Here is a 104,808-nt window from a genome sequence, read left to right as displayed (position 1 = left end):
AAGCCTCCCGTTCCCCCTCGCTTCGCCCCGGGGGGGTGGTGGGGGGGGGGGGGGGGGGGGGGGGGGGCGGGGGGGGGGGGAGGGGGGGGGGGGGGGGGGGGGAACCCCCCCCCCCCCCCCCCTCCTCTCGTGTCCCCGCATCACCGTCAGACGGCGGCGAAACCCTTCTTCAGCGCCGTGGCGATCTCGACGGCGCGCCGCGTCTGGAACTCGATCGCGGCGAGGTTGTCGCCGGCCACGTTGTTCGCCTCGTTCGCCGAGACGCTGCTGGCGCCGTACGGGTTGCCGTTGGCCGCGGCGAACTGGACCGGGTCCGCGTAGCCGGGCGCCACGATGACCGCGCCCCAGTGGTAGAAGGTGTTGTTCAGCGCGAGCAGCGTCGACTCCTGGCCACCGTGCGTGGTCGAGGTGGAGGTGAACGCCGAGGCGACCTTGTTGACCAGCTTGCCCTGCGCCCACAGACCACCGGTGGTGTCGATGAACTGCTTGATCTGCGCGGCCGGCAGGCCGAAGCGGGTCGGCGTGCCGATCAGCACGACGTCGGCCCACTCCAGGTCGTCGAGCGAGGCGACCTCCACGTCACGGGTGGACTGGACGTGCTCGGCCCACTCCGCCTTGGTGTCGATCACCGACTGCGGGGCCAGCTCCGCCACCTTCCGCAGGCGCACCTCCGCACCGGCCTTCTCCGCCGCGACCGCGGCGGCGTTCGCCAGCGTGTGGACGTTGCCGGTCGACGAGTAGTAGATGACTGCGACGTTGGTCATGGCAGACCTGCTCCTTGGTGAGGGACGGGGGCCGGTCACGGAACGGGAAGGCCCGGTCGCGACCTTCTCCGAACGGGACGGCGGCCTTCCACGCGTCCGGGGGAAGTCCGTCAAGTCCCGCCCGTGGATGTCACTTCTCGGCGAAGAAGCGCAGCAGAGCGCGCTCGTCGTCGTCGTCGTTCAACCGGATCGAGAACAGCTCGCCGAGCGCGCACACCGTATCCGCCGCGCTCAGCTCGCGCCGCTCGACGCGCCCGTCCGCGTACCGGATCTCCAGCGACTTGTCCCGCAGCAGCCGGCGCTCCTTCTCGGTCTCCTTCTGGGCGACCAGCTGACCCACGAACGGCGAGCCGGGCCGGGTGGAGGAGAGGTGGTGCGCGGCCTCGAAGTCGATCCGGAACTGCGGTTCCTGACGGAAGGAGTACATGTCGAACCAGCCCTCGCCCGCCCCGTCCCCCGCCCCTTCTCCGGGGATGCGCACCACCCAGTCGGGCCCGTCGGCGGCCAGCCGCCAGGTCCAGTCCGCGACCGACGAGACGGCCCCGTCCCGGAGCGGCAGCGCCTCCATCAGCCCGCTGTAGCCGTACCCGGCGTCGGCCAGCCAGACCTGCTCGTCCGCGCGCACCAGCAGCACCGTGTGCGTACGGAAGCGGCGCCGGCTCTCCCCCTGCCGGATCCGGGCGAGGAGCCGGGTCACCGGGAAGCCGAGCCGGTCCAGGGCGGCGGCCAGCAGCAGGTTGTTCTCGTAGCAGTAACCGCCCCGCCCCGCCCGGACGAGCTTGTCCTGGACGTGGTCCAGGTCGAGCGAGACCGGGCGGCCCAGCGCGATGTCGATGTTCTCGAAGGCGATGGCGTCCATGTGGCCGCGCTGGACCCGGTGCAGGGTGTCCGCGGTGGGGGTGCGCGGCCCGGTGAAGCCGATCCGGGCGAGGTACGCGTCGAGGTCGAGGAGCTCGCTCTGCCACTCCCGGTCGGTCTCGACGGCGACGGGCAGTCCGTAGGTTCCCAACATGTCGGTCTCCTGGGTCAGATGCGGAAGGGATCGTCGTTCCGCAGCAGCTCGGGCGGGATCGTGTCCGGGCAGACGGCCGTCTCCCGCTCCTGCGCGACGGCCGGCGGCAGGGAAGCGGACGCGGAAGCGGCCGGTGGTACGGAAGCGGCCGGTGGTAGGGAAGCAGCCGGTGGTACGGAAGCGGTGGGCGGTACGGAGGGGTCCAGAGATACGGGTGAGGCCGGCGCCTTCAGGGCCGCGGCCAGGCCGGCCGCCAGCACCGCGCCGAGGACCGGGCCGATCAGATACGCGGCGAGGAAGCCGAAGTTCCCCGCCCACAGCGCGGGCCCGAACTGCCGCGCCGGGTTGACCGAGCCACCCGAGAGCGGCCCGAGGATCATGATGAAGCCGCTGATGCACAGCCCCACCACGCCCGGGATCAACCACTCCCAGCGCGGCCTGAGCAGCAGCGCGGCCACCAGCGTCATGCAGATGAGCTGCCCCACCGTCTCCGCCGTCAGCACGCCCCAGAAGCCCCAGCCGGGCTGCGGCGCCACCGCAGCCCAGCCGACCTGCGGCAGCCCCACGTGCGCGCCCCACACCAGCCGGGCCAGACCCACGCCCGCCACCGCCCCGGTCATCTGTGCCACGCAGAACGGCAGGACGTCCCGGCCGGGGAAGACCCGCAGCAGCCACAGCCCGATGCTCACCGAGGGGTTCATGTGCCCCGCGGTCTTCCGGGACATCGAGTAGTGGATGATCGCCGTGTTGACGACGCCGAAGAAGATCCCGAGCGCGACGAACGCCGCTCGCCCCTTCAGCACGGAGCCGAGCGGCGCGTCCGGAGCGAAGAGCCAGCGGGACGTGGTGACGATGAGGAAGAGGATCCCCGCCGTGATCAGGAACTCCAGGACGACGGTGCGGGCACGCGGGGAGAGGAGCTCCCGGCGGGGTGCCCGGTGACGACTGCTGTGGGTCATGGTGACCAGCTCCCAGCTGTGATGCGGTCGGTACAGGCGGCGCGGATGGTGCGGGCCGTCCACACACGTCCGCGGCGCCGCGGACGGCCGGAAGGCCGCCCACGACGCCGCAGAAGGGCGAACGTGCGGGTCAGCGCTCGATACGCACCTCGTACGCGAGCACCCAGGCGTTGAACTCGACCAGCCGCTCCATCACCGCCCGGGTCCCCCAGAGCCCACCGAGCGCCGCGTACTCCTCCAGCGGCCTCTCCAGCAGCCTGGTGATCCCCTCGCGCGGGACGAGCCGCAGCACGGGGGAGTCCTCGGCGAGCAGCGCCTCGACCTTGTCGCGCAGCGCGGTGACGTACGCGACGTCCTGGGTGGACGGGTACGGGCTCTTCTTCCGCTCCAGGACCGACTGCGGCAGGACGTGGTCGAAGAAGTTGAGCCCGAGCCCGCGCAGCAGCACGTGCTGACCCGGTTCGATCCCGCTCAGGTCCAGGTCGGCCGGGTTGGCGGGGGTGACGTAACGCAGATTGTGGATCCGGGCCAGGCTGGCCGTGCGCGCCTCGCGGGCCGTCAGCCGGGCCGGCACATGGCCCTGCGCCAGGACGACCCCGTCCAGGTGGTTGAGGCGCGTGCCGTCCTCCAGACGCACGCCCTGCGGACCCCCGGGCACACCGTGGGTGTCGGCCATCGCGACCGCCCGCGAGCGGTGCACGCGCACGGTGACGTGGTCCGGCGCGCGGGCCGCCACCCGCTGGAAGGAGTCGTGCAGATACCGGCCGTAGAAGGCGCGGGAGGGGTACGAGTCCGGACCGAGCCGGCGTGCCTCCTCCAGGGTCGCCGCGTCGTACCCCACCACACCGTCGGCGCCGCTCGTGCTCCCGGCCCCGCTCCCGGCCCCGCTCATGCTCCCGACCCCGCTCGCGGTCCCGGTGCCGTTGGAGCTCCCGGCCCTGCTGGTGGCCCCGGTCCCGCTCGTGCTCCCGGCCCAGCTCGCGGTCCCGCCGGTGTCCGTGCCGTCCTTGGTGAGCACGGCGATCACCGCGAGCTCCTGCGCCCATTCGTAGAGGCTGGGACCGGGTTCGACGGGCCCCTCGATCCGGGCGCTGTCGTCCGTGTACACCGTCACCTGCGAGGCGACCGTGTTCATCAGCAGGTGCCGCGACTGCTCGGTGCGCCAGACCGCCCCCGCTCCCGGCGCCGCCGGGTCGACGACATGGATCGTCAGGCTCCGGTGGCGCGGGGCGCGCCGCTCGTTGGCGCAGATCCGCTCCAGGACGGAGAGCCCCCGGGGCCCGGCGCCGACGATGCAGACCTCCGCGTGCGCGGCCTTCGGGCCGTTCGTCCCACGGGAGTCGTTCACGCCCGGTCCCCGGCGGCCGAGGCGGTGCCGGCGGCGAGCAGGCGCGCCAGTTCCAGCCGCTTGATCTTGGTGGTGGCGGTCTGCGGCAGCTCTCCGAGCCGCCACTGCACGGGCTCCGCCATGGGCGGCAGCGTGGCCGCCGCCGCCTTCCATGCCGCGGGGTCCAGCGGGCGGTCGTTCTTCGTGCACACCACCGGGACGGCCCGGCCGTCGGTGCCGGGGATGATGATGATCTCCGCCAGCTCCGGCAGCTTCCCGAACAGCGTGTCCTCGGCGGCGAGCGTCGAGCCGAAGCCCTCGATCAGGTCGACCTCCCGGTCCAGCAGGTGCACGCAGCCCCATTTCGTGCGGTAGCCGACGTCGCCCATCCGCCACCAGCCGTCCGCCGACACCTGCTGGTCGTACCGCTCCTGCTCGCCGAGGTAGGTGACGATCCTGCCGTCGCTGCGCACCTCGATGTAGCCGGGGTTCTCCGTCGAGGGCTCCTTGCCGTCCCGGCTCACCACCCGCACGTCCGTCATGCCCGGAAAGGGACGGCCGACGCAGCGCCCGTCGTCGTCGAGCGAGCGGCGCCGGGTGAAGGCGCGCACCACGGCCGGCCGACCTCGCTCTGCCCGTACAGCTCACCGAAGAGCGGCGCCCGCCGCTTCGTGGCGCGCAGCAGGGTGTGCACGGTGCGCGGGTGGATCGCGTCGAACGTGGAGGAGAACAGCTTCACGTTGGACAGCGGCCCGCGCGGGTCCCGCGCCAGCTCCTCCCACTCCATGAAGGAGTTGGGGTGCGCCTCCAGGATGCCCGGCTTCAGCCGGGCGAACAGGTCGGCCGCCCGCTTCGGGTCCGGGTCCGCGAGCACGATGATCGGGAATCCCCGGAAGAGGGAGATCGCGAGCGCGGTGAAGAGCCGCGAGTGCACGAACGACACATGCATCGCCATCGTCTCGCGGCCGCGGATCAGCGGCGCGACGGCGGAGACCTGCGGGCGGTAACGGGCCTGCAGCGTCCGGCCGGTGTGCACCGCCGGCTTGGGCGTGCCCGTCGTGCCCGAGGTGTGGGTGATCAGCGTCGGGTGCTCGGCCGGCATGGTCACGGCGGGCACCCGGGGCGCTCCGGCGAGCCCGGCCAGCTCCGTGGCGCCCTCGTGGCTGCCGGAGGCCAGGAGCACCTTCCCGGCCAGGTCGAAGACCTCGGCCGGCAGCTCCTTCTCCAGCTTCACCGCGTCCGTGAGCAGGAACGGCCGGTCCGTGCGCCGTACGAGCTCGGCGGCGGTGGCGCCGTCCAGCTTCGGCGAGAGGAGGACCGGTACGGCGCCGATGCGGGCGATGGCGCAGGACAGCAGCGTGATGTCGAAGCCGTCGGACTTGTGGACGACGACCCGTGCGCCGGGGCGCACCTCGGCCGCCCACAGCCGGGACGCGAAGTCGTCGATCAGGTCGGCTATCTCCGCGACCGTCGTACGGCGCCCGAGGCCGGGCGCGATGTCGAGGTCGTGGTCGAGGATCACCACGTTCGCGGGGTGCCGGGACGCCGCTCGCTCGAACAGCGTGCCCGGTTCCCACGGTTTCCAATGCGCTGCAGCAGCATGTCCCCAGGCTTTCGTCAGTAGAAAATGCCGAGCCCGGCGGAGTTCGCCGGAGTCCGGCGGAGCCCGACGGAGGCCGGCAGGGATCGGCAGAGATCGGTAAGGCGAATTCGGGCCGCTCCCGCGGGAATGCGCGGGTGAAGAAGGGCGGACGGAGAATGGAGAAACTCTTCGCAGTTCTCGGAAGGGGATACTGCTGAGCGCCCGGGGAAGGGTCAACGAAGCGATTCAGGGTCCGTCAAGTCCGGACCGATCGGAGCCGGCGCGCGTACTTCGGAGATGCCCCGTACCTCCGGTCCGTTCACGCCAGTTCCACGGCGTAGTGCAGGGCCACGATGTTCATCCGCTGTGCGTGATAGAAGCGTTGTGCGCCGTGATTCCCCGTGCCCGTGTCGAGCTCCATCCGTACGCAGCCGGCCCGCCGGCCCCGCTCCCGCAGCTCCTCCAGCAGGCGGCGCCCACCCCGGCCGAGCGGGCGGCGGGGGCGGTGACGAGGTCGTCGACGAAGAGCAAGCGGCCCCGGCTGGTGGCCAGTACACGGTGCGAGGCCATGCCCAGACAGCGGCCGGCCGCGTCATGGGCGGCGGTGAAGACCAGGCCCTGCCCGTGGGCCGCCGTCGCGAACTCCAGGAAGCCGTCCGCGTCCATGCCCGGGCGCAGGGCCCGGACCAGGGGCGCGACATCGGTGAGCAGAGCGGGATCACCAGGCGTCAGATCGATCATCGTCAATTCCATGAACGCCAGCGTAGGACCGGAAAAGCGGCTGTTACCGGCCGAGTTGACACACCATGGTGCCGGGGGGAGAAAGAGAACAACGGCCCTGCGAGTATCCGGGCATGCGCGCTGCCTACATCGAAGAGCTCGGACCGCCGGACGCGATTCACTACGGAGAACTGGCCGAACCCCGCCCCGGGCCCACGGATGTTCTGGTCGACGTCCTGGCCACCACGGTCAATCCGGTCGACACATTCGTCCGTTCCGGACTGTTCAGCACTCCGCTGCCTTTTCCCTTCGTGATCGGACGCGATCTCGTCGGCCGGGTCGCCGGGACCGGAGCGGGCGCCGACGGATTCACCCCCGGCGACCTGGTGTGGTGCAACAGCCTGGGCCACGAGGGGCGTCAGGGCGCCGCGGCCGAGAGGGCCGTGGTCTCCGCCGACCGTCTCTACCACCTTCCGGACGGCGTCGACCCGGAGGCCGCCGTCGCCGTGGTGCACCCGGCCGCCACCGCGTACCTCGGGCTGTTCACGCACGGCCGGGTACGGGCCGGGCAGACGGTGGTGGTCGCGGGCGCGGCCGGCAACGTCGGCAGCGCGATGGTCGCCCTCGCCGTATGGGCGGGGGCCCGGGTGATCGCCACCGCCCGGGAGCGGGACGCGTCGTACGTCGCCTCGCTGGGCGCGGCGGAGGTCTTCGACTTCACCGATCCCTGCGCGCACGAGCTGATCCGTGAGGCGGCCCCGGACGGAGTGGACGCGTATCTCGACGCCTCCGGCACCAACGACCTCGCTCAGAGCGTGGACCTGCTGGCCCGCAGGGGCCGGATCGTGCTCCTCGCGGGCGCCCGCAGTCGGCCCGTCCTGCCGGCCGGACAGCTCTACATGAAGGACGGCTCGATCGCCGGGTTCGTCATCTCGCACGCCACCACCGCCGAACTGGCCGAGGCCGCTGCGGCGATCAACCACCTGCTCGCCGCCGGGCTGCTGCGTCCGCGCGAGATCGAGGTCCGCCCGTTGAGCGAGGCCGCCGAGGTCCACCGCCGCATCGAGACGGCGGGCCCGCACGGCACCCGTCTGGTCCTCCGCACACCGGAAGCCTGACGCCCGGTCCGCGCCCCCGACACCCGGCCCCCGTACACCGGTCATCTGCCGTCCACCCCCCGGCGGAAGGTGGCCCCACAACACCGCGTCCGGGCAAGGGCGGTGATCGCGCCACCCCGCCCGCGCGGCGGGAACTAAGTGGCCGAGGTCACCGTTGACCGTCTCCCGGAGCCGAATTAGTTTCGGCCAGCGGTACGGGTTTCCTTCGGGGCTCCCGGTTCTCTCAACAACGGGGGTTGGGACATGTCCAAGCATGGCGCGGACGGCGGCGGGGGCACCGACGCGCTCGCGGTTCTGGAGCTGCTGGCCCAACAGGCACCGCCCGGCCGTTACGAGGCACTGCTCGGCCAGGCACGGGAGGCGGGCACCCCGGACGCCGAACTGGCCCGGCTCGAACGGGCCGTGCATCTCGCCATCACGATCTCGACCTCGTTCGACCGCCGCGAACAGCGCGAGGCCGGCCTCGCCGCCCTCGTCGACACGGCCCGCGACCTGACCCTGCCGTACGACCTCGACAGCCTCCTCCGGGTCATCACCCGCCGGGCCAAACGGCTCCTCGGCTTCGACATGGCGTGCGTCAGCCTGCGCGACACGGCCGGATCCTCGTTCATCCACACCTCCGAGGGCTCCCACACCGGGCTCAGCACCGGGCTGCGCGTCCTCGACGGCCACGGCCTCGGCGGCGAGGCGCACACCCACGGCGAACCGGCCTGGACCTCCGACTACCTGGAGGACGACCGCTTCCCGCACGCCCTCGCGGTCGACGAGGTCGTCCGCGCCGAGGGACTGCACGCCATCATGGCCGTACCCCTGCGCAGCGGCGACACGACCGTCGGCGCGCTGTACGGGGCCGATCGCCGGGTCCGCCACTACACCCCCGACGAGATCGGGCTGATGTCCTCCCTGGCCGACCTGGCCGCCGTCGCCATCGAGAAGGCCGGCCTCCTCGACCAGACCCGGGCGGAGGTCACCGAACTGGAGCTGGACAGCTCCCGGGCCCGGACCAGCCTCACCCGGATGCGGCACGTGAGCGAGGCGCACAGCCGGATCATGAACCTGGTCCTCGCGGGCGGGGATCTGTGCAACGTGGCCAAGGCGGCGGGGGACGCCCTCGACGGCACCGTGCTGATCCGCGACCCGGGTGGCCGCAGCCTCGCCTCCGGCGGTGACATCCAGGGCCTCGACGAGGAGGCCGTGGCGAAGGCGTCCCTGGACGCGCACGCCGGCCGCCGACCCGTCGTGACCGGCGACAATACCTGGGTGGCGCCGGTCATCGCGGGGTCCGAAGACCTGGGTGTGCTGGTGATGCGGGCGGCGACCGGGCTGACCGGAGAGGACGAGAGGCTGCTCGAACTGGCCGCGCAGTCCGTCGCGTTCCTGCTCCTGATGCAGCGCTCCACGGCCGTCGCCGAGGGCCCCGTCCGGGACGAGCTCCTCGACGACCTGCTCGCCGACCCGCAGCACGCCCCTCCCCAGCAGCTGGTGCAGCGCGCCCGCCGGCTCGGCATCGACCTGCGCAAGCCGCACGTCCTGGTGGTGGCCCGGCCGGAGGGCGGGGAGCAGGGGCGGGCGGTGGTGTGGGCGTCCTCGTACGCGTACCGGATGTCCGGACTGAAGACGGTGCAGGGCGGTTGCCTCGTGCTGCTGCTGCCCGGGCTCGACGCCTCGGCCGCCGCCCGCGCGGTCTCCGGCGAGCTGGCCCCGCTGCTCGGGCACCCGGTCTCGGTCGCCGCGGCGGGCCCGGGCTGGAGTCCGGACGGCGTGGGCCGGATGTATCTGGAGGCCATGCGCTGCCTGGACGCGATGAGCGCGCTGGGCGGCTCGGGGTCGGCCGCTTCCGTGCAGGACCTGGGGTTCCTGGGGCTGCTGCTCTCGGACGACCACGATGTGGACGGCTTCATCGAGTCGGCGATCGGGCCCGTACTGGACTACGACGCCGAACGGTTCACCGATCTGACGCGGACGCTGGAGGCGTACTTCGCGTCGGGCGGCAGCCCGACGAACGCGGCGGAGGCGCTGCACGTCCACCCGAACACGGTCTCCCGCCGGCTGGAGCGGATCGGCGAACTCCTCGGCGCGGAATGGCAGAAGCCGGGCCAGGTCCTGGAGGTCCAGCTGGCGCTCCGCCTGCAGCGCACCCGCGAGGTCCTGGCCCAGCAACGCGGCACCGAGCCGCCCCGCCCGTCCGCGGACCCGACCCGTCCGGCCCCCGAGCCCGTCCGCCCGGCCCCGGAACCACCCCACCCGACGTCACCCTGACCGGGCGGGGGGCGAGCCCGCACCCTCGGCCGGGCGGGTTGTGTTCCACCCGCGACGGCGGCCCGTACCGCTTCGGCTCGGGTTGCCCGTGACCCTCTGGGGCAGGGACCCGTACCGCTTCGGCTCGGGTTGCCCGTGACCCTCTGGGGCAGGGACCCGTACCGCTTCGGCTCGGGTGGCCTCCTGACCGGCCGGGGCAGGGGACGCGTATCGCTTCGGCTCGGGTCGCCCGTGACCCGCCGGAGCGGGGGGCCGTGTGCGCCCGCCCCCGCCCCGGCCGGTGTCAGCCGGTCGAGCCGTACGCCGCGTCCCAGTCCGTCGCCAGGACCGTCGCCGCGTGGGCCGCCGAGGCCAGGGTGATGTGACGGTGCCAGCCGCGGAACGAGCGGCCCACGAAGTCCCGTAGCCCCGCCCCCTCCCCGACCTGGGTGAAGTCACGCTCCACCCGCCCCGCCAGCTTCGTCAGCCGCAGCAGCGAGCCGACCGTCGAGCCGGTCAGGTCCGTGATCCACAGCCGGGCCGGGGGCCGCCGAGGATCGTCCCACTCGCCGAGCAGCAGCAGCGGACGCATGCGCTCCCCCGCGGGCGCCGGTAGCGCGACCCGTACCACGGTGGCCAGCGACGTACGCGACGTGCGCGAGCCGGCCGCGGTGTCCAGCCAGCCCACCGGCCGACGCAGGCTCTTGAGCGACTCCAGGATCTGCTGGGCCGGCAGCGGCCCCGCGCCGAAGCCGGGCAGCGACCGGTCCGCGACCGCGAGCCGGCACGTCGCACCGATCCGGGCGACGACCGGAACTCCCGCACCGGCCAGCCGGTTCAGCGCCGCCCGCCCCGCGCCGCCCCGGATGTCGAGCAGCAGCGGCTTGCGGCTGACGTCCTGCCAGCGCGCCGTGTCGAGCGCCGCCGCGACCGCGCACTCCTCCAGCGTCTCCTCGCCCGCGCCCTCCGGAACCTCCGCACGGTCGCGCCGGGTGCGGTCGTTCACCCACGGATCGGGCAGGAACAGACGCCAGTTGACGGGGACGCTCAGCTCCTCGGCGGCGAACCACACACCGAACGCCTGCTGGCCCCGGAAGACCTGCCCGCGCTCGGGGTCGAACCGGCGGTCCACGCCCACCGAGTGCTCGCCGGCCTTCGGTATCGGCATCGAGCGGACGACCCACGCCTGCGGGCAGCTGTTCTGCTCCAGGAACCCGGCGAGCGCGGCCCGCATGGGCCGCCAGTCCCAGGTGGAGCTGGAGATGAAGTGGTGCAGGCTCTGCTCGGCGGCCGGCCCGCCGATCTGCGCGGCGATGTTACGGATGGACTTGCGGCCCTGCGCGGTGAGCAGCCCCCGAAGGTACTGCTCCGCCTTCAGCCGCTGATCGCGCCGGGGGAAGCCGGAGAAGAGCGTGGCGCAGAGCTCGTCGTAGACATCGTCGGCCACCGCGTTCCGGTACGCCGCGGGCTGGGGCCCGCGTCCGGTGCGGTGCTGGATTCCCAGTGGATCGAGAAGGGTCCTGTGCTCGGTTGCGACGGATGTACTCACGACACTCCTGCCTACGGTTTTGCAGCTCCCTCCAGCTGCCCCTCAACCGTCTCGCCCGGGCGCCCGTGGCACGAGGTGTACCCGGCACCCGTCTGGGCCGCCGGATGGTGGCCGGACCACCGTCGCCGACGCGGGGAGCGCCGCAGGGGGTGCCGGGCACAGGTCGGACGGGGGGCGGGGTGTGGCCGGACCACCAGAGGCCGGGCGAGCGGCCGGCGGGCCGATGTCGCGACGTCACACCCGGCGGGGGTGATCTGACAGACTCTGCGGCCGGGGTTTGACCGGGGTGCGGCCCGGGCCGACCATCGCAGAACGAGGCGGCACGGGCCGGCTCCTGGTTAATGCCCCAGGCCAGGAGCCGTGCCTGTCCGCCTCGCTCAACGCGCGGGTGTCCGCCCCCTTCCGCTTGCGCGGCTCGCGGTGCCCCGCCTTCCGCTTACCCGCCGGTCCTCGTACGGGCCTTCGTATCGCCGTTCGCGCCGGCCTCCCCGCCCGCCTCCGCCGCACCCGCCCCCGCACCGGCCTCCGCCGCACCCGCCCCTACACCGGCCTCCGCGGCGCGTGCCGCCGCCACCCGAGCCGCATGGGTCGGCCCCGCGGGCACCCCGGCGGGCCGCAGGCCGGCGAACTCCTTGCGCAGCACCGGCACGACCTCCTCGCCGAGCAGGTCGAGCTGCTCCAGGACCGTCTTCAACGGCAGGCCGCCGCTGTCCACCAGGAACAACTGCCGCTGGTAGTCGCCCACGTACTCGCGGAAGGACAGCGTCCGTTCGATGACCTCCTGCGGCGAGCCGACCGTGAGCGGCGTCTCGCGCGTGTACTCCTCCAGGGACGGACCGTGGCCGTAGACGGGCGCGTTGTCGAAGTAGGGGCGGAACTCCCGTACCGCGTCCTGCGAGTTCCGGCGCAGGAACACGTGCCCGCCGAGGCCGACGATGGCCTGCTCGGGGGTGCCGTGACCGTAGTGCGCGTACCGCCGGCGGTACAGCCGGACCATCTTCTCCGTGTGTTCCTTGGGCCAGAAGATGTGGTTGGCGAAGAACCCGTCGCCGTAGTACGCGGCCTGCTCGGCTATCTCGGGGGAGCGGATGGAACCGTGCCAGACGAACGGCGGGACGCCGTCCAGCGGCCGTGGCGTCGACGTGAAGCCCTGGAGAGCCGTACGGAAACGGCCCTCCCAGCTCACCACGTCCTCCCGCCACAACCGGTGCAGCAGCGCGTAGTTCTCGACGGCGAGCGGGATGCCCTGCCGGATGTCCTGCCCGAACCACGGGTAGACCGGGCCGGTGTTGCCGCGCCCCATCATCAGATCGACGCGCCCGTCAGCCAGATGCTGCAGCATCGCGTAGTCCTCGGCGATCTTCACCGGGTCGTTCGTGGTGATCAGCGTCGTGGACGTCGACAGGATCAGCCGCTCCGTACGGGCCGCGATATGACCCAGGAGGGTCGTCGGGGAGGACGGCACGAACGGCGGGTTGTGGTGCTCACCGGTCGCGAAGACGTCGAGCCCGACCTCCTCCGCCTTGCGGGCGATGGTGACCATCGCCTTGATCCGCTCGTACTCGCCCGGTGTGGTGCCGTCGGTGGGATCGGTGGTCCTGTCCCCGACGGTGAAGATTCCGAACTGCATGACACAACACTCCAAGCCGCCCCAGGAAGTCTGTCCTCCCCATAGTGCCCGAGCCGGAGGAGAAACGGAAACTTATCCGGAAAGCGGGTGGCATGGTGACGAGGTGTGTCGCGGCGACTGGACGAGCCGCAACGGGACACCCACGCTCACAGCCATGACTCCCGTACGAGACGCGCGGCCACCCGTCGTCACCGCCTGGTCGGACATCGGCTGCCCCTGGGCATCGCTCGCCCTGCACACCCTGCGGGCCACCGCCGCCGACCGCGGCCAGGACCTCCTGATCGACCACCGTGCCTTCCCCCTCGAACTGTTCAACCGCCAGCCCACGCCCAAGCACATCGTCGACGCCGAGGTCGTCATGCTCGGCGCCCACCGCCCGGAACTGGGCTGGCGCCTGTGGAACGCGCCCGCGTGGGAGTACCCGTCGAGCGTCCTGCCCGCCCTCGAAGCCGTCCAGGCCGCCAAGGCCCCCGAGGTCGGCGGGCTGCGCGGCTCCGACCAGCTCGACGCCGGGCTGCGGCGCGCCTTCTACACCGAACACCGCTGCATAGCGGTCCACTCCGTCATCCTCGACATCGCCGAGACCTGCCCCGACGTCGACGCGCGAGCGCTGGAGGCCGCCCTGGGACGGGGCGCGGGGAGGCGCGAGGTGTACGAGCAGTGGCACGAGGCCCAGGGCCCGCAGATCCAGGGCAGCCCGCACTTCTTCGCGAGCGGCGGTTACGCGGCACACAACCCGGGCGCCACTTACGTCTTCACCGGCGACCTGTACGACGGCGGCTTCCCCCGCCTCGACCACTACGACGCGGGCTGGGCCGCCGCGCTCCTCGACTCCCTGGCGGCGAGCACGGCCTGACGCCCGTCCTCCCGGGGTGTCCGGCGGATCGGGGCCGACCGGCGCCCCCTAGCCTGGCCGCATGCACTTCCGCGGACAGCTGCCCGTCGTCGGGGCCGTCGCCGCCGGTGGCGCCCTCGGCGCGGCAGCCCGTTACGGCGCGTCGCTCGTCTGGCCCACGCCACCCGGCGCGTTCCCGTGGACGATCCTCACGGTCAACGTCTGCGGCTGCGCCGCCCTCGGCGTCCTGATGGTCCTGGTCACCGAGGCCGCCGCCCCGCCCCACCCGCTCGTACGCCCCTTCCTCGGGACGGGCGTCCTCGGCGGGTTCACCACCTTCTCCACGTACGCCCTCGACACGCAGCGGCTGCTGAGCACCGGGGAGACGGCCCGCGGCGTGGCATACATGGGAGCGACGGTGGTGGCAGCGCTGGCCGCCGTCTGGGCCGCGACCACCGCGACCCGTGGCGTCCTGGCAAGGAGAACACGATGGCGAGACTGACGGGCAGCGCCCTGCGCGTGACGATCCTCCTCGGTGAGAGCGACACCTGGCACCATCGCCCGCTGTACTCGGAGATCGTGCACCGGGCCCATGAGGCCGGCCTCGCCGGTGCCTCCGTCTTCCGGGGCATCGAGGGCTTCGGCGCGTCCTCGCTCGTCCACACCTCGCGGCTGCTGTCGCTGAGCGAGGACCTGCCCGTCGCCATCGTGATCGTGGACACCGAGGACCGGATCCGTGACTTCCTGCCGCAGCTCGACGCGCTGGTGACGGAGGGACTGGTGATCCTCGACGCCTGCGAGGTCATCCGGTACGTGGGCCGGGAGAACGGGGAGAGCGGGAAGAGCCGGGAGAAGCGCGCGTGACCTGGCTCCTCGTGCTCGCCGGAGCGGCGATCGGCGCCCCCCTGCGCTACCTCACCGACCGCGCCGTCCAGTCGCGCCACGACTCCGTGTTCCCCTGGGGGACGTTCACCGTCAACGTCATCGGCTCCTTCGTCCTCGGCCTGCTGACCGGCGTCTCCTCCACCCGCGCGCACCTGCTGCTCGGCACTGGCCTGTGCGGGGCGCTGACCACGTACTCCACCTTCTCCTACGAAACGCTGAAGCTGTACGGGAGCGGGGCGAAGGGGTACGCGGCGGCGAACGTGGCCGGGAGCCTGGCCGCCGGACTCGGAGCCGTATGGCTGGGAGTGGTGGCCGCTGGGGCCTGGTGAGGCACCGGACCGCGGTGACAGGGTGCACCCACGGCGATCCTCCGAAGGGCGGTACCTGCGCATGAACTGGGCGGACTTCCAGTACGAGATCTACCTCGACGGGCTGACCGGAGCCGTGCCCCGGCTCCCCACCGACCTGACCCGGCTGGAGGAACTGACCGCGCGGCGGCTCGGGCCGGGGCCCGTCGGCTACGTCGCCGGCAGCGCGGGCGACGGTTCCACCGCCCGAGCCAACCGGGCCGCGCTCGAACGGCGCCGGATCGTCCCGCGGATGCTCCGTGACGTGCGCGAACGGGACCTTTCGGTGGAGCTGTTGGGCCGTCCGCTGCCCGCTCCGGTCGCCCTCGCGCCCGTCGGCGTGCTGTCGATCCTGCACCCCGACGCCGAGCCTGCGGCCGCACGGGCGGCGGCGGCGCGGGGCGTCCCGTACATCCTCTCGTCCGCGTCGAGCACGCCGATGGAGCAGGTCGCGGAGGCGATGGGGGAGGGGGAGCGGTGGTTCCAGCTGTACTGGCCGAAGGACGTCGAGGTGGCCCGCTCCTTCCTCGCCCGGGCGAAGGCGGCCGGCTACACCGCGCTCGTCGTCACGCTCGACACACCGATGCTCTCCTGGCGGCCGCGCGACCTCGACCAGGCGTACCTGCCGTTCCTGCACGGGGTGGGCACCGCGAACTACTTCTCCGACCCGGCCTTCCGGGCGGGCCTGGCGAAGCCGGTCGAGGAGGACTCGAACGCGGCCGTGATGCACTTCGTGTCGATGTTCTCCGACCCGGGCAAGACCTGGGCGGACCTGGCGTTCCTGCGCGAGAACTGGGACGGCCCGATCGTCCTGAAGGGCATCCTCCACCCCGACGACGCCCGCGCCGCCGCGGACGCCGGCATGGACGGGGTCGTCGTCTCCAACCACGGAGGCCGCCAGGTGGCCGGTTCGATCGCCGCCGCGGACGCGCTCCCGGCGGTGGCGGACGCGATCGGCGACCGCCTGACGGTCCTCTTCGACAGCGGCATACGCACGGGCGACGACATCGCCAAGGCCCTGGCCCTGGGCGCGTCGGGGGTCCTGGTGGGCCGCCCGTACGCCTATGGCCTCGCCCTCGACGGCCAGGCGGGCGTGGACCACGTCATCCGCTGCCTCCTCGCCGAACTCGACCTCACCCTGGCCCTGTCCGGCCACGCGACGCCGAAGACCCTGACGCGGAAGGACCTCACGGAGACGGCCGGGTGAGGGGCGGTCCCCGCCGGTCAGCGTGAGGGGTCGTCAACAAAAGCCCTGCTGCGGTCTCCATGCGAAGGGGGGCGCCGGTGTATCCGACGGGTTCCGTCGCTCGTCAGGTCCTCAACCAATGAGCACCGTGACCGTTGAATGTTCTTCCTTTCCCGGAGGCGGGCGTGTCTTGACGCCTGAAGGAAAGGGGGGAAACGTGGACATTCGGCGGACTCGCATGAATCAGGTGATGAAGATGCAGGCCATCATCCGCAGGCGAACGGCGGTAGCCGCGTGTGGCTTCGCGCTCTGCGGCGCGCTTGCCGCGCCCGGGGCCGTCGAAGTGGCCGCGACCATCGCCGACAGTGGGCAGGTCGGCGTCGAATCGGTGAAGGGGCCGAAGAAGCCGAAGAAGGTGAAGGGTGTCAAGGCTGCGACGTTCGATGTCCGGCTGACGGTCGTGAACCGCTGAACCCATCGCACCCACACCGCGATCTGAACCACCCCCGAGCCGGAGCCGGCGTGTCTGTCCAGGAGAGACGGCCTACGCGGTCCGACCGTCACTCCATCCCCGTCAGGGCACGGGTGGCCTCCCGCCATCTCCGCAGCCACCCGCAGAAACCCGGTTCCAACCGGACACCGCCCGACGTGCCCCACCCACACCAGAGGGCCGGTCCGGCCCCCGTCCCACCACCCGAAACTAGCCATGACCAGCAAAAAGACCCTCCCGAAGGAGGGTCTTCGATCTTGCGCCCCCGGCAGGACTCGAACCTGCGGCCAAGTGCTTAGAAGGCACCTGCTCTATCCACTGAGCTACGGGGGCCGGGTGGTGGCCTTGCGGCCGGGAGCCCCTGGTGGGTGGGGCGTGGCCTGTCGGGTCAAGGATAGGGCTCGGATCCCCTTGGCCCGCTTGCTTCACCTGCGTGGCACGATGTGGAGGTTCGGTGAAGCGGAACGATAATCGCAGGCAGGTGCGATTCCCGCAGCGCTTTTCGCGCCACTTGGCCCGGGTGTTGTGCACTCGTTATGCCTGAGGCCCGTGTCATCAGCCGTTCGGTCGGCGCGTAGGACCGCTATACGCTTCAAAAATGCTCCAAAATTGGGCATTCTTCGCATGTGGTGACCTTGGACGAACGGCCTCAGCTGATCGACGCACTCTCCGCCCTGCGCGACTGTGTCGCCGCCGTGCGTCTCCCACTCCCCCTCCCAGGCGCTCCACGCGCCCGGCAGGCCCGCGCCGAGCTGCTCGCCCAGCTCGACGACTACCTGGTGCCCCGCCTGAAGGATCCCGACGCCCCTCTCCTCGCCGTCGTCGGCGGCTCCACCGGAGCTGGTAAGTCCACCCTCGTCAACTCCCTTGTCGGACGGCGCGTCAGCGAGGCGGGGGTGCTCCGCCCCACCACGCGCACGCCCGTCCTCGTCTGCCACCCCGAAGACCACCACTGGTTCGCCGGTATGCGGGTCCTGCCCCAGCTCACCCGCGTCTGGCTGCCCCAGCAGGACGACGACCACCCGGCCGAGGAGCCCCCGGAGGACAACGCGCTGCGCGTCGAGACGTCCTCCGCGCTCGTCCCCGGGCTCGCCCTGCTCGACGCACCCGACATCGACTCCCTCGTCGTCGAGAACCGGCTGCTCGCCGCCGAGTTGATCTGCGCCGCCGACATCTGGGTGATGGTCACCACCGCGTCCCGGTACGCGGACGCCGTCCCCTGGCACCTCCTCCGTACCGCGAAGGAGTACGACGTCACCCTCGTCACCGTCCTCGACCGCGTCCCCCACCAGATCATCGGCGAGGTCTCCCGCCAGTACGAGGCCCTGCTCGCCAAGGCCGGGCTGGGTGACGTCCCCTGCTTCACCATCCCCGAGCTGCCCGAGTCCGCGGGCGGCGGGCGCGGGCTGCTGCCCGACACCGCCGTCGCCCCGCTGCGCGCCTGGCTCGCCCACCGCGGCCAGGACCCCGCCGCCCGTCAGCAGGCCGTCAGCCGTACCGCCTCCGGGGTCGTCGGCTCCCTCGACAGCCGGATCCCCGAGCTCGCCTCGGCGGTCGCCGCCCAGTACGCCGCCGCCGTCCGGCTCGGCGGCGCCGTCGAGTCGGCGTACCAGGAACAGGGCGAACGCCTCCGGCAGCAGCTGCGCCGCGGTGCCGTCCTGGCCGGGGACGCCCGTACCCGCTGGCGCGGATACCCCCGCGACAGCTCCGCCGGCGAACTCCTCGACGCCCTCGTCGAATCCCTCGCCGCCCTCCTCCAGTGCGCGGTCGCCGCCGCCGACGAGCGCGTACGGGACACCTGGCGCCACGAACCCGCCGCGGCGGGCCTCGGCGCCGCCGTCGTCGCCCCCGACCGGGAGGCGAACGAACGGATCGAGATGACGGTACGGCGCTGGCGGCGCGTCCTCGAGGAGCTGGCCGATGAGGAGCTCCGCAACACGGAGCGGACGGGCAGCGCCCGTACCGCGGCCCCCGAGGCCGACACCGTCGCCGCCCTGCTCGCCGCCGCTCTCCTCGGCGGCCGCCGCACTCGCAGCGCCGGTGAACGCCTCGCCGAACTCCTCGGTGCCCAAGCCGCCCTGCGCCTGCGCGACAAGGGCGGCGAGCTGGTCATGACGTACCTCGACCGAGCCCTGCACGCCGAACGCGACCGGCGCCTCGCGCCGCTCGACGCACTCGACGTGACCCCGGAGCCGCAGGCGGAGCTGATCGCCGCGCTCTCCGTACTGCAGAAGGAGAAGTGACGACCGGTGAGCAGCAGCACGGGCACCACGGTGGACGACCGCTGGGACGACGGCCTGATCGCGCGCCGAGCGGCGGAGAAGGCGCGGGAGAAGGCGAGGGCCGAAGCGGGCGGGGAAGGACACGCGGGGGCGGGGGCGGGGGCGCGTGAGGGCGGCAAGGCGGGCGAGGGGCCCGACGCGGAGGCGGAGCGCTCCGGGGAGGGACTCCCGCCCCTGGTCGGGCCTTACGGCGGAGCCCTGCGCACCCGCCTCGACGCCCTCCATGAACTCGTCGGCCTCTCCCGCACCCGCCTGGAGACCGACGCCCTCGCCGAGGCCGGGCTCGCCGAGGCAGGACGCGTCCTGGACGAGGCCGCCGCCCGCCAGCGGCTCTCCGCCCGCCACACCGTCGTCGCCGTCGCCGGCCCGACCGGCAGCGGCAAGTCCACCCTCTTCAACGCCCTCGCCGGCGTGCCCGTCTCCGAGACCGGGCTGCGCCGCCCCACCACGTCCGCGCCCATCGCGCTCAGCTGGTCCGAGGGTTCGGCGGGCCTCCTGGACCGGCTCGCCGTCCCGAGCCGGCTGCGCCGCCGTCCCCTCGCGGGCGGCGCCGGCGACGAGGATCTCCAGGGCCTCGTCCTGATCGACCTGCCCGACCACGACTCGGCCGTCACCGCCCACCGCGACACCGTGGACCGGATCCTCGGCCTGGTCGACGCGGTGATCTGGGTCGTGGACCCCGAGAAGTACGCCGACGCTCCTCTCCACGAGCGCTATCTGCGCCCGCTCGCGGGCCACGCCGAGGTCACCTTCGTCGTCCTCAACCAGATCGACCGGCTGGGCACCGAGGCGGCCGACCTCGTCCTCGACGACCTGCGCCGCCTCCTCGACGAGGACGGCATGGCCCTCGGCGAACACGGCGAGCCCGGCGCCACCGTTCTCGCGCTCTCCGCCCTCACCGGGGAGGGCGTGGGCGAACTGCGTGAGCTGCTGGGCCGGTTCGTCCAGGAACGGACCGCCCCGGCGCGCCGCCTCTCGGCCGACGTCGACGCGGCGGCCCTCCGGCTCAGGCCGGTGTACGTCGCCGACGGGCAGACCGGTCTCGGCGAGCGGGCGCGGGAGGACTTCGCGCGCAGCCTCGCGGTCGCCGTCGGCGCCACCGCGGCGGGCGAGGCCGCCGAGCGCGTCTGGCGCCGCGGAGCCATCCGCGCCTGCGGCACCCCCTGGCTGCGGCTCTACCGCTGGTACGAGCGGATCCGCGCCCACGGCTCCACCGACCCGCGGCTCCAGGCGCCGGTGGAGGACGAACTGACGGCGCGGCAGCGGGTGGAACAGGCCGTGCGGACCGTCGCCGACGAGGCGGCGCGCGGGCTGCCTGCGCCCTGGGCGCAGGCGGTCCGCGAGGCGGCGGCGCGAGGGGCCGAGGGGCTGCCCGAGGCGCTCGACGAACTCACGGTGACGATCGGGGACCCGGCCGCACGCCCGCCGCGACCCGGCTGGTGGCCGGCGGCCGTCCTCGCCCAGGTCCTCATGACGTTGTTGCAGGTCTTCGGCGCGGTGTGGCTGGTCGGCCAGATCGTCGGCATGGTGGAACCCGGGCTGCTGCCGCCGGTGCTGATCATGATCGGTGGCATCGTCGGCGGACCGCTGGTGGAGTGGGCGTGCGCCGCGGCGGTCAAGGGCCCGGCCCGGCGGTACGGGCAGGAGGCCGAGCGGAAGTTGCGGGAGGCGGCGGCCGCGTGCGGACGGGCCCGGGTCCTGGACCCGATCGCGGCGGAGCTGATGCGGTACCGCGAAGTGCGGGAGCAGTACGTGACGGTGTCGGGGACGCGGGTGAGCGCGCGCGTGACACGGCTGGGCGGGGCGGGTGGTGTGCGGTGGGGCGGTACCCGGCCGGGGGCGCGGCTGAGGTGACCTCGGCACCCGGCCCTCTTCCCGCCGTGGCTCCTGTCCCCGTTCTCACCCTTTCGGGTGAGGGACTTTTCCCCAGGCCGGGGCCCCTCCACAGCCTCGAGCAGGGGCTCGCGGTCCGGTCCAGCATGGGACCGGACTCGGAGAGAGTCGGCGGGCCGGGAGGCCCGGAAGGGCCGCGAAGGCCGGAAGGGCGCGCGGCTCGCAAGGGCCGGACAGGGGAGGGGCGACATGAACGACACGATGGTGACGCTGGTCGGAAACGTGGCGACGAGCGTGGAGTACCGGGAGACCGCGACGGGTGGGGTGGCCCGGTTCCGCTTCGCGGTGACCGCGCGCCGCTGGGACCGGGAGCGGGGCGCGTGGACGGACGGACACACCAGTTTCTATACGGTGTTCGCCTGGCGGGCGCTCGGCGTGAACCTGGCCGCCTCGGTCTCCGTGGGGGAACCGCTGGTGGTGCACGGCCGGTTGCGGGTGCGCGAGGAGGAGCTGGAGGAGGGCCGGCAGGACGGACGGCGCAGGACCTTCGTGGACATCGACGCCGTGGCGGTGGGCCACGACCTCACGCGGGGCACCGCGGCGTTCCGCCGGATGGTGAGGACTGAGCCACGCCTGACGGAACGCCAGGGGAACGCGGGCGCGGAGCGGGACCCGTGGGAGGGGGCGCAGGTCCAGGGGGCCGAGGTGGCGAAGGCACTGGAACCCGCGCTCTGACCTGGAGTTGTGGGGATATGTCGATACTACGGGTTGTGCGTTCGCGTGCGGTGGGGCCCCTGGTCATAACGATTCCGAGTCGGAATGGTTATCAGACCGTATGAAGGGGCACGCGGGTCTTCCGCATCCTTAGGATTCCCGAGTACTCATACGGGACTTGAGTCAGCGCTTGAGTCAACTGGGACTTCGTGAGTCTGCAGGCGATGCGCTCCCCCCACGTGTCTCGACCAATGACGCGGAGCAGCTCGCCCGGAGGGGAATTTCATGTTTTCTGTTCGGAGGCGCGGCGTCGCCCGCCTTGCCGCCGCGACCGTGGTCTCCGGCCTCGTCGCGGCCGGCGCCATAGCTGTCGCGGGACCGGCGGCGGCTGATGAGGGCCTCGACGGCACCGGCGGCGCGACCGCCACGCTGGGCAAGCTCACGACCTTCGACACTGTCGAGATCGCGGGCAAGGGCACGGTCTCGGCCGGCCTGTTCGAGATGCAGGTCACGCCCGGCGGAGCGCTGCAGACGTACTGCATCGACCTCTACACCGGTGCGAAGACGGGCCAGGAGTACAAGGAGGTCGGCTGGGACCAGTCGTCCCTCCACAACAACGACAACGCCGGCAAGATCCGCTGGATCCTGCAGAACTCCTACCCGCAGGTGGACAAGCTCGACGAGCTGGCCGCCAAGGTCGGCGCGAAGAGCCTCACCAAGGAGACCGCGGCCGCCGCCACCCAGGCCGCGATCTGGCACTTCTCGGACAAGGTCGACGCCAAGCCGGTCAACGAGGACGCCCAGAAGCTCACCGCGTACCTGGAGAAGGAGGCGGTGAACCTGGCGGAGCCGAAGGCGTCGCTCAGCCTCTCTCCGGCCTCCCTCGCCGGTAAGTCCGGCGAGCGCCTCGGCCCGGTCACGGTGGACACCAACGCCGCCACGGCCGCGGTCTCCCTCGCCCCCGGCGCCCCCGAGGGCGTCAAGCTGGTCGACAAGGACGGCAAGGTCGTCTCCAGCGTCGCCAACGGCGGCAAGGTCTACTTCGACGTCCCGGCCGGCACCGCCGACGGCTCCGCCGAGCTGAAGGTCCAGGCCGACACGACCGTCCCGATCGGCCGCGCCTTCGTCTCCACCAAGGTCAAGAGCCAGACGCTGATCCTGGCGGGCACCAGCACCTCCAGCGTCGACGCCAAGGCCACCGCCACGTGGGCGACCAAGGGTGCGATCCCGGCCGTCACGGCGGAGAAGAACTGCGCCAAGGGCGGCCTGGACATCACCGCCTCCAACGAGGGCGACGAGCCCTTCACCTTCGAGCTCAAGGGCCAGAAGGTCACCATCCCCGGCGGCGCGTCGCAGACCGTGACGGTCCCGCTCGTCGAGGACCAGGCGTACGACTTCACGATCAAGGGCCCGAACGGCTTCGAGAAGACCTTCAAGGGTGTCCTCGACTGCAAGACGGCCACGCCGGGTCCGCTCCCGTCGGAGACCCCCTCCACCACGCCGTCCAACGAGCCCGCCCCGGCCACGGCCGGCGGCTCCACCACCGGCACCACGTCCGGTGAGGGCGACCTCGCCGAGACCGGCAGCTCCAACGCCACCCCGATGATCGCCGGCGTCGCCGTGGTCCTCGTGCTCCTCGGTGGCGGCGCGGTGTTCTTCCTCCGCAGGAAGAAGACCGCCGGCCAGTAACCCCGCGGCACGACCCCCGACGGCCCCGGTGCGCACCCCGCGCACCGGGGCCGTCGTTTTTTTACGTGCGCGCACCTGGGCCGTCGCACGTGCGCGTCCCGCGGCTGGCGTACGGACACGCATCGTGACGTACCGGCGGGTCGGCACGTCCTCCTCCCCTGTCCGGGTGCTTCGGCCGGGACCGCCGCCGTGCCCGCCGCGGGGTGATCCGGAACCCGCAGGTCAGGGAGTGCCCCAGGTACTGGTTTCCGCCTGGGGGTGGCGGTCAGGCAAGATGGGGTGTATCTGCCCACTCACTCTTTGCCGGACGGTTTCTCTTGGCTGAGTACATCTACACGATGCGCAAGACGCGCAAGGCGCACGGCGACAAGGTCATCCTCGATGACGTGACGCTGAGCTTCCTGCCCGGTGCGAAGATCGGTGTGGTCGGCCCGAACGGTGCCGGTAAGTCCACCGTTCTGAAGATCATGGCGGGCCTTGAGCAGCCGTCCAACGGTGACGCCTTCCTGTCGCCCGGCTACAGCGTCGGCATCCTCATGCAGGAGCCGAAGCTGGACGAGGCCAAGACGGTCCTGGAGAACGTCCAGGACGGCGCCGCCGAGATCATGGGCAAGCTCAAGCGCTTCAACGAGGTCGCCGAGCTCATGGCGACCGACTACTCGGACGCGCTGATGGACGAGATGGGCAAGCTTCAGGAGGACCTGGACCACGCCAACGCCTGGGACCTCGACGCGCAGCTGGAGCAGGCCATGGACGCCCTGGGCTGCCCGCCCGGCGACTGGCCGGTCACCAACCTCTCCGGTGGCGAGAAGCGCCGCGTCGCGCTCTGCAAGCTGCTGATCGAGGCCCCGGACCTGCTCCTCCTCGACGAGCCCACCAACCACCTCGACGCCGAGTCGGTGAACTGGCTGGAGCAGCACCTCTCGAAGTACGCGGGAGCCGTCGTCGCCGTCACGCACGACCGGTACTTCCTGAACAACGTCGCCGAGTGGATCCTCGAGCTCGACCGCGGCCGCGCGATCCCCTACGAGGGCAACTACTCCACGTACCTGGAGAAGAAGGCCACCCGTCTCAAGGTCGAGGGCCGCAAGGACGAGAAGCGCGCCAAGCGCCTCAAGGAAGAGCTGGAGTGGGTCCGCTCCAACGCCAAGGGCCGGCAGACCAAGTCCAAGGCGCGCCTCGCCCGTTACGAGGAGATGGCGGCCGAGGCCGACAAGATGCGGAAGCTGGACTTCGAGGAGATCCAGATCCCGCCGGGCCCGCGTCTGGGTTCCGTCGTCGTCGAGGTCAACAACCTCTCGAAGGCGTTCGGCGACAAGGTCCTCGTCGACGACCTGTCCTTCACCCTGCCCCGTAACGGCATCGTCGGCATCATCGGCCCGAACGGCGCCGGCAAGACCACGCTGTTCAAGATGATCCAGGGTCTCGAGGCCCCGGACTCGGGTTCGGTCAAGATCGGCGAAACCGTCAAGATCAGCTACGTCGACCAGACCCGCGCCAACATCGACCCCAAGAAGACCCTCTGGGCCGTCGTGTCGGACGAGCTGGACTACATCAACGTCGGCCAGGTCGAGATGCCGTCGCGCGCGTACGTCAGCGCCTTCGGCTTCAAGGGGCCGGACCAGCAGAAGCCCGCCGGTGTCCTCTCCGGCGGTGAGCGCAACCGCCTCAACCTCGCGCTCACGCTCAAGGAGGGCGGCAACCTGCTCCTCCTCGACGAGCCGACCAACGACCTCGACGTCGAGACCCTGTCCTCGCTGGAGAACGCGCTCCTGGAGTTCCCGGGTGCGGCCGTGGTCATCTCCCACGACCGCTGGTTCCTGGACCGGGTCGCGACGCACATCCTGGCGTACGAGGGCGACTCGAAGTGGTACTGGTTCGAGGGCAACTTCGAGTCGTACGAGAAGAACAAGATCGAGCGCCTCGGCCCCGACGCGGCCCGCCCGCACCGCGCCACGTACAAGAAGCTGACCCGAGGCTGAGCGTGCGTCATATCTACAGCTGTCCCCTGCGCTGGTCGGACATGGACGCCTTCGGGCACGTCAACAACGTCGTCTTCCTTCGGTACCTGGAAGAGGCGCGGATCGACTTCATGTTCCGGCTGGCACCGGGCGACGGTTCGCCGTCGTTCTCCGGCGGGTCCGTCGTGGCCCGGCACGAGATCGACTACGTACGGCCGCTGGTCCACCGGCACGCGCCGGTGACCATCGAGTCGTGGGTCACGAAGATAGGCGCGGCGTCGCTGACGATCGCGTACGAGATCAAGGACCCGGACGTGACGTACGTACGGGCCTCCACGATCGTCGTGCCCTTCGACCTCGAGGCCCAGCGCCCGCGGCGGATCAGCGCCGAGGAGCGGGCCTTCCTGCAGGAGTACGTCGACGACGGGATGACGTCCGCCGCATGATCGCACCGCTGCACTTCGCCGACGCCAGGGAGGCGGCGGACCTCGCCGCCTTCCTGGCCCGGCTGATCCACTACGACCGCGCCGCCGCCGTCCGCCTCCAGGCGGGGGGCGGGGCGCTCGCGGTGTTCGGGCGGCCGCCGTCGTTCGAGGTGCTCGCCATCCGCACGGCGCGGCTGGCCGACGCGGTGGATCTGGATGTGACGGTGTCCGCCGGTGAACTCCTCGAGGGCATCGAGGAGTCGGTCGGCAAGGCCGTCGTCCCCGCCCCCGTCACCGGGCCGCCCTGGGCCGGCGTCCTGCCGCCGCGGGGCGGCTGGGAGCCGGTCTCCGGAGTGCCCGCCGTCGCCGAGATGCGCGGCGCCGTCGCCGCGGCGGTCGCGGAGTTCCGGTCCCGGGACGAGGAGCTGCCGGACGAGCGGCGCACCCGGGCCGAGCGGGACCGTATCGGCCGCGAGATCTGGTCCCGGACCCTCGCCGACACGGGACTGCCCCTGCGGGCCGTGCACGCCGCCCAGTCGCTGGGCTTCCTGCCGCCGCAGGAGATGCCGGTCGCGCTGTTCGCCTCGGGGCCGTGGCTCAGGCTGCGTACCCCGTACGGCTCGATAGCGGTGCGCGCCGTCCCGATGTCCCTCACCTTCGCCCCGGCCGCCGCGGCACGCTGACCCGGTGACGGTGACGGTGACGGTGACGGTGACGGTGACGGTGACCCGGTGCGGTGAGCCGGTGAGCCCGGTGGCCCGGTGACGCGGACCGGTGATCCCGGTGACCCGGTGACCCGGTGATCCCCTGACCCGACGTCCGGATCAGGCCGGATCCTTGCCGTCCGGCCAGACCCCGATGTGGTCCTGCTCCAGCTCCAGCAGCACCCGGTGCTCCATGCCCAGCGTCTCGGTGTACTCCGCCGGCAGCTGCAGCCGGCCCGCGCGGTCGAGCATCGCGTACTCCCGGGCCACCAGCGACTCCTGGCCCTCCGCGTCGACCTCCGTGCGGCGCAGCACCTCCGAGGAGGTGCGGCCGTCGCGGATGGCGACCGTGCGGCGGACCTCGGAGGCGACCGCCTGGTCGTGGGTGACGATCACGATCGTGGTGCCCAGCTCCTCGTTGGCGCGGCGGAAGGCCGCGAAGACCTGTTCGCCCGTCGCCGAGTCCAGTTCGCCGGTCGGCTCGTCGGCGAGCAGCACCGACGGGCTGTTGGCCAGCGCCACCGCGATCGCGACCCGCTGCTGCTGACCGCCGGACATCTGGTGCGGCCGCCGGTCCCGGCAGTCCGCGACCTCCAGCATCGCGAGCAGGTTCTCCGCCCGCTCGGCCTTCGCCGCGCGGCTCGCACGCCTCCGCCCCCGCAACTGCATGGGCAGCGCCACGTTCTGCGCCGCCGTCAGATACGGCAGCAGGTTGCGCGCCGTCTGCTGCCAGACGAAGCCCACCGCGTCCCGCCGGTAGCGCAGCCGTGCCTTCGCGTCCATGGTCAGCAGATCGCGGCCCGCGACCTTCGCCGCCCCGGCCGTCGGCACGTCCAGGCCCGCCAGGATGTTCATCAGCGTCGACTTGCCGCTGCCCGACGCCCCCACCAGGGCCATCAGCTCGCCCTCCCGCACCAGCAGATCGAGCCCCTGGAGCGCCTGCACCTCCACCCCGTCCGTGGTGAAGATCCGTACCAGCCGGTCGCAGGCGATCAGCGCGTCGTGGCCGTACGAGGGCCGGTCGCGGTGCGCGGCCGCCCGCCGCTCCAGCTCCGCAAGGCTGATGTCGGTCATCGTGCGTCTCCTGCCCTGAGTTCCTTGATCGAGCCCCTGCGCGCCGACCACCACGCCTGAAGGGCGGCCGCCACTCCCGCCAGGACCACCACGCCCAGCGCCGGCAGCGCCAGCGACCACGGGTCCGCCCGCAGGGTCGCGCCGGCCGGCACGGCGTGGCCCGGGGCCGCCGCCAGGGAGAGCCGGACCAGATCCACGCCCGGCGCGAGGAGCAGGATCGTCGCCCAGCCGACGAGCGTGCCGCCGGCCGCGGCGAGCAGTGCCTGCGGCAGTGCCTCGAGCCCGAGGAGCCGCCGGCCCTGCCGCCGGGTCAGACCCATGGTGCGCAGCCGGGCCAGGAGCGTGGCCCGTTCCGGCGCGGACTGCAGCAGGGACAGCAGCACGGCGAGCACGGCGTAACCGGCGCCCGCGCCGATCGCCGCCGCGTAGATCCGCTCGGCGCCCGACTGCATCGGCGAGTCCACGTAGCCGGCGCGTCGCTCGGTCCGCAGCTCCACCCGGAGGTCCGGCGATGTCGCCGCCACCGCCGCCCGCAGCGCCTTCCCGTCCACCGCGGAGCCCGACACCAGCAGCGCGGTGTCCGCCCGGTGTGTCAGGTCGGCGGCGTTGACCAGCAGGAAGTCCCCGCCGGGCAGGGCCGGCGTGGCGGTTCGTACCGCCACCACCCGCACCTTGAACTCACCCGCGGCCGCCGTCACGCTCTGCGGCTCGCCGCCGAGCCGCGCCGCGACCGCCGGCGAGGCGATCGCCGGCAGGACCCGCTGGTGGTCGATCCGGCCCCCGGTGCCGGTGGACGCGAGCAGGCCGGCGGGGAAGGGGCCGAAGCCGGTCTGCCGGGCGAGTCGGGCGTACGACTCCGGCTCCACCCCCACCAGCGGTGCGGACCGGGCCTCCGCCGTGGGGTCCGTCCCGGAGGGATCGGCCGGCAGCAGCAGGCCGTGCTCGACCTGGACGCCGGCCACGTCCCGTACGCCGGCCGCGCCGCGCACCGCCGTCGCGACACCGGCCGGCAGGGGCACCCCGTCGGCGTTCCCCGTCACCCGCGCGTCGGCGCCCGTCTCCAGGAGCGCGGCCCGGTCGCGGGCGTCGGCGACCCCGGCGAGCACCGAACCGCCGAACGCCGCCGTCGTCAGCGCCACGAGGAGCGCGAGCAGCGGCAGCGCGCCGGTCGCCGAGGAGCGCCCGGCCCGGGCGAGGGAGAGAAAGCCGACCGCCCCGCGCAGCCTGCGCGCCGGGCGGGCAGCCCAGCGCAGCGGCAACGGATACAGCCGTACGAGCACCAGCGCGGCGATCAGGGCGACCAGGACCGGGGCCGCGCTCACGAGATGGTCACCGGAGTCCCCGGTGCCACGGCGGCGCAGCGCGACGACCGCGCCGACGGCCAGGGCGAGGACGGTGAGTTCGGCGACCGTACGGCCCCGGGAGGGGCGGGCGTCGGCCAGATCTTCGCGGCCGCCGTGGGCGAGCGGCCTGCGGTGCAGGAACAGCGCGCGCAGCGGCAGCGCCGCCGTGGCCAGGAGCGCCACCGTCCCGGCCGCGGCCAGGGCCGGGAGGAAGCGGGCGTCGGGGAAGGCGAGCGTGGCGAGCAGCAGACCGATTCCGGCGGCGGGCAGGGCCAGGACGGCCGTCTCGCCGAGCAGCCGGAAGCCGATCCCGGCGAGCGAGCCGCCGCGCGAGCGCAGCAGCGCCAGCTCGGCGGCGCGCCGGGCGGCGAACAGGCCGCCGGTCATGGCCAGGACGACCGCCGCGACGGCGCCGATGCCGAATGCCGCGACGGCGACGACCGGGGCGATCGCCGCCCGCATCCCGCGGTGTCCGGCGACGATCTCGTCGAGACCGGTGGCGACCGCGCCGGTGGGCCCGACCGTCTCCCGTACCTTCACCAGGTCGGGGCCGCCGGAGAGCGAGGCGAGCGCCGCGCTCAGCCGTGGCTCGTCCTGAGCGGTCAGATGCCCGGAGGTGGGGGCGAGCCGCCAGTACAGCTCCGGCTCGCCGGTGCCCGACAGCAGCAGCGGGCCGCCTTCGGGGGCGAGCAGCAGCGCGGCCTGCCAGTAGAACTGTGTGCCGTCGCCGCGCGGGACCACGGCGTACAGGGGGGACCGCAGCAGCGGTTCGACGGACCAATAGGCGCCCTCCGGGCGCACCGGGTCGACGATGCCGGTGATGGTGACGGCGAGCGGGGTCGAGGAGAACGTGGCCGGCAGGTGGACCACCGAACCCACCTTCAGCCGCAGCGCCGTCGCCGTCGCCGCGGTGACGGCCGCCTCACCGGTGCCCTTGGCGGGATCGGCCTTCGCGGGCAGCCGGCCTTCCCGTACGGTCGCGTGCCCGGCGAGCGCGGACGGCGCCGCCAGCATGAACTCGGGCGGGATCCCGTACGGCTGGGGCAGCCGGCGGTCGAGCGCGGCGGCTCGCTTGACGGTCCGCACCCCGTGCACGGACTGCTCGGGGTCGATGCGCAGCGGGGCCGGCAGCAGCCGTTCCAGCGCGGTTCGCTGCCGGGCCAGCGCGTCGGGACCCATGCCGCTCTCGCGGGCTCGTCGCGAGAGGTCGGGCGGCGGCGGGGGAGCGGTGATGTCGAGGACGGACGTACGGGGCGCGGCGGCGGCGATGTCGTGCCGCAGGCCCTCCGTCTCGTACGTGTCGACGGTCCGGGGGAGGACCGCGGCGAGGAAGGTGGTGACGAGGACGAGGAGGGCGAAGGCCCACGCCGTGCCCGGCGCCGTCCGCAGCCGGGTCCGCACCCAGGGCGCCACGGCCGCGGCGGGTCCGCCGTCCTCGCGGGGCATGTCGGCTGCCTTTCCGGACTGGTCGGTGGGTGTCACTGGTCCCCCTGGTGGCGCAGGGTCACGGCCGGGTCGGCGCGGCGCAGCGCGATCGTGGCGACGATCAGCAGCGGCAGCGCGGCGACCCCGGTGAGCAACAGGGCCACGTGTCCGGGCGGGAGTTCGACCAGGACGCGGGGGACGGGCCGGGTCGCCTGCCCGGTCAGGACGACCAGTGGGACGACGGCCCGGGTCAGCACGGCGCCGAGGGCGACGCCCACCAGCAGGCCGATGCCCACCAGGAGGCCCTGCTCGGCGGCGATCAGTCGGGCCAGCCGGCGGCGCGGCGCGCCGAGCGCCCGCAACACGCCGAACTCGGCGGCCCGTTCGCGGGTCGAGCCGGCCACGCTGACCGCGAAGCCGACCGCCGCGAGCGCCGCCGCGGCCGCCGCCACCGCCATCAGGGCGGCGTGGGGGCCCGCGCCGAGCGGGTCGCCGAGGAGTTCGGCGGCGGCCTCGTCCCGTACGAGCACCTGGCCGGGATCGGTGTCGGGGCGGGCGCGCAGCGTCCGGGCGACCTCCGCTGTCCGGCTGGGCGCGGCGGTCAGCCACCACTCGGTGGGCGGCAGGGTCGCGGTGCGGTCGGTGGCGAGGTACTGGTTGACCGCGTGCAGGTCGACGAGGAGCGCGCCCCCGTCGTCGGAGCTGACGGACGGCGCGGTCGCGGACCCGGCCCCGGCGCCTGTGGTGGGCAGCTCCCGGACACGGTCCACGATGGTCACCCGCAGGCGCAGGCCGCCGAGCGACACCTCCACCGGGTCGCCCTTCTTCGCTCCCGCCGCCGCGAGGAAGGCGTCGCTCGCCACCCCGCGCAGCGTCCGCGGCGGCGCGGGCCGCGGCGCGGCGATCCGTACGGTGAAGTCCTCGGGACCGGCCGCGTGGAGGTCGGTCTCCGGGGCGCCGGCGACGGAGAACCCGACCGTGAACGGAGCGGGGGTCCCGGAGCGCCCGGCGAGCGGCAGCGGGTTCCCCCACTCGCCGTTCGACGTCCGGCGCATGCCCGTGCTCCACGAGGCCAGGGATCGGCCGGCGTCGAGCGGGCGCTCGCCGCCCTCGTGGAGCGAGACGAGGCGCTCGACGGTGAACGTCTGCGGTCCGCCCGGCCCCACGGCGGTCTGCCCGTCCAGCTCCACACCGGTCAGGGTGAGCACGCCCGCGGCCGACGGGCCGGTTCCCTCGGGGCCGAGGTCGAGAGCGAGCCGGTGCGTCTTCCCGTCGGCCGGGAGCGGCCCGAGGAGCTGTCGGTACGGAATGCCGTGGCGGTCCTCCAGGACGACCGTCACCTGGACCGCCCCGGCGCGGGGCGGCGCCGTGCGCCGCAGGTCGAGGGCCAGGCCCCGGCTGCCGACGGGCAGGGCCGTCCCCGGGCGGGGCGCGTCCTGCGGCGCGAGCGAGGTCAGCAGGGTGGGGGCGGGGCGGTCGGCGAGGTCGTCGCGGAGCAGGAACCCGTCGGCGGCGTGCCGGGTGTCCAGGGCGAGGATCGTCGCTGTCCGGTTGCTCGCGAAGTCCGTGGTGGCGCGGTGCGCGGGGGCGGCCGAAGCGACCCCAGGCAGCGCCGCGTAGCGCCCGGCCCCGCCCGGGTCGGGGGTGCCGCCGGTCAGGACCCGCAGGGCCGTTCCCGTACGGAAGTCGGCGAGGTCCTCCTGCGAGCGGTCCCAGGAGGCGCTCTGTCCGATGGCGAGCATCCCCGTCGCGACGGCGAGGACGAGCAGCAGCACCGGGCCCGCGCCGCGCAGCGGCCGACGGCTGAACTGCCAGCCGGCGAGCGCGGCCGACAGCCCGCGGCCGCCGGCGGCGCGCCGCTCGGCGAGCCGGGCCGCGGGCGGCAGCAGACGCAGCGTCAGGACGGTGCCGGCGAGCAGCGCGAGCGCGGGGGCGGCCACGAGCAGGGGGTCGATGCCGAGGGAGCCGCCCCGGTCGCCGCTGAGGGCACCGCCGCCCGCGTCGGTGGAGGCGCCGGTCTGCCGGTCGAGCTGCCAGTAGGCGACGGCCGCGACGACGAGGAGCCCGATGTCGGCCCCGGCCCGTACGGGCGCGGGGAGCGCCGCCGTACGCCCCTTGGGGAGCGCGACCGCCCCGCCGTCCCCGCCGCTCAGCGCCGGCGCCACGACGGCGGCGGCACAGCACACGGCGACGAGCGCCGCGACGAGCGACACCTGGCCGAGCGGGGCGTCGTCGAGCCGGACGCCCAGCGCGCCGAGCGAGGACCGGTCGGCGAGCAGCCGGATCAGCGGACCCGCGAGGAGCGGGGCGAGCACGGCGGCGGGAAGGGCGAGCAGCAGCGCCTCGGCGGCGGCGAGGGAGGCGATCCGGCGCCGCGAACCGCCGCGGGCCCGGAGCAGCGCCGTCTCGCCCGACCGCTCGGAGCTGAGCAGCCGGGCGACGAGCAGCAGGGCGTACGCGGCGAGCAGCACCAGCTGCACGGCGACGATCATCAATGTGGAGCGGGAGACGAGCAGGGCCCGGTCGGTCTGTTCGAGGACGGTCGGCAGCGAGGTGCGCGCGGTGACGGTGCCACCGAACCGGGACGTGTCGGCGGCGAGCGCCTTCGGCTCCGCGGTGGCGGTGGCGCGCAGCGCGTCCATCCGGCCGGTGGTGACGCCGGTGAAGTCGGCGGTGGCGAGCCAGGAGGTCTCTCCCGCGGTGACCCGCCCGGAGCCGAGGACGGCGGGGTCGGCGACCAGCGGACCGTACGTCGTGAACACGACGGTCTTCACCCCGCGTCCGCCGGCCTGGTCCAGCTGCCAGTAGAGGTCGGTGAGGTCGGCGGGCCGGTAGAGGCCGGTGACGCGGGCCCTGACCGGCTTGCCGCCGAGCCGGTCGGTGAGATCGAGCACGGTTCCCGGCCCGATCCGCAGCCGACCGGCGGACCCCTCGGGCACCGCGACGTCGACGGTCCCTCCGGCGACACCGGCGCCGGGCCAGGTGCCCCGCACGAGGGTGAGGCGCGAGCGGTCGAGGGCGGCGAGGTGGGTGAGGTCGGGTTCGCCCAGGCGCGCGGCCGGATCCTGGAGGCTACGGGGCAGTGCGTACGGACCCGAGCGCTCGAGCTTCCGAACGCTCACGGGCAGCCCGTCGAAGGTCCGGCCGGCCGCCTCGCGCGTGGCCGCGTCGGCGCTCTCCCGCCGGTCCGCCGGCACCTGCGCGGTGACGACCAGCGCGGCGGCGGGGGCGGCCCTGCCGCGCAGCGTGCCCTGCAGGGCGGCGTTGCCGACGGAGCCGGAGAAGGCGGCGAGCGCGGCCAGGACGGAGGTGGTCAGCAGCACGGCGAGGAGCGCCGCGGAGAGCAGCAACCGGTGGGCCCTGACACGCAGAAGTACGAACCCGGTCACCCATCCCCCTGAACCCCCACCGAACGTTCATCCGATGCTTTCAGAGGGCAGGGGCGCTGGAAACCGCTTGCACGGGGACCTTGACTCGATCGTGACCGTTATCCGGGACGCAGATTCCGGAATGCGTCAGTCCGCGGTGTTGACCATCGACGCCGCCGCGTACGTCAGGTACCGCCACAACTGGCTCTCGTGCTCCGGCGCCAGGCCGAGCTCGTCCACCGCGTCCCGCATGTGCCTCAGCCAGGCGTCGTGGGCCGCCTTGTCGACCGTGAACGGCGCGTGGCGCATGCGCAGCCGGGGGTGGCCGCGATGGTCGCTGTAGGTGCGGGGGCCGCCCCAGTACTGGATGAGGAAGAGCACGAGGCGCTCCTCAGCCGGGCCGAGGTCCTCCTCGGGGTACATCGGGCGCAGCAGAGGGTCCTCCGCGACCCCCTGGTAGAAGCGGCGGACGAGACGCCGGAAGGTCTCCTCGCCACCCACCTGCTCGTAGAAGGTCTGCTCCTGAAGTGTGCCGCGCGGAATCTCCATCACCGCTCCATGGTCTCAGATGCTCCGGCCGGGGACCGGAGGTCCAGGACCACGGCCGGGAACCCGGGTCCGGACCGCCGGGCCCGGGAACATCGCCGGGACACGGCCGGGACACGGCCGGGGGACACTCGCCGGGACACGGCCGGGACACGGCCGGGACACGGCCGGGACACGGCCGGGGGACACTCGCCTCCCCACCCGCCGCGCAGGAGAGTGGAGGCATGGGCGCACACGAGGATCCCTTCGCCGAGGACGGCGCGCGGGCGCGACGGGAGCTCGTGCGGGAGATCGAGGCGTACGGCGCTCTGCGCGACCGTGCCTGGCGGGCGGCCTTCTCCGAGGTGCCCCGCCATCTGTTCGTCCCCTTCTACTACGTCTCCGGAGCCGGCGGCTACGAGCGGCTCCGGTCCGACCACCCCCACCCCGCCCGCCGCGCCCGCTGGCTGCGCGGGGCCTACCAGGACGAGCCGCTGGCCACCCGGGTGCGGGACGGGGAGCTGGTCTCCTCCTCCAGCCAGCCGTCCCTGATGGCCGAGATGCTGGAGGCGCTGGACGTACGGAACGGACAGGACGTCCTGGAGATCGGCGCCGGCACCGGCTACAACGCCGCCCTGCTCAGCCACCGGCTCGGCGCGGAGCACGTCACCACCGTCGACCTGGACGAGGAGATCACCGAGTCCGCCCGCGTCCATCTCGCCGCCGCCGGGTACGAGCCGACCGTGATCACCGGCGACGGCGCCCGCGGCTGCCCCGAGCGCGCTCCCTTCGACCGGATCGTCGCCACCTGCACCCTGCCGTCGATCCCGGACGCCTGGCTCGCCCAGTGCCGCCCCGGCGCGCTCGTCCTGACACCGCTGTCCACCGGGCTGGTCCTGCTGCGGGTGCGGGACGCCGTCCACGCCGAGGGGCGGTTCCTGCCCACCTCCGCGTACTTCGTCGCCCTGCGCGGCGGCAACGCCCGCTTTCCGCGCGCCCGCCCGATGGGGCTGCCCCGGCAGGCGTACGAGGACGACCGCTTCCGCTTCCTGTTCACGCTGGCCGAGGAGAGCCTGGACGCGCGCGAAGCGCTCTCGCTCTGGCAGCGCGAGGGGCGGCCGGAGCGGGAGCGCTTCGGGGTGACGGTGAGCGCGGGGCGGCAGTGGGCCTGGCTGGACGACCCCGGGGAGCCGTATGCCTGGCCACTGCCGAGCGCTTGACCCGAGGGCTATCCGCGGCGCACGGTGATCGTCGTCCAGGCGCCGACGTGCACCCGGTCACCGTCCTGGAGCTGGACGGGGACGTACGGCTGGATCGGCTCCTCGCCGCCGTTGATCGTGGTGCCGTTGGTGGAGTTCTGGTCCACCACCGCCCACGATCCGTCCGGCTGCTGCACCAGCACCGCGTGCTGGTGCGAGACGCCCGGGTCCTCCGGAGGCACGGAGAGGTCGATGTCGGGGGCCTCGCCGGTGGAGTGCCGGCGGCGGCCGATGCTGATCTGGTTGCCCTGGAGCGGCAGGTGCTGCTCGGGGGAGTAGGCGGGCAGGTTCAGGCCCGAGGCCTCCGGGCCGCTGCGCTGCATCATCGCCATGAAGTATTCGCGGTCCGGACCGATGTACGCCGACCAGCCCGCGGCGGGCCGCTGTTGCTGCTGGTACTGCTGCTGCGGCTGCTGGGGTGTGTGCTGCTGCTGCGGCGCATGGTGCTGCGGTTGCGGGGCGTGCTGCTGCATCGGGGGCGCCTGCTGGGCCTGCTGCGGCGCCTGGGGCTGTGAGGGCGGCGGCAGCATCCAGTCGTCGTCGGCCCGGCCCGGCTGCTGCTGCGGCGGGGCCTGCGGAGCCGGCGGTCGAGGCGCCTGCTGCGAGGGCGGCGGGCTCTGGAAGAAGGACGGCGGAGCCTGCGGCGCGCCCTGCTGCTGGTACCCCTGCGGTGCCTGGTGTTGCTGGGGCGCCTGCTGCTGCGGGGGCCCCTGATGCTGCTGGGGTGCCTGCGGCGCGTGCTGCTGCGGGGGCCCCTGATGCTGCTGGGGTGCCTGCGGCGCGTGCTGCTGGGGTGCCTGCTGCTGCGGCTGCTGGTGCATCGGCGGACGCTGCGGCGGTGCCTGGTGGTGCGTGGGGTCGGCCGACAGCGGCTCCGCGGGCCGGTTCATCTGCGAGGGCCGGGAGCTCTGGTACTCGTACGGGTCCGGCTGCTGCGGCTGCGGGGGCCGCGGCGGCGACTGGAAGCCCGGCGGCAGGTTGAGGCCCGGCGGCGGGCTCTGCTGCGAGGAGGGGGGAGCCACCGGCGTGTACGAGGTCGCCGTGTTGGTCTGGAAGTTCCAGCGGCACTCCTCGCAGAACGGGGCCATCGGCTCGCGCGGCGTGCGGCACTGCGGGCAGAGCTCCGCCTGCGCGGTCGCGTTCGGGTCGTAACCCCCGGGGCCGCCGGGGGCCCCGGGCCCGGGGTAACCGTAGGCGGGAGGCGGCGGCGGGGGAGGCGGCGGTACGGCACCCGCCGGCGCACCCGCCCCGGCCATGCGGTGGCCGCAGACCTCGCACCAGTCGTCGGAAACCGACTGGTGTCCGTTCGGGCAGGTCGGCATGTCGGTGCTTCCCCCTCTCGTCGTCCGGCCCTCCTGGCCGGGCTACTTCTTGACGCGAACCGTCTTGGTGGAGCGGGTCTCGAGAGTCATCTCGTCCGCTTCCGCGACCTTCGCCTTCAAACGCACAGTACCCGTCGCCGCGTCGACGACGTCCACCACCTTCGAAAGCAGTTTCGCAGTGTCCTCGTTGCCCGAGACGACCGCCAGCTGCACCGCGCGCCCCAGTTTGGCCGTCGCCCCGTCGTGGTCGCCGGACTTGCGCGCGTCCAGGCCCTGCTGGATGACCTGGGCCAGTTCCGCCTGACCGGTGTAGTGCGCGACCTGCGGATTGATCGATGTGGACATCGCCATGTCGTCCGTCCACACCGCCCTCACCAGGCCCTGCCCCAGCGTGCGCGGAGCGTCGCCCGCCGGGTCCGGGACGATGAGCGAGACCCGGGCGGCGAGCATCTCCTGGCCGATCTGGGCCTGGGGGACGCGGACGCAGACGTGGTAGTCGCGGGACTCGTCGCCCCAGGAGCCGGTCGGGTAGTCGCCGGCCCGCGGGCCGGCCTCGGTCCGCCGGTCGGTCAGCTCCTCGACCGTGGGCGCGACCTGCTTCACGAATCTGATCTCCACCCCGACCGGGGTCCACAGGCGCAGCGAGACGTCCGCGACCTCCTTGCCCATGGTCTTCTCCATCAGGGTGGTGAAGTCCGCCGCCAGGCCCGCGGGGTCGGCCACGATGTCGGCCGTCCCGAGCAGGGCGGACGCGATGCCGGTGACCTCCTTGACCTCCCAGTCCGTACCGACACCGCGCGCGTCACAGGTGAACCGGCCCGCGCAGGCGTCCAGGGCGGCCCGCAGGTCCTCGGGCGCCTCGTGCTCGTTGCGGCCGTCGGTGAGCAGGATGCCGTGCCGGATCGACACGTCGGCGGAGGCGAGCAGCCGGTCGGCGAGGCGCAGCCAGGTGCCGATCGCCGTGCCGCCGCCCGCGCTCAGCCGGCGCAGCGCGTCCTTGGCCTGGCCACGGGTCGCCGGCCCGGCGACGGCGAGGCCGCCGTTGCCCGGGTAGATCTCGTTCGCCACGTGCGTACCGGCGATCACGGCGAAGGACGTGCCGTCGCGCAGGGCGTCGATGGCGGCGGCCGTGGCGTCCCGCGCGCCGCGCATCTTGGTCGGCGGGTAGTCCATCGAACCGGAGCAGTCGACCATGATCACCACGGCGGCGTCGGCGTCGGCGCCGGTCCGGCTTCCCGCGAGCGCCGCACCGCCGCTGGTGCCCCCGCCGGTCGAGGTGACCGTGACGATGGCACTGACCTCACGGCCGCCCTCCGGCAGGAACTCGTTCTGGTACACGTCCACCGAGAACTGCGGCACGTTCGACTTGGAGAAGTTCGCCATGGGTTGAGGCTCCTCGACAACAAGCGTGAGACAGACGTGGGACGGGCGGGGGTACTCGGAAGGTCAGGGGGCCGGCGACCGCTCAGGCCGATCCTGCCCCTTGCGGGGAGAAGGCGAACGGCAGCAGGGCCACCGTTACGTTGTCGTGGCCCCCGCCGTCCAGGGCGTGGCCGACGAGGACCTGGGCGCCGTGCAGCGGTCGTCCGGCGGCGTCCGCCGGCACGACCCGTGCCATGTCCTCGGCGGCCTCCGCGTAGTTCCAGAGACCGTCGGTGCAGACCACGACCACGCCCGGCCGGTCGGGCTTGAACGCGGCCGTGTGGGGTTCCAGTTCGTACGCGTCGGCACCGAGCCAGCCGGTGATCGCGTGGGCGCGCTCGTCGGCGTACGCCTCGGCCTCGTTCATCAGGCCCGCGGCGACCATCTGGGCCGCCCAGGAGTCGTCCTGGGTGAGCCGGGCGGGCGGGGAGGTGCGGTCGTCCGGAACCCAGTAGGCACGGCTGTCGCCGACCCAGCCGACGATCAGCAGCCCGTCGGCGACGACCGCGCCGACGATGGTGCAGGCGGGGGCGTTCTGGTGGCGGTGCGGATCGTGCTCCGTGCCGCCCTGACCGGGCTCCTCCGCCAGGGCGTTGACCGCGTCTGCCGCGGCGACGATCGCCTCGTGCATGGCCTGCTGCGGGTGCGTGCCGCGCGGCAGGGCCGTGAGCAGGGCCTGGCCGGCGGCGTTCGCGGCGGCGGCGGACGCCTCGTCCGGACGGGTCGCGGAGGAGACGCCGTCGCAGACGATCGCCAGGGTGGCGGGGGAGCCGTCGGGGAGCGCGGTGGCCGAGACGGCGAACGCGTCCTCGTTGCGGTGGTGGCGCAGGCCACGGTCGCTGACGGCGGCGACCGTGGAGAGCTCCTCCTCCATGTGGTCGCGCTCGCGCGGCTGGGCGTGGCCGCAGTTCTCGCAGTAGCCGTCGGGATCCACGTGCCCGGCGCGGCAGGCGACGCACAGCTTGGTCCCGGCGGGCGGGGTCGCCGTCGGAGGGACGGTACGGGGATCGGGCGCGGCGAGCGCGAAGTCACCCTCGGTGCGGGGGTCGGGGTCCGGGCCGGTGCCGGGTTCCGGTTCGGGGGCGTGGGCGGGCGGCTGCGGGGTCCCGGCGGCGAGCGCGGCGAGCCCGCCACCGGACGACGTGGCGGCGTGCGGCCCGTCCGTGCGGACGGGCACGGTCGGCAGGTCCCTGGCGGGACTCGGCGCCGAGCCGGAGCCGTCCGGCCCGGGCGCGACGGCGCCGGGCTCGACACCCGCGGCCCAGGCGCCCGCGGCGGCCGGCGGGTTCCCGTGGTCCGCCGGGCCCGCGCCGAAGCCACCGGCCGCCGGATCGCCTGCGCCCGGAACGCCGTACGCGGGCGCGCCGGCGCCCCCGCCCGCCGGGGAGCCGTAGGGAGCCTGCGGGCCGGCCTGCGGGTTCTGCCCGGCGTGGAGCCCGGCGCCCGTGCCCGGAACGCCGCCGGCCGGCGGGTTCGCGTGGCCCGGGCTTCCGGCGCCCGGGGCGCCGGGCGCGGCGGAAGCCGACGGTCCGTGGGGCGGCGGGCCGGGAACCTGGGCGCGGGCGTCGGCACCCGGTGCGCCTCCGGCCGCCGGGGTTCCCTGACCGGGGCCGCCCGGCGCCATGTGCGGGGGTGCCGCCGGGAGTTCGTGGCCGCCCGAGTCCGTGCCCGGCAGGTCGCCCGGGTGCTGGGTCACCGTGGAGAGGGAGCCCGGTTCGCGGGGCGGGGCCTCGGGCCAGGTCACGGGCGTGCCGATCGCCACCGTCGGGCGGTCCGGCGGCGGCGCCGGTACGGCCGACAGGTCGTATCCGCACGCCCCGCAGAAGCGGTCACCCGAATCCAGCGGCTCCGTGCACCCGGGGCAGGCGGAGAGATCGTGCTGGGGCATCTGGGACATCATCACACCCACGTCCGGGGGCGGAAACGGTTGGCCCGCTCCACCAGTTCGATCCTCTCCTCGCCCCGCTGAGCGAGCCGGGCGAGCACCCGGTACGAGCGTTCGAGGCCGAAGCGCAGTCCGCGCTCGTCCAGTTCGCTGCCGAGCAGGTGCGTGCCGCCCGGTCCCGCTCCGGGACTTCCGGAGAGTACCCAGTCGAGCGCCGTGCCGAGCACCTCGGTCGACAATCGCTCGCGGCGCACCGCGTCCAGACCGAAGCCGTGGAGCGCCGAGACCTGTGCCGCCGCCGCCGTCAGATCCGCGCCGAGGGGTTCGTTCGGCGGCCTGCGCCGCAGCCGGGCCCGTACGGCGGCGACCCGGGCCGCCGTGTAGTGGATGGACGCCTCCGGTACGGACTCCAGCGTGCGTACGGCTCCGGTGCGGTCACCGGCCGCGAGCTGCACCCGGGCGAGCCCGAACGCCGAGCTGACGTAACTCGGGTCGGTCGCCCACACCAGGCGGTAGTACTCGGCGGCGTTGTCCAACTGGCCGAGGATCTCGGCGCAGATGCCGAGGGCCAGCTTGGGCGCGGGCTCCCCGGGGAACGCGTCGTAGATCGCGTCGAAGGACAGGGCCGCGTTCGTGTGGTCGCCGGTCACCAGGGAGGTGAGGCCGCGGTACCAGACCACCCGCCAGTCGTCCGGGACCTGTTCCTCCAGCGTGGCCAGCGCGAGCCCGGCGGAGCCGAGGTCGCCCATCTCCAGGCGGGCCCGCAGCTCGCGCAGACGCAGCTCCAGGGAGGGCGCGGGCGCGTGGTGCAGGGCGCTGATCAGCTCGGCGGGCGCCGAGGCCATGAGTCCGGCCAGGAACCCGGCGTTCGGGTCCCCCGGGTCCACCCGGGGCACGGGCAGCGCGAGCGCGCAGGCCCGCCCGTCGAGGGGTCTGAGGAAGGGCCCGCCCGGAGGCAGACCGATACCGGGGGTCGCCCCCGCGGCCGTGCCGACGGGTCCGCCACCGACCGCCCCGCCGGCGACGGTCGCGCCACCGGCCGCCCCGCTCGTGACCGCACCGGCCGTCCCGCTCGGGTGCCCGCCGGCGAGCGCCGCCGTGCCCGTGGCGCGGCGGCGGCTCCGCCGGGGCTCCCGGGCGCCCAGAACCGACACGTCCTCCGTCAGCTCCGCGAACAGCTCCGTGTCCGTGACCCGCAGTTCCGTGCCGAACAGCGTCGAGAGCGCGGGCCGAGGCCGGCCCGACTGGAGCGCCACGACCTCGCGCAGCACCCCCGTCAGCTGCTCGGCCATCTCCTGCGCGGAGGCGAACCGGCGCGCCGGATCCGGGTCGGTCGCGCGCACCAGGAGCCGGTAGAACGACTCGTACGTCCGGAAGACCTCGATGTGGTCCGGGTCGGGAAGCGAGTCGACGAAGACGTTGGTGTACCCCTGGAAGTCGAAGGTCAGGACCGCCAGCGTGCGCGCCACCGTGTACAGGTCGCTCGCCACCGACGGGCCGACCTCGGCCACCTCCGGCGCCTGGTAGCCGACCGTCCCGTAGATCGCCGACTCGTCGTCGTCCATCCGCCGGACCGCGCCCATGTCGATCAGCTTGAGCTGGTCCTCGCTCTGGATCGCGTTGTCGACCTTGAAGTCGCAGTACAGCAGGTTCCGGCTGTGCAGGTGACCGAGCGCCTCCAGCGCCTCGATCCCGTACGCGCACGCCTGCTCCACCGGCAGCGGATCGCGCCGCCCGTCCGGCGTCCGGCGGTCGTTGGCGATCTCCTTGAGCGACTTGCCGCCGACGTACTCCATGACGATGTAGCCGTCCAGGGAGCCGGTGCGCTGGTCGAGGTGCTCGACGAAGTTGTAGATCCGGACGATGTTGGAGTGCTCGATCTCGGCGAGGAAGCGCCGCTCGGAGATCGCCGCGGCCATCGCGTCCTGGTCGCCCGTGTCGAGCAGTCCCTTGAGCACCACCCAGCGGTCCGAGACCGCCCGGTCGACGGCGAGGTAGATCCAGCCGAGCCCGCCGTGCGCGAGGCAGCCCGCCACCTCGTACTGCCCGTGCACGATGTCGCCGCCGCGCAGCTTCGGCACGAAGGAGTACGGGTGTCCGCACTTGGTGCAGAACCCCTCCGTACGGCCCGGCCGGTCACCGCGCGCACGGCCCACCGGCGCCCCGCAGTCCGAGCGCGAGCAGAATCGCTTCCGCTCCGGGACCTCGGGCTTCTCCATGACCGCGGCACGCGGGTCCGGGCGCGGCACCTCCGGGATCGAGACCAGACCGGCGCCCAGCCGGTTCCGCCCGGACTGCGCCGTCGACGAGCCGGAGCTGCGCACCGAGACCGAGCGGCTGCTGTTCCCGCCCGACAGCGCCCGCGAGAGCCGCCCGGAGACCGAGCGGCGCGAGGTCGAGGAGCGGGAGGAGCGGGAGGAGCTGCGGGCCGAGGCCCGCGAACTCGACCGCGACGAACCGGACCCCTTGCCGGGGACGGCCAGACCGGTGGGGTTGGACCGGAGCTGACCGCCGGGCGCGACGACCGGGGCGAGCCCACAGGTGTCGCAGTACAGCTCGCCGCCGCCCATGTCCTCGTACGAACCCTCGCACGAGGGGCGCTGACAGGTCGTGCTCACCACTGACTCCCCCTGGCGTCTCTGGGGCCGGACAGAACCTCCGCCGCGGCCTGCTGGTACCGCAGCACGGCCTGCTCGGCGACCCGCAGGTCGCACGGCGCGCTCCACAGCATCCGGCGCGCCGCGTCGTACCGCTCGATCAGCAGCGGATCCTCCGCCGCGCCGAGGCGGGCGACCTTCGCCTTGTACGCGTCGAGCCGGCCGCGCAGCTCGGCGCGGACCGCGAGCGGAGCCGTGACGGCGGTCAAGGACTCACGGGCGCGCAGCAGTTCGTCCTCGGCCTCCCGCTCCAGGGAATCGAGGAGCGGGGAGAGCCGGTGCCACTGGGCGTGCCTGCGGTACTCGGCGGCCGTCGCCAGCCGTTCCTGGAGGGCCGTCGGCGGGCCGCTGACGGCCGGCACCTCGGAGGCGGCGATCTTGGCGAGGACCTCGCCCCGCGCCGCCCGGGCCTCGGCGAGCGTCCGGTCGGCCCGCGAGAGCACGTCCCGCAGCCGCAGCAGCCGCTCCTCGGAGTCCTGGCGGACCGCGAGGACCGCCTCGATCTCCCGCCGGATGTCCTCCAGGGCCCGCGCCGCCCGGTCGTACCGCTCGGTGTCGGGCCGCCCTCCGCCGGGCGCCGAACTGCCCGCCGCCGGGCGCCAGAAGGACAACGGGTCGGTGACGACCTGGGAGCGCAGCGCGGTCAGCTCGGCCGTGATGGACTCCAGCTCGTCGCCGGCCGGGTGCTCCCCGGGCCGCACGCCGACCGAGTGCGCCAGCGAACGCGTACGCCCCAGTTCGGCCGCGAGCAGGTCTATCCGGGCGGGCAGCGCGGACCAGACGGCGTCGGCGGTCACGACCACGTCGAGCGAGGACGCGTACAGCTCGTTCATCCGCTCCACGAGCCGCTCCAGCGTGAACCGCTCGGAGAGCCGGACCTCCTGCTGCGCCCCGCCCGAGACATGCACGCTCTCGCCCCGCAGCCGCTCGGTCAGCTCCTCCAGGTCCTCGCGACTGGACCAGCGGCGCCGCGCCCGCAGCTCACGGGCTTCGCTCAGCGCACCGGTGTAGGCGTCGAAGTACGTCCAGAGCAGGGTGATCGTCCGCTCGGTGGACTGCCAGCGGTCCCGGGTCGTGCCGGTCAGCTCGGCGCCTTCCAGCAGCCTGCGGCCCGCGTGGTCCTGGAGAGCGAGGAGCGAGTCCTCGATCGCCTTGTGCTCCGCGCCGAGCCGCGCCAGCGCACGGTCCACCTCGTCCCGGTCCATCACAGGCCCGGGGGTGCCCGCGACGCCCATCGATCACCTCTCGCTCTACTTGTACGTGGGTGCGGGCGGCCCGGATATCCCGGGCAGGTCCGCCTTGAGCCAGTCGTCGTACGCCTTCTGCCAAGGGCCCTTCCGGTACTGCACCAGGACGTGGTTGACGCGGCGGACCAGGTCGTCGTTGCCGAGCTTGGCGGCGACGCCGTAGTACTCGGTGGTGAACGGCTTGCCCTTGAGCTCGACCGCCGGGTCCTGCGCGGCCTGGCCGGCCGCCAGCGCGTTGTCCGTGACGACGGCGTCCACCTCGCCCAGCTGGAGCCGCGCCAGACAGTCGAGCTGGTTCGGGACCGTCAGCAGGTCCTTGTCAGCCTTGGTGCCGTCGGCCTCGTCCTTGAAGACGGCGCCGAAGGAGTTGCTCTCCAGGGCCTCGTAGGCCGTGGAGCCCTCGGCCGTGCAGACCCGCTTGCCGCTGAGCGAGGAGTCGTACCCGGTGATCGTGGAGATCTTGGGTGCCAGGACCTGCTGGCCGGCCTGGAAATAGGCGGTGGAGAAGGCGACCTGCTGGATCCGCTTGCAGTTGATCGTCATCGTCCGGACGACGAGGTCGACCTTGCCGCTCTCCAGGGCCGCGATCCGCTGGTTGGTCGGGATGGCCCGGAAGACGATCTGGTCCTCGCTGCCCATGATGTCCTTGGCGATGGCCCGGGCGAGGTCGATGTCGAAGCCTTCGAGCGTCCGCGTGGACGGGTCCCGGTATCCCCAGCGGAAGCTGGACTGGTCGACGCCCACGACGATCTTCTTGCGCGCCTTGATGGCGTCGATGGAGGGGCCGCCGCCCGCAGAGGGGCTGAGGGAGGCTTCCGGCTTCTGGCAGGTGTCCGCCTTGACCTGCACGCCCGTGCCGACGCCCGGTCCGGTCACCGCGGCCGGGCCGGAGTCGCCGCGCCCGCTGTGGGCGAGCGGCAGCAGGGTGAGGGAGGCGGTCAGGCCGCACGCCACCGCCATCGCGGCCACCCCGCCCCAGCCGCGCAGCCGGGCGAGGGGGCGCCTGCCCCGGAGGGGGCCGCCGGGCCCGGCCGGGCCGCGCATCCTCGCGCCGTCGACGCCGTTCCGCATCCCGCCCCCTCTCACCGGTACTCCGACAGCCTGCGGTTGATGCCCACGACGGCGCCGGCGGCGCCCAGTATCCCGAGAGCGGCCGCCCCCAGGGGGAGCGCGCCGAGCGAGCCCCTGCCGTCCTCGGCGGCGCGGGTGAACTCGGACTGCTCGTGGTCCAGGGCCCGCTTCAGGGCGGCGTCGACCTGGTCGAAGGACTGCCCGGTGGACTCCTTCGAGCCGATGATCCGGGTCAGGGCGCCCTCGTAGTCACCCGAGTCGTCCGCCGCCCGGGCGACCTTGTGGCGTTCCTTCCACTCGGCCGTGCGGTCCGCCGCCTCGTCCACCGGACCGCGTCCCGCGTCGTCGTCGGCCCGCTCCCGCGCCGTTGCGAGCGCGTCGGTCAGCGTCTTCATGCTGCCGGCGTAGTCCGTCTCGTACTTGTCGTGCTTGCCGTCGTCGGTGAGGACCGCGCCGCGCGAGACGACCGCCAGGTTCTCGTTGGCCCGGGCCTTGAGGGAGTTGATCCGGGCGGTGGTGAGCACCTGGAGCGAGCTCTGTCCCTGCTCGCGGGCGTCGTCCAGCCCGCTGCGCGCGAGGGTGTGCGCGGTCGCCAGCCAGAGCAGCACGACCACGGAGGCGGCGGTGGCGGCGAGGAGGCCGTGGTTGAACACCCGGTTCGTCAGGGCGTAGTTGCGGCGCTGGGCCCAGGCGAGCGCGGCGAGGGTGAGGAGCCCGAGCGCGAGGGAGAGGTACGGCCAGGCCCGGGCGTCCTCGTCGTCCTGCTGGAGCCGCGCGGTCTCCGCCTCGTAGAGGCGCTCGGCGGCGGGCAGCAGCTCGGTCGTCATCTGCTGGTTGGCGTACCGCAGATAGGCGCCACCGAGCGGCAGCCCCTGCCGGTTGGCGGCGCGCGCCCGCTCGATCAGGCCGGTGTAGCGGGGGAGCTGCTCGTTGAGGGCGGCGATCTCGCGGCTCGACTCCGTCGAACCCTCGGTGCTCGCGGCGGCCTTGACCAGGAGACGGGAGGCGGTCCTGATGTCGTCGGCGTACCGCTTCTGGACCTCCGGGGGCTCCTGCGCGCCGGCCAGGAAGGCGCTGGCGGCGGCCGTGTCGGCGTCGGCGAGGGAGCGGTAGATGTCGGCGGCGTCGGCGCTCAGCGGCTGGCTGCGGCTCACGACGTCGTCGGCGGAGGAGGCCCGGTCGGCGACCTCGAAGGCGGTGACGCCCCCGAACGCGACGACGAGCAGTGCCAGGACGGCACCGAGGATCTGCAGCCGCCCGGGCTCGGTCGTGGCGGCGCGGCGCAGCCGCGTCCTGGCCTCCTCCCAGGCCCCGCGCCCGGCCGGAGGCGTCGCGGCGGGCAGGGTCTCGCCGAGCGGCGGCGGCGGTTGTGCGGGCACACCGTGTCCCGGCTGCGCGGGAGCGCTGCCCGGCGCCGAGGCGGCGGGCGCATTCGGCGGGTATGTCAACGTGGCCTCCCCCTCGGTCCGACGTAGTGCCCGGAGGGCAGTATGACCTCACCGGCCCCACCCGCACACCAGGATTGACTCGATCTTGTTCCTATCGTGCCTCACCCTCGCGCCGCCCCCCTGGGCGAACCCCCTGTGATGAATACGCCGCCCGGCCGGAATCGGTTCCCCCACGTACGGGTGAACACGGCGGCGGGGCGCCCCTGTCGGGACGCCCCGCCTCGGTCGTGCGGCGTCAGGCGCCGTAGTGCTCGCGCAGCCGGGCGGCGGCCTCGGGGCCCGCCGCCACCTCGTCGAGGGCGAGCAGGGCCGCGCCCAGGACGGGCGGGGAGGTCACGACCTCGATCACGGCCTTCGGAGCCTTCACGGCCAGCAGTCGCGCGATCTCCGTCTCCAGTTCCGGGTGGCGCGCGCCGAGGACGCTCCCGCCCAGCACCACCGGCGCCTCCTCGTCGAGCAGGTCCAGCCGCCCGAGGGCGACCGTCGACATCGCGACGACCTCCTCCGCGAGCCGGTGCACCAGCGACCGGGCGATGGCGTCACCCCCGGCGCTCGTACGGAACAGCACGGGCGCCAGCTCGTGCCGCCGCTCGAACGGGATGCGGCCCCGGTGCAGCGCCTCGATCAGCGCGTACATCGTCGGCAGCCCGAAGTGCGCCGGCAGGGCGCGCGCCAGCTCGGTCGGCTCGCCCCGTCCGTCCTCCGCCCGGGCCGCGAACCAGAGCGCCTCCTCGGCGAGTCCGCTGCCGCCGCCCCAGTCGCCGGAGATCTTCCCGATGGCGGGGAAGCGGGCGGTGCGGCCGTCCGGCGTCATCCCGACGCAGTTGATGCCCGCCCCGCACACCACGGCGACGCCGCGCGGCTCGTCCAGACCGGCGCGCAGGATCGCGAAGGTGTCGTTGCGCACCCGTACGGAGCGACTCCACCCCCGTGCGCGCAGCGCCTGTTCCAACTCCTGCTCCTCCACCGCCAGATCGGCGTTGGCCAGGCAGGCGGAGACATGGGCGAACCGGGGTGGGTGACCGGCGCCGCCCGCCTCCTCCCACGCCCGCCCGACGGTCTCGGCGAGCGCGTCGACCGCCGCCGTCACCCCCACCACCGGGGGCTGGAATCCGCCGCCGCGCGCCGCGCCGAGGACGGTGCCGTCCCCCGAGACGATCGCGACGTCGGTCTTGCTGTTCCCCGCGTCGACCGCGAGGAGCGCCCCGTTCAGGTTCACGCCCACGCGAGGTGCTCCCGGTTGTGCGCGATGAGCCGGTCGGTGAGCCCGTCGGCGTACGCGTACTGCCCCACGAGCGGGTGCGCGAGGAGCGCCTTGAACACCCGGTCGCGGCCGCCGCGCAGCGCCGCCTCCAGGGCCAGGTCCTCGTACGCGGTCACGTTCGCGATCAGCCCGGCGTACAGCGGGTCGAGCGGGGCGACCGGCAGGGGCACGGCCCCCTGCGGGCCGACCGCCGCCTGCGCCTCGATCACGGCGTCGTCCGGCAGGAAGGGCAGCGTGCCGTTGTTGTACGTGTTCACCACCTGGTACGGCGACCCACCCCCGCTCAGGAGAGACGCGGCCAGGTCCACCGCGGCCTCCGAGTAGAACGCGCCGCCGCGCTTGCCGAGCAGGGCCGGCTTCTCGTCGAGTGCCGGGTCCCCGTACATCTCCAGGAGCCGCTTCTCCATCGCGGCGACCTCGGCGGCCCGCGAGGGCTTGGTGCCGAGCTCCCGCACGACCTCGTCGTGCGCGTAGAAGTACCGCAGGTAGTACGAGGGGACGACACCGAGCCGGTCCACGATCGCCCGCTCCATGCGCAGGTCGTCGGCGATGGCGTCGCCGTGCTCCGCGAGCAGCCGGGGCAGGACGTTCTCGCCCTCGGGCCCGCCGAGCCGTACCGCCGTCTCCCAGGTCAGGTGGTTGAGCCCGACGTGGTCGAGGTGGACGTCGGCCGGGGTGACGCCGAGGAACGCCGCGAACTTCCGCTGGAAGCCGATCGCCACGTTGCACAGACCGACGGCCCTGTGCCCGGCCTGGAGCAACGCGCGCGTGACGATGCCGACGGGGTTGGTGAAGTCGATGATCCAGGCGTCCGGGTTGGTCCGCCGGACGCGCTCGGCGATGTCCAGGACGACCGGCACGGTCCGCAGCGCCTTGGCGAGGCCGCCGGCGCCGGTCGTCTCCTGTCCGACGCAGCCGCACTCCAGAGGCCAGGTCTCGTCCTGGTTCCGGGCGGCCTGTCCGCCGACCCGCAGCTGGAGCAGGACGGCGTCGGCGCCCTCCACTCCGGCGTCGAGGTCGGAGGTGGTGACGATCTTTCCGCTGTGCTCCTGCTTGGCGAAGATCCGCCGGGCGAGCCCGCCGACCAGCTCCAGCCGGTCGGCGGCGGGGTCGACGAGGACGAGTTCGGTGATGGGCAGGGTGTCGCGCAAGCGCGCGAAACCGTCGATCAGTTCGGGGGTGTAGGTGGAGCCGCCCCCCACGACAGCGAGCTTCATTGCAGTCAGCTAGCCCTTCACTCCGGTCAGTGTGACTCCCTCGACGAACGCCTTCTGGGCGAAGAAGAACACGAGGATCACAGGGGCCATGACCAGTACGGTCGCGGCCATGGTCAGGTTCCAGTCGGTGTGGTGCGCGCCCTTGAAGGACTCGAGTCCATAGCTCAGCGTCCAGGCTCCCGGATTCTCGGAGGCGTAGATCTGCGGTCCGAAGTAGTCGTTCCAGCTGTAGAAGAACTGGAAGAGCGCCACGGCGGCGATGCCGGGCCTGGCCATCGGGAGCACGATCGTGAGGAGGGTGCGGAACTCGCCGCAGCCGTCGATCCTCGCCGCCTCGATGTACTCGTCCGGGATCGTCAGCAGGAACTGGCGCAGCAGGAAGATCGCGAACGCGTCGCCGAACGCCATCGGGATGATCAACGGCCACAGCGTTCCGGAGAGATCCATCTGCTTGGCCCAGAACAGGTACATCGGGATGATGACGACCTGCGGCGGCAGCATCATCATCGAGATGACCAGCAGCAGCGACAGATGCCGGCCGCGGAAGCGGAACTTCGCGAGGGCGTACGCCACCGGGACCGAGGACACCACCACGAGCACGGTGCCGAGACCCGCGTACAGCAGGGAGTTCCGCCACCAGGTGAGGAAGCCGGGGGTCTCGAAGACCCGGACGTAGTTGTCCCAGTGCCAGGAGTTCGGGGTGAGGTCGCGGGTGAGCGCCTGCTGGTCGCTCATCAGCGAGGTCAGGAGGACGAAGACGAACGGCAGGACGAAGAACAGGGCCGCGGCGATCCCGAGGGAGTGCACGGCGATCCAGTGCAGTGCCGCCGTCCGGCGGGCGCGCTTCCCGGCGAGGCTCGTCCCGGTGCGGCCGAGCGGGGGAGCGGTGGTGGTCATGGGTGCCATGGGTCAGTCACCCGAACCGATCAGGCCGCCGCGCCGGCGCATCAGGAGCGCCGTGCAGGCCATGGAGAGGGCGAACAGGACGAGGGCGACGACGCAGGCGGCGCCGTAGTCGAAGCGGCCGAAGCCGAGGTTGTAGACGAGCTGCGGCAGGGTCAGCGTCGAGTCGTCGGGGTAGCCCGGCTCGAAGGTCTGGCCGGAGCCGCCCATCACCCCCGAGGCGACCTTCGCGGCCACGATCGGCTGGGTGTAGTACTGCATCGCGCCGATGATCCCGGTGACGACCGCGAAGAGCACGATCGGCGAGATGTTCGGCAGCGTCACGTACCGGAACCGTTGCCAGGCCGAGGCACCGTCCAACTCCGCCGCCTCGTACTGCTCCTTGGGCACGTCGAGCAGCGCTGCCATGAAGATGACCATGAGGTCGCCGACGCCCCAGACGGCGAGGACGGTCAGCGCGGGCTTGGCCCAGGCCGCGTCGTTGAACCAGGAGGGGGCGGGGATGCCGACCGCCTCCAGGAGCGAGTTGACCGGTCCCGTGCCCGGGTTGAGCAGGAAGACGAAGGCCAGCGTGGCGGCCACCGGCGGGGCCAGGTACGGCAGGTAGAAGAGGGTGCGGAAGACCCCGGCGCCCGTCTTGATCCTGGTGATCAGCAGGCCCACGCCGAGGCCGAACACCACCCGGCAGGCGACCATGACGACCGCCAGCCAGAGGGTGTTCTGCATCGCCGGCCAGAATTTCGGCAGGTCGGAGAAGACGTACGTCCAGTTGTCCAGGCCCCGCCAGGTCGGCGGGTTGAGCCCGTCGTACTTCATCAGCGAGAAGTAGACGGTCGAGACGAGCGGGTAGGCGAAGAAGACGCTGAAGCCGATCAGCCAGGGCGACATGAACGCCACGGTGCGCAGCGCGCCGCGCACGCGCTTCGACCGCAGCGCGGCCTGACGCCCGGCGAGGGTGTCGGTGGACATGAGAGCCGGTCCTGACCCTTACTTCGCCTGGGCGATGTCGCGGTCGATCTGGGCCGCGGTCTCCTCGAGGCCCTTCCTCAGGTCCTTGACCTGGCCCTTCTCGTACTTCTGGGCGAAGTCCTGGAAGGTGTCCTGGTACGTGGAGCCGTTCACCGCGCCGTCGGAGGTGGAGGACTCGGGGTGCTGGGCGATGTCCAGGAACACCTTGAAACGCTCGTCGGCCTTCAGCTTCGGCGACTTCAGGGCCTCCAGGGTGGAGGGGACGTTGCCGATGCCGTTGGCGAACTCCACCACCGCGTCGGTGTCCATGGTCATGTACTTGACCAGCTGCCAGGCCGCGTTCTGCTTCCGGCTCTGCGGGGCTATGCCGATGATCGTGCCGGAGAGGTAGCCCTTTCCGTACTCGCCCACCTCGTCGTCCGCGACCGGCAGCGGCGCGACGCCGACCTCGAAGCCGACCTTGGCCTCCTTCAGGAAGTTCAGCCGCCACTCGCCGTCGAGCTGCATGGCCACCTGGCCGGTGTGGAAGGGGTGCTTGGCCCCCCACTCGTCACCGAAGGTGGTGCGGTACCTGTCCAGCTTCGCGAACCCGCCCAGGCCGTCGACCAGCGACTTCTGGTACGTCAGCATCTCGGCGAAGGCCGGGTCCTTGGCCAGGTTCGACTTGCCGTTCTCGTCGAAGTACCGGTGGTCCCACTGCGACATGTAGTGGCTCGGGACCGTCTCGTAGCCGAGGTAGTTCGGCATGAAGCCGAGCTGCTCGTAGGAGTCGCCCGTCTCCTTGGTCAGCTTCTTCGCCACGCTCGCGAACTCCGACCAGGTCTTCGGTGGTGCGGTGATGCCGGCCGCCTCGAAGGCGTCCTTGTTGTAGTAGAGCCCGTACGCGTCGGAGAGCAGCGGCAGGGCGCAGCGCCTGCCCTCGAACTGGGTGTAGTCCTGTAGGACCTTGGAGAAGGTCTTGTCCAGGTCCACCTTGTCCTTCTCCAGGAAGGGCTTCAGGTCCGCGAGCGCGCCGGAGGCGCAGAACTTGCCGACGTTGGAGGTGGTGAAGGAGGCGGCCACGTCCGGACCGTTCGAACCGCCCGCGCGCAGCGCCTGGTTGAGCTTGTCGTCGTTGATGTTGCCGACGACCTTCACCTTGATGTTCGGGTGGGCCTTCTCGAAGCGGGCGACGTTCTCCTGGATCGCCTTGACCTCGCTGGGCGCCGACCAGCCGTGCCAGAAGGTGATCTCGGTCCTGGCGCCGGGGTCGTCGCTCGCCTTGTTCTCGGCGGAGCCGGTACAGGCCGAGGCGAACAGGGCGATCGAGGCGGTGACGGCGAGTGCGGCAGCGGCTCTGCGCGGGCGTACGGGCATGACGAGGTCTCCCTGCGGCGGAGGGGTTGACGGTGGACGGGTGTGACGGTGGGACCCCGCGGCGCCCTGCGCCGGGGGGAGGTGGGCGAGGGCGGTCAGCGCGAGGTGTCGAAGACCTCGTCGCGGGTGGTGGCGAGGGCGCTCTCCAGCGCCCCGCGCAGGACGGGGTGCCGGTCCACGTCCCCGAGGACGAGCCGGGGCCGGGAGGCGGCGAGTTCGGCCAGTTCGGCCTGGACGCGCTCCCGCAGGGGTTCCCCGCCGGCGACGGTCACCTCGCCGGACAGGACGAGGAGTTCGGGGTCGAGCACGGCGACGAGGGAGGCGAGGCCGGTGGCGAGGCGCTCGGCGTACTGGTCGAGGAGCGCCGAGTACCGGGGGTCGTCCCCGTGGTGGGCGGCGGCGTGGGTGAGCAACCGGGTGGCGACGGGCACGTAGGGCTGTTCGGGGGTGTCGATGCCGAGCGACCGGGCGATCCGGGGCACGGACTGGACGCCGGCGAGCTCCTGGAAACCGCCGGAGTTGGCCTTGGTGACCTGGCGTACGAGGGGGGTGCCCGGAACGGGCAGGAAGCCGACCTCGCCGGCGCCGCCGGTGAAGCCGCGGTGGAGCCGGCCGCCGAGGACGAGGGCGGCACCGAGGCCCTCCTCGTTCCACAGCAGGACGAAGTCCTGGTGGCCGCGGGCGGCGCCCAGCCGCTGCTCGGCGACGGCGGCGAGATTGACGTCGTTCTCGTACTCGAACGGCATCGGGAGCACCGCCGCCAGCTCCTCCAGCAGGGTGGGGGAGTGCCAGCCGGGCAGGTGCGAGGCGTACCGCAGCCGCCCGGTGGCGGGGTCGAAGGCGCCGGGGGTGCCGATGACGAGGCGCTGCACCTCGGCCCGGGTGATCCCGGCGTCCTTGGCGGCGCCGTCCAGGGCGGTCATGACCTGCCGTACGACGCCCTCCGCGGCGCGCCCCGTGGTCCTGAGCTCGCACTCGCCGACGACCTCGCCGGTGATGTCGGCGACGGCGGCGCGGATCCGGTGCGGGGTGACATCCAGTCCGGCGGCGAAGGCGGCCCGGGCGTTGAGCGCGTACAGCTGGGCGCTGGGCCCCGGCCGGCCGGCGGTGGTGCCGGTGGCGACGACGAGCCCGGCGGCCTCCAGCCGGGCGAGGAGCTGGGAGGCGGTCGGCTTGGAGAGCCCGGTGAGCTTCCCGATCCGGGTCCGCGACAGGGTGCCGTGCTCCAGCAGCAGATCCAGGGCGGCCCGGTCGTTCATGGCCCGCAGGACGCGCGGCGTCCCGGGCGTACCCGGACTCGTACCGGCCATCACGATGCACCTGCCCTTCGGTTCTGGAGGGGGCCATTGTGCTGCCCCGCCACCCACTCCCCCAACAGCACTGTTAGGAAAGTTTCCTATTCGGTGGGAGGACCGTAGGACGGACGTCATGGGGGCGTCAATACCCCGGGCGCTTGTGTGTGGCCCTGATGCGGTTTCAGGTCGCCCAAGGGCCGGGACCGACACCGAAGCCGGGACCGACACCGAAGCCGGGACCGACCACCGCAGCCGGGGCCGTCACAGCCGTCCCGGGCGGTCCGGCCCGTCATGGGCGCGTGGTGGGTGGCTCCGCCGCCGGCCTTGAGGGCGGCCGCCGCGATCCGGTGGGCGCTGGTGGGCTGAGGGCCGCATGGCGAAGGGGCGCCCCCCAGTCGTGGCGGGGCGCCCCTGCTTCGGGCCGCTACTTGCTGAGTTCCGGCTTGGCCGGTGGGATCGGGGTGGCCGCCGCCGACTGGGGGGAGGTCGACGAGGCGAAGGCCGAGGGCGGTGCCATGGCCGCCGTCGGGTCCGCCGGGGCGTCCTCCGCCGGGGCCGGGGCGCCGCCGACGATGCGGATGCCGGCCGCGTCCAGCGCGCGCTTGATCCGCCAGCGCAGCTCGCGCTCCACCCCCAGGGCCTTGCCCGGCATCGTCTTCGCCGAGACCCGGATCGTCATGGAGTCCAGCAGCACCTCGTTGAGGCCCAGGATCTCCACCGGACCCCACAGCCGCTCGGTCCAGGGCTCTTCCTTCGCCAGGGACGCCGTGGCCTCGTTGATCACCGACTGGACCCGGTCCAGGTCCTCCGACGGGCGCACCGTGACGTCCACCGCCGCCGTCGCCCAGCCCTGGCTCAGGTTGCCGATCCGCTTGATCTCGCCGTTGCGGACGTACCAGATCTCACCGTTGTCGCCGCGCAGCTTCGTCACCCGCAGACCGACCTCTATGACCTCGCCGGAGGCCACGCCCGCGTCGACCGAGTCACCGACGCCGTACTGGTCCTCCAGGATCATGAAGACACCGGACAGGAAGTCGGTGACCAGGTTCCGGGCGCCGAAACCGATCGCGACACCCGCGACACCCGCGGAGGCGAGCAGCGGCGCCAGATCGATCTGGAACGCGCCCAGGATCATCAGGCCCGCCGTGCCGAGGATCACGAACGACGCCACCGAGCGCAGCACCGAGCCGATCGCCTCCGACCGCTGTCTGCGCCGCTCGGCGTTGACCAGCAGCCCACCGAGCGCCGTCCCCTCCACCGCCTGGGCGGAGCGGTTCATCCGCTCTATGAGCTTCGTCAGGGCCCGGCGGATCGCCATCCGCAGCAGCAGGGCGACGATCAGGATGAGGAGGATGCGAAGGCCCGTGTTCAGCCAGGTGGACCAGTTCTCCTCCACCCAGCCCGCGGCGCTCGTCGCCCGCTCCGCCGCCTCGTCGAGGCTGACGGGGACGGGCTGCGGATCGTCGGCGGTCGGCAGGGCGGACCAGGACACGGAGGACCTCCAGGCATGACGTACGCGGAGCATCCACACTAACGGGGCATCCGATGTGCTCCCGTTGCCCTGTTCGAGGGAGAGACGGACCTCACGCGGGGATGAACCGGGTGACGATACCGATGTGGTCGAGAACACCTCAAGCCCGTTACCACGACGTGGTGGCGTTCCGACCAGGCATGAGGAGAGACTGAGAGCAGTTCGTCCCGGCGCGAGCCACGCGCCGCCGGCGTATTAGGAGGCATCCGTGCCGCATGTCCTGGTCCTCAACGCGTCGTACGAGCCCCTCGGCGTCGTACCGCTCCGCCGCGCGCTCGTCCTCGTCCTCGAGAACAAGGCACTCTGCCTCGAGGAGTCCGGCGCCTTCCTGCACAGCGAGACCCGCGTCATTCCCGCACCCAGTGTGGTCCGGCTGAAGCGGTTCGTGCGGGTCCCCTACCGGGGGCCCGTTCCTCTGACCCGCAGAGCGCTCTTCGCCCGCGACGGCGGACGCTGCATGTACTGCGGTGGCGTCGCAACCAGCGTCGACCACGTCGTTCCGCGCAGCCGCGGGGGTACGCACGCCTGGGACAACGTCGTGGCGGCCTGCCGCCGCTGCAACCACGTCAAGGCCGACCGGCACCTGCGCGAGCTGGGCTGGCGGCTGCGGCACCAGCCCGCGCCGCCCAGCGGCCTGGCCTGGCGGATCATCGGGACCGGACACCGGGACCCCCGCTGGCTTCCGTACCTGCAGCCGTACGGCGCGGACGATGTGATGGCCCGGATCGACGCCGTCTCCCACGCCCCCTCGGGGGCCATGAGGACGGGCTGAGCCGGGCCTTCGCCGTACCGGGGCCGGCCGGCTCGGGGCGCCTCCCCGAGGCGTCCCTACTCGGGACGCTCAGGCTCCCGGGGCTCCTCGGCGCCTTCCGGCCGCTCGGGCCGTTCCGGCTGCTCCGACCCGGCCGGCGGGGCCACCGCGTACGTCTCCACCGACCAGAGCGAGTAGCCGTACTCCGTCGCCCGCGCGTCGCCCTGGACCCGCAGGAAGCGGGTGTCCGCCGCGTCCATCCGGACGCTCTCGCGCCCACCCCGCCCGTCGGCGACCGTCGCCGCCGTGCGCCAGGTGCGGCCGTCGGCGGAGACCTGGACGCGGTAGCGGGAGGCGTACGCGTCCTGCCAGTGGAGGACCACCTGCCCTATCCGGGCCGGCCGCGCCAGCTCCATCTGCCACCAGGCGCCGTCCACCAGCTCGGAGGACCAGCGGGTGGCCGGGTCGCCGTCCACGGCCGAGGCCGCGGGGAAGTCGGGCGTCTCGTCGCCGGAGGAGGAGGCCGTCGCGGTCCGCGCCAGGTCGGGGCCCGCCGTACGGGGGAAGGCCCGGACCGTCAGGACCCGCTCCTCGCCCGCGAAGGACACCGGCACCCGGTACGAGCCCGCCGGCGCGTCCGGCGCCACCGCTATCTCCAGCGGGACGGTCGCGCGCGTGCCGCGGGGCACGCGCGCCTCCTTGGGGAGCCGCACCGTGATCCCCTTCGGCGCCCGCGCCACCAGCTCCCCGCGCACCTCGTCCGCGCGCCGGCCCGCCAGCCGCACGTCCACCCGCTGAACGGGCCCGCCGATCTCGGCGTCCGTCTCGCTCCGGGCCAGCTCCAGCTCCGCGCGCGGCTCGTCGGCGAACCACGGCACCAGCGAGCGCACGTGCGGATCCGCGCCCTCCCAGGCGACGCGGACCGCGTCCACGCGCAGCCCCTTCACGTTCGCCTGCGTCCAGCCGGACGGGGAGACCGGACCCAGCGACCGCCAGCCCTCGCCGGGAACGTACGCCTCCACGCGCGCGGAGTCGCCCGCGCCCGGCTCCGTCATCACCGTGACCGTCTCGACGGGGCGCGCCCGCTCCAGCCGGACGGTGTGCGCCGCCGGCTCGCGGTCCGCCCGCCGCCCGGCGCGCTGCTCACGGTCCGCGCCGGTCCAGGCCGCCGACTCCGCCACCGCGCGCGTGAGGAAGGGATCGAGAACCCCCTTGCCGACGGTCGCCTCGCTCGCCTTCAGCGCCCCCCGCAGCGGCTCCAGCCGCAGCTGGGCCTGCCAGGCCGCCGCGCCGTCGCCCCGGGCCTGCGCCAACAGCATGTCGACGGCCGTCTCCCCGGCCAGACCGTAGCGGGACAGCTGCTCCAGCCAGGGCCGTACCTCGTCGTCCAGCGTGCCGTCCGCGGTCGCCGCCAGCCGCTCGGGCGCCTCGCGCATCACGGTGAACGCGGCCCGCAGCTCCCGGGCCGCCTTGTCCCGCGCCGCGGGGTCCGCGGTCGTACGGCTGTGCCAGAACGCGGCCATCAGCGGCTTGAGGTACGCCGACTCGCCCGTCGGGTCGAGGATCGAGGAGGCGTCGTTGCCGGCCAGCGCCCGCAGCGCCTCGCGGGCCGCCGGGTCCGGCCCGGCCAGCTCGTCCACGGCCGCCCGCCAGGACTCGCCCGGCCGGTAGCCCTTCGGGTTCCAGGCGTAGTCCGCGGCGGTGAAGAGCGGGATGCGGGAGACCGCCGCCTGTTCCATGGCGTTGGCCAGGAAGGCGGCCGAACCGGCGGCCACGGCCGGCTCGCGGCCCGTGGCGGGGCCGAGGAAGAGCCGGTCCTGGGCGTAGTCGTTGACGGGGTAGTTGTCCATGGTGACCAGCGGGTGGCGCAGCGCGTCGCGCGCGCCGGCCAGTTCCCGCCCGGTGATCGTGCGGGGGACGGCACCCACCCCCGTCCAGGCGACCTGCACCCGGTCGTCGAGCGCCGCCGCGAGCGCGGTGCGGTACTTCGTGGCGCCGTCCTGGTAGTACTCCGTCGGCATCAGCGTGAGCGGTTCCGCGTCCGGGTGGCGGGCGGCCAGGTGCCGGGCGACCTCGCTCGCCACGCGCGCGTGGGCGGCGGCCGCCGCCTCGGGGCCGCGTCCGAAGGTGTCCGCGTCCTCGGAACAGTGCCACTCGCTGTAGCTGACGTCCTGGAACTGGAGCTGGAAGGAGCGCACCCCCAGCGCCCACATGGCGTCGAGCTTGCGGGTGAGGGCCCGCACGTCGTCGTCCGACGCCAGGCACATGGACTGGGCGGGTGCCACGGCCCAGGCGAGGGTCACGTGGTTGGCGCGCGCCCGCTCGGCCAGCGCGCGGAAGTCGGCACGCTGCTCGGCGGGGTAGGGGTCGCGCCACTGGGTCTGGCGGTACGGGTCGTCACCGGGCGCGTAGAGGTAGCGGTTCTGCTTGGTGCGGCCCATGAAGTCGAGCTGGGCGAGGCGCTGTTCCTGGCTCCAGGGACGGCCGTAGAAGCCCTCGGCCAGGCCCCGCACGGCGGTGCCGGGCCAGTCCCGGAGGACGACACCGGGGACCGTCCGACCGCCGGCCGGACCGCCGATCAGCTGACGCAGGATCTGCACGGCGTGGAAGAGGCCGTCCTCGCCGACGCCGTCCAGGGCGACCGTGTCATGCCCCTGGACCCGGCCGGTGGCCAGCCGGTACCCGCCGCGCGGCAGGTCCCCCCGTTCCGGCACGCGCAGCGCCCGCAGGGCCTCACCGGAGGAGGCGTGGCCGGCGCGGATCACGGTCCCGCGACCCGGCAGGGACGGGTGGACGGTCCGCACCCCCGCCGCCCGCAGCACCTCGCGCAGCTCCGCGACGGCGTACGGATCGGCGTCGGCGTCCGTGAGCAGTGTCACCTCGTCGCCGAGCGGCACCGACGGACCCGCCGCCCGCGCCGACTGTGGCCGAGGCCACACCGGGGGGACCGCCCCCCGCTCCTCGGGGACGGTGACGGGAGACACGGGCGCGGCCTGGGCCAGGCCGGGCACGGCGCCACCGAGGAGACCACCGATCACCGCGGCGGCCACGGCCGTCGCGGTCCGCTTCCTGCGCCCGAGGTGCACGTGCGACTCCCTGTGTCACGAGTGGATGACGAGCCCACCACCCGGCTGACGAGAGTGTCAATGCAGCTGGCCGAAGTGTCCGCTTTGCCTGGTCCGCTTTCGGCGAGGTGACGCCCTTCGGCCAACTTCCGCCGGTAAAACGGGGTGCGATGGGTAGGTCTGACTCGTTGTTCACCTGTCGAGACGAACCGGGAGACCCCCGTGGCCGCGACCACCACCCCCCACTTCACGCACATACGCGTACCGAAACAGGGCCCGCTCACGAGCGAGCCGCCTCTTGCCGACGCCGCCCCCCTCACCAGCGAGCCGCCCATGACCCAGGCGGCCCCGCTCACCAGCGAACCCACCGCCCCCGGTACCGCGGGCGGCACGGAGTCCCCCGGAGCGTGACCGGTGGGCCGGCCGCCACCGTCCCAGAGACCTCTGGAGTGTGAAGTGACCCTGGCCCGTCTCGCCGAACTCCACGGCGTCGCCACCGCGTACGAGCCGTCCGAGGGCGTCACCGTCCAGGTGCCCGACGCCACGGTCGTCGCCGTGCTCGGCGCCCTCGACGTCGACGCCACGACGCCCGAGGCGGTCGCCGCCGCCCTCGGGGCGGCGCGACGGGCCACCGAGGACCGCCTGCTGCCGCCCACCCTGGTGCGGTGGCGGGACGACGGCCCGGTGTGCCCGCCCGAGGACCTTCCGCCGGACACCCGGCTGCGCGTCACCACCGAAGAGGGCGGGGTGGTGGAGGGCCCGGACTGGCACCCGCTCCCTCTCGGTGTCCACCGGGTCGAGGCCCTGGCGCCCGACGGGCGTGCCGGAGCGTGCACGCTCATCGTCGCCCCCGCGCGCGTGCCCCGGCCCGGGCGGCGGATGTTCGGCCTGCTCGCCCAGCTGTACTCGGTGCTCTCCGGCCGCTCCTGGGGCATGGGCGACCTGGGGGACCTGCGGGACCTCGTGACCTGGGCGGGCCGGACGCACGGCGCCGGGTTCGTCCAGGTCAACCCGCTGCACGCGGCGGTGCCCGGGGCGCCCACCGACCCCTCCCCGTACCGCCCCTCCTCACGGCGCTTCCCCGACCCGGTCCATCTGCGGATCGAGGACATCCCCGAGTACGGCTTCCTGGCCCCCGAGTACCGCGACGAGCGGGACGCCGTCCTCGCCGACGCCGCCGAACTGCGCGAGCGGGTCCTGCGCAAGGGCGCGCTGATCGACCGGGACGCGGTGTGGGACGTCAAGCGGCGCGCCCTGGAGCTCCTGCGGACGGTGGAGCTCGGCCCCGGCAGACGGGCGGAGTACCGCGACTTCCTGGCCGAGCGGGGTCGCGCCCTGGAGGACCACGCCACCTACTGCGCCCTCGCCGAGCGGCACGGGCACCACTGGCGGAGCTGGCCCGAGGAGCTGCGCGACCCCCGTTCCGCCGCCGCGGTGGTCCGCGCCGACGCCGAGCTGACGGCACGGGTCGACTTCCACTGCCGGCTGGCCTGGCTGACCGACCGGCAGCTCGCCGCCGCCGCCGAGGCCGCCCGGGAGGCGGGCATGGCCGTCGGGATCGTCCACGACCTCGCGGTCGGCGTCCATCCGGACGGCTCGGACGCCTGGGCCCAGCAGGACGCCTTCGCCGCCGGCATGTCGGTCGGCGCCCCGCCCGACGCCTTCAACGCCCGTGGCCAGGACTGGGGCCTGCCGCCCTGGCGCCCCGACGCGCTCGCCGCCTCCGGTTACGCCCCGTACCGCGGCCTCCTCAGGGAGCTGCTGCGCCACGCGGGCGCGCTGCGCATCGACCATGTGATGGGCCTGTTCCGGCTCTGGTGGGTCCCCGAGGGCCGCGAGCCGACGGAGGGCACCTACGTCCGGTACGACTCCGAGGCGATGCTCGCCGTGCTCGCCCTGGAGGCCCACCGGGCGGGCGCGCTCGTCATCGGCGAGGACCTCGGCACCGTCGAGCCGGGCGTCCGTGAGCGGCTCGCGCGCCGCGGGGTGCTCGGCACCTCCGTGCTCTGGTTCGAGCGGGACTGGTCCGGCACGGGCCGCCCCCTCGCCCCCGAGGAGTGGCGCACCGACTGCGTGGCCACCGCCACCACGCACGATCTGCCCTCGACCGCGGCCCGGCTCTCCGGCGACCACGTCGCCCTGCGCCACCGCCTCGGGCTGCTCACCGGCGACCTCGGGCGGGAGCGCGCCCTGGACGCGGCCGAGGTCGGCGACTGGCTCATGTACCTGGAGCGGCTCGGGCTGCTGCCGGAGGGACCGGGCGACGAGGAGGCCGAGGTCCGGGCCGTCCACCGGTTCCTGCTGCGCACCCCGGCGGCGATGGTGGGGGTGTGGCTGCCGGACACGGTGGGGGACCGGCGGCCGCAGAATCTGCCCGGAACCTGGGACGAGTACCCCAACTGGCGGCTGCCGGTGGCGGGCCCGGAGGGCCAGCCGATGGCCCTGGAGGAGCTGGCGGCCTCGCCCCGGCTCCACCGTCTCCTCTCGGTCTTCGGATCCCTCGCGGGGTCGCGCGGCGCGGGGGCCGCCGGGCCGGGGGGCCGATCCCCCGAGGAGCCGGGTGCCGGGCCGGGCGCCGGGCCGGGGGCGGGGTCCCGTACGGCACCCCCGGACGCGCGGCCCGTTTGAGGGTTCGCTACGTTTGCACCGTGGACAAGAAGAACGCCCTGCGCGCCGGTGCTGTCGCGGCCGGTACGACGCTGATGATGCTGCTCATGTCGTCCCCCGCGCTCGCGCTCACCCGCGACGACGGTGACGACCCGGCCCCCAAGCTGAGTGTCGTCGAGACCCTCGGCCTGTACGTGGCCGCGCCGATCGTGCTGTTCCTGGTGATCGCCGGTCTCGTGATGGTGCTCGACAAGTCCAAGAAGGCCTAGAGCCCCAGCTTCTCGACGAGGGCGCTGCGGCGGTACGTGAGTACCGCCGCAGCGCCCTCGTGCGCGTTCACCCGGCCGTCGTCGCGAGCAGCCTGCGCAGCAGCCCGGACAGCTGCTCCGCCTCCTCGGGCGTGAGCGCCTCCTCCAGCGCCGCCCGCTGCTGGGCAAGTCCGGCCCCCACGGCCTGGTCCACCAGCTCGCGGCCCCGCTCGCTGAGCGTCACCCGCAGCCCGCGCCGGTCGTTCGGGTCGGGGCTGCGGCTGAGCAGCCCGGCCTTCTCCAGCTTGTCCAGCCGGCCGGTCATGCCACCCGTGGTGATCATCAGGGTCGCCGTGAGTTCGCGCGGCGAGAGCGTGTAGGGCTCGCCCGAACGGCGCAGGGTCGCCAGCACGTCGAATTCCCCCAGCGCCATCCCGTAGGGGGCGTACGCCTTGTCGACGCGGCCGCGCATCGCCGCCGCCAGCCGGTAGATCCGCCCGAAGACGGCCATCGGGAGCGTGTCCAGGTCCGGGCGGACGACCGCCCACTGGTCGGTGATGGCGTCGACGGCGTCGTGCGCCGGGGGTTCGGTGCTGTCCATGGCGGCAGTCTCCTGAGAGATCGGCTCGACGGCAAGCAAGTGGATGCTAAGCCACTCACGAGAAAGATGCTCTCCAGGAAGTGGCTTGCCAACAAGTAGCTTATTGCTAAGCTACTTACCGCCAAGCCATTAGCGTTCCGGCTCCGAATCGAGGGGGATCCGCCATGTCCCGCAAGGCCGCCGTCGTTGCCCTCACCGCGCTCGCCCCGATCTCCTGGGGCTCCACCTACGTCGTGACCACGGAGTTCCTTCCGCCCGACCGGCCGCTCTTCACCGGACTGATGCGCGCGCTGCCCGCCGGACTCCTTCTGCTCGCCCTCACCCGCACGCTGCCGCGGGGCGCCTGGTGGGGGAAGGCCGCGGTCCTCGGCGGCCTCAACATCGGCGCCTTCTTCCCGCTCCTCTTCCTGGCCGCGTACCGGCTGCCCGGCGGGGTCGCGGCCGTCGTCGGCTCGGTCGGGCCGCTCTTCGTCGTCGGTCTGGCCGCGCTCTTCCTCGGTGACCGGCCCACCGGGCGCTCCCTGCTCACCGCGATCGCCGCCGCCTTCGGCGTCAGTCTCGTCGTCCTGCAGGCAGGGGCGGCCTTCGATCTCGTCGGGGTCGCGGCCGGCCTTCTCTCCGCCCTGTCGATGTCGGCCGGCACCGTCCTCACCCAGCGCTGGGGGAGGCCCGAGGGGGTGGGCGCGCTGGCGCTGACCGGCTGGCAGCTCACGGCCGGCGGGCTGATCATCCTGCCGATCGCCTTCCTGGTCGAAGGCGCCCCACCGGCCCTGGACTCCACCAGCCTGCTCGGGTACGGCTACCTCGCCCTCGGCAACACCGCGGTCTCGTACTTCCTGTGGTTCCGAGGGATCGAGCGGCTGAGCGCCTCCTCGGTGACGTTTCTCGGCCCGCTCTCGCCGATCACCGCGGCCGTCATCGGCTGGGTCGCGCTCGGCCAGGCGCTCGGACCGGTGCAGCTCGTCGGCATGGCGGTCGCCTTCGGCGCCACCCTGGCCGGTCAGCTGAGCCCCCGTACCCCGGCCTCCCGCGACTCCCGAAAGGTCGAACCGTTCAACTTTTCTGAAGGGAATGGTAAAGAACTTTCGATGGACCTGGAGGTTTCCTCGGTGCGACGGTAGGGCCGACACCGACCGAAGGGATCACCGTGGCACTCCTGGACCGCGTCCGCGCCGAGGCGGGAACGACCGACGAGCCGGCACCCGCGAAGAACCTCGCGCGGGGAGCCGGCCTCGGCGTTCTGCTCGCGCTCGTGGCCACGGTCGTCTGGTCCGGCAGCTTCGTCGCCTCCCGCGCCCTGCACGACTCCGTCCCGCCCGTCCAGGCCGCGTTCTGGCGCTGGATCGTCGCGATCCTGGCCGTCGCGCCCTTCGCGGCCCGCGCCACCTGGCGGCAGCACCGCGTGATCCGCCGTCACCTCGGCTTCGTCACCCTCGCCGCCCTGCTCGGCGTCACCGTCTACAACACCCTGGTCAACCAGGCCGGACTCACCACATCCGCCGGCAACATGGGCATGATCATGGCCGCCTCGCCGGTCCTGATGGCCCTGTACGAACGGCTCGGCGGCGCCCGGCTCGGCGCCCGGCGCGTGACCGGCATGACGATCGCCTGCGTCGGCGTGCTGCTCCTCGTCGGCAAGGGCGCGCTCCCCACCCGGCTCGCCGCGGGCGACCTGTGGATGCTGGCCGCGGCCGTCAGCTTCGCCTCGTACAGCGCCCTCCTCAAGCGCCGCCCGGCCGAACTCGGCGGCCTTGTCCTCCTCTTCTCGACCTTCGTACTCGGCGCGCTGATGCTCCTTCCGGCGTACGGCGTCAGCCTCGCCGTCCAGGGCGGCTTCGAGCCCTCCTTCGGCACGGTCGGCCCGCTGGTCTACGTCGGCGTCCTCTCCTCCGCCCTCGCCTTCTTCGCCTGGAACAAGGCCATCGCCCTGATCGGCGCGGCCCGCGCCGGGGTCGTCTACTACCTCCAGCCGGTCTGCGTGGCCCTGCTCTCCTACGCCCTGCTCGGCGAGGAGCTCGGGGCGGCGGGCGGCGCCTCCATGGCGCTCATCCTGGGCGGTGTGGCGCTGGCGAGCGCCGCCCGTGCCAGGGGATGAGCGGTCCGACCACGGGCGGACGGCCCGATAGGTTGCGCCCATGACCGAGTGGGACATCAAGAAGCTCCAGATCCTCCGCACCCTCCGTGACCGAGGCACCGTCACCGCGACCGCGGAGACCCTGCTCATGACCCCCTCGGCCGTCTCCCAGCAGCTCACCAACCTCGCCAAGCAGCTCGGTGTCCAGCTCCTGGAGGCGCACGGGCGCCGGGTCCGGCTCACCGACGCCGCGCATCTCGTGCTCCGTCACGCCGAGGCAGTCTTCGCCCAGTTGGAGCGCGCCGACGCCGAGCTCGACGGCTACCTCCGCGGCGAGGTGGGACAGGTCCGGGTCGCCGCCTTCTCGACGGCCGTCCCCGCGCTCCTGGTCCCCGCCGTGCAGCAGCTGCGGACCGCCCACCCCCGGCTCGACGTCCGGATCCGCGAGGCGGAGGCGTCCGAGGCGTACGAGCTGCTCGCCGCCGGCGAGGTCGACCTGGCCCTCTCGCTGGCCGCCCACGCCCCCTCCGTGCGCGACCCCAAGTTCAGCCGGGTCCCCCTCCTCGCCGACCCCCTCGACGTCGCCCTGCCCGCCGGGCACCCGCTGGCCGACGCGCCGGGGCTGCGCCTCGCCGACCTCTCCGCCGAGCCCTGGATCTTCGGCGGCTCCGGCCCCTGGTCCGAGATCACCACCGCCGCCTGCGAAGCCGCCGGGTTCGTGCCCGAACAGGCCCACAGCGCCGCCGGCTGGACCGCGATCCTCGCCATGGTCGAGGCGGGCATGGGCGTCGCCCTAGTGCCCCGGATGGCCTCCGCCGAGCGCCCCGCCGGCGTCGTCATGCGCGTCCTCTCCGCGGACCAGCCGCGCCGCCACGTCGTCGCGGCGGTACGGCGCGGGGCGGAGGAGGGCGTCGCGGTCGCCCGGGTGCTCGCCGCGCTCCGTCAGGCGGCCACCCAGCGCGAGAACGTTCCCCAGACCGTTCAGGAGAACTGAACACACCTGTCGAAAACATTCGATGGACCGACCAGGTCTCGCTCGTGCACAGTCGGTCCATGACCTTCGAGACGAGCCAGGACCAGGACCCGCATGCCAACGACGCCGCCCCCTACGGCGGAGGCGACCCGTACGCCGACTACCGCACCGGTGACTTCCCCTTCACCGAGCTGGTCGACCTGGCCGACCGCCGTCTCGGCGCCGGCGTCGTCGCCGCCAACGACGAGTTCTTCGCCGAGCGAGAGAACCTCCTCGTCCGCGAGCGCGCCGTCTTCGACCCGGAGCACTTCGGCCACAAGGGCAAGATCATGGACGGCTGGGAGACCCGCCGCCGCCGTGGCGCCGACGCCGAGAACGTCTTCCCCGCCCCCGAGGACCACGACTGGGCGATCGTCCGCCTCGGGGCCCCCGGCGTCATCCGCGGAATCATCGTCGACACCGCCCACTTCCGCGGCAACTACCCGCAGCGGGTGTCGATCCAGGCCACCGCCGTCGACGGCTCGCCCAGCCCCGAGCAGCTCCTCGCCGACGACGTGAAGTGGGAGGAGATCGTCCCGCCCACCCCCGTCCGCGGCCACGCCGCCAACGGCTTCGAGATCGACGTCGAGCGCCGCTTCACCCACCTGCGCCTCTGCCAGCACCCCGACGGCGGCATCGCCCGCCTCCGCGTCCACGGCGAGGTCGTGCCCGACCCCGAGTGGCTGGAGCTGCTCGGCACCCTCGACCTGATCTCCGTACTCAACGGAGGCGTCTACGAGGACGCCTCGGACAGGTTCTACTCCTCGCCGACCCAGATCATCCTGCCGGGCACCTCCCGCAAGATGGACGACGGCTGGGAGAACCGCCGCCGCCGGGTCCGCGGCACCAACGACTGGGTCCGCTTCCGGCTCGCCGCCCAGGGCGCCGTACGCGCCGTCGAGATCGACACCGCCTACCTCAAGGGCAACTCGGCCGGCTGGATCGCCCTCCAGGGCTGCAACGGCGACCCCTCCGCGGGCGCGGAGTGGTTCGAGATCATCCCGCGCACCCGGCTCCAGCCCGACACGCTCCACCGCTTCAAGCTCCCGGCCCAGGCCGTCGTCACCCACGTCCGCCTCGACGCCTTCCCCGACGGCGGCGTCGCCCGGATGCGGCTGCACGGCACGCTCACGGAGCGGGGCGCGGCCGACCTGCGCGCCCGCCACGCGGCGCTCGGCGGCTGACCCCCGGTCTCCGCCCGGCGGGCGGCCGCGCGCCGACGCCCGCCCGCCGAGCGGATCGAACGGACGCAGGGGCACCCCCCGGGGGAGGGCGCCCCTGCGTCGTGCCTTTCCGGGCCGCTACGCGGCGGCCGCGTCCGCCGCCCGCGCCTTCAGCGCGCGCTCGACGCCCGCACGGCACTCCGTCACCAGACGCCGCAGCGCCGGAGCCGGCTGGTGCTCCGCGATCCAGGCGTCCGTGGCGTCCAGGGTCTCCTGCGAGACCTGGATCGTCGGGTAGAGCCCGACCACGATCTGCTGGACGATCTCGTGGCTGCGGGTCTCCGCGATGCCCTTGATCGACGCGAAGTACTTCTCCGTGTACGGAGCCAGCAGCTCACGCTGGTCGGTCTGCACGAAGCCCCCGATCACCGCCTCCTGCACGGCGTTCGCCAGGGTGTCCGCCTCCACGACCGCCGCCCATGCCTCGGCCTTGGCCGCCTCGGTCGGACGGGCCGCGCGCGCGGTCGCCGCGTGACGCTCGCCCGCGGCGGTCTTGTCCCGCGCCAGCTCGGCCGCGATCTCCGACTCGTCGTACACCCCGGTCGCCGCCAGCCGCTGGACGAACGCCCAGCGCAGCTCGGTGTCCACGGCCAGGCCCTCGATCGTCTCGTTGCCCTCGAGAAGCGCGGCCAGCAGGTCGAGCTGCTGCGGCGTGCGGGCGGTCGCGGCGAACGCCCGGGCCCAGGCCAGCTGGTGGTCGCTGCCCGGCTCGGCCGCCTGCAGATGCGCCAGCGTCGCCTCCGTCCACCGGTTCAGGCCCGTCTCGCGCCACTCCGGCGCCGCGTACAGCTCCAGGGCCGCCTTCGTCTGCCCCTGCAGCGACTGGACGACGCCGATGTCGCTCTCCTTGCCGATGCCGGAGAGCACCAGCTCCAGGTAGTCGCGGGTGGCCAGCTCGCCGTCCCGGGTCATGTCCCAGGCCGAGGCCCAGCACAGCGCGCGCGGCAGGGACTCGGCGAAGTCCCCGAGGTGCGCGGTGACGTTCCCCAGCGACACCTCGTCGAGCCGGACCTTGGCGTACGACAGGTCGTCGTCGTTGAGCAGCACGACCGCCGGCCGGGCCTTGCCCTCCAGCTGCGGTACGCGCGTCAGCTCGGTGGCGGTGACGTCCAGCTCGACCCGGTCCGTGCGCACCAGCTTGCCGGTCGCGTCGAGGTCGTAGAAGCCGATCGCGATCCGGTGCGGGCGGAGGATCGACTCGCCCTTGGCGCCGGCGGGCAGCGCCGGTGCCTCCTGCTTGACGGCGAACGAGGTGATGACACCGCTCGCGTCCGTCTCGATCTCCGGGCGCAGGATGTTGATGCCGGCCGTCTCCAGCCACGCCTTCGACCAGGCCTTGAGGTCACGGCCGGAGGTCTCCTCCAGGGCGCCGAGCAGGTCCGACAGACGCGTGTTCCCGAAGGCGTGCGCCTTGAAGTACGCCTGCACGCCCTTGAAGAACTCCTCCTCGCCGACGTACGCGACCAGCTGCTTCAGGACGCTGGCGCCCTTGGCGTAGGTGATGCCGTCGAAGTTGACCAGCACGTCCTCGAGATCGTTGATCTCGGCCATGATCGGGTGCGTGGACGGCAGCTGGTCCTGACGGTACGCCCAGGTCTTCTCCGCGTTGGCGAAGGTGGTCCAGGCGTTCGGCCAGCGGGTGCCCGTCACGGAGGCCTGGCAGGCGACCGAGGTGAAGGTCGCGAACGACTCGTTCAGCCACAGGTCGTTCCACCACTCCATGGTGACCAGGTCGCCGAACCACATGTGCGCGAGCTCGTGCAGGATGGTCTCGGCCCGGCGCTCGTACGCCGCGTCCGTCACCTTCGAGCGGAAGACGTACTGGTCGCGGATGGTGACCGCGCCCGCGTTCTCCATCGCACCCGCGTTGAACTCCGGGACGAAGAGCTGGTCGTACTTGGCGAACGGGTAGTCGTAGGCGAACTTCTCCTGGAACCACTCGAAGCCCTGGCGCGTGACGTCGAAGATGTGGTCCGCGTCCAGGTACTCGGCGAGCGACGGGCGGCAGTAGATGCCGAGCGGGACGACCTGCCCGTCCTTCTCGTAGGAGGAGTGCACGGCGTGGTACGGACCGACGATCAGCGCGGTGATGTAGGTCGAGATGCGCGGGGTGGGCTCGAAGACCCACACGTCGTCCTTGGGCTCCGGCGTCGGCGAGTTGGAGATCACCGTCCACCCGCTCGGCGCCTTCACGGTGAACTGGAAGGTCGCCTTCAGGTCCGGCTGCTCGAAGGAGGCGAACACACGGCGGGCGTCCGGCACCTCGAACTGGGTGTAGAGGTACGCCTGGTCGTCGACCGGGTCGACGAACCGGTGCAGGCCCTCACCGGTGTTGGTGTACGCGCAGTCCGCGACGACCCTCAGCTCGTTCGCGCCCTGCTGCAGATGCTTGAGCGCGATCCGCGAGTCCCGGAAGACGGCGGCCACGTCCAGCGCGTGCCCGTTGAGCACGACCTCGTGGACGGCGGGGGCGACGAGGTCGATGAAGGTCTCCGCACCGGCCTCGGCGGAATCGAAGCGGACGGTGGTGACGGACCGGTAGGTGCCGCCCTCCTGCGCACCGGAGAGGTCCAGTTCGACCTCGTACGCGTCCACGGTCAGCAGCTTCGCCCGCTGCTGCGCCTCTTCACGGGTCAGGTTTGTGCCAGGCACCCGGTCAACTCCTCGGTTTCGTGACGTTTGACTCATCCTTCCACGGCGTGGCTCAGCGACGCACCGCACATTTCCACGGCCCGTCTCCGCTGATCCGCAGGAGTCCGGGACCGGACACGGGCGCGCTCACGCGGACCTCACCGATCTCGTTGACCAGCATGTCCTGGTCCTCGGCGTCGTACTCCGGCTCACGCGGCGGGGAGTGGTGGTGGACCGTGAAGTTGGACTCGCCGCGATGGAGGAAGTCGAGGACACCGGGAGGCCCGTCGTAGACGACCAGATCGTGCGCGAGGCCCTCGATGTGGCTGTCGAAACGGCGCGCGTGGGTCAGGGGCAGCACCCGCAGCGTCCAGGGGGTGTCGGCCTCGACCCGCAGCGTCAGCGGCCGGCCGCGCGGGACGAGCGCGACGGTACGGGCCCGGACGTCGTCCTCGTACGCCATGAGCAGGAAGTCCTCGGCACGGCCGTACGCGTCGCAGGACTCGATCGTGGTGGAGATGGAGTGGTACGACTCGATCTCCAGGAGGGCCCAGCCGGAGGGGAGGGAGGGGTCGCAGTGCACGGTCTCCTTGCCGCGGCCCTGGTGGACCGAGGGGCGGAAGGAGGAGGAGAAGGGGTCGACCGCGACGACGGGCGGAGCGGCCGGGGAGCCGTGGGCGGGGGCGTCGTACACGGGGGAGCCGTATGCCGGGGCGGCCGGGGATGCATAGGCCGTGGGTCCGTAGGCCGGGGCTCCATGGGCCGGGGGTCCGTAGGCCGGGACGGCCTGTGAGCCGTACGCCGGGGGCCCGTACGCGGGGACCGGGGGAGCCGGCGGCGGGACCGGGGTGACGTAGCCCGGGCCCGGGATCGGAGGTGGCGGGGCCTCCACCACGACGCCGAAGTCCCTCGCGAGGCCGGCGAGACCCGAGGCGTACCCCTGCCCCACCGCCCGGAACCGCCACCCGCCCGCGCGCCGGTGGAACGCGCCGAGGACGAACGCCGTCTCCGTCGTCGCGTCCGGGATCGGGAAGTACACCACCGGTGCGCCCGTGAGGTCCGTGACCCGTACGTCCAGGGCCGGCACCCGCCCGAAGGCCCCGCCGTCCGCGGAGGCGACGACCATGATCCGGTCGATCCCCGGCTCCACCCGCCCGAGGTCCAGCCACAGCCAGTCCGCGGCGGTGGAGCCGGGCGCGCCCGGCGCCGACTTGCCCAGATGCCGCACCGCGCCCGAGGGATGCCCGACCTGGTTGTAGAAGACGAGATCCGCGTCCCCCCGTACCCGCCCCCCGGCGTCGAGCAACAGCGCCGAGACGTCTACCTCCGGCGCCCCGGGCACCACTTGCCAGGCCACGGCGACCTGGACGGCCTGGGCGGGCACCGCGATGTCGGCGCCCTCGGGTATCTGGGTCATGCGCGGATCCTGTCATCCCGGGGCCCGGCTTCGAACGCGTTGTCCGAATTCCGCCGGGGTCGTGACCAGAGGACGCCGCGGGGACCTCGTCACCGGTGACACCGTGCGCCACCGGCACCATCGGTGGTCACGTCGTGCGTCGACTCACGTCAGAAAACGTCGGCAGCGTAGAACACCTGATTGTCTCCGTAATGGCAGTCCCACTGGCGAGCCGGAGCGCCGTTGTCCCTACGCCAATCCGCGATCTCAAGGCACTTGTTGCTGTTCACGTTCTTGAGGATGACCACGTGGTGTCCGTCCTTGACCGTGCCCAGCCACTCCCACTGCTGGTTGGCTCCTCCGTGACAGTCCCACTGCCGGACGGCAGCCCCGTTCGCCGTGCTCCAGTTCACGACCTCGAGGCACTTTCCGCTGTTCGCGTTCCACACCAGGTATCCCGGACCACCCTGATCCGAGAAGAACCACTGCTGGTTCCTGCCGAGATGGCAGTCCCACTGCCCGACCGCCGCGCCATTCGCCGTGCTCCAGCCCTGCACCTCGAGGCACTTGGCACTGTGCCAAGAAGTGAGCCTCTGCGGATAGGAGGAGGCAGACGCCGGTGACGCGGGGAGGAGCAGGGACACCAGCACGCCCGCCGCGACTGTCCCAGCAGCGCGGCGAACGAACGTCCGGATGCGACCTGACATGTTCATCTGATTCCTTTGATCGTCTCAGGGGTGCCGGCCGGCTCGGGCGCCGAACTCCGGCCTCCCGGCCGGTTTCCCTCGGGCGCCCGGCAGGGATATGGCGTGGTCAGGAGTAGACGCTCGTCCAGTCACCGCTCTGCGAGGTGGGTACCCAGGCGTTCGTCTCCCCGTAATAGGTGGCGAAGGAGCAGGAGCTGTTCTTGTAGAAGGTGACGGTGACCTCCCCCTTCCACCACCAGCCGCCGACCCAGGTGTCCTTGCCCGGCGTGGCGAAGCATCCCGAGGCCACGTTGCCGTTCTGGTTGTAGCCCTCGATGCGGATCGAGTAGACGACGCCGCTGCTGTCGTGGAAGTGGATCTGCTGTCCGTTGGACGCAGCCGACGACTGGCCGGCGGACCCCAGTACCCCGGCAAAAGCCAGCGTGGCGGCCCCCAAAGTGGTGGCAGCCTTCTTGATCAAGCTCATGTTTCCTCCATGGGACGGGTTCGGCCTCTCCTCACGACGACGCGAGAAGGCATGGAGGCACGGATGCCACGGGCCGCCGCGCTCGAATGTTGCGCCGGCCGGCGGGCTGGGCTGTCGCCCCGGGGCATCCGTTCACATTGCGGTGTCTCCAGAGGTGAATCTAGGCCGGAGCGACGCGCGGTGGTGTTCGTGGCGTGCAGGGTTTCTGTGCTCTGCGTGCCGTGCGGCATCCAGAGAGAGCGCACGATGTTCGGTAGGGGTGGTCCCGTAGGCCTCGCGAAATGCCCGGCTGAAACCGGTGGCGCTGGAGAAGCCCCAGCGCGCCGCGATCGCTTGAACGGGCTGACCTCTCAGTTCCCCACATGCGAGGTCGGCGTGGGCGCGTTCGAGCCTGCTCTGCCGGATACGCGCCGCGAGGGTCAGGGGCTGGTCGCCGAAGAGGGTGTACAGACGGCGCAGGGACATGTTGTGCCGATCGGCGATCACCTGAGGAGTCAGATCCGGGTCGCCGAGATTGTTCTCGATGAAGCGGTGGATCCGCTGCAGCGTCTCCTGCGCGCGAGCCTCGGCAGGCGCCTTGCCAGGGTCACCGAGCTGCCGCGCGAGAAACGCGGTGGCCAGGTCGAGGGTGACGGACCCCATCCCGCGCAGCTCCTCCGGGCGGCAGCGCGGGCCGCGGGTGAGCAGCGTCTTCAGGAAGTCGGCGAGGATCGCCCCTGACCCCGCGTCCGCGGCCAAGTTCTGTGCGAGGAGGCTGTCGAGGCGGTCCGAGCCCAGCGCCAGGGCCTGGCGGGGAATCTGTAGAGCCAGCGACTCGACCCGCCCGCCCGTGCATGCCCCCTCACTCGGTCGTGAGGTGTCGGTGAGCACGAGTCCCCCCGCGACCACCGATTCGTTGCCTCGTTGGGAGATCCTGACGGCGCCCTGTGTGATGAGCGCCAGCTGCACGTGTTCGGGGTCACCCCGCCGGATATGGGTCGAGGTCCGGCGCGAGAGCACCGGTGAGCACGTCACAGCGGACAGCCGCACCACGCCGAGATCCAGGTCCTTGATGTCCGCCCGGAAGTCGGCCGCCCGCCGTGTGCTCAGCGTCACAGGCATGACATCTCTGGACACTCTCTCGCAAAACCAATCGAACCTGTCCTCATGCGCCCCGACAGCATCCGACGCAGCCAGTGGTCCCACGCGATCCCCCGCACCTCGACGTGGCGGCCGTCCAGTCCCGTGCCGGCTGTCACGCAGCCGTGTTCCACCTCACCGCCTCAAGATCGATTATGAGACACCGGCTGCTCGACATCGGTCACGGTGACCTCCACGCCCACGGTGACCTCCACGCCGCGGGAACGCCGCAGGGGCGGCCGGATGCCGGCCGCCCCTGCGTGTGTCGCACTCGATCAGACCTGGCTGAGCTCCGCCGCGACCAGCTCCGCGATCTGCACCGCGTTCAGCGCGGCGCCCTTGCGCAGGTTGTCGTTGGACAGGAAGAGCGCCAGACCGTGCTCGACGGTCTCGTCCGCGCGGATGCGGCCGACGTACGACGCGTCCTTGCCGGCCGCCTGGAGCGGGGTCGGGATCTCGGAGAGCTCGACGCCCTCGGCGTCCTTCAGGAGCTCGTAGGCGCGCTCGACGCTGATCGGACGCTCGAAGCGGGCGTTGACCTGGAGCGAGTGGCCGGAGAAGACCGGGACGCGCACGCAGGTGCCGGAGACCTTGAGCTCGGGGATCTCCAGGATCTTGCGGGACTCGTTGCGGAGCTTCTGCTCCTCGTCGGTCTCGAACGTGCCGTCGTCGACGATCGAGCCGGCCAGCGGGACCACGTTGAAGGCGATCGGGCGCTTGTAGACGGCCGGCTCGGGGAACTCGACGGCCTCGCCGTCGAACGCCAGCTGGTCGGCCTGCTCGGCGACGGCGCACGCCTGGGTGCGCAGCTCGGCGACGCCCGCGACACCCGAGCCGGACACGGCCTGGTAGGTGGTGGCGATCAGCGCGGTCAGCCCGGCCTCCTCGTGGAGCGGCCTGAGGACCGGCATCGCGGCCATCGTGGTGCAGTTCGGATTGGCGATGATCCCCTTGGGTCGGTCCTTGATCGCGTGCGGGTTGACCTCGGAGACCACCAGCGGGACCTCGGGGTCACGGCGCCAGGCGGAGGAGTTGTCGATCACGACCGCGCCCTGCGAGGCGACCTTCTCGGCGAGGGCCTTGGAGGTGGCGCCACCGGCGGAGAACAGGACGATGTCCAGTCCGGTGTAGTCGGCGGTGGAGGCGTCCTCGACCGTGACCCCGTCCACGACCGTGCCGGCGGAGCGGGCGGAGGCGAAGAGCCGCAGCTCGTCGACCGGGAACTTCCGCTCGGCCAGGATCTTGCGCATGACTGTGCCGACCTGACCGGTGGCTCCGACGATTCCGACCTTCACGGGGATTCCTCCGTACGTATGTGCAGGCTGCTGCCCTCCATGATGCGTATGACCGGGCCTGCCTTGTCCAATCCATTGTCCGGGGATCGGGACGCGGAAGGGGCGGGCACCGGTTCCGGCGCCCGCCCCTCACCCGCACAGCGGTGTCACGGGGGGTGTTACGGAGTGACGCTGCCGATCACGACGCTGCCGGAGCCCGCGACCGTGCCGCGCGCGTTCAGCAGCTGGACCTCGCCGAAGAACTGCCGGCCCTCGGGCGCGGCACCGGCGACCAGGACCTCGGCGCCGACCGTGGCGCTCGCGCCGTTGGCCAGCGGGTAGCTCTTGGCCGCGTCGACCTGGACGCTGCCCAGGGCCGCCGAGTAGTACACGTCACGGTAGTCGAAGGTCGTACCGCCCTCGGCCTGGACCGAGTAGCCGTCGATCACGATGGTGTAGGTACCGGCGGCCGGCTTGACCAGCGAGACGGCCTCCTCCGAGTCGCCGTCGGCGGCCTGGCCGACCTGCTTGCCGTCGAGCAGGACCGTCAGGTCGAGGTCGGCGGCCTTGTCGGAGGTGTTGCCGATCGCCACGTCCAGCCGCTCGACACCCTCACCGATGGTGACGGTCTTCGTCTGCTGCTCGTGGTGCTTGATCGTCGGGGTCTCGACCTTGGCCGAGCCCAGCGAGCCGCCCTTCAGCTTGCCGTCGATCGCGGCGAACTTGTTGGTGACGGTCCACTCGACGGCGGCGGGGGTGCCGACCTTCGCCTCGGCGACGGTCTTCACGGCCGGGTCGAAGTCGGCGCCGAGCACCGAGACGTCCAGCTTGAACGGGTTGTCCAGGTCGGGCGAGGTGCGACGCGCCTCGACCTCGATCTCCCAGACGCCCGGCGTCGGGTTGGCGTACGAACGCAGGTCCGGACGGCAGGTGTTGGCCGGGTTGTAGTGCGGGTAGCACGCGGTGGACGCGGTGGACTCGATCGCCACGCCGTACGGGTGGATCGCGATGAACCGGGTCTGGCTCTTCGCCTTCAGGCCGCCGAGGGCGACCTCGAGGGTCTTGGCGCCCTGCGGAACGGTCACGAAGTACGACGTGTGGCTGTTGCGCTGCACCGTGCCGGACGCGGAGTGCGCGAAGCCGGGAGCGGTCAGGGCCTTGGCGACCACGACGGTCGACAGGATCTGCTTGTCGACGCCCTCGGTGCGCTCGTCGTCCAGCTCCAGGATGGCGCTGTGGACACCGGCCGTGCGCGGCAGCGCCTCGACCTTGACGGTCACCGGCTTGTTCAGCGGCAGCGTGATGTAGTCGTACGCGGTGGCGGCCCGGAAGGTGCCGTCGTTGTACTTCCAGTTCAGCTCGTGCCGCACGCCGTACGCCGGGCCGGAGGTCCGGGTGACGGTGACGTTGTACGTCTTCTTCTGGCCGACCTTGAGGCCGCCCTCACGGTCGTACACACCGGTGCCGGTGTGCGGGGCCGGGAAGATCGCCGTGTCGACCGGGGCCTCGACCTTGTAGTCGTGGGCGGTCGCGCCGTCCAGGATCGAGTCCCAGGCCTCGTTGATGTCGATCAGGCCCGAGCCCTGCTCGTGCGCCTTGACACCGGAGATCCGCTTCGCGGTCGAGGTGAGCGCGGTGCGCAGGGTGAGCGGCGAGACCTCGACGCCCTTCTGCTTCGCGGCCGACAGCAGCAGCGCGCTCGCGCCCGCCACCTGCGGGGAGGACATCGAGGTGCCGTTGAGCATCCCGTAACCGGCGGGCAGCGCGTAGCCGGCCTCCGGCACGCCGGAACCGGCCTGCCAGGTCGGGATGGTGTTCACGGACGAGCCCGGACCGGTGATGGTCGGGGTGAAGCCGCCGTCCTCACGCGGGCCGCGCGAGGAGAAGGGGAACATGGCGTACGACTTGGTGACGGCCGAGCCGTAGTTGGCGGCCCAGGTCGACTTGGAGATGGCCGCGCCGACCGAGACGACCTTGTCGGCCAGGCCGGGGTCGCCGATGGTGTTGATGCCCGGGCCGGAGTTGCCGGCCGAGATCACCAGCTGGACGCCGTACTGGTCGATCAGCCGGGTGTAGAGGCGGGCGCGGACGTTGTCGCCGTCGTTCTGCGCCGGCAGGCCGCCGATCGACATGTTGACGATGTCGACGCCACGGTTGACGACGAGGTCCGTCATGCCCTCGGTCAGGGCGGTGTTGGTGCAGCCGCCGGTCCACGTGCAGGCGCGGGAGGAGACGATCTTCGCGCCGGGCGCGGCACCGTTCATCTTGCCGCCGAACAGGCTGTTCGCGGCGGTGATGCCGGCGACGTGCGTGCCGTGGGAGGACTCGACGATGCCGATGTTGACGAAGTCGGCCTTCTTGCCGACCCAGGTGCCGCCGGCCGGGTCCATCGGGACGTCCTTGCGGATCTCCACGACGAACGGGGTCTTCTCGACGACCTCGGTGGCCGGGTTGTCGGTACCGAACCAGCCGATCTGGTACCCGTCCTTGTACGGCTTCATCGGCGCGTTGTCCGTGAAGTCGTTGTTCTGGTCGGTGTCCACACGGACGGTGCCGGCGGCCGGGTCGTACAGCATGCCGAAGAGGTCGGTCGTGTCGCCGTCCCGGTTGATGTCACCGGCCGGGTCGCCGCCCGCGGTGATCGCCTCGTTGAAGCGGCTGAACTGGTAGGAGCCCTCGGGCGCCTTCCAGGACTGCGTGGAGGCGCTGAAGACCGGGCCCGTCACCGGGGTGATCTGGGCACGCCAGGTGGCGTCGCCCTCGGTCAGCGGGTCGGTGGCGGTGACCCAGTCGACGATCTTGCGCTCGCCGGTGGTGGTCTTCTGCAGCGCGGGGTGGCCGAGGTCGACACCGGAGTCGAGGATGCCGATGGTCACGCCGCGGCCGTCGGCCTGGGGGTGGTCCTCGACGAACTCGACCGCACCCGTCTCGTGGGACGGGTTGTACGGGTTCTTCGCCGGGGTGTTCTTGCCGGGGGCCGGGTACGTCGTGGTGACGGTCGTGCCCTCGACGGCGCCGGTGGCGGCGCCCGCGTCCGGGGTCGGGTCGTCCAGCTTGATCTCGGCCTGGAGGTCGATCGACTGGACGGAGGAGAGCTTGGTCGCCGCCTTGATGGCGGCCTCCGCCTTGGCGGTCGGGATCGTGGCGCGGACGTAACCGAGCTTGTCGTCCTGCTTGCCGACCGAGGCGCCCTGGACCGCGTCGAGCTGGCCGGCGACCTGCTCGGTGGAGCCGGGGGCGGTGGCCACGAGGATCGTGACGTTCTTCTCGCCGGCGGCCTCGGCCTCGGTCAGACGCTGGGCGTCCGTCGGGCCGAGCTTGTCGGCGGAGTCGGCTGACTTCACCGGGGGAGTGGTCGCCGGATCGTCGGCGGCCAGGACCGGGGCGGCACCGGCCGCGATGAGCGCGGTCACGAGTCCGGCGGCGGCCGCGATACGGGCCGCGCGTCTGTGCCCGGAGGTCGAGCGCCCGGGTATGGAGCTCTGGGTTTCGGGGGTGGTCATTTACATCCCTGTTTGTGAAAGAAGAGGGTCCGGATTCCGGTACCGGATGACCGCTCAGCCTTTCGTAAGTGACAGGGGTTTGTGGAGAGTTGTCGAGGGGCGGTTTACGGCCTTGGCACACATCCGCCACCGGACGTGATGCGCCATGAGGAGCGAACCCTCTCGAAAGGGGGCGAAACGACTCGCTTGTACCGCCAGTTAGTTGTCCTTTGTACGGGCGTAGTGTCGCGAGGCCTTGGCCCGGTTGCCGCACTTCGTCATCGAGCACCACCGTCGCGTGCCGTTCCGCGAGGTGTCGAAGAAATGCAGGATGCACGCCTCGTGGGCGCAGGCCCGGATCCGGTCCGGAGCGGTGCGCAGCAGATCGAGGTAGTCGCGGACGGCGGTCCAGCCGGGTCCCCAGGTGGCGTCCTCGAACTCCGGCTCCTCGCCCGGCCCCCCGGGTGTGAGGGTCGCGCGGATGCGGCCGTGCCCGAGGACGGCGTCGACGCGCGCGACGGCGGCGGGGTCGCCGGGGAGGTCGCCGGAGAGATCGACGACGCCGGCGAGGGCGTCCCGGGCGACGAGCGTGTGCCGGAGGGTCGTCGCGTCGGCGGCGAAGCGCTCGTCGAGGTCGTTCGCGGCGAGCCAGATGGCCAGGCCGCCCGTGTCCGTGAGCAGGTCCTGGCGCCCCCCGTCCAGCATCCAGCGGGTGTTGAGCAGGTCGAGCGAGACGGGCTCGCCGAGCAGGGGCCGCGGGTCGGAAACGGTCATGGCGGACACCCTCCTCGAAGAACTAACCCCTCAAGGTTACGTGAGCGGTTGCGGAGCCGGGCTTCTAACCTCTAAAGTCAAGTTAAGAGGTTAGCCACTCGGAGAGGGGAACCGCCATGTCGGCGATCGGAACGCTGAACACCGGCCACATCGGACTCAATGTCACGGACCTGGAGCGCTCGCTCGGCTTCTACGGGGACGTCCTCGGCTTCGAGGTGCTCGGCGAGGGCAAGGAGGAGGGCCGGCGCTACGCCTTCCTCGGCCAGGACGGACGGCTCGTCCTCACGCTCTGGCAGCAGGCGGAGAGCGCGTACGCCTCCACCCGGGCGGGCCTGCACCATCTGGCCTTCGAGGCCGAGTCGATCGAGCGGGTGAGGGCGGCGGAGGCGGCCCTGAAGGAGCGCGGCACGTCGTTCGCCTACGACGGCGTGGTCCCCCACGCCGAGGGCGGCGCCTCCGGCGGCATCTTCTTCCACGACCCGGACGGCACCCGCCTGGAGATCTACGCCAAGACGGGCGCGGAGGGCACCGAGGCCCCGACGGAGTCGGCCCCGACCTGCGGCTTCTTCTAAGGCGCAGGAGCGGGGCGCACGACCCACCCACGTACCGGGGCCCCGCACCCGGCCCCAGGACCCGAGCCCGAAAGGCCCCCGATGAACGCGTACAACAAGGGTTCCCTGGCCGTCCAGGAAAGGCTCGGCGTCCAGGCCCTCGCCGCCCACATCGCTCCCTCCGTCACCCCCGGCATCCGCCCCGTCGCCGCCGCCTTCCTGGCACTCCAGCCCATGCTGGTGCTCGGCGCGGCGGACGCCGGGGGACAGGTCTGGAGCACCCTCCTGACCGGCGCCCCCGGCTTCGTCCGGGCGACGGGCCCGCACACGATCTCCGTGGCCGCGCCCCTCCCCGCCCCCGACGGCGCCCCGGTGGGGACGATCGCCCTCGACCCGCGCACCCGCCGCCGCATGCGCCTCAACGGCATCGCCCGCCCCAGCGCCCGCGGCTTCACCGTCGAGGCGGAACAGGTCTTCTCCAACTGCCCGAAGTACCTCCAGAAGCGGGAGCTGTACGACCCCGAGCCCGGCCCCCGCACCCCGGCCGGTGCCGCGCGGCGCGGGGAGGCGCTCACCCCCGGCCAGGAGCGTCTCGTCCGCGCCGCCGACACCTTCTTCATCGCGACCACGGCCCCCGACGGCGCGGACGCGAGCCACCGCGGCGGCCACCCCGGCTTCGTCCGGGTCGACTCGCCCACCGACCTGAGCTGGCGGGACTATCCCGGCAACGCGATGTTCCTGACCCTCGGCAACCTGGAGGTCGACGACCGCGCGGGACTGCTCTTCCTCGACTGGCACACCGGCACCACGCTCCAGCTGACCGGCCGCGCCCACACGACGTACGCCCCCGACGGGGTCCGTACCGCCCGCTTCCATGTCGAGCGGACGGTCGAGACCCCGAACGCCAGCCCCCTGCGCTGGTCCCGCCCCGAGTACTCGCCCGCCAACCCACCCCTGGACGCGTGAATGGTCTCCGCCCCCGCCCGACCCCACCCCCGCGCCGTCGCCACGGCCACCTCCGTCAGCGTCGCGGCGCTCCTCGTCCTCGTCGCGTGCGGCACCGTCCTTCACCAGCCCCTGCTGATCCCACCCCTGGCGGCCAGCATGGCGCTCGTCGCCGGCGCACCGGACCTGCCGCTCTCCCAGCCCCGTTCGGTGGTCGGCGGCCAACTCCTCTCCGCGCTCACCGGCTTCGCCGTGCTGCTCGTCACGGGACCCGGCCTGTGGGGCGCGGCACTCGCCGGCGGTCTCGCGCTCGGCGTCATGATGGCCGCCCGCACCCCGCACTCGCCCGCCGCGGCGACGGCCGTGATCGTCACCCTCCAGAATCCGCCGTTCTGGAGCTTCCTCTCGCTGCTCGCCCTCGCGAGCGTCCTGCTCGTCGCCGTCGGCCTCGCCGGCGCCCGGGCCGCGGGGCGGACGTACCCGGCGTACTGGTTCTAACCTCGGACCATGAAGCAGGAGTTGAGGGTGGCGGCCTACGCCGTGTGTGTCCGTGACGACGAGATACTCCTCGCCCGCTGGGTGGACAGAGCCGGCGCCAAACGGTGGACCCTCCCCGGCGGCGGGATGGACCACGGCGAGGAGCCGGTCGACACCGTCGTCCGCGAGGTCGAGGAGGAGACCGGGTACGTCACCGAGCCGGTGGCCCTGCTCGGTATCGACTCCATCCGCCGCGGCCGGCTGCGCCGGCTGGCCGGCCCGGGGGACTTCCAGGGACTGCGGATCATCTACGAGAGCCGCGTCACCGGAGGCGCCCTGCGCAACGAGATCGGCGGCTCCACCGACCTCGCCGCCTGGCATCCCCTCGACGCCGTCCCCGGCCTCGCCCGCGTCGAACTCGTGGACATCGGCCTCCAACTCTGGCGCGAACGCCCCCCGGTCGGCCGCTCCCGGCTCGCCGATCCGGCGAACGGCTGAAACTCGCTCAACCCCCGGACGAGCCCTCAACCCGCCGTCCCGGGCCGGAGTCCCCTCCCGTGACCGCAGTTCACGACAGGGGAGCTCGCACGATGTCAGCAGTCCGTACGACCCGTATCCGCACCGCCCGTACCGTCCTCGCCGCCACCGCCGTGGCCGCCCTCACCGCCACCGCCCTCGCCGCGCCCGCGGTCGCGGCCGGCGCACCGCCGAAGACGGACCACCGCGCCACCCAGCAGGCCCTCGACGCGGCGGTGGAGGCCGGCGTGCCGGGCGCCGTCGCCCAGGCCCGGACCGGTCGCGGCGGCTGGACCGGCACGGCGGGCGAGCGCGGCGGCAAGGACCGCTACCGGGTCGGCTCCATCACCAAGACCTTCGTGGCCACCGTCCTCCTCCAGCTCCAGGCCGAGGGCCGCCTCGACCTCGACGACCCCGTCGAGAAGTGGCTGCCCGGCACCGTCCGGGGCAACGGCCACGACGGTCGGAAGATCACCGTCCGCCAGCTTCTCAACCACACCAGTGGCGTCCACAGCTACACCGAGGACCCCGCCTTCCAGCAGAAGGTCTTCGGCCCCGAATTCCTGGAGCACCGCTACGACACCTGGACCCCCGAGCAGCTCGTCGCCATAGCGATGACCCACAAGCCGGACTTCACCCCCGGCACCTCCTGGAACTACTCCAACACCAACTACGTCCTCGCGGGGATGGTCATCGAGAAGGCGACCGGCCGCCCGTACGGCAAGGAGGTCGAGCGCCGGATCATCAAGCCGCTGCACCTGCGCGCCACCAGTGTGCCCGGCACGTCCGTCACGATGCCGAAGCCCGGTTCCCGGGCGTACTCGACGCTCTCGATCGACCCGAACGCCACGAAGACCTACGACGTCACCGAGCTCAACCCCACCCTCGCGTACGCGGCGGGCGAGATGATCTCCGACTCCAACGATCTGCAGACCTTCTACCGGGCCCTGCTCAAGGGGAAGCTGCTGCCGAAGGCCGAGCAGCGTGAGATGACGCGAGGGGTGCCCGTCAGCGCCGAGATGCCGGGGGTCCGCTACGGCCTCGGGCTGATGCAGCAGAAGCTGAGCTGCGGCAAGGAGGTGTGGGGCCACGGCGGAGGCATCCACGGCTCCACCTCGGAGGCCCTCACGACGAGGGACGGCGAGCACTCGCTCGCCCTGAACTTCAACGCCGACTGGACGGGTGACAGCCGGCCCGTCATCGAGGCGGAGTTCTGCGGCACCGTCCCGAAGGGCTGACCCTCACCGGGGCAGGACGACGACGTAGGCGGCGGGCTGCCGGTCCGACGCGGCCATGAGGGCCGTACGGACCACGGTGGCCTGCTGGTCCATCGCCTCGCGCAGCTTGCGCGGGGTGATGTGGACGACCGTGATGCCGAGCCGCTCCAGGTGCTCGCGCTTACGGGTGTACTCCGACCACAGCGCGTCGTCGTCCTGCCGCGGAGCCCGCGTGTCCAGCTCCACCGCCACCGCGTGGTCCGGCCAGTACGCGTCGAGGCCGCCGAGGTGCGGGCCGCCGGGCAGCCGCAGGTCCACGTTCCACAGCGGGTCCGGCAGGGCGAACTCCCGCACCATCTCGTACAGCCGCTCCTCGGCGATGCTCCGGCCCTCCGCGAGCAGCGAGTCCACCGCGTCCACCACATGCGCCCGGGTGAGCAGCCGCGCCCGGTTCAACTCCCGTACCACAGCTCCCGGTTCGCAGTGCCCGCCGCGCACCGCCTCGGTGAGAAGCCGGCGCACCACGCCCGCGTCGGTCAGCCCGGACACGGCGTCGGCGAGGGCCCGGGCGACCGGGGCGACCGGCACCCCGGTGATCTCCAGCGGCTCCGGCATGTCCTGGGCGCGCACCACCCGCGCCCAGCCGGTGGACCGCAGACGGCGGGTGCGCGGCACCAGGACGTCGATCATGTCCAGGGAGAGCAGCGGCGGAGCGGACGAGAAGCGGTGCAGGGCGAGTGCGGCGAGCCCGGTGATCATCGCCTCGGACCCCTGCATGGGCACCCCGCCGGAGCGGCGGGCGTAGAGGAGCGCGGCCCGCAGCCGGTCCTCGCTGGTGGGCTGCCCCGGGTGCAGCAGGAAGACCCCGGGGAGGATCTGCTGCCATCCGCCACCCGGCCGGCAGTGCGCGGAGATCGCGGCGGAAGACAGTCCCTGGGCGCGCAACTCGGCGACGGACACGACGCGTTGCGGGTTCGCCGGCAGGGGGGAGAGGGGGAGCGGGCGGGGGCTGATGGGGGTGTTGTGGTTCATGACGGGGGTCTTCCGCTTCCCGGACCTCCGCTAACCGCTGTTACAAATCCGTCGCTCAATCCGGACAACCCCGTCCTAAAGTACGCACGTTCGACTGCCGATGGGGCGCGGCCCTCCTCGTCGAGGGGGAGCCGCACCCCGCGGCACTCCTCCGGGTCACACCCCGGCGTCGCACGCCTGCGCGCGCAGCGCCCGCGCCAGGTCGTCACGGCCCTCGAGGACCAGGCGGCGCAGGGCGGGCGCGGCCGACTCGTGCGCGGCGAGCCACGCGTCCGTCGCGTCCAGCGCCTCCTCGCCCCGCAGGCTCGGGAACAGGCCCCTGACCACGTCCATCCCGATCTGGATCGAGCGCTCGTCCCAGACCCGCTCGATCACCGCGAAGTACTTCTCCGCGTACGGTGCGATCAGCTCCCGCTGGGAGGGCTGCACGAAGCCCGCGATCGTGGCTTCCACCAGCGCGTTCGACAGCTTGTCCGACTCGACGACCTGCGCCCAGGCCTGTGCCTTGACCGCCGCCGAGGGCCGGGCCGCCAGACAGCGGACCTGGTGGCGCTTGCCGCTCGCGGTGTCGTCCCGGGCCAGCTCCTCGCCGATCCGGCTCTCGTCGGCCAGGCCGTGCGCGGCCAGCGGCTCCAGGAACGCCCAGCGCAGCTCCTGGTCGACATCGAGCCCGTCGATCTTCGCCGTGCCGTCGAGCAGCCCCCCGAGCAGCTGGAAGTCCGCCTCGGAGCCGGCGACGGACGCGAAGAACCGCGCCCAGGTCAGCTGGTGCTCGCTGCCCGGCTCGGCCAGACGCAGCTCGCGCAGCCCGCCCTCGGCGAGCAGCCGGCCGCCCTCCGCACGCCATGCGGGTGCCGCGTAGTGCGTCACCGCCGACCGCGCCCAGGCGTGCACCATCTGCAGCACGCCGATGTCCGTCTCCCGGCCCGCGAAGTCCAGGACGACCGCCGCGAAGTCCCGGGCGGGCATCAGACCGTCCCGCGTCAGGTTCCACAGCGCCGACCAGCACAGCGCGCGCGCCAGCGGGTCCGTGATGCCACCCAGATGCGTCCGCAGGGTCGCCAGGGAGCGCTCGTCGAAGCGGATCTTGCAGTAGGTCAGGTCGTCGTCGTTGACGAGCACCAGGTCGGGCCGGTCCGAGCCCGCGAGCTCGGCCACGACGGTCCGCGTCCCGTCGATGTCCGCCTCGGCCCGGGCGTACCGTACGAGCTCGCCCTCCACCGACAGCTTGTACAGGCCGACCGCCGCCCGGTGCGGCCGGAGCGCGTCGCCGTCCTGGAGGACGGCCAGCTCCGTGACGCGCCCCTCCGCGTCGTACGTGACCACCGGGGTCAGCGTGTTGACGCCCGAGGTCTGCAGCCAGGACGTGGACCACGCCCTCATGTCGCGCCCGGAGGTCTCCTCCAGGACCGACAGCAGGTCGGTCAGGCGCGTGTTCCCGTACGCGTGCCGCTTGAAGTAGCGGCGGGCGCCCTCCAGGAAGGCGTCCCGGCCCGCGTAGGCCACGAGCTGCTTCAGGACGGAGGCGCCCTTGGCGTACGTGATGCCGTCGAAGTTCAGCTTGGCGTCCTCCAGGTCACGGATGTCGGCCGTGATCGGGTGCGTGGAGGGGAGCTGGTCGGCGCGGTACGCCCACGCCTTGCGGTTGTTGGCGAAGGTCACCCAGCTGTTGGTGAAGCGGGTCGCCTCGGCCAGCGAGAAGGAGCCCATGAAGTCGGCGAAGGACTCCTTCAGCCACAGGTCGTCCCACCACACCATGGTGACCAGGTCCCCGAACCACATGTGCGCCATCTCGTGGAGGATGACGTTGGCCCGGCGCTCGTACGCGGCCTGCGTGACCTTGCCGCGGTAGATGTACTCCTCGCGGAAGGTCACCATGCCCGGGTTCTCCATCGCGCCGAGGTTGTACTCGGGGACGAAGGCCTGGTCGTACTTCCCGAAGGGGTACGGGTAGTCGAAGTTGTCGTGGAAGAAGTCGAAGCCCTGCTTGGTGATCAGGAAGACGTCGTCCGCGTCGAAGTGCTTGGCGAGCCCCTTGCGGCACATCGCGCCGAGCGGGATCTCCAGATCGCCCCGCTTGTACGTGTCCGTGACGTAGTGGTACGGCCCCGCGACGACGCAGCTGATGTACGTCGAGATCGGCGCCGTCTCCGCGAAGCGCCACACGCCCTCGGCGTCCTGCTCCCCGGCGCCGTTGCTCCACACCGTCCAGCCCTCGGGCGCGGTCACCGAGAAGAGGTGCGGGGCCTTCAGGTCGGGCTGCTCGAAGGTGGCGTACACGCGGCGGGCGTCGGCCGGCTCGTACTGCGTGTAGAGGTAGACCTCGCCGTCCTCCGGGTCGACGAAGCGGTGCATGCCCTCGCCGGTCCGGCTGTACGCGCACTGGGCGTCGACCACCAGCACGTTGTCGTCGGCCAGGCCGTCCAGGGTGATCCGCGCGCCGTCGAAGACGGCGGCCGGGTCGAGCGCGCGGCCGTTGAGCTCCACCGACGTGACCGCGGGGGCGATCAGGTCCACGAAGGTGGTGGTGCCCGCGCCCGTCCGACGGAACCGGATGGTCGTCACCGAGCGGAAGGTGCGGACCTCCTCGCTCGACTCGCCGATCGCCGAGCGCAGATCGAGGGCGACCTCGTACCCGTCGACGGACAGCAGCGCGGCCCGCTCACGGGCCTCGTCGCGGGACAGATTCTCACCGGGCACGGTCACTCCTTCGTGGCGCGTTCGAAACAGCACCGATCCTCCCATGTGCCACTGACGTACGGCACAGGGGAATGCCCCCGCCGGGCGTGGACGTTGCCCCTCTGGCGCATAGACACCGTCCCTGAGGAGTGACATGTCCGAGAGCAGGACCACCGCCGACTTCTGGTTCGACCCGCTGTGCCCCTGGGCCTGGATGACGTCCCGCTGGATGCTCGAGGTCGAGAAGGTGCGCCCGGTCGACGTGCGCTGGAAGGTGATGAGCCTGGCCGTCCTGAACGAGGACAAGCTGGACGAGGTCCCGGCCGAGTACCGGGAGATGCTGGAGACCCAGGCATGGGGCCCGGTCCGCGTGGTGATAGCGGCCCAGCAGCTGCACGGTGACGAGGTCGTCGGCAAGCTCTACACCGCGCTCGGCACCCGGTTCCACAACAAGGGGGAGGGCCCCACGCGCGAGGCGATCTCCGAGGCACTCGCGGACGTCGGTCTGCCGGCCGATCTCGTGGAGTACGCCGACAAGGACACCTACGACGCCGAGCTGCGCGCCTCCCACAAGGAGGGCATCGACAAGGTCGGCCAGGACGTAGGCACGCCGGTCATCTCCGTGCCGGGCGCGGACGGCGAGCAGGTCGCCTTCTTCGGGCCCGTCGTGACTCCGGCCCCGCGGGGCGAGGCGGCGGCCCGGCTGTGGGACGGCACGCTGCTGGTGGCGTCGACGCCCGGCTTCTACGAGATCAAGCGCACGCGGACGGCGGCGCCGAGCTTCGAGTAGTCCCCGCACCACGAACGGACGACCCCCGCGATGTCGCGGGGGTCGTCCCTTTTTCCGCCTGCCCCGTGAAGGTTGAGAAGACGATCACGAGCAGGGCGTTCCTCAGATGCCGATGAGCGGGGTGCGTCCCTTGGCGTCCGTGTAGCGCTTCTGCACGTCCTGCCAGTTGACGACCTGCCACATGGCCTCGATGAAGTCCACTTTCTGGTTCTTGTACTGCAGGTAGAAGGCGTGCTCCCAGGCGTCGAAGACCAGCACCGGGACCGAGCCCTGGCCCACGTTGCCCTGGTGGTCGTAGACCTGCTCGACGATCAGCCGGCCGCTGATCGGCTCGTACGCGAGGACGCCCCAGCCGGAACCCTGGGTGGTCGCGGCGGCCTTGGTCAGCTGGGCCTTGAACTTGGCGAAGGAGCCGAAGGACTCGGTGATCGCCTCCGCGAGGTCACCCACGCCGTCGGCGGCCAGCGGCTCGCCGCCGCCGCCGTCCTTCGGGCTGTCCATGTTGTTCCAGTAGATGCTGTGCAGGATGTGGCCGGAGAGATGGAACGCGAGGTTCTTCTCCAGGCCGTTGATCGCGCCCCACTGCTCCTTGTCGCGCGCCTCTTCGAGCTGCTCCAGGGTGTCGTTCGCGCCCTTGACGTACGCGGCGTGGTGCTTGTCGTGGTGCAGCTCGATGATCTCCGGATTGATCACCGGCTCCAGCGCCGCGTAGTCGTACGGCAGTTCCGGAAGGGTGTAGATCGCCATGTGCCGAGCCTCTCGCTGCCGGTGCTTATTGCAACCTATATGCAAGTGCAGGCTAACAGCAGCAGCGCCCCGAAGTTGATCAGCCCTTGGGCCTAGGTCTCCCGGCGGAAGACACGAAACCCCCGGACCGAAAGGCCCGGGGGTTTCCGTTGGCAGGGGTGGGTCAGGCGTCCTGCGACACCGGTCCGCGCGCCTTCTGCACGACGTAACCGATCGCGGCGAGCAGCACCGTGAGCCCGCCCGTCCAGTACAGCTGCACCCGGGTGCCCTCCTGGCGGGCCATCAGGAAGAAGATCGCCGCCATGCCGGCCAGCGCCACCCACGTCAGGAACGGGAACGCCCACATCTTCACGACCAGCCTCTCCGGCGCCTCCCGCTCGGTCCGGCGGCGCAGCAGCAGCTGCGAGACGGCGATGAAGAACCAGACGACGAGGATGATCGCGCCGATGGTGTTCAGGAGCCAGGCGAAGATGTCGTCGGGCCGCCAGTAGCTCAGCAGCACGCAGACGAAGCCGAAGGCGGAGGAGACGAGCACCGCCGGGCGCGGCACGCCGCCGAAGGTCCGGCCCAGGGCCTTGGGACCCTGGCCGCGGGCGACCAGCGAGGTGGCCATCCGGGACGCGCCGTAGATGTTGGCGTTCATGGCCGAGAGCAGGGCGATCAGGACGACCACGTTCATGATCTGACCGGCGGCCGGGATGCCCAGGTGGTCGAGCGTCGCGACGTACGGGCCCTTCGAGACGACCGCCTCGTCGTCCCACGGGACGAGTGTGACGATGACCGCCATCGAGCCGACGTAGAAGAGCGCGATACGCCACATCGCCGTACGGACCGCCTTGGCGACGCCCTGCACGGGGTGCTCGGACTCGGCCGCCGCGATGGTGACCGTCTCCAGGCCGCCGTACGCGAAGACGGAGGCGAGCAGGCCGACGATCAGACCCTCGGAACCGTTCGGGAAGAACCCGCCGTCACCGGTGAGGTTCGCGCTCCCCGGGGCGTCCGTTCCCGGCAGCACGCCGACGATGGCGAGCACACCGATGCCGAGGAAGAGGACGATCGCCCCGACCTTGAGCGCGGCGAACCAGAACTCGAACTCGCCGAAGTTCTTCACCGCCGCCAGGTTGGTCGCGCAGAACACCAGCATGAAGAGGGCCACCCAGGCCCACTCCGGGGTGCCGGGGAACCAGCCGGTCATGATCTTCGCCGCGCCGATGCCCTCCAGGCCGACGGCCACACAGAGCAGGAACCAGAAGGCCCAGCCCGCGGTGAAGCCGGCCCACGGGCCGATCGCGCGCTCCGCGTGGACGGAGAAGGAGCCGGAGGCCGGGTTCGCCGCCGACATCTCCCCGAGCATCCGCATCACCAGCATGACGAGCAGACCGGAGAGGGCGTAGGCGACCACGATCGAGGGACCGGCGGCGGCGATACCGGCGCCGGAGCCGACGAAGAGGCCGGCGCCGATGACGCCACCGAGGGCGATCATCGACAGATGACGCTGCTTGAGGCCGTGCGTGAGTCCCTGGGAGACGGGTGCCGGGTCGTCCTTGCGGTCGACGGGCTCGGGCGCGGTGGTCCGTGACATGGGCCGCCCTGTTCATTGGCTGCGACGGGGAACGGCCCACAGTCTGGGCGGGCTCCCCGCTCACAGGGAACAGATGTCCGCTATACGGTCACGATCTTCACACAACGTGAAGGATCATGACCGAACCGTGCGTGGCTCCCGCAACCGGGCCACCAGCAGGACGATCCCGGTGGCCGCTCCCGACCACAGCACCTGCGGCCGCGTCCCGCCGTCGGCCAGCATCAGCACCAGGACGGCGCCCATCGCGGCCAGCGCCGCCCAGGTCAGCCACGGGAAGCCCCACATACGCAGCGTCAGGGTCTCCGGAGCCTCCCGCTCGATCCGGCGGCGCAGCCTCAGCTGGGAGACCGCGATCAGACCCCAGACGAAGAGCAGGACGGCGCCGACCGCGTTGAGCATGTAGAGGAAGACCGAATCCGGCCACTTCAGATTCAGCAGCACGGAGACGAAGCCGAAGGCGACCGACGCGAGCACCGCGCGGCGCGGTACCCCGCCGGCCGAGATCCTCAGCAGCCCCTTCGGCGCCTCGCCCCGCTCGGCGAGGGAGAAGACCATCCGCGAGGACCCGTACAGGTTGGCGTTGAGCGCCGAGAGCAGCGCCACGAAGACCACGACGTTCATGATCTGGCCGGCCGACGGCACCCCGAGGGAGTCGAGCACGGCGACGTACGGCGACTCGCCCGGCTTCATCGAGGTCCAGGGCAGCAGGGTCACGATGACCAGCATCGACCCCACGTAGAAGAGGAGGATCCGCCACACGGCGCTGCGCACCGCCCGCGCCACGTTGCGCGCCGGGTCGTCGGACTCGGCGGCCGCGATCGTCACGACCTCGAGGCCGCCGAAGGCGAAGACGACGGCGAGGACCCCGGAGACCACGCCCTCCCAGCCGTTGGGCAGGAAGCCGCCCCGGCCGGTCAGGTTCGCCGTCCCCACCGGGTCGGTGTCGGGGAGCAGGCCCGCGATCGCCAGCGTCCCCAGGACCAGGAACAGCACGATCGCGCCCACCTTGAGCGCCGCGAACCAGAACTCGAACTCGCCGAAGTTCTTCACCGCCGCGAGGTTGGCGGCGGTGAACACGACCATGAAGACCAGCACCCAGCCCCACTGCGGCACGCCCGGCACCCAGCCGTGCGCGATCCGCGCCGCGCCCGTCGCCTCCACCGCGAGGACGACGACCAGCAGGAACCAGTACAGCCATCCCACCGAGAAGCCCGCCCAGCGCCCGAGCGCCCGCTCGGCGTGCACGGAGAAGGCGCCCGAGGCCGGCATGGCCGCCGACATCTCGCCCAGCATCCGCATGATCAGCATCGCGAGCGTGCCCGCGATCAGGTACGAGAGGACGATGCCGGGCCCGGCGACCGCGATGCCCGCGCCGGAACCGACGAAGAGACCGGCCCCGATCACCCCGCCGAGCCCGAGCATCGTCAGGTGACGCTGCTTCAGCCCGTGGGAGAGCGGCTCCGGTTCGGGGGCGAGGGGAGCCGAGGAGGCGGGCGGCGCGTCGTGCATGGGAAAGGCTCGTGCTCTCGCTGGTTCTCGAAGGTTTTATGGAGACCCCACAGTCTCTCCGGTGACCGCCCCTTGACGCAAAAGGGACCTCTCGGCGAGCTTCCCAGTGACAAGCATCACGTGGCGCGAGGGGTTGGTCGCTGCCCTTTGTCCGATCCCCACGAAGAGCTCAACCCCCGCTTTGTGGGCGGCTGATGGTGATCGAGCGTTCACTCCTCGACTACGGTCAACCTGTCCGTGCCACCCTCACCCCGCGGAGTACCGATGAGCACCGCCGCCGCACCCGTCCGTTCCCTGCGCCCGGGAACGGTCCTCGCCGACCTCGTCCCCGCCGGCAGGACCCGCGACATCGCGCTGGTCGTCGGCGGCGCCGCGCTCACCGGCCTCGCCGCGCAGATCTCCGTCCCGGTCCCCGGCTCCCCGGTCCCGGTCTCCGGCCAGACGTTCGCGGCCCTGCTCGTCGGCACGGCGCTCGGCGCCCGCCGCGGCTTCCTCGCCCTCGCCGTGTACGCCCTCGCCGGCATGGCGGGCGTGCCCTGGTTCGCGCAGGCCACCTCCGGCTACACGATGCCCTCGTTCGGCTACATCCTCGGCATGCTGCTCGCCGCCACCGTCGTCGGCGCCCTCGCGCGCCGCGGAGCCGACCGCTCCGTGCTCCGCGCCGCGGGCACGATGGCGCTCGGCTCCCTGATCATCTACGCGGTGGGCGTGCCGTACCTCGCCCTGGCCACCGGCATGTCGCTGCCGCAGGCCGTCGCGGCCGGCCTCACCCCGTTCCTGATCGGCGACGCGCTCAAGGCCGCGCTGGCGATGGGCGTGCTGCCCACCGCCTGGAAGCTGCTCGGCCGGAAGGGCTGACGCGGCCACCCCGGCAGGCCCCCGGGCGGCCGGACGCGGCCGACCCTGGCCGGGCGCGATGGTGTGGTTCCTGCGGAAGAGGTTCGCCGGGTCGTACGTCGACTTGACCCGGGCGAGCCTCTTGCGCGTTTCGGCGTCGTACAGCCCCTCCGTCCGCTCGCCGTCCCCGAACAGGAAGTTCAGCGCCCGGCCGGTGGCCCACGGAGCGACCGTCAGCTCCACGCGCGCGTGGAGCTCCTTGATCGGCCCCGTCCCGTCCTCTCCGATCGGGTGCAGCGCCCGCACCAGGCAGCGCGCGTCGCGGTGCGGCACCGCGTCGGCCCGCTCCTCGGCGAGCGCGCCGCTGGGATGCCGACGTCCGGCGAGGTCCCGTTCGACGGGGCGAGGCCGTGCGGGGCGGCCGCCTCGACGACCTGCCCCCACCGCACCCCGGCCTCGATGTGCGCGGTCCGCGCCACGGCGTCGATCCGTACCCCGTCCATCCGCCGGGTGGTGATCAGCATTCCGCCCTCGGCCGCGCCGGGCAGTCCGTGCCCGGTGGCCTGGACGCCGATGGGCAGCCCGCGCCGGTCGGCGTGGGAGACGGCCGCCCGGACCTCTTCGGCGTCGGTGGCCCCGACGACGACCTCGGGGCGGACGGCGAAGCCGGTCTGGAATCCGGCGATCTCCTCGGCGTACCCGGCGTCGCCGGGGCGGAAGACGTGCGAGGCGGTGAGGGACATGAGAAGGCTCTCCGTTCCCGAGGTGGTCGGTGTACGGAGAGCCTTCCGCGCATACCTGACATCGTCCGTCAGGTATGGATTCAGTCCTTGGTGACGGGCTCCGCGGTCTTGCCGAAGCGGTCACGGACCACGGCGATCGCCACGACCAGGCCCGCCACCAGCAGCGACAGCAGGACCTGCTCACGCGCGGAACCGCCGTCGTAGAGCATGAAGCCGAGGACGAAGACGATCATGCCGATCGTCGCCCAGGTCAGGTACGGGAAGAGCCACATCTTCACGAGCAGCTTCTCCGGGGCCTCCCGCAGGATGATCTTGCGCATGCGCAGCTGCGAGAAGCAGATGACCAGCCAGACGAAGAGCGCGATCGCGCCGGACGCGTTCAGCAGGAAGGCGAAGACCGTGTCGGGCCACTTGTAGTTGAAGAAGACGGCGACGAAGCCGAAGACGACCGACCCGATGATGGCGGCCTGCGGCACGCCCTTCGCGTTCGTGCGGGCGAAGGCCTTCGGCGCGTCACCGCGCCGGCCGAGGGAGTGCGCCATGCGGGAGGCGGTGTAGAGGCCCGAGTTCAGGCAGGACAGCACCGCGGTCAGGATGATGACGTTCATGATCTGACCGGCGTGCGGGATGCCGATCGAGTTGAGCGCCGCGACGTACGAGCCGTCCTTCTGCAGCGACGGGTCGTTCCACGGCAGCAGCGAGACGACCACCAGGATCGAGCCGAGGTAGAAGATGCCGACGCGCCAGATCACGCTGTTGGTGGCCTTGGCGACCGCGCGGCGCGGGTCCGACGACTCTCCGGCGGCGAGGGTGACGATCTCGCTGCCCATGAAGGAGAAGACGACCATCAGGATGCCGGTGAGGATCGCGCCGTAGCCGTTGGGCAGGAAGCCGCCGTGCTCGGTGAGGTTGCTCAGTCCGGCGGCCGAGGTGTCCGCGCCGGGCAGGACACCGAAGACCGCCAGCCCGCCCACCACGATGAAGGCGGCGATGGCGACGACCTTGATGCCGGCGAACCAGAACTCGAACTCACCGTAGGAGGCGACCGAGCCGAGGTTGGTGGCGGTCAGGACGACCATCACGATCAGCGCCCACGCCCACTGGGGGACGGACGGGATCCAGCCGTTCAGGATGTCCGCACCCATGGTCGCCTCGACGGCGAGGACGACGACCCAGAAGAACCAGTACAGCCAGCCGATGGAGAAGCCCGCCCAGCGGCCGAGCGCCCGGTCGGCGTGCGCCGAGAAGGAGCCGGAGGTGGGGTTGGCCACGGACATCTCGCCGAGCATCCGCATGACGAAGACGACCATCGCGCCCACGAGCGCGTAGGACAGCAGGATGCCGGGGCCCGCGGCCTTGATGCCGGCGGCGGAGCCGCCGAAGAGCCCGGCGCCGATGACGCCACCGATGGCGATCATCGAGAGGTGACGATTCTTGAGACCGGCCTTGAGTCCGTCGGAATGCTGGGAATCACCGAGATCGTCGGTGGTTCCGCCTTCCTTCGTGAGGGTCGGCTGCGTGTTCATGAACGCTTCCTTAGGTCAGGGGTGCACTCGGGTCGCGAGCCCGTGCATTGAACACTGGGATGCGGGTAGATCGGAAGACCTGATTCCGGATCGTTGCGCGGGGCCGAAAGGTCCGGACCGGAACAGGTGACGGCCCCGACCCCGCTGACCGCTACCCGGGACCCCGCGTGCCACACTCGGAACCATGCGCGTGTACCTCGGCTCCGACCATGCCGGTTTCGAACTCAAGAACCACCTCGTCGAGTGGCTGAAGGCCCATGGCCACGAGCCCGTCGACTGTGGACCCCACATCTACGACGCCCTGGACGACTACCCGCCGTTCTGCCTGCGTGCCGCCGAGAAGACGGCCGCGGACCCGGACAGCCTGGGCATCGTCATCGGCGGCTCCGGCAACGGCGAGCAGATCGCCGCGAACAAGGTGAAGGGGGTGCGCGCGGCCCTCGCCTGGAGCGAGCAGACCGCCGCCCTCGGCCGCGAGCACAACAACGCCAACGTCGTCTCCATCGGTGGCCGGATGCACACCCAGGAAGAGGCGACCAAGTTCGTCGAGATCTTCCTCGGCACCCCGTACTCCGGTGACGAGCGTCACACCCGCCGGATCGACATGCTCTCCGCGTACGAGACCACCGGCGAGCTCCCCCCGATCCCGGCCCACCACCCGCAGCAGGGCTGACCGCCCGTACCCCGTGCCGCCGGCTCACCCCGGCGGCACGGCCGCGCCGTCCCGGCGCGGCGCCCGTTCCTTCTGGAGACCAGCCGTGCCCGAGGGGCATACGATCCGCCGCCTGGCCGATGACCATCTCGCGCGCTTCGCGGGCCGGCCCGTCCGCGTGAGCAGCCCCCAGGGCAAGTTCTCGGACAGCGCCGCCCTGCTCGACGGCCGGGTCCTGGACGCCGTCGACGCCCACGGCAAGCACCTCTTCCTCGGCTTCGAGGACATCGGCTGGGTCCACGTGCACCTCGGCCTGTTCGGCAAACTCGGCTTCGGCACGACTCCGGCGGCGCCGCCCACCGAGACGGTCCGGATGCGCCTCGTCAACGACGAGCACTACGCCGACCTGCGCGGCCCCACCACGTGCGCCCTCATCACCGAACCCGAGAAGCGGGCGATACACGACCGCCTCGGCCCCGACCCGCTCCGCGCCGGCGACGGACCCGACAAGGCGTGGCGCCGGATCTCGACCTCCCGCACCACGATCGCGGCCCTGCTCATGGACCAGAAGGTCATCGCGGGCGTCGGGAACGTGTACCGCGCCGAGGTCCTCTTCCGGCACGGCATCGACCCGTACCGCGCCGGCAGGGAGCTGACCCGCCGCGAGTGGGACGCGATCTGGGACGACCTCGTCGAGCTGATGCGCGAGGGCGTCCGCCACAACCGCATCGACACCGTCCGCCCCGAGCACACCCCCGAGGCGATGGGCCGCCCGCCGCGCGTCGACGACCACGGCGGCGAGGTCTACGTCTACCGCCGGGCCCCGCTGCCCTGCCACATCTGTGGCGGCGAGATCCGCACCGCCGACCTCGCCGCCCGCAACCTCTTCTGGTGCCCCGCCTGCCAGCGCCGCTGACGCGGGCGCCCGGCCCCGAAGGGCCGTCCCCCTAGAACCCGTGCGGCAACCACGGGGCCACCGGCGAACCGAAGCCCACGGACGCCTCCACCAGGGCCCCGCTCCGGAGCTCCCGCACCCGCCCTGCCGCCGCCAGCGAGGTCAGGCTCGCACCCCCCAGGTACGCCGCCCCCAAGTCCCGTACCGACAGAGCGAGATCCGCGGCCTCGTCCGTGCGGACGCACACCGCCCCGCGCGCGTCCCCCGTCAGCCGCCAACGCCCCTCGTTCCAGGGACAGAACGCGTCCGCCACCTCGAACACCACGTCCACCGGCGCCTGGTACGTCCGCGCCGCCAGCGCCGCACCCACGTCCACCAGACGCAGGTACAGCGAGTCGCGCTGCGTCGGAGAGCACCGCCGCACATCCGTCACCAGGTGCTGCCAGGCGTCGTCCACCGGCCGGCCGTGGATCCGGACCGAGGACGTCAGGTCGATCGAGCAGAGGAACCGCCACAGCGCCGCCTCCGCCGCCGGGTCCAGCGCCCCCAGGTCCTTCAGCAGCACACTGCCGTCGGCCCCGGCCGGGGACCACTCCGGCTTGATCGCGTACAGCGCGTACCCGACGACCTCCCCGTCCCGCTCCGCCAGCACGCACTGCCGCGGCGAGGCCCCGCCCCGGTCGCCCTCCGGGTCGATCAGCGGCAGCCGCTCCCACTCGGGCCGGCGGGCCAGCATGCCGGGCCGCCGCGGCACCAGCCGCGCGTAGACCGCCTCGCAGGCCGCGGCAGCCTTCGCCGGATCGGCCTGCCGCAGCACCACCTCGTCCGTCCCCTCCGGCACCGTGAGCCGCACCCGCGTCGTGTCGATCGTCGCCCGCGTCTGGTACGTGGCGATGCCGTAGCCGAACCGTCCGTAGATCTCCGGTTCCGACGCCGTCAGCACGGCCAGCGGCTCACCCCACGCGCGTACGTCGTCGAGCTGACGCCGCATCATCGAACTGAGGATCCCGCGCCGTCGGTGCGTCGCGGCCACGCTCACCATCGTGACGCCCGCCGCCGGGACGATCGCCCCGCCCGGTACGGACATCCGGAAGGTGAACGCGCCCGCCGTGCCGACACAGCTCTCGCCGTCCCAGACCCCGATGAAACGGTCGTACTCCGTCAGGTCCTGCCAGAGTTGCCGCTCCTCCGGCGACTCGGGAATCCCTCCGAAGGCGAGCTCCAGAGTCCCGTACCACTCGTCCCACTCGGCCGCGTCCAGGACCCGCAGTTCAGTCGTCATATGCCATCGATATCAACGTCCGGCACGCGACGCGACCCGATTTCACGCGCAATGTCTGAGGGGTCCCCCTGCACGAGATCCGACCGGGTGGATAGGGTCCAGGCCAATGAGAAATCGCCCGGGTGTCGCTTCGTACTCGGCCCGGATGCGCAAACGCGCGCACCGGGTCCGCATCTCCCTGCGCAGATCCGGTGTCGACTACTTCCGCGGCGAGGGCTCCGACTGGGTCGCCTTCGCCGGACTGCTCCTCACCATTCCCGCGATCACCTGGGGCACACTCACCAATCCCGTGTGGTGCTCGCCCGCCGCGCTCGTCCTGCCGATCGTCGCCGGGGGACTGCTCCTGCGCCCCGCGAGCCTGCTCGGCCTGTACGCGGCGGCCGCCGGCGCCCTGATCGTCGAGTCGATCGTGCTCGGCCCGTACACCCAGGGACCGGCCCGCGTCACGCCCGGCACGGTCCTGGTCGTCGCGGCCTGCGGACTCTTCGGGCTGCTCATCGCGCAGTTCCGGGCCCGGGTCGGTGTCCCCTGGCGGCGCGGCGGCACCATGCTCTTCGACCTCCGCGAACGCATCCGGGCGCAGAGCGCCCTGCCGCGCCTCCCCAAGGGCTGGCACCGCGAGATGGCCCTTCGCCCGGCCGGCGGCCAGTCCTTCTCCGGCGACTTCGTGGTCGCCGCCCGCACGAACGGCGGCCGCACGCTGGAGGTCCTGCTCACGGACGTGTCCGGCAAGGGCATGGACGCCGGCTCGCGCGCCCTCCTCCTCTCCGGTGCCTTCGGCGGACTCCTCGGCTCCCTGCCGCCGCACGGCTTCCTGCCGGCCGCCAACGGCTACCTGCTGCGCCAGGACTGGGACGAGGGCTTCGCCACCTCGATCCATCTGGTCCTCGACCTGGAGTCCGGGGACTACGAACTGCTCTCCGCCGGACACCTGCCGGCGCTCCAGCTCCACGCGGGCACCGGGCGCTGGGAGGAGAAGTCCGGCGAGGGCCCGCTCCTCGGTGTCTACGACGGCGCCGAGTTCCACCCGGTCAAGGGCTCGCTGGAGCCCGGCGACGTCCTCATGCTCTTCACCGACGGGCTCGTCGAATCCGCCGAACGCGACATCGCCGAGGGCATCGACCGCCTGACGGGCGAGGCCGACCGCTACGTCGCCTCCGGCTTCGAGGGCGCGGCCTGGCACCTGATCGAGGCCTGCGCGAAGGACGTCAACGACGACCGCGCCCTGCTGCTCATCAGCCGCCGGACCTGAGGCCCGGCCCCGGACGGGAGACGACCGGTCGCGCGGTCCGCGCCGCGGTCCGCGTCAGCTCCGCTTCGCCGCCGAGTCCTTGCGGAAGGCCCACGCCATATCGGGTTCCGTCACCCACTTGAGCAACCGGCGCACCGGCGGAGTGCACAGCAGGGTCATCGCCACGACAGCGGCGAGGGTCACGACCACGCGACCCGACGGGCTGGTCAGCCACGGATACGTCTCGAAGGCGCCGAGGTAGCTGACGCCGCGGATCACGAACCCGTGCAGCACGTAGCCGCAGATGGTGCCGGCCCCGAGCGCGGTGAACCAGCGCAGGCTGCCGGGGACGAGGGAGAGGAACGCTGCCGTCAGCACCAGCGTGCAGAGGAAGAGGGCCCCGACGATGAGCAGGCCACGCACCGGGCCGACACCCATCTCCTGCACGCTCTGGGAGCGGTAGAACCAGCTCAGGAACCAGGTGTCGGTCCGCCAGTAGACGAGGGGAACCGCCGCGGCGAACACGAGGACCGCGGCGACCCGTATCGGCCACCGCCGGAGGAACGCGAAGTGCTCGGGCTTCATGCACAGGCCCAGCACGAAGTACGGCAGGAGCTGCAGGATCCGGGGCACTTCCAGGATCCCGCCGAGGCCCGGGGTGACCGACGCGAGCCCGGCGATCACCAGGGACGTCGTCAACGGCCACCGCACGACGTGCCAGAAGGGTGTGGTCAGGCGCCAGACGAAGAGCGCGAGCAGGAACCACATCATGTAGGTGGGATGCAGCAGGCTGATCGAGCGGTAGGTCCCCGTTCCCCATCGGGTGAACAGCGTGTAGGCCACTTCGAAGACGATGTACGGCACGGCCACACCGGTGAGGAGCCGCTTGAGCTGGTCGGGCCGCCCCGTGTAACTCCGCGACAGATAGCCGGATATCAGTATGAAGACCGGCATGTGGAACGTGTAGACCAGCATGTACAGGCTCCGGGTGGCCCGGCTGCCCTCGATCACGGCCGGCCAGGCGTGCCCCATCACCACGAGCAGGATCGCGAGGTACTTCGCGTTGTCGAAGTAGGGATCGCGTGGCTTCGGTGCGACGGCCCTGTCCTTGGCCTGCTTCGTCGGGACCGACCCCGCCACCTCGTCCTCAGGAAGCGGAGTCCTGGCTATGTTCTGGGTAGCGGAGGACATCCGGGAACCTTAACTGTGCGGCTCCTGTGGCCAAACCATGCGACTCATAAGGGGCAATTAGCCGCTTAGGCGACGGAAGCGTGCCCCAGATTCGCCTTTATGTACGCCGAATTTCGGGCGAATCCCCTTTGGTTGTACGGATGTGCTCTATCTCTCTCTTGCGCCCGGCTCCGCGCCCACGCCCGGCCCCGGGGCCCCGGAGAGGCGACTCGCTCCCTGGATGATTGGCCACCACGCGTCAAGGGCAGGGGAGTTGATGGCACCATGGAGGCAGCGGGGGCGTGATTCGACGTGTGCTCCCGGGCGGCAAGGTGGGACCGACCGAGGGTGTGATCAGTTGTGGCCATTTCACTGTCTGTGGTGCTGCTGTTGGCGATCATCCTGGTGGTGCTGATCCGCGGCGGAAACCTCAAGGCCGGTCCGGCCGTGGTCGCGGTGCTCTTCGGCTTCTTCCTTGCCTCCACGGGCATGGCCGACGACATCCAGCGCTTCCTCGACTCGATAACGCAGACCGTCAGCTCCATCAAGTTCTGAGCCCGCGCCGGCGGCGGCGCGGACCCGTGCGGTTCACGCCGTCCTCGCGGCGGTCCGCTTCCCCTTCGCGCCTGCGTCCGCGCCGCTCCGCGCGCGCTTGGCCGGCGCGGTCTTCCGGCCCCGGGCGGGCTTCGCGGGCTTCTCAGGAGTCTCGGAGTTCTCGGGGGTCCCCGACTTCTCGGGGGTCCCGGGCTTCTCGGACCGCGCCGACTCCTCCCGGTTCGCCGGCTTCTCCGGGCTCTCGGCCGCCGGGGCCGCGGTCTCCCGGGCCGTCCCGATCGGCCAGGTGAACTCGATCTCCAGCTCGATCTTCCCGTCGCCGACCTCCCACTCCACCTCGGCCCAGAGCTCGTCGGGGACCCGCAGCGTGAGCACTCCGGTGATGAGGGACAACTCCACCACGCCGCCTTTCCGCATCCCCTTCGCGAGTTCCTCCAGCACTTCCGCCGCCTCGATCACTGTCATCGGGTGGCTCTGCTCGAACTTGAGATCCTTCACGGCTGCCTCCGATGCGGCGGGACCAGGGGGAGGGGGACAGTGCCCACTGTGCGGCCGCACCACGGAAAACGCCTCGGGGCCGGGCCGGAGGAGTGAACCTCCGGCCCGGCCCCGAGGCCGGAAGAGCGGGCGACGGGAATCGAACCCGCGTAGCTAGTTTGGAAGACTAGGGCTCTACCATTGAGCTACGCCCGCGCGCATCGCGCCGCAGGTCACGAAGGCCGCGGCACGGACAGCATCGTAGCGGGTCCCGGGCGGTCCCCGCACACCCCATAAAGAGGGGGCGTCGCACTGTCTTCGTGCATGTACCCTACGTGTCGCACCGACGGGGTGTGGCGCAGCTTGGTAGCGCGTCCGCTTTGGGAGCGGAAGGCCGTGGGTTCAAATCCCGCCACCCCGACCACCAAGATCACGCGAGGCAAGATCGCGTTGTGGGCCTCATCCCGCTTGCGGTTACTATGCAAGCTGCGTGCCCGTGTGTCTCTCTGACCGGGCCGATCGGCCGGAACCGCCACCCAGCGGCGTCGGCAGAATCCAAGAATCAGCCACCAAGGAGACCGAACCGTGAAGAGCGCCGTGGAGACCCTGAACCCGACCCGGGTTCGGCTCACTGTCGAGGTGCCCTTCGAGGAGCTCAAGGACAGCCTCGACGCGGCGTACAAGAAGATCAACCAGCAGGTCACGGTCAAGGGCTTCCGTAAGGGCAAGATCCCGGCTCGTGTGATCGACCAGCGGTTCGGCCGTGGTGCGGTGCTGGAGGAGGCCGTCAACGACGCCCTTCCGAAGTTCTACACCGAGGCCGTCAACGAGGCCGAGGTCAACCCGCTGGGTCAGCCCGAGGTCGACATCACCGAGCTGAAGGACGGCGAGCTGCTGGCCTTCACCGCCGAGGTCGACATCCGCCCGACGATCGAGATCCCGGACTACTCCGGCATCGAGGTCACCGTCGACGCGGTCGAGGTCACCGACGAGGACGTCGAGAAGTCCGTGGAGCAGCTGCGCGAGCGCTTCGCCTCCACCAACCCGGTCGAGCGCCCCGCCGCCGAGGGTGACGTCGTCACCATCGACCTCGAGGCCAAGGTCGACGGCGAGGTCCTGCCCGACGGTGTCGCCCAGGGCGTCTCGTACACCATCGGTTCCGGCGAGCTCCTCGACGGCATCGACGAGGCCGTCACCGGCCTCGAGGCCGGCGGCGAGGCCACCTTCACCTCGCAGCTGAAGGGCGGCTCCGCCGAGGGCAAGGACGCCGAGGTCACCGTCAAGGTCACCGCCGTCGCCGCCCGCGAGCTCCCCGAGCTGGACGACGACTTCGCGCAGCTCGCGTCGGAGTTCGACACCCTCGACGAGCTCAAGGCCGACAGCCGCAAGCGCCTCGAGAACATGAAGCAGTTCGACCAGGCCACCCAGGCCCAGGAGCGCGTCCTCGACGAGCTGCTGAAGCTGGCGGACGTCCCGATGCCCGAGAAGCTGCTCGAGGACGAGATCAACACCCGCAAGCACAACCTGGAGCACCACCAGCTCGGCCAGATGGGGCTGACCCTCGAGAAGTACCTGGAGATCCAGGGCAAGACCGAGGAAGAGTTCCTGGCGGAGACCAAGGAGCAGGCCGAGAAGGGCATCAAGACGCAGTTCATCCTCGATGAGCTCGTCAACAAGGAGAAGCTCAACGTCAGCCAGGAGGAGCTCACCGAGCACCTCATGCGCCGCGCCGCCTCCTCCGGCATGAGCCCCGACCAGTTCGCCCAGGCCGTCGTCGAGGGTGGCCAGGTGCCGATGCTCGTCGGCGAGGTCGCCCGCGGCAAGGCCCTCGCGGTCGTCGTCGAGGCCGTCAAGGTCGTCGACACCAACGGTGAGGTCGTCGACCTCGAGGACGACGAGGACGAGACCGCCGCCGAGACGGTCGAGGCCGCCACCGGCGACGTCGAGGCCGACGAGGAGAAGAACGAGGCCTGAGCCTCGCTCGAACCGCAGGTCCACGGGCCCGGACGCACTGCTGTGCGCCGGGCCCGTGCCCGTACCCGGGACGCCCTTCGGGGACGCCCTCCCGGGCCCTGTGGGGCCGGCGACAACCTTGCGCTCCCAGCGAACAGTTAGGGAAGCGGGATGGTGTTGTCCTACCTGCGCGTTAGGGTCCATGAATACGAGGGCACTGCCCTCTGAACGAGACGCGAGACGGCCGGAGCCGTCGGAGACGAGCAGGTGGATACGTGACGAATCTGAAGCCTTACGCCGCGGGTGAGCCGTCCATCGGTGGTGGCCTCGGCGACCATGTCTACAACCGGCTGCTCGGCGAGCGCATCATCTTCCTCGGCCAGCAGGTCGACGATGAGATCGCCAACAAGATCACCGCGCAGATGCTTCTCCTGGCCGCCGATCCGGAGAAGGACATCTTCCTGTACATCAACAGCCCCGGTGGCTCGGTGACGGCCGGCATGGCCATCTACGACACCATGCAGTACATCCCGAACGACGTGGTCACCATCGGTATGGGCATGGCGGCCTCGATGGGCCAGTTCCTGCTGACCGGCGGCAGCGCCGGCAAGCGCTTCGCGCTGCCGAACACCGACATCCTGATGCACCAGGGCTCCGCCGGCATCGGCGGCACCGCCTCGGACATCAAGATCCAGGCCGAGTACCTCCTTCGCACGAAGAAGCGCATGGCCGAGATCACCGCGCACCACTCCGGTCAGACCGTCGAGGCGATCATCCGCGACGGCGACCGCGACCGCTGGTTCACCGCGGAGGAGGCCAAGGACTACGGCCTCATCGACGAGATCATCTCTGCCGCTTCGGGCGTTCCGGGCGGCGGCGGCACGGGCGCCTGAGCCCCGGCAGTCCGCTGAACAGCCCCAGCCCACCGAACGCCACCAGGACGGTGAACATCCAGATGCAGAACAACCTCTCCCCGAGCGGCCTCTACACCGGCGCTCCGATGGACAACCGGTACGTCGTCCCGCGCTTCGTGGAGCGCACCTCGCAGGGCATCCGTGAGTACGACCCGTACGCGAAGCTCTTCGAGGAGCGCGTGATCTTCCTCGGCGTGCAGATCGACGACGCCTCCGCCAACGACGTCATGGCCCAGCTGCTGTGCCTGGAGTCGATGGACCCGGACCGCGACATCTCGATCTACATCAACAGCCCCGGTGGCTCCTTCACCGCGCTGACCGCCATCTACGACACGATGCAGTTCGTGAAGCCGGACATCCAGACGGTCTGCATGGGCCAGGCGGCGTCCGCCGCGGCCGTGCTGCTCGCCGCCGGCACGCCCGGCAAGCGGATGGCCCTGCCGAACGCCCGTGTGCTGATCCACCAGCCCTCCGGCGGCACCGGCCGTGAGCAGCTCTCCGACCTGGAGATCGCGGCCAACGAGATCCTGCGGATGCGGACCCAGCTGGAAGAGATGCTGGCCAAGCACTCCTCGACGCCGATCGAGAAGATCCGCGACGACATCGAGCGCGACAAGATCCTGACCGCCGAGGACGCCCTCGCGTACGGCCTGGTCGACCAGATCGTCTCGACCCGTAAGAGCACGGCCGCCGCGGCAGCCTGACGCTCGGCCTTCCCCTGGCACGGGGAGCACGGTGGGGATCATGGCGCAATTCCGTCCATGTGAACCGTGCCAAGGGGGGCCCGAACGGGGGGCCCGGCAAGGTACCGTCGAATATGAGGCACCAGGAGTCGCTGAACCAAGCGCTCCCAGGCGAAGGGGAAGCACCTCGTGGCACGCATCGGTGATGGCGGCGACCTGCTCAAGTGCTCGTTCTGCGGAAAGAGCCAGAAGCAGGTGAAGAAGCTCATCGCAGGACCCGGTGTGTACATCTGCGATGAGTGCATCGACCTCTGCAACGAGATCATCGAGGAAGAACTCGCGGAGACGAGCGAGGTCCGGTGGGAGGAACTCCCCAAGCCGCGCGAGATCTACGAGTTCCTCGAGGGGTACGTCGTCGGGCAGGAGCCCGCGAAGAAGGCCCTCTCGGTCGCGGTGTACAACCACTACAAGCGCGTCCAGGCCGGTGAGAACGGCGGCGGCGCGGGCCGTGACGACGCCATCGAGCTGGCGAAGTCCAACATCCTGCTGCTGGGCCCCACCGGGTCCGGCAAGACGCTGCTCGCGCAGACCCTGGCCCGGATGCTCAACGTCCCGTTCGCCATCGCCGACGCGACGGCGCTGACGGAGGCCGGCTATGTCGGCGAGGACGTCGAGAACATCCTGCTCAAGCTGATCCAGGCGGCCGACTACGACGTCAAGAAGGCCGAGACCGGGATCATCTACATCGACGAGATCGACAAGGTCGCCCGGAAGAGCGAAAACCCGTCGATCACGCGCGACGTGAGCGGTGAGGGCGTCCAGCAGGCGCTCCTCAAGATCCTGGAGGGCACCACCGCCTCCGTACCGCCGCAGGGCGGCCGGAAGCACCCGCACCAGGAGTTCATCCAGATCGACACGACGAACGTGCTCTTCATCGTGGGCGGAGCCTTCTCCGGCCTGGAGAAGATCATCGAGTCGCGCGCGGGCGCCAAGGGCATCGGCTTCGGGGCGACGATCCGCTCCAAGCGCGAGATCGAGGCGAGCGACCAGTTCCAGGAGGTCATGCCCGAGGACCTGGTGAAGTTCGGAATGATCCCGGAGTTCATCGGCCGTCTCCCGGTCATCACCTCGGTCCACAACCTCGACCGCGAGGCCCTGCTCAAGATCCTCATCGAGCCGCGCAACGCGCTGGTGAAGCAGTACCAGCGCCTCTTCGAACTCGACGGTGTGGAGCTGGACTTCGACCGCCCGGCGCTGGAGGCCATCGCCGACCAGGCGATCCTGCGCGGCACGGGCGCGCGTGGTCTGCGGGCCATCATGGAAGAGGTCCTGATGTCGGTGATGTACGAGGTCCCGTCCCGCAAGGACGTGGCCCGGGTCGTGATCACCGCGGACGTCGTGCACAACAACGTGAACCCGACGCTGGTCCCGCGGATCGTGAAGAACGACGGACGGCACGAGAAGTCGGCGTAGCGCGAGAACGGACAGGGGCGGGGGGGGGGGGGGGGGGGGGGGGGGGGGGGGGGGGGGGGGGGGGGGGGGTGGGGGTGTGGGGGGGGTTTTGTGTTTTTTTTTTCTTCTGTG

Annotated in this window: 84 protein-coding genes, 3 tRNA genes and 2 pseudogenes; 40 read left to right on the top strand and 49 right to left on the bottom strand. The window is 72.2% G+C overall.

Annotated elements, in window-relative coordinates:
- Window positions 1-146: 146 nt before the first annotated feature.
- The 6 genes and pseudogenes from wrbA to ACZ4VW_RS14850 all read right to left on the bottom strand — a co-directional run bounded on the left by wrbA (window position 147) and on the right by ACZ4VW_RS14850 (window position 6,101).
- Entirely contained in the window at window positions 147-764 is a 618-nt protein-coding gene (gene wrbA / locus ACZ4VW_RS14875) for an NAD(P)H:quinone oxidoreductase (RefSeq protein ID WP_467962177.1), read from the bottom strand.
- Between the two features lie 130 nt (window positions 765-894).
- Window positions 895-1,776 (bottom strand): arylamine N-acetyltransferase family protein, encoded by an 882-nt coding sequence (locus ACZ4VW_RS14870; protein WP_467962175.1) that lies wholly within the window; start codon window positions 1,774-1,776, stop codon window positions 895-897.
- Between the two features lie 14 nt (window positions 1,777-1,790).
- Window positions 1,791-2,735: an MIP/aquaporin family protein gene (locus tag ACZ4VW_RS14865; RefSeq protein WP_467962173.1), complete on the bottom strand. Its 945-nt coding sequence runs from the start codon at window positions 2,733-2,735 to the stop codon at window positions 1,791-1,793.
- 130 nt (window positions 2,736-2,865) lie between these two features.
- A complete protein-coding gene (locus ACZ4VW_RS14860; RefSeq protein ID WP_467962171.1) occupies window positions 2,866-4,083 on the bottom strand; it encodes an FAD/NAD(P)-binding protein in 1,218 nt (405 codons plus the stop codon).
- Window positions 4,080-5,664, bottom strand: a pseudogene (locus ACZ4VW_RS14855) (class I adenylate-forming enzyme family protein). The gene ACZ4VW_RS14860 and the pseudogene ACZ4VW_RS14855 overlap by 4 nt, the downstream one beginning before the upstream one ends.
- 299 nt (window positions 5,665-5,963) lie before the next feature.
- The gene (locus tag ACZ4VW_RS14850) at window positions 5,964-6,101 is read right to left on the bottom strand and encodes a hypothetical protein (protein ID WP_467962523.1); all 138 of its coding nucleotides are present in this window, start codon (window positions 6,099-6,101) and stop codon (window positions 5,964-5,966) included.
- A gap of 397 nt (window positions 6,102-6,498) precedes the next feature.
- On the opposite strand from ACZ4VW_RS14850, the gene ACZ4VW_RS14845 reads away from it, so the two are divergent.
- Window positions 6,499-7,482, top strand: coding sequence for an NADPH:quinone reductase (locus ACZ4VW_RS14845; RefSeq protein WP_467962169.1), 984 nt, complete (start codon window positions 6,499-6,501; stop codon window positions 7,480-7,482).
- A 243-nt stretch (window positions 7,483-7,725) separates the two neighbouring features.
- The gene (locus ACZ4VW_RS14840) at window positions 7,726-9,741 is read left to right on the top strand and encodes a helix-turn-helix domain-containing protein (RefSeq protein WP_467962167.1); all 2,016 of its coding nucleotides are present in this window, start codon (window positions 7,726-7,728) and stop codon (window positions 9,739-9,741) included.
- A 283-nt stretch (window positions 9,742-10,024) separates the two neighbouring features.
- Here ACZ4VW_RS14840 and ACZ4VW_RS14835 read toward each other — a convergent pair whose 3' ends face one another.
- Together ACZ4VW_RS14835 and ACZ4VW_RS14830 are read right to left on the bottom strand one after the other, a co-directional pair.
- A complete protein-coding gene (locus ACZ4VW_RS14835; protein ID WP_467962521.1) occupies window positions 10,025-11,167 on the bottom strand; it encodes an IS701 family transposase in 1,143 nt (380 codons plus the stop codon).
- 538 nt (window positions 11,168-11,705) lie between these two features.
- Window positions 11,706-12,899 carry an LLM class flavin-dependent oxidoreductase gene (locus tag ACZ4VW_RS14830; RefSeq protein WP_467962165.1) on the bottom strand — a complete coding sequence of 398 codons (1,194 nt, stop codon included), beginning with the start codon at window positions 12,897-12,899 and terminating at the stop codon, window positions 11,706-11,708.
- 154 nt (window positions 12,900-13,053) lie between these two features.
- Between ACZ4VW_RS14830 and ACZ4VW_RS14825 the strand changes: the two genes are divergently transcribed.
- The 6 genes from ACZ4VW_RS14825 to ACZ4VW_RS14800 all read left to right on the top strand — a co-directional run bounded on the left by ACZ4VW_RS14825 (window position 13,054) and on the right by ACZ4VW_RS14800 (window position 16,624).
- Window positions 13,054-13,755 (top strand): DsbA family oxidoreductase, encoded by a 702-nt coding sequence (locus ACZ4VW_RS14825; RefSeq protein ID WP_467962163.1) that lies wholly within the window; start codon window positions 13,054-13,056, stop codon window positions 13,753-13,755.
- A 61-nt stretch (window positions 13,756-13,816) separates the two neighbouring features.
- Window positions 13,817-14,236, top strand: a complete 420-nt coding sequence (gene crcB, locus ACZ4VW_RS14820; RefSeq protein WP_467962161.1) for a fluoride efflux transporter CrcB — start codon at window positions 13,817-13,819, stop codon at window positions 14,234-14,236.
- Window positions 14,224-14,598 carry a DUF190 domain-containing protein gene (locus ACZ4VW_RS14815; protein WP_467962159.1) on the top strand — a complete coding sequence of 125 codons (375 nt, stop codon included), beginning with the start codon at window positions 14,224-14,226 and terminating at the stop codon, window positions 14,596-14,598. Before crcB (ACZ4VW_RS14820) ends, ACZ4VW_RS14815 begins: the two co-directional genes overlap by 13 nt.
- Entirely contained in the window at window positions 14,595-14,948 is a 354-nt protein-coding gene (crcB, locus tag ACZ4VW_RS14810; RefSeq protein WP_467962157.1) for a fluoride efflux transporter CrcB, read from the top strand. Before ACZ4VW_RS14815 ends, crcB (ACZ4VW_RS14810) begins: the two co-directional genes overlap by 4 nt.
- A 55-nt stretch (window positions 14,949-15,003) precedes the next feature.
- Window positions 15,004-16,173, top strand: a complete 1,170-nt coding sequence (locus ACZ4VW_RS14805; RefSeq protein ID WP_467962519.1) for a lactate 2-monooxygenase — start codon at window positions 15,004-15,006, stop codon at window positions 16,171-16,173.
- A gap of 217 nt (window positions 16,174-16,390) precedes the next feature.
- A complete protein-coding gene (locus tag ACZ4VW_RS14800; RefSeq protein ID WP_467962155.1) occupies window positions 16,391-16,624 on the top strand; it encodes a hypothetical protein in 234 nt (77 codons plus the stop codon).
- Between the two features lie 278 nt (window positions 16,625-16,902).
- Here the strand turns inward: ACZ4VW_RS14800 and ACZ4VW_RS14795 are convergent.
- Window positions 16,903-16,975: transfer RNA gene (locus ACZ4VW_RS14795), tRNA-Arg, on the bottom strand.
- Between the two features lie 302 nt (window positions 16,976-17,277).
- Between ACZ4VW_RS14795 and ACZ4VW_RS14790 the strand changes: the two genes are divergently transcribed.
- The 7 genes from ACZ4VW_RS14790 to ACZ4VW_RS14760 all read left to right on the top strand — a co-directional run bounded on the left by ACZ4VW_RS14790 (window position 17,278) and on the right by ACZ4VW_RS14760 (window position 26,229).
- Window positions 17,278-18,885 carry a dynamin family protein gene (locus tag ACZ4VW_RS14790; protein ID WP_467962517.1) on the top strand — a complete coding sequence of 536 codons (1,608 nt, stop codon included), beginning with the start codon at window positions 17,278-17,280 and terminating at the stop codon, window positions 18,883-18,885.
- A gap of 6 nt (window positions 18,886-18,891) precedes the next feature.
- Complete coding sequence (locus tag ACZ4VW_RS14785) at window positions 18,892-20,778, top strand: GTPase (protein ID WP_467962153.1); 1,887 nt, start codon at window positions 18,892-18,894, stop codon at window positions 20,776-20,778.
- A 228-nt stretch (window positions 20,779-21,006) separates the two neighbouring features.
- Entirely contained in the window at window positions 21,007-21,492 is a 486-nt protein-coding gene (locus tag ACZ4VW_RS14780; RefSeq protein WP_467962151.1) for a single-stranded DNA-binding protein, read from the top strand.
- 264 nt (window positions 21,493-21,756) lie between these two features.
- Window positions 21,757-23,160: a Cys-Gln thioester bond-forming surface protein gene (locus ACZ4VW_RS14775; protein WP_467962149.1), complete on the top strand. Its 1,404-nt coding sequence runs from the start codon at window positions 21,757-21,759 to the stop codon at window positions 23,158-23,160.
- A gap of 317 nt (window positions 23,161-23,477) precedes the next feature.
- Window positions 23,478-25,142 carry an energy-dependent translational throttle protein EttA gene (gene ettA / locus ACZ4VW_RS14770; protein WP_355115412.1) on the top strand — a complete coding sequence of 555 codons (1,665 nt, stop codon included), beginning with the start codon at window positions 23,478-23,480 and terminating at the stop codon, window positions 25,140-25,142.
- Window positions 25,143-25,144: 2 nt separating this feature from the next.
- The gene (locus tag ACZ4VW_RS14765; RefSeq protein WP_467962146.1) at window positions 25,145-25,567 is read left to right on the top strand and encodes an acyl-CoA thioesterase; all 423 of its coding nucleotides are present in this window, start codon (window positions 25,145-25,147) and stop codon (window positions 25,565-25,567) included.
- On the top strand, window positions 25,564-26,229 hold the full coding sequence (locus ACZ4VW_RS14760) for a DUF8010 domain-containing protein (RefSeq protein WP_467962144.1): 666 nt from the start codon (window positions 25,564-25,566) through the stop codon (window positions 26,227-26,229). Before ACZ4VW_RS14765 ends, ACZ4VW_RS14760 begins: the two co-directional genes overlap by 4 nt.
- Before the next feature lie 141 nt (window positions 26,230-26,370).
- Here the strand turns inward: ACZ4VW_RS14760 and ACZ4VW_RS14755 are convergent, their stop codons facing one another.
- The 4 genes from ACZ4VW_RS14755 to ACZ4VW_RS14740 all read right to left on the bottom strand — a co-directional run bounded on the left by ACZ4VW_RS14755 (window position 26,371) and on the right by ACZ4VW_RS14740 (window position 34,012).
- The gene (locus ACZ4VW_RS14755; protein WP_467962142.1) at window positions 26,371-27,324 is read right to left on the bottom strand and encodes an ABC transporter ATP-binding protein; all 954 of its coding nucleotides are present in this window, start codon (window positions 27,322-27,324) and stop codon (window positions 26,371-26,373) included.
- Entirely contained in the window at window positions 27,321-30,113 is a 2,793-nt protein-coding gene (locus ACZ4VW_RS14750; RefSeq protein ID WP_467962515.1) for an FtsX-like permease family protein, read from the bottom strand. Before ACZ4VW_RS14750 ends, ACZ4VW_RS14755 begins: the two co-directional genes overlap by 4 nt.
- 32 nt (window positions 30,114-30,145) lie before the next feature.
- Window positions 30,146-33,481, bottom strand: a complete 3,336-nt coding sequence (locus ACZ4VW_RS14745; RefSeq protein WP_467962140.1) for an ABC transporter permease — start codon at window positions 33,479-33,481, stop codon at window positions 30,146-30,148.
- Window positions 33,482-33,607: 126 nt separating this feature from the next.
- The gene (locus ACZ4VW_RS14740; RefSeq protein WP_467962138.1) at window positions 33,608-34,012 is read right to left on the bottom strand and encodes a globin; all 405 of its coding nucleotides are present in this window, start codon (window positions 34,010-34,012) and stop codon (window positions 33,608-33,610) included.
- Window positions 34,013-34,230: 218 nt separating this feature from the next.
- Here ACZ4VW_RS14740 and ACZ4VW_RS14735 point away from each other — a divergent pair, with 218 nt between their 5' ends.
- On the top strand, window positions 34,231-35,205 hold the full coding sequence (locus ACZ4VW_RS14735) for a methyltransferase domain-containing protein (protein ID WP_467962136.1): 975 nt from the start codon (window positions 34,231-34,233) through the stop codon (window positions 35,203-35,205).
- A gap of 8 nt (window positions 35,206-35,213) precedes the next feature.
- Here ACZ4VW_RS14735 and ACZ4VW_RS14730 read toward each other — a convergent pair whose 3' ends face one another.
- The 14 genes from ACZ4VW_RS14730 to ACZ4VW_RS14665 form a co-directional block, all read right to left on the bottom strand.
- Window positions 35,214-36,566, bottom strand: coding sequence for an FHA domain-containing protein (locus ACZ4VW_RS14730; RefSeq protein ID WP_467962134.1), 1,353 nt, complete (start codon window positions 36,564-36,566; stop codon window positions 35,214-35,216).
- A 42-nt stretch (window positions 36,567-36,608) separates the two neighbouring features.
- Window positions 36,609-37,949 (bottom strand): vWA domain-containing protein, encoded by a 1,341-nt coding sequence (locus ACZ4VW_RS14725; RefSeq protein ID WP_467962132.1) that lies wholly within the window; start codon window positions 37,947-37,949, stop codon window positions 36,609-36,611.
- An 82-nt stretch (window positions 37,950-38,031) separates the two neighbouring features.
- Window positions 38,032-39,612, bottom strand: coding sequence for a PP2C family protein-serine/threonine phosphatase (locus tag ACZ4VW_RS14720; RefSeq protein WP_467962513.1), 1,581 nt, complete (start codon window positions 39,610-39,612; stop codon window positions 38,032-38,034).
- 275 nt (window positions 39,613-39,887) lie between these two features.
- On the bottom strand, window positions 39,888-42,491 hold the full coding sequence (locus ACZ4VW_RS14715) for a serine/threonine-protein kinase (protein ID WP_467962130.1): 2,604 nt from the start codon (window positions 42,489-42,491) through the stop codon (window positions 39,888-39,890).
- Window positions 42,488-43,765 carry a coiled-coil domain-containing protein gene (locus ACZ4VW_RS14710; RefSeq protein ID WP_467962128.1) on the bottom strand — a complete coding sequence of 426 codons (1,278 nt, stop codon included), beginning with the start codon at window positions 43,763-43,765 and terminating at the stop codon, window positions 42,488-42,490. The genes ACZ4VW_RS14715 and ACZ4VW_RS14710 overlap by 4 nt, the downstream gene beginning before the upstream one ends.
- Window positions 43,766-43,780: 15 nt before the next feature.
- The gene (locus tag ACZ4VW_RS14705; protein ID WP_467962511.1) at window positions 43,781-44,821 is read right to left on the bottom strand and encodes a glutamate ABC transporter substrate-binding protein; all 1,041 of its coding nucleotides are present in this window, start codon (window positions 44,819-44,821) and stop codon (window positions 43,781-43,783) included.
- A 38-nt stretch (window positions 44,822-44,859) separates the two neighbouring features.
- Window positions 44,860-46,296, bottom strand: coding sequence for a hypothetical protein (locus ACZ4VW_RS14700; RefSeq protein ID WP_467962126.1), 1,437 nt, complete (start codon window positions 46,294-46,296; stop codon window positions 44,860-44,862).
- A 235-nt stretch (window positions 46,297-46,531) separates the two neighbouring features.
- Complete coding sequence (locus tag ACZ4VW_RS14695; protein ID WP_467962124.1) at window positions 46,532-47,521, bottom strand: N-acetylglucosamine kinase; 990 nt, start codon at window positions 47,519-47,521, stop codon at window positions 46,532-46,534.
- The gene (locus tag ACZ4VW_RS14690; protein WP_467962122.1) at window positions 47,512-48,777 is read right to left on the bottom strand and encodes a 6-phospho-beta-glucosidase; all 1,266 of its coding nucleotides are present in this window, start codon (window positions 48,775-48,777) and stop codon (window positions 47,512-47,514) included. Before ACZ4VW_RS14690 ends, ACZ4VW_RS14695 begins: the two co-directional genes overlap by 10 nt.
- Before the next feature lie 9 nt (window positions 48,778-48,786).
- A complete protein-coding gene (locus ACZ4VW_RS14685) occupies window positions 48,787-49,674 on the bottom strand; it encodes a carbohydrate ABC transporter permease (RefSeq protein ID WP_467962509.1) in 888 nt (295 codons plus the stop codon).
- Window positions 49,675-49,686: 12 nt separating this feature from the next.
- Complete coding sequence (locus ACZ4VW_RS14680; RefSeq protein WP_467962120.1) at window positions 49,687-50,649, bottom strand: carbohydrate ABC transporter permease; 963 nt, start codon at window positions 50,647-50,649, stop codon at window positions 49,687-49,689.
- A gap of 18 nt (window positions 50,650-50,667) precedes the next feature.
- Window positions 50,668-52,005 carry an ABC transporter substrate-binding protein gene (locus ACZ4VW_RS14675; protein ID WP_467962118.1) on the bottom strand — a complete coding sequence of 446 codons (1,338 nt, stop codon included), beginning with the start codon at window positions 52,003-52,005 and terminating at the stop codon, window positions 50,668-50,670.
- 95 nt (window positions 52,006-52,100) lie between these two features.
- A complete protein-coding gene (locus ACZ4VW_RS14670; protein ID WP_467962116.1) occupies window positions 52,101-53,315 on the bottom strand; it encodes an ROK family transcriptional regulator in 1,215 nt (404 codons plus the stop codon).
- A gap of 409 nt (window positions 53,316-53,724) precedes the next feature.
- Window positions 53,725-54,792, bottom strand: coding sequence for a mechanosensitive ion channel family protein (locus ACZ4VW_RS14665; RefSeq protein WP_467962114.1), 1,068 nt, complete (start codon window positions 54,790-54,792; stop codon window positions 53,725-53,727).
- A gap of 247 nt (window positions 54,793-55,039) precedes the next feature.
- Here ACZ4VW_RS14665 and ACZ4VW_RS14660 point away from each other — a divergent pair, with 247 nt between their 5' ends.
- Window positions 55,040-55,603, top strand: coding sequence for an HNH endonuclease (locus tag ACZ4VW_RS14660; protein WP_467962112.1), 564 nt, complete (start codon window positions 55,040-55,042; stop codon window positions 55,601-55,603).
- Between the two features lie 56 nt (window positions 55,604-55,659).
- Here ACZ4VW_RS14660 and ACZ4VW_RS14655 read toward each other — a convergent pair whose 3' ends face one another.
- A complete protein-coding gene (locus tag ACZ4VW_RS14655; protein ID WP_467962110.1) occupies window positions 55,660-58,668 on the bottom strand; it encodes a beta-N-acetylglucosaminidase domain-containing protein in 3,009 nt (1,002 codons plus the stop codon).
- Window positions 58,669-58,869: 201 nt separating this feature from the next.
- On the opposite strand from ACZ4VW_RS14655, the gene ACZ4VW_RS14650 reads away from it, so the two are divergent.
- Genes ACZ4VW_RS14650 through ACZ4VW_RS14640 form a run of 3 tightly spaced genes read left to right on the top strand, consistent with a single transcriptional unit; the run spans window position 58,870 to window position 61,523 of the window.
- Entirely contained in the window at window positions 58,870-59,058 is a 189-nt protein-coding gene (locus tag ACZ4VW_RS14650) for a hypothetical protein (RefSeq protein ID WP_389171129.1), read from the top strand.
- 45 nt (window positions 59,059-59,103) lie between these two features.
- Window positions 59,104-61,275 carry a 4-alpha-glucanotransferase gene (gene malQ / locus ACZ4VW_RS14645; protein ID WP_467962108.1) on the top strand — a complete coding sequence of 724 codons (2,172 nt, stop codon included), beginning with the start codon at window positions 59,104-59,106 and terminating at the stop codon, window positions 61,273-61,275.
- Between the two features lie 20 nt (window positions 61,276-61,295).
- Window positions 61,296-61,523: a hypothetical protein gene (locus tag ACZ4VW_RS14640; protein ID WP_315893271.1), complete on the top strand. Its 228-nt coding sequence runs from the start codon at window positions 61,296-61,298 to the stop codon at window positions 61,521-61,523.
- Between the two features lie 67 nt (window positions 61,524-61,590).
- Here ACZ4VW_RS14640 and ACZ4VW_RS14635 read toward each other — a convergent pair whose 3' ends face one another.
- Window positions 61,591-62,103, bottom strand: a complete 513-nt coding sequence (locus ACZ4VW_RS14635) for a MarR family winged helix-turn-helix transcriptional regulator (protein ID WP_467962106.1) — start codon at window positions 62,101-62,103, stop codon at window positions 61,591-61,593.
- Window positions 62,104-62,267: 164 nt separating this feature from the next.
- Here ACZ4VW_RS14635 and ACZ4VW_RS14630 point away from each other — a divergent pair, with 164 nt between their 5' ends.
- Genes ACZ4VW_RS14630 through alc form a run of 4 tightly spaced genes read left to right on the top strand, consistent with a single transcriptional unit; the run spans window position 62,268 to window position 66,373 of the window.
- Complete coding sequence (locus ACZ4VW_RS14630) at window positions 62,268-63,224, top strand: EamA family transporter (protein ID WP_467962104.1); 957 nt, start codon at window positions 62,268-62,270, stop codon at window positions 63,222-63,224.
- A gap of 26 nt (window positions 63,225-63,250) precedes the next feature.
- Window positions 63,251-64,198 carry a DMT family transporter gene (locus ACZ4VW_RS14625; protein ID WP_467962102.1) on the top strand — a complete coding sequence of 316 codons (948 nt, stop codon included), beginning with the start codon at window positions 63,251-63,253 and terminating at the stop codon, window positions 64,196-64,198.
- A 40-nt stretch (window positions 64,199-64,238) separates the two neighbouring features.
- Window positions 64,239-65,171 (top strand): LysR family transcriptional regulator, encoded by a 933-nt coding sequence (locus ACZ4VW_RS14620; protein ID WP_467962100.1) that lies wholly within the window; start codon window positions 64,239-64,241, stop codon window positions 65,169-65,171.
- A 59-nt stretch (window positions 65,172-65,230) separates the two neighbouring features.
- Complete coding sequence (gene alc / locus ACZ4VW_RS14615) at window positions 65,231-66,373, top strand: allantoicase (RefSeq protein WP_467962099.1); 1,143 nt, start codon at window positions 65,231-65,233, stop codon at window positions 66,371-66,373.
- 117 nt (window positions 66,374-66,490) lie between these two features.
- Here the strand turns inward: alc and pepN (ACZ4VW_RS14610) are convergent, their stop codons facing one another.
- The 8 genes from pepN (ACZ4VW_RS14610) to ACZ4VW_RS14575 form a co-directional block, all read right to left on the bottom strand.
- Window positions 66,491-69,064: an aminopeptidase N gene (gene pepN / locus ACZ4VW_RS14610; RefSeq protein WP_467962097.1), complete on the bottom strand. Its 2,574-nt coding sequence runs from the start codon at window positions 69,062-69,064 to the stop codon at window positions 66,491-66,493.
- A gap of 52 nt (window positions 69,065-69,116) precedes the next feature.
- Complete coding sequence (locus tag ACZ4VW_RS14605; RefSeq protein WP_467962095.1) at window positions 69,117-70,460, bottom strand: TerD family protein; 1,344 nt, start codon at window positions 70,458-70,460, stop codon at window positions 69,117-69,119.
- A gap of 149 nt (window positions 70,461-70,609) precedes the next feature.
- Window positions 70,610-71,146: an RICIN domain-containing protein gene (locus tag ACZ4VW_RS14600; protein ID WP_467962093.1), complete on the bottom strand. Its 537-nt coding sequence runs from the start codon at window positions 71,144-71,146 to the stop codon at window positions 70,610-70,612.
- A gap of 106 nt (window positions 71,147-71,252) precedes the next feature.
- A complete protein-coding gene (locus ACZ4VW_RS14595) occupies window positions 71,253-71,612 on the bottom strand; it encodes a hypothetical protein (RefSeq protein ID WP_467962091.1) in 360 nt (119 codons plus the stop codon).
- A 132-nt stretch (window positions 71,613-71,744) separates the two neighbouring features.
- Window positions 71,745-72,797 (bottom strand): AraC-like ligand-binding domain-containing protein, encoded by a 1,053-nt coding sequence (locus ACZ4VW_RS14590; protein WP_467962089.1) that lies wholly within the window; start codon window positions 72,795-72,797, stop codon window positions 71,745-71,747.
- Window positions 72,798-73,006: 209 nt separating this feature from the next.
- The gene (locus tag ACZ4VW_RS14585) at window positions 73,007-74,026 is read right to left on the bottom strand and encodes an aspartate-semialdehyde dehydrogenase (RefSeq protein WP_467962087.1); all 1,020 of its coding nucleotides are present in this window, start codon (window positions 74,024-74,026) and stop codon (window positions 73,007-73,009) included.
- Window positions 74,027-74,184: 158 nt separating this feature from the next.
- Window positions 74,185-77,508 carry a S8 family serine peptidase gene (locus tag ACZ4VW_RS14580; RefSeq protein ID WP_467962085.1) on the bottom strand — a complete coding sequence of 1,108 codons (3,324 nt, stop codon included), beginning with the start codon at window positions 77,506-77,508 and terminating at the stop codon, window positions 74,185-74,187.
- 198 nt (window positions 77,509-77,706) lie between these two features.
- A complete protein-coding gene (locus ACZ4VW_RS14575) occupies window positions 77,707-78,261 on the bottom strand; it encodes a CGNR zinc finger domain-containing protein (RefSeq protein WP_467962083.1) in 555 nt (184 codons plus the stop codon).
- A gap of 116 nt (window positions 78,262-78,377) precedes the next feature.
- On the opposite strand from ACZ4VW_RS14575, the gene ACZ4VW_RS14570 reads away from it, so the two are divergent.
- The 5 genes from ACZ4VW_RS14570 (at window position 78,378) to ACZ4VW_RS14550 (ending at window position 81,988) form a co-directional block, all read left to right on the top strand.
- Window positions 78,378-78,833: a VOC family protein gene (locus ACZ4VW_RS14570; protein WP_467962081.1), complete on the top strand. Its 456-nt coding sequence runs from the start codon at window positions 78,378-78,380 to the stop codon at window positions 78,831-78,833.
- 81 nt (window positions 78,834-78,914) lie between these two features.
- Entirely contained in the window at window positions 78,915-79,778 is an 864-nt protein-coding gene (locus tag ACZ4VW_RS14565) for a pyridoxamine 5'-phosphate oxidase family protein (RefSeq protein WP_467962079.1), read from the top strand.
- Window positions 79,779-80,255, top strand: coding sequence for an HPP family protein (locus ACZ4VW_RS14560; protein WP_467962077.1), 477 nt, complete (start codon window positions 79,779-79,781; stop codon window positions 80,253-80,255).
- 9 nt (window positions 80,256-80,264) lie between these two features.
- Window positions 80,265-80,732 carry an NUDIX hydrolase gene (locus ACZ4VW_RS14555; RefSeq protein ID WP_467962075.1) on the top strand — a complete coding sequence of 156 codons (468 nt, stop codon included), beginning with the start codon at window positions 80,265-80,267 and terminating at the stop codon, window positions 80,730-80,732.
- Between the two features lie 92 nt (window positions 80,733-80,824).
- Window positions 80,825-81,988, top strand: coding sequence for a serine hydrolase domain-containing protein (locus tag ACZ4VW_RS14550; RefSeq protein WP_467962073.1), 1,164 nt, complete (start codon window positions 80,825-80,827; stop codon window positions 81,986-81,988).
- A gap of 3 nt (window positions 81,989-81,991) precedes the next feature.
- Here the strand turns inward: ACZ4VW_RS14550 and ACZ4VW_RS14545 are convergent, their stop codons facing one another.
- The gene (locus tag ACZ4VW_RS14545; RefSeq protein WP_467962071.1) at window positions 81,992-82,999 is read right to left on the bottom strand and encodes a hypothetical protein; all 1,008 of its coding nucleotides are present in this window, start codon (window positions 82,997-82,999) and stop codon (window positions 81,992-81,994) included.
- A gap of 156 nt (window positions 83,000-83,155) precedes the next feature.
- Window positions 83,156-85,699: an aminopeptidase N gene (pepN, locus tag ACZ4VW_RS14540; protein WP_467962069.1), complete on the bottom strand. Its 2,544-nt coding sequence runs from the start codon at window positions 85,697-85,699 to the stop codon at window positions 83,156-83,158.
- A gap of 133 nt (window positions 85,700-85,832) precedes the next feature.
- Here pepN (ACZ4VW_RS14540) and ACZ4VW_RS14535 point away from each other — a divergent pair, with 133 nt between their 5' ends.
- Window positions 85,833-86,468 (top strand): mycothiol-dependent nitroreductase Rv2466c family protein, encoded by a 636-nt coding sequence (locus ACZ4VW_RS14535; RefSeq protein ID WP_467962067.1) that lies wholly within the window; start codon window positions 85,833-85,835, stop codon window positions 86,466-86,468.
- A 102-nt stretch (window positions 86,469-86,570) separates the two neighbouring features.
- On the opposite strand, the gene ACZ4VW_RS14530 is transcribed toward ACZ4VW_RS14535, so the two are convergent.
- The 3 genes from ACZ4VW_RS14530 to ACZ4VW_RS14520 form a co-directional block, all read right to left on the bottom strand.
- A complete protein-coding gene (locus ACZ4VW_RS14530) occupies window positions 86,571-87,215 on the bottom strand; it encodes a superoxide dismutase (protein WP_467962065.1) in 645 nt (214 codons plus the stop codon).
- Between the two features lie 163 nt (window positions 87,216-87,378).
- The gene (locus ACZ4VW_RS14525) at window positions 87,379-88,797 is read right to left on the bottom strand and encodes an amino acid permease (protein ID WP_467962064.1); all 1,419 of its coding nucleotides are present in this window, start codon (window positions 88,795-88,797) and stop codon (window positions 87,379-87,381) included.
- Window positions 88,798-88,911: 114 nt separating this feature from the next.
- Window positions 88,912-90,306: an amino acid permease gene (locus ACZ4VW_RS14520; protein WP_467962062.1), complete on the bottom strand. Its 1,395-nt coding sequence runs from the start codon at window positions 90,304-90,306 to the stop codon at window positions 88,912-88,914.
- A gap of 264 nt (window positions 90,307-90,570) precedes the next feature.
- Here ACZ4VW_RS14520 and ACZ4VW_RS14515 point away from each other — a divergent pair, with 264 nt between their 5' ends.
- The gene (locus ACZ4VW_RS14515) at window positions 90,571-91,164 is read left to right on the top strand and encodes a biotin transporter BioY (protein WP_467962060.1); all 594 of its coding nucleotides are present in this window, start codon (window positions 90,571-90,573) and stop codon (window positions 91,162-91,164) included.
- A 102-nt stretch (window positions 91,165-91,266) separates the two neighbouring features.
- Here ACZ4VW_RS14515 and ACZ4VW_RS14510 read toward each other — a convergent pair.
- From ACZ4VW_RS14510 to ACZ4VW_RS14500, 3 genes and pseudogenes are all read right to left on the bottom strand, one after another.
- A pseudogene (locus tag ACZ4VW_RS14510) lies at window positions 91,267-91,386 on the bottom strand (hypothetical protein); the annotation flags it as partial.
- A complete protein-coding gene (locus ACZ4VW_RS14505; RefSeq protein ID WP_467962058.1) occupies window positions 91,377-91,886 on the bottom strand; it encodes an FAD-binding oxidoreductase in 510 nt (169 codons plus the stop codon). The pseudogene ACZ4VW_RS14510 and the gene ACZ4VW_RS14505, both read right to left, overlap by 10 nt.
- Window positions 91,887-91,966: 80 nt before the next feature.
- A complete protein-coding gene (locus ACZ4VW_RS14500) occupies window positions 91,967-93,412 on the bottom strand; it encodes an amino acid permease (RefSeq protein ID WP_467962056.1) in 1,446 nt (481 codons plus the stop codon).
- A 184-nt stretch (window positions 93,413-93,596) separates the two neighbouring features.
- Between ACZ4VW_RS14500 and ACZ4VW_RS14495 the strand changes: the two genes are divergently transcribed.
- Entirely contained in the window at window positions 93,597-94,085 is a 489-nt protein-coding gene (locus tag ACZ4VW_RS14495) for a ribose-5-phosphate isomerase (protein ID WP_467962054.1), read from the top strand.
- An 85-nt stretch (window positions 94,086-94,170) separates the two neighbouring features.
- Entirely contained in the window at window positions 94,171-94,980 is an 810-nt protein-coding gene (locus ACZ4VW_RS14490) for an Fpg/Nei family DNA glycosylase (RefSeq protein WP_467962052.1), read from the top strand.
- Window positions 94,981-95,011: 31 nt separating this feature from the next.
- Here the strand turns inward: ACZ4VW_RS14490 and ACZ4VW_RS14485 are convergent, their stop codons facing one another.
- Window positions 95,012-96,241, bottom strand: coding sequence for a GNAT family N-acetyltransferase (locus tag ACZ4VW_RS14485; protein WP_467962050.1), 1,230 nt, complete (start codon window positions 96,239-96,241; stop codon window positions 95,012-95,014).
- Window positions 96,242-96,347: 106 nt separating this feature from the next.
- Between ACZ4VW_RS14485 and ACZ4VW_RS14480 the strand changes: the two genes are divergently transcribed.
- Window positions 96,348-97,493: a PP2C family protein-serine/threonine phosphatase gene (locus ACZ4VW_RS14480; protein ID WP_467962048.1), complete on the top strand. Its 1,146-nt coding sequence runs from the start codon at window positions 96,348-96,350 to the stop codon at window positions 97,491-97,493.
- Between the two features lie 54 nt (window positions 97,494-97,547).
- Here the strand turns inward: ACZ4VW_RS14480 and ACZ4VW_RS14475 are convergent, their stop codons facing one another.
- Complete coding sequence (locus ACZ4VW_RS14475; RefSeq protein WP_467962046.1) at window positions 97,548-98,663, bottom strand: acyltransferase family protein; 1,116 nt, start codon at window positions 98,661-98,663, stop codon at window positions 97,548-97,550.
- A gap of 339 nt (window positions 98,664-99,002) precedes the next feature.
- On the opposite strand from ACZ4VW_RS14475, the gene ACZ4VW_RS14470 reads away from it, so the two are divergent.
- A complete protein-coding gene (locus ACZ4VW_RS14470) occupies window positions 99,003-99,197 on the top strand; it encodes a hypothetical protein (protein WP_147978023.1) in 195 nt (64 codons plus the stop codon).
- A gap of 33 nt (window positions 99,198-99,230) precedes the next feature.
- Here ACZ4VW_RS14470 and ACZ4VW_RS14465 read toward each other — a convergent pair whose 3' ends face one another.
- Together ACZ4VW_RS14465 and ACZ4VW_RS14460 are read right to left on the bottom strand one after the other, a co-directional pair.
- Window positions 99,231-99,695 (bottom strand): amphi-Trp domain-containing protein, encoded by a 465-nt coding sequence (locus tag ACZ4VW_RS14465; RefSeq protein WP_467962044.1) that lies wholly within the window; start codon window positions 99,693-99,695, stop codon window positions 99,231-99,233.
- Window positions 99,696-99,819: 124 nt separating this feature from the next.
- Window positions 99,820-99,890, bottom strand: a tRNA-Gly gene (locus tag ACZ4VW_RS14460).
- A gap of 131 nt (window positions 99,891-100,021) precedes the next feature.
- Here ACZ4VW_RS14460 and ACZ4VW_RS14455 point away from each other — a divergent pair.
- The 5 genes from ACZ4VW_RS14455 (at window position 100,022) to clpX (ending at window position 104,697) form a co-directional block, all read left to right on the top strand.
- Window positions 100,022-100,098, top strand: a tRNA-Pro gene (locus ACZ4VW_RS14455).
- Window positions 100,099-100,259: 161 nt separating this feature from the next.
- Window positions 100,260-101,648, top strand: a complete 1,389-nt coding sequence (gene tig, locus ACZ4VW_RS14450; RefSeq protein ID WP_467962042.1) for a trigger factor — start codon at window positions 100,260-100,262, stop codon at window positions 101,646-101,648.
- Between the two features lie 254 nt (window positions 101,649-101,902).
- Window positions 101,903-102,520, top strand: a complete 618-nt coding sequence (locus tag ACZ4VW_RS14445; RefSeq protein ID WP_467962040.1) for an ATP-dependent Clp protease proteolytic subunit — start codon at window positions 101,903-101,905, stop codon at window positions 102,518-102,520.
- Between the two features lie 62 nt (window positions 102,521-102,582).
- Window positions 102,583-103,245 (top strand): ATP-dependent Clp protease proteolytic subunit, encoded by a 663-nt coding sequence (locus ACZ4VW_RS14440; RefSeq protein ID WP_137994695.1) that lies wholly within the window; start codon window positions 102,583-102,585, stop codon window positions 103,243-103,245.
- 168 nt (window positions 103,246-103,413) lie between these two features.
- Complete coding sequence (clpX, locus tag ACZ4VW_RS14435) at window positions 103,414-104,697, top strand: ATP-dependent Clp protease ATP-binding subunit ClpX (RefSeq protein ID WP_467962039.1); 1,284 nt, start codon at window positions 103,414-103,416, stop codon at window positions 104,695-104,697.
- Window positions 104,698-104,808 lie beyond the last annotated feature (111 nt).

The sequence above is a fragment of the Streptomyces sp. NPDC029139 genome, assembly GCF_055564335.1.
Note: the sequence above shows the minus strand (reverse complement) of the source record. Positions and strands in the feature narration are given on the sequence as shown.

Coding starts and splice junctions, on each gene's coding strand:
- ACZ4VW_RS14780 (WP_467962151.1), top strand. CDS start 21,007: ATGAACGACACGATGGTGACGCTGGTCGGAAACGTGGCGACGAGCGTG.
- ACZ4VW_RS14825 (WP_467962163.1), top strand. CDS start 13,054: ATGACTCCCGTACGAGACGCGCGGCCACCCGTCGTCACCGCCTGGTCG.
- ACZ4VW_RS14730 (WP_467962134.1), bottom strand. CDS start 36,566: ATGCCGACCTGCCCGAACGGACACCAGTCGGTTTCCGACGACTGGTGC.
- ACZ4VW_RS14600 (WP_467962093.1), bottom strand. CDS start 71,146: ATGTCAGGTCGCATCCGGACGTTCGTTCGCCGCGCTGCTGGGACAGTC.
- ACZ4VW_RS14520 (WP_467962062.1), bottom strand. CDS start 90,306: ATGCACGACGCGCCGCCCGCCTCCTCGGCTCCCCTCGCCCCCGAACCG.
- ACZ4VW_RS14870 (WP_467962175.1), bottom strand. CDS start 1,776: ATGTTGGGAACCTACGGACTGCCCGTCGCCGTCGAGACCGACCGGGAG.
- ACZ4VW_RS14775 (WP_467962149.1), top strand. CDS start 21,757: ATGTTTTCTGTTCGGAGGCGCGGCGTCGCCCGCCTTGCCGCCGCGACC.
- ACZ4VW_RS14750 (WP_467962515.1), bottom strand. CDS start 30,113: ATGCCCCGCGAGGACGGCGGACCCGCCGCGGCCGTGGCGCCCTGGGTG.
- crcB (WP_467962161.1), top strand. CDS start 13,817: ATGCACTTCCGCGGACAGCTGCCCGTCGTCGGGGCCGTCGCCGCCGGT.
- ACZ4VW_RS14515 (WP_467962060.1), top strand. CDS start 90,571: ATGAGCACCGCCGCCGCACCCGTCCGTTCCCTGCGCCCGGGAACGGTC.
- ACZ4VW_RS14440 (WP_137994695.1), top strand. CDS start 102,583: ATGCAGAACAACCTCTCCCCGAGCGGCCTCTACACCGGCGCTCCGATG.
- ACZ4VW_RS14670 (WP_467962116.1), bottom strand. CDS start 53,315: ATGGCCGGTACGAGTCCGGGTACGCCCGGGACGCCGCGCGTCCTGCGG.
- ACZ4VW_RS14830 (WP_467962165.1), bottom strand. CDS start 12,899: ATGCAGTTCGGAATCTTCACCGTCGGGGACAGGACCACCGATCCCACC.
- ACZ4VW_RS14685 (WP_467962509.1), bottom strand. CDS start 49,674: ATGACCACCACCGCTCCCCCGCTCGGCCGCACCGGGACGAGCCTCGCC.
- ACZ4VW_RS14705 (WP_467962511.1), bottom strand. CDS start 44,821: ATGCGCGGCCCGGCCGGGCCCGGCGGCCCCCTCCGGGGCAGGCGCCCC.
- ACZ4VW_RS14690 (WP_467962122.1), bottom strand. CDS start 48,777: ATGAAGCTCGCTGTCGTGGGGGGCGGCTCCACCTACACCCCCGAACTG.
- ACZ4VW_RS14580 (WP_467962085.1), bottom strand. CDS start 77,508: ATGACCACCCCCGAAACCCAGAGCTCCATACCCGGGCGCTCGACCTCC.
- ACZ4VW_RS14635 (WP_467962106.1), bottom strand. CDS start 62,103: ATGGACAGCACCGAACCCCCGGCGCACGACGCCGTCGACGCCATCACC.
- ACZ4VW_RS14495 (WP_467962054.1), top strand. CDS start 93,597: ATGCGCGTGTACCTCGGCTCCGACCATGCCGGTTTCGAACTCAAGAAC.
- ACZ4VW_RS14865 (WP_467962173.1), bottom strand. CDS start 2,735: ATGACCCACAGCAGTCGTCACCGGGCACCCCGCCGGGAGCTCCTCTCC.
- ACZ4VW_RS14530 (WP_467962065.1), bottom strand. CDS start 87,215: ATGGCGATCTACACCCTTCCGGAACTGCCGTACGACTACGCGGCGCTG.
- ACZ4VW_RS14575 (WP_467962083.1), bottom strand. CDS start 78,261: ATGACCGTTTCCGACCCGCGGCCCCTGCTCGGCGAGCCCGTCTCGCTC.
- ACZ4VW_RS14710 (WP_467962128.1), bottom strand. CDS start 43,765: ATGGGCGTCGCGGGCACCCCCGGGCCTGTGATGGACCGGGACGAGGTG.
- ACZ4VW_RS14680 (WP_467962120.1), bottom strand. CDS start 50,649: ATGTCCACCGACACCCTCGCCGGGCGTCAGGCCGCGCTGCGGTCGAAG.
- ACZ4VW_RS14720 (WP_467962513.1), bottom strand. CDS start 39,612: ATGGCGCCGGGCGGCCCCGGTCAGGGAACCCCGGCGGCCGGAGGCGCA.
- ACZ4VW_RS14570 (WP_467962081.1), top strand. CDS start 78,378: ATGTCGGCGATCGGAACGCTGAACACCGGCCACATCGGACTCAATGTC.
- alc (WP_467962099.1), top strand. CDS start 65,231: ATGACCTTCGAGACGAGCCAGGACCAGGACCCGCATGCCAACGACGCC.
- ACZ4VW_RS14560 (WP_467962077.1), top strand. CDS start 79,779: ATGGTCTCCGCCCCCGCCCGACCCCACCCCCGCGCCGTCGCCACGGCC.
- ACZ4VW_RS14555 (WP_467962075.1), top strand. CDS start 80,265: ATGAAGCAGGAGTTGAGGGTGGCGGCCTACGCCGTGTGTGTCCGTGAC.
- ACZ4VW_RS14595 (WP_467962091.1), bottom strand. CDS start 71,612: ATGAGCTTGATCAAGAAGGCTGCCACCACTTTGGGGGCCGCCACGCTG.
- ACZ4VW_RS14675 (WP_467962118.1), bottom strand. CDS start 52,005: ATGCCCGTACGCCCGCGCAGAGCCGCTGCCGCACTCGCCGTCACCGCC.
- ACZ4VW_RS14525 (WP_467962064.1), bottom strand. CDS start 88,797: ATGTCACGGACCACCGCGCCCGAGCCCGTCGACCGCAAGGACGACCCG.
- ACZ4VW_RS14725 (WP_467962132.1), bottom strand. CDS start 37,949: ATGGCGAACTTCTCCAAGTCGAACGTGCCGCAGTTCTCGGTGGACGTG.
- ACZ4VW_RS14840 (WP_467962167.1), top strand. CDS start 7,726: ATGTCCAAGCATGGCGCGGACGGCGGCGGGGGCACCGACGCGCTCGCG.
- ACZ4VW_RS14755 (WP_467962142.1), bottom strand. CDS start 27,324: ATGACCGACATCAGCCTTGCGGAGCTGGAGCGGCGGGCGGCCGCGCAC.
- ACZ4VW_RS14620 (WP_467962100.1), top strand. CDS start 64,239: ATGACCGAGTGGGACATCAAGAAGCTCCAGATCCTCCGCACCCTCCGT.
- ACZ4VW_RS14480 (WP_467962048.1), top strand. CDS start 96,348: ATGAGAAATCGCCCGGGTGTCGCTTCGTACTCGGCCCGGATGCGCAAA.
- ACZ4VW_RS14545 (WP_467962071.1), bottom strand. CDS start 82,999: ATGAACCACAACACCCCCATCAGCCCCCGCCCGCTCCCCCTCTCCCCC.
- ACZ4VW_RS14535 (WP_467962067.1), top strand. CDS start 85,833: ATGTCCGAGAGCAGGACCACCGCCGACTTCTGGTTCGACCCGCTGTGC.
- ACZ4VW_RS14605 (WP_467962095.1), bottom strand. CDS start 70,460: ATGACCCAGATACCCGAGGGCGCCGACATCGCGGTGCCCGCCCAGGCC.
- ACZ4VW_RS14565 (WP_467962079.1), top strand. CDS start 78,915: ATGAACGCGTACAACAAGGGTTCCCTGGCCGTCCAGGAAAGGCTCGGC.
- ACZ4VW_RS14485 (WP_467962050.1), bottom strand. CDS start 96,241: ATGACGACTGAACTGCGGGTCCTGGACGCGGCCGAGTGGGACGAGTGG.
- ACZ4VW_RS14815 (WP_467962159.1), top strand. CDS start 14,224: ATGGCGAGACTGACGGGCAGCGCCCTGCGCGTGACGATCCTCCTCGGT.
- ACZ4VW_RS14735 (WP_467962136.1), top strand. CDS start 34,231: ATGGGCGCACACGAGGATCCCTTCGCCGAGGACGGCGCGCGGGCGCGA.
- ACZ4VW_RS14475 (WP_467962046.1), bottom strand. CDS start 98,663: ATGTCCTCCGCTACCCAGAACATAGCCAGGACTCCGCTTCCTGAGGAC.
- ACZ4VW_RS14845 (WP_467962169.1), top strand. CDS start 6,499: ATGCGCGCTGCCTACATCGAAGAGCTCGGACCGCCGGACGCGATTCAC.
- ACZ4VW_RS14800 (WP_467962155.1), top strand. CDS start 16,391: ATGAATCAGGTGATGAAGATGCAGGCCATCATCCGCAGGCGAACGGCG.
- ACZ4VW_RS14630 (WP_467962104.1), top strand. CDS start 62,268: ATGTCCCGCAAGGCCGCCGTCGTTGCCCTCACCGCGCTCGCCCCGATC.
- ACZ4VW_RS14500 (WP_467962056.1), bottom strand. CDS start 93,412: ATGAACACGCAGCCGACCCTCACGAAGGAAGGCGGAACCACCGACGAT.
- ACZ4VW_RS14505 (WP_467962058.1), bottom strand. CDS start 91,886: ATGTCCCTCACCGCCTCGCACGTCTTCCGCCCCGGCGACGCCGGGTAC.
- wrbA (WP_467962177.1), bottom strand. CDS start 764: ATGACCAACGTCGCAGTCATCTACTACTCGTCGACCGGCAACGTCCAC.
- ACZ4VW_RS14760 (WP_467962144.1), top strand. CDS start 25,564: ATGATCGCACCGCTGCACTTCGCCGACGCCAGGGAGGCGGCGGACCTC.
- ACZ4VW_RS14550 (WP_467962073.1), top strand. CDS start 80,825: ATGTCAGCAGTCCGTACGACCCGTATCCGCACCGCCCGTACCGTCCTC.